At 66.4% G+C, this 82,357-nt stretch carries 79 protein-coding genes and 2 pseudogenes; 27 read left to right on the top strand and 54 right to left on the bottom strand.

Annotated elements, in window-relative coordinates:
• Positions 1–259: 259 nt before the first annotated feature.
• The 6 genes from QTH97_RS29240 (at position 260) to QTH97_RS29265 (ending at position 8,467) form a co-directional block, all read left to right on the top strand.
• Positions 260–472, top strand: a complete 213-nt coding sequence (locus QTH97_RS29240; protein ID WP_286572080.1) for a hypothetical protein — start codon at positions 260–262, stop codon at positions 470–472.
• Positions 473–701: 229 nt separating this feature from the next.
• Positions 702–2,462, top strand: a complete 1,761-nt coding sequence (locus QTH97_RS29245) for a tannase/feruloyl esterase family alpha/beta hydrolase (protein WP_286572081.1) — start codon at positions 702–704, stop codon at positions 2,460–2,462.
• Between the two features lie 104 nt (positions 2,463–2,566).
• Positions 2,567–4,009 (top strand): tyrosinase family protein, encoded by a 1,443-nt coding sequence (locus tag QTH97_RS29250; protein WP_286572082.1) that lies wholly within the window; start codon positions 2,567–2,569, stop codon positions 4,007–4,009.
• Between the two features lie 38 nt (positions 4,010–4,047).
• Positions 4,048–4,995, top strand: coding sequence for a DUF8225 domain-containing protein (locus tag QTH97_RS29255; protein ID WP_286572083.1), 948 nt, complete (start codon positions 4,048–4,050; stop codon positions 4,993–4,995).
• A complete protein-coding gene (locus QTH97_RS29260; RefSeq protein WP_286572084.1) occupies positions 4,992–6,770 on the top strand; it encodes a Dyp-type peroxidase in 1,779 nt (592 codons plus the stop codon). Before QTH97_RS29255 ends, QTH97_RS29260 begins: the two co-directional genes overlap by 4 nt.
• Positions 6,767–8,467, top strand: coding sequence for a hypothetical protein (locus tag QTH97_RS29265; RefSeq protein ID WP_286572085.1), 1,701 nt, complete (start codon positions 6,767–6,769; stop codon positions 8,465–8,467). Before QTH97_RS29260 ends, QTH97_RS29265 begins: the two co-directional genes overlap by 4 nt.
• A gap of 381 nt (positions 8,468–8,848) precedes the next feature.
• Here QTH97_RS29265 and QTH97_RS29270 read toward each other — a convergent pair whose 3' ends face one another.
• The 4 genes from QTH97_RS29270 to QTH97_RS29285 form a co-directional block, all read right to left on the bottom strand.
• The gene (locus tag QTH97_RS29270) at positions 8,849–10,804 is read right to left on the bottom strand and encodes a putative Ig domain-containing protein (protein WP_286572086.1); all 1,956 of its coding nucleotides are present in this window, start codon (positions 10,802–10,804) and stop codon (positions 8,849–8,851) included.
• A 142-nt stretch (positions 10,805–10,946) separates the two neighbouring features.
• Positions 10,947–11,654: a M48 family metalloprotease gene (locus tag QTH97_RS29275; protein ID WP_286572159.1), complete on the bottom strand. Its 708-nt coding sequence runs from the start codon at positions 11,652–11,654 to the stop codon at positions 10,947–10,949.
• Positions 11,655–11,865: 211 nt separating this feature from the next.
• Positions 11,866–13,770: a hybrid sensor histidine kinase/response regulator gene (locus QTH97_RS29280; protein WP_286572088.1), complete on the bottom strand. Its 1,905-nt coding sequence runs from the start codon at positions 13,768–13,770 to the stop codon at positions 11,866–11,868.
• Positions 13,763–14,476, bottom strand: coding sequence for a response regulator (locus QTH97_RS29285; protein ID WP_286572089.1), 714 nt, complete (start codon positions 14,474–14,476; stop codon positions 13,763–13,765). Before QTH97_RS29285 ends, QTH97_RS29280 begins: the two co-directional genes overlap by 8 nt.
• Before the next feature lie 86 nt (positions 14,477–14,562).
• Between QTH97_RS29285 and QTH97_RS29290 the strand changes: the two genes are divergently transcribed.
• From QTH97_RS29290 to QTH97_RS29300, 3 genes are all read left to right on the top strand, one after another.
• A complete protein-coding gene (locus QTH97_RS29290; protein ID WP_286572091.1) occupies positions 14,563–15,063 on the top strand; it encodes a DNA-directed RNA polymerase subunit alpha C-terminal domain-containing protein in 501 nt (166 codons plus the stop codon).
• Complete coding sequence (locus QTH97_RS29295; protein WP_286572092.1) at positions 15,060–16,661, top strand: hypothetical protein; 1,602 nt, start codon at positions 15,060–15,062, stop codon at positions 16,659–16,661. Before QTH97_RS29290 ends, QTH97_RS29295 begins: the two co-directional genes overlap by 4 nt.
• Positions 16,662–16,738: 77 nt before the next feature.
• Positions 16,739–17,206, top strand: a complete 468-nt coding sequence (locus QTH97_RS29300) for a hypothetical protein (RefSeq protein WP_286572093.1) — start codon at positions 16,739–16,741, stop codon at positions 17,204–17,206.
• Positions 17,207–17,222: 16 nt separating this feature from the next.
• Here the strand turns inward: QTH97_RS29300 and QTH97_RS29305 are convergent, their stop codons facing one another.
• From QTH97_RS29305 to mltG, 6 genes are all read right to left on the bottom strand, one after another.
• Positions 17,223–17,885 (bottom strand): ankyrin repeat domain-containing protein, encoded by a 663-nt coding sequence (locus QTH97_RS29305; protein WP_286572094.1) that lies wholly within the window; start codon positions 17,883–17,885, stop codon positions 17,223–17,225.
• Positions 17,882–18,688 carry a TatD family hydrolase gene (locus QTH97_RS29310; RefSeq protein ID WP_286572096.1) on the bottom strand — a complete coding sequence of 269 codons (807 nt, stop codon included), beginning with the start codon at positions 18,686–18,688 and terminating at the stop codon, positions 17,882–17,884. The genes QTH97_RS29305 and QTH97_RS29310 overlap by 4 nt, the downstream gene beginning before the upstream one ends.
• A gap of 66 nt (positions 18,689–18,754) precedes the next feature.
• Positions 18,755–19,129: a PilZ domain-containing protein gene (locus QTH97_RS29315; protein WP_214685382.1), complete on the bottom strand. Its 375-nt coding sequence runs from the start codon at positions 19,127–19,129 to the stop codon at positions 18,755–18,757.
• Positions 19,126–20,145 (bottom strand): DNA polymerase III delta subunit-related protein, encoded by a 1,020-nt coding sequence (locus QTH97_RS29320; protein WP_286572099.1) that lies wholly within the window; start codon positions 20,143–20,145, stop codon positions 19,126–19,128. Before QTH97_RS29320 ends, QTH97_RS29315 begins: the two co-directional genes overlap by 4 nt.
• Positions 20,142–20,801 carry a dTMP kinase gene (gene tmk, locus QTH97_RS29325; RefSeq protein WP_286572100.1) on the bottom strand — a complete coding sequence of 220 codons (660 nt, stop codon included), beginning with the start codon at positions 20,799–20,801 and terminating at the stop codon, positions 20,142–20,144. Before tmk ends, QTH97_RS29320 begins: the two co-directional genes overlap by 4 nt.
• Positions 20,798–21,817, bottom strand: a complete 1,020-nt coding sequence (mltG, locus tag QTH97_RS29330) for an endolytic transglycosylase MltG (RefSeq protein ID WP_286572101.1) — start codon at positions 21,815–21,817, stop codon at positions 20,798–20,800. Before mltG ends, tmk begins: the two co-directional genes overlap by 4 nt.
• A gap of 86 nt (positions 21,818–21,903) precedes the next feature.
• On the opposite strand from mltG, the gene ygfZ reads away from it, so the two are divergent.
• Positions 21,904–22,827, top strand: a complete 924-nt coding sequence (gene ygfZ / locus QTH97_RS29335; RefSeq protein WP_286572102.1) for a CAF17-like 4Fe-4S cluster assembly/insertion protein YgfZ — start codon at positions 21,904–21,906, stop codon at positions 22,825–22,827.
• A complete protein-coding gene (locus QTH97_RS29340; RefSeq protein ID WP_286572103.1) occupies positions 22,828–23,343 on the top strand; it encodes a DUF1697 domain-containing protein in 516 nt (171 codons plus the stop codon).
• 25 nt (positions 23,344–23,368) lie between these two features.
• On the opposite strand, the gene QTH97_RS29345 is transcribed toward QTH97_RS29340, so the two are convergent.
• The 7 genes from QTH97_RS29345 to QTH97_RS29375 form a co-directional block, all read right to left on the bottom strand.
• A complete protein-coding gene (locus QTH97_RS29345; protein ID WP_286572104.1) occupies positions 23,369–23,581 on the bottom strand; it encodes a YbdD/YjiX family protein in 213 nt (70 codons plus the stop codon).
• A complete protein-coding gene (locus QTH97_RS29350; protein WP_286572105.1) occupies positions 23,578–25,644 on the bottom strand; it encodes a carbon starvation CstA family protein in 2,067 nt (688 codons plus the stop codon). Before QTH97_RS29350 ends, QTH97_RS29345 begins: the two co-directional genes overlap by 4 nt.
• A gap of 156 nt (positions 25,645–25,800) precedes the next feature.
• Entirely contained in the window at positions 25,801–26,430 is a 630-nt protein-coding gene (locus QTH97_RS29355; protein WP_286572106.1) for a response regulator, read from the bottom strand.
• Positions 26,427–27,791: a cache domain-containing protein gene (locus tag QTH97_RS29360; RefSeq protein ID WP_286572107.1), complete on the bottom strand. Its 1,365-nt coding sequence runs from the start codon at positions 27,789–27,791 to the stop codon at positions 26,427–26,429. Before QTH97_RS29360 ends, QTH97_RS29355 begins: the two co-directional genes overlap by 4 nt.
• A 37-nt stretch (positions 27,792–27,828) precedes the next feature.
• Positions 27,829–28,557, bottom strand: coding sequence for an alpha/beta fold hydrolase (locus QTH97_RS29365; RefSeq protein ID WP_286572108.1), 729 nt, complete (start codon positions 28,555–28,557; stop codon positions 27,829–27,831).
• A gap of 90 nt (positions 28,558–28,647) precedes the next feature.
• Positions 28,648–29,517 (bottom strand): YbgC/FadM family acyl-CoA thioesterase, encoded by an 870-nt coding sequence (locus QTH97_RS29370; RefSeq protein ID WP_286572109.1) that lies wholly within the window; start codon positions 29,515–29,517, stop codon positions 28,648–28,650.
• A complete protein-coding gene (locus QTH97_RS29375) occupies positions 29,514–30,449 on the bottom strand; it encodes an alpha/beta hydrolase (protein WP_286572110.1) in 936 nt (311 codons plus the stop codon). Before QTH97_RS29375 ends, QTH97_RS29370 begins: the two co-directional genes overlap by 4 nt.
• Positions 30,450–30,607: 158 nt before the next feature.
• On the opposite strand from QTH97_RS29375, the gene gbd reads away from it, so the two are divergent.
• Entirely contained in the window at positions 30,608–31,744 is a 1,137-nt protein-coding gene (gbd, locus tag QTH97_RS29380) for a 4-hydroxybutyrate dehydrogenase (RefSeq protein WP_286572111.1), read from the top strand.
• A 7-nt stretch (positions 31,745–31,751) separates the two neighbouring features.
• Here gbd and QTH97_RS29385 read toward each other — a convergent pair whose 3' ends face one another.
• On the bottom strand, positions 31,752–31,913 hold the full coding sequence (locus QTH97_RS29385; protein ID WP_444813485.1) for a type 2 periplasmic-binding domain-containing protein: 162 nt from the start codon (positions 31,911–31,913) through the stop codon (positions 31,752–31,754).
• Here QTH97_RS29385 and QTH97_RS29390 point away from each other — a divergent pair.
• A complete protein-coding gene (locus tag QTH97_RS29390) occupies positions 31,893–32,324 on the top strand; it encodes a serine hydrolase (protein WP_444813486.1) in 432 nt (143 codons plus the stop codon). The two genes, QTH97_RS29385 and QTH97_RS29390, sit on opposite strands and share 21 nt — an antisense overlap.
• Before the next feature lie 9 nt (positions 32,325–32,333).
• On the opposite strand, the gene QTH97_RS29395 is transcribed toward QTH97_RS29390, so the two are convergent.
• The gene (locus QTH97_RS29395) at positions 32,334–33,320 is read right to left on the bottom strand and encodes a tripartite tricarboxylate transporter substrate binding protein (protein ID WP_286572112.1); all 987 of its coding nucleotides are present in this window, start codon (positions 33,318–33,320) and stop codon (positions 32,334–32,336) included.
• An 88-nt stretch (positions 33,321–33,408) separates the two neighbouring features.
• On the opposite strand from QTH97_RS29395, the gene nthA reads away from it, so the two are divergent.
• From nthA to QTH97_RS29415, 4 genes are read left to right on the top strand one after another with little or no spacing between them, the layout of a single operon-like run.
• Positions 33,409–34,044, top strand: coding sequence for a nitrile hydratase subunit alpha (gene nthA / locus QTH97_RS29400; RefSeq protein ID WP_286572113.1), 636 nt, complete (start codon positions 33,409–33,411; stop codon positions 34,042–34,044).
• Complete coding sequence (gene nthB / locus QTH97_RS29405; RefSeq protein WP_286572114.1) at positions 34,041–34,703, top strand: nitrile hydratase subunit beta; 663 nt, start codon at positions 34,041–34,043, stop codon at positions 34,701–34,703. Before nthA ends, nthB begins: the two co-directional genes overlap by 4 nt.
• Positions 34,700–35,065: a nitrile hydratase accessory protein gene (locus tag QTH97_RS29410; RefSeq protein WP_286572115.1), complete on the top strand. Its 366-nt coding sequence runs from the start codon at positions 34,700–34,702 to the stop codon at positions 35,063–35,065. The genes nthB and QTH97_RS29410 overlap by 4 nt, the downstream gene beginning before the upstream one ends.
• 3 nt (positions 35,066–35,068) lie before the next feature.
• Positions 35,069–35,464 carry an MAPEG family protein gene (locus QTH97_RS29415; RefSeq protein ID WP_286572116.1) on the top strand — a complete coding sequence of 132 codons (396 nt, stop codon included), beginning with the start codon at positions 35,069–35,071 and terminating at the stop codon, positions 35,462–35,464.
• A gap of 12 nt (positions 35,465–35,476) precedes the next feature.
• On the opposite strand, the gene QTH97_RS29420 is transcribed toward QTH97_RS29415, so the two are convergent.
• The 3 genes from QTH97_RS29420 to QTH97_RS29430 are packed head-to-tail and all read right to left on the bottom strand — an operon-like array spanning position 35,477 to position 39,215.
• On the bottom strand, positions 35,477–35,698 hold the full coding sequence (locus QTH97_RS29420) for a hypothetical protein (protein ID WP_286572117.1): 222 nt from the start codon (positions 35,696–35,698) through the stop codon (positions 35,477–35,479).
• A gap of 44 nt (positions 35,699–35,742) precedes the next feature.
• Entirely contained in the window at positions 35,743–36,813 is a 1,071-nt protein-coding gene (locus QTH97_RS29425) for a patatin-like phospholipase domain-containing protein (protein WP_286572118.1), read from the bottom strand.
• 47 nt (positions 36,814–36,860) lie between these two features.
• On the bottom strand, positions 36,861–39,215 hold the full coding sequence (locus QTH97_RS29430; RefSeq protein WP_286572119.1) for a Tex family protein: 2,355 nt from the start codon (positions 39,213–39,215) through the stop codon (positions 36,861–36,863).
• Positions 39,216–39,311: 96 nt separating this feature from the next.
• Here QTH97_RS29430 and QTH97_RS29435 point away from each other — a divergent pair, with 96 nt between their 5' ends.
• The 4 genes from QTH97_RS29435 to QTH97_RS29450 all read left to right on the top strand — a co-directional run bounded on the left by QTH97_RS29435 (position 39,312) and on the right by QTH97_RS29450 (position 42,620).
• The gene (locus QTH97_RS29435) at positions 39,312–39,809 is read left to right on the top strand and encodes a hypothetical protein (RefSeq protein WP_286572120.1); all 498 of its coding nucleotides are present in this window, start codon (positions 39,312–39,314) and stop codon (positions 39,807–39,809) included.
• 59 nt (positions 39,810–39,868) lie between these two features.
• The gene (locus QTH97_RS29440; RefSeq protein ID WP_286572121.1) at positions 39,869–40,444 is read left to right on the top strand and encodes a DUF2239 family protein; all 576 of its coding nucleotides are present in this window, start codon (positions 39,869–39,871) and stop codon (positions 40,442–40,444) included.
• A gap of 143 nt (positions 40,445–40,587) precedes the next feature.
• On the top strand, positions 40,588–41,934 hold the full coding sequence (locus QTH97_RS29445; RefSeq protein WP_286572160.1) for an MATE family efflux transporter: 1,347 nt from the start codon (positions 40,588–40,590) through the stop codon (positions 41,932–41,934).
• Positions 41,901–42,620: a glutathione S-transferase gene (locus tag QTH97_RS29450; RefSeq protein WP_286572122.1), complete on the top strand. Its 720-nt coding sequence runs from the start codon at positions 41,901–41,903 to the stop codon at positions 42,618–42,620. The genes QTH97_RS29445 and QTH97_RS29450 overlap by 34 nt, the downstream gene beginning before the upstream one ends.
• Here QTH97_RS29450 and QTH97_RS29455 read toward each other — a convergent pair.
• Genes QTH97_RS29455 through QTH97_RS29480 form a run of 6 tightly spaced genes read right to left on the bottom strand, consistent with a single transcriptional unit; the run spans position 42,587 to position 51,478 of the window.
• Entirely contained in the window at positions 42,587–43,813 is a 1,227-nt protein-coding gene (locus tag QTH97_RS29455) for a catalase family protein (RefSeq protein ID WP_286572123.1), read from the bottom strand. The genes QTH97_RS29450 and QTH97_RS29455 overlap by 34 nt on opposite strands.
• Positions 43,810–45,270: a Dyp-type peroxidase gene (locus tag QTH97_RS29460; RefSeq protein ID WP_286572124.1), complete on the bottom strand. Its 1,461-nt coding sequence runs from the start codon at positions 45,268–45,270 to the stop codon at positions 43,810–43,812. The genes QTH97_RS29455 and QTH97_RS29460 overlap by 4 nt, the downstream gene beginning before the upstream one ends.
• Positions 45,267–46,559, bottom strand: coding sequence for a hypothetical protein (locus QTH97_RS29465; protein ID WP_286572125.1), 1,293 nt, complete (start codon positions 46,557–46,559; stop codon positions 45,267–45,269). Before QTH97_RS29465 ends, QTH97_RS29460 begins: the two co-directional genes overlap by 4 nt.
• Positions 46,560–46,563: 4 nt before the next feature.
• A complete protein-coding gene (locus tag QTH97_RS29470; RefSeq protein WP_286572126.1) occupies positions 46,564–46,995 on the bottom strand; it encodes a hypothetical protein in 432 nt (143 codons plus the stop codon).
• A gap of 60 nt (positions 46,996–47,055) precedes the next feature.
• The gene (locus QTH97_RS29475; RefSeq protein WP_286572127.1) at positions 47,056–48,927 is read right to left on the bottom strand and encodes a GMC family oxidoreductase; all 1,872 of its coding nucleotides are present in this window, start codon (positions 48,925–48,927) and stop codon (positions 47,056–47,058) included.
• A 19-nt stretch (positions 48,928–48,946) separates the two neighbouring features.
• Positions 48,947–51,478 (bottom strand): hypothetical protein, encoded by a 2,532-nt coding sequence (locus tag QTH97_RS29480; protein ID WP_286572128.1) that lies wholly within the window; start codon positions 51,476–51,478, stop codon positions 48,947–48,949.
• 192 nt (positions 51,479–51,670) lie between these two features.
• Here QTH97_RS29480 and QTH97_RS29485 point away from each other — a divergent pair, with 192 nt between their 5' ends.
• The gene (locus QTH97_RS29485; RefSeq protein ID WP_286572129.1) at positions 51,671–52,777 is read left to right on the top strand and encodes an SMP-30/gluconolactonase/LRE family protein; all 1,107 of its coding nucleotides are present in this window, start codon (positions 51,671–51,673) and stop codon (positions 52,775–52,777) included.
• Positions 52,778–52,795: 18 nt separating this feature from the next.
• On the opposite strand, the gene QTH97_RS29490 is transcribed toward QTH97_RS29485, so the two are convergent.
• Positions 52,796–54,397, bottom strand: a complete 1,602-nt coding sequence (locus QTH97_RS29490) for an MFS transporter (protein ID WP_286572130.1) — start codon at positions 54,395–54,397, stop codon at positions 52,796–52,798.
• 44 nt (positions 54,398–54,441) lie between these two features.
• Here QTH97_RS29490 and QTH97_RS29495 point away from each other — a divergent pair, with 44 nt between their 5' ends.
• Both QTH97_RS29495 and QTH97_RS29500 read left to right on the top strand, forming a co-directional pair.
• Positions 54,442–55,884: an aminotransferase-like domain-containing protein gene (locus tag QTH97_RS29495; RefSeq protein WP_286572131.1), complete on the top strand. Its 1,443-nt coding sequence runs from the start codon at positions 54,442–54,444 to the stop codon at positions 55,882–55,884.
• Positions 55,885–55,950: 66 nt separating this feature from the next.
• Positions 55,951–57,405, top strand: coding sequence for an alpha/beta hydrolase (locus QTH97_RS29500; protein WP_286572132.1), 1,455 nt, complete (start codon positions 55,951–55,953; stop codon positions 57,403–57,405).
• 27 nt (positions 57,406–57,432) lie between these two features.
• Here the strand turns inward: QTH97_RS29500 and QTH97_RS29505 are convergent, their stop codons facing one another.
• The 10 genes from QTH97_RS29505 to QTH97_RS29550 all read right to left on the bottom strand — a co-directional run bounded on the left by QTH97_RS29505 (position 57,433) and on the right by QTH97_RS29550 (position 65,951).
• Positions 57,433–58,785 carry an MFS transporter gene (locus QTH97_RS29505; RefSeq protein WP_286572161.1) on the bottom strand — a complete coding sequence of 451 codons (1,353 nt, stop codon included), beginning with the start codon at positions 58,783–58,785 and terminating at the stop codon, positions 57,433–57,435.
• Between the two features lie 70 nt (positions 58,786–58,855).
• Positions 58,856–60,061, bottom strand: a complete 1,206-nt coding sequence (locus tag QTH97_RS29510) for a multidrug effflux MFS transporter (RefSeq protein ID WP_286572133.1) — start codon at positions 60,059–60,061, stop codon at positions 58,856–58,858.
• Positions 60,062–60,145: 84 nt separating this feature from the next.
• Positions 60,146–60,688 (bottom strand): methylated-DNA--[protein]-cysteine S-methyltransferase, encoded by a 543-nt coding sequence (locus QTH97_RS29515; protein ID WP_286572134.1) that lies wholly within the window; start codon positions 60,686–60,688, stop codon positions 60,146–60,148.
• Positions 60,689–60,708: 20 nt separating this feature from the next.
• Positions 60,709–61,344 (bottom strand): PqiC family protein, encoded by a 636-nt coding sequence (locus QTH97_RS29520; protein WP_286572135.1) that lies wholly within the window; start codon positions 61,342–61,344, stop codon positions 60,709–60,711.
• A complete protein-coding gene (locus QTH97_RS29525) occupies positions 61,341–62,975 on the bottom strand; it encodes a PqiB family protein (protein ID WP_286572136.1) in 1,635 nt (544 codons plus the stop codon). The genes QTH97_RS29520 and QTH97_RS29525 overlap by 4 nt, the downstream gene beginning before the upstream one ends.
• The gene (locus QTH97_RS29530) at positions 62,972–63,655 is read right to left on the bottom strand and encodes a paraquat-inducible protein A (RefSeq protein WP_286572137.1); all 684 of its coding nucleotides are present in this window, start codon (positions 63,653–63,655) and stop codon (positions 62,972–62,974) included. Before QTH97_RS29530 ends, QTH97_RS29525 begins: the two co-directional genes overlap by 4 nt.
• Positions 63,652–64,275: a paraquat-inducible protein A gene (locus QTH97_RS29535; RefSeq protein ID WP_286572138.1), complete on the bottom strand. Its 624-nt coding sequence runs from the start codon at positions 64,273–64,275 to the stop codon at positions 63,652–63,654. Before QTH97_RS29535 ends, QTH97_RS29530 begins: the two co-directional genes overlap by 4 nt.
• Complete coding sequence (locus QTH97_RS29540; RefSeq protein ID WP_286572139.1) at positions 64,272–65,192, bottom strand: LysR family transcriptional regulator; 921 nt, start codon at positions 65,190–65,192, stop codon at positions 64,272–64,274. Before QTH97_RS29540 ends, QTH97_RS29535 begins: the two co-directional genes overlap by 4 nt.
• Entirely contained in the window at positions 65,174–65,701 is a 528-nt protein-coding gene (locus tag QTH97_RS29545) for a type II toxin-antitoxin system VapC family toxin (protein ID WP_286572140.1), read from the bottom strand. Before QTH97_RS29545 ends, QTH97_RS29540 begins: the two co-directional genes overlap by 19 nt.
• Position 65,702: 1 nt before the next feature.
• Positions 65,703–65,951, bottom strand: a complete 249-nt coding sequence (locus tag QTH97_RS29550) for a type II toxin-antitoxin system Phd/YefM family antitoxin (RefSeq protein ID WP_286572141.1) — start codon at positions 65,949–65,951, stop codon at positions 65,703–65,705.
• A gap of 145 nt (positions 65,952–66,096) precedes the next feature.
• Between QTH97_RS29550 and QTH97_RS29555 the strand changes: the two genes are divergently transcribed.
• Both QTH97_RS29555 and QTH97_RS29560 read left to right on the top strand, forming a co-directional pair.
• A complete protein-coding gene (locus QTH97_RS29555; protein ID WP_286572142.1) occupies positions 66,097–67,278 on the top strand; it encodes an MFS transporter in 1,182 nt (393 codons plus the stop codon).
• A gap of 37 nt (positions 67,279–67,315) precedes the next feature.
• Positions 67,316–68,362, top strand: coding sequence for an aldo/keto reductase (locus tag QTH97_RS29560; protein ID WP_286572143.1), 1,047 nt, complete (start codon positions 67,316–67,318; stop codon positions 68,360–68,362).
• Positions 68,363–68,365: 3 nt separating this feature from the next.
• Here the strand turns inward: QTH97_RS29560 and QTH97_RS29565 are convergent, their stop codons facing one another.
• The 11 genes from QTH97_RS29565 to QTH97_RS29615 all read right to left on the bottom strand — a co-directional run bounded on the left by QTH97_RS29565 (position 68,366) and on the right by QTH97_RS29615 (position 78,561).
• Positions 68,366–69,646, bottom strand: a complete 1,281-nt coding sequence (locus QTH97_RS29565; protein ID WP_286572144.1) for a tetratricopeptide repeat protein — start codon at positions 69,644–69,646, stop codon at positions 68,366–68,368.
• Between the two features lie 172 nt (positions 69,647–69,818).
• Positions 69,819–70,178 (bottom strand): DUF1428 domain-containing protein, encoded by a 360-nt coding sequence (locus QTH97_RS29570; RefSeq protein ID WP_286572145.1) that lies wholly within the window; start codon positions 70,176–70,178, stop codon positions 69,819–69,821.
• Between the two features lie 101 nt (positions 70,179–70,279).
• Positions 70,280–71,182 (bottom strand): SDR family oxidoreductase, encoded by a 903-nt coding sequence (locus QTH97_RS29575; protein ID WP_286572146.1) that lies wholly within the window; start codon positions 71,180–71,182, stop codon positions 70,280–70,282.
• A gap of 100 nt (positions 71,183–71,282) precedes the next feature.
• The gene (locus QTH97_RS29580; protein ID WP_286572147.1) at positions 71,283–72,221 is read right to left on the bottom strand and encodes a glutathione S-transferase family protein; all 939 of its coding nucleotides are present in this window, start codon (positions 72,219–72,221) and stop codon (positions 71,283–71,285) included.
• A 23-nt stretch (positions 72,222–72,244) separates the two neighbouring features.
• The gene (locus QTH97_RS29585; protein ID WP_286572148.1) at positions 72,245–73,912 is read right to left on the bottom strand and encodes an isovaleryl-CoA dehydrogenase; all 1,668 of its coding nucleotides are present in this window, start codon (positions 73,910–73,912) and stop codon (positions 72,245–72,247) included.
• Between the two features lie 22 nt (positions 73,913–73,934).
• Positions 73,935–74,951, bottom strand: a complete 1,017-nt coding sequence (locus QTH97_RS29590) for an NADP-dependent oxidoreductase (RefSeq protein WP_286572149.1) — start codon at positions 74,949–74,951, stop codon at positions 73,935–73,937.
• A gap of 22 nt (positions 74,952–74,973) precedes the next feature.
• Positions 74,974–75,432: a PaaI family thioesterase gene (locus tag QTH97_RS29595; protein WP_286572150.1), complete on the bottom strand. Its 459-nt coding sequence runs from the start codon at positions 75,430–75,432 to the stop codon at positions 74,974–74,976.
• Positions 75,429–76,223, bottom strand: a complete 795-nt coding sequence (locus tag QTH97_RS29600; RefSeq protein ID WP_286572151.1) for an SDR family oxidoreductase — start codon at positions 76,221–76,223, stop codon at positions 75,429–75,431. Before QTH97_RS29600 ends, QTH97_RS29595 begins: the two co-directional genes overlap by 4 nt.
• Before the next feature lie 13 nt (positions 76,224–76,236).
• Complete coding sequence (locus tag QTH97_RS29605; RefSeq protein WP_286572152.1) at positions 76,237–76,521, bottom strand: Dabb family protein; 285 nt, start codon at positions 76,519–76,521, stop codon at positions 76,237–76,239.
• Between the two features lie 10 nt (positions 76,522–76,531).
• The gene (locus QTH97_RS29610) at positions 76,532–76,729 is read right to left on the bottom strand and encodes a hypothetical protein (protein WP_286572153.1); all 198 of its coding nucleotides are present in this window, start codon (positions 76,727–76,729) and stop codon (positions 76,532–76,534) included.
• Positions 76,729–78,561: an acyl-CoA dehydrogenase gene (locus QTH97_RS29615; protein ID WP_286572154.1), complete on the bottom strand. Its 1,833-nt coding sequence runs from the start codon at positions 78,559–78,561 to the stop codon at positions 76,729–76,731. Before QTH97_RS29615 ends, QTH97_RS29610 begins: the two co-directional genes overlap by 1 nt.
• On the opposite strand from QTH97_RS29615, the pseudogene QTH97_RS37165 reads away from it, so the two are divergent.
• Positions 78,514–78,672 (top strand): annotated as a pseudogene (locus QTH97_RS37165) (hypothetical protein); the annotation flags it as partial. The gene QTH97_RS29615 and the pseudogene QTH97_RS37165 overlap by 48 nt on opposite strands.
• On the opposite strand, the pseudogene QTH97_RS29620 reads toward QTH97_RS37165, so the two are convergent.
• From QTH97_RS29620 to QTH97_RS29635, 4 genes and pseudogenes are all read right to left on the bottom strand, one after another.
• A pseudogene (locus QTH97_RS29620) lies at positions 78,603–79,031 on the bottom strand (PaaI family thioesterase); the annotation flags it as partial. The pseudogenes QTH97_RS37165 and QTH97_RS29620 overlap by 70 nt on opposite strands.
• Positions 79,032–79,054: 23 nt before the next feature.
• Positions 79,055–80,230 carry an acetyl-CoA C-acyltransferase gene (locus tag QTH97_RS29625; RefSeq protein WP_286572156.1) on the bottom strand — a complete coding sequence of 392 codons (1,176 nt, stop codon included), beginning with the start codon at positions 80,228–80,230 and terminating at the stop codon, positions 79,055–79,057.
• A 31-nt stretch (positions 80,231–80,261) separates the two neighbouring features.
• Positions 80,262–81,731: a M20 family peptidase gene (locus QTH97_RS29630; RefSeq protein ID WP_286572157.1), complete on the bottom strand. Its 1,470-nt coding sequence runs from the start codon at positions 81,729–81,731 to the stop codon at positions 80,262–80,264.
• Positions 81,732–81,750: 19 nt separating this feature from the next.
• Positions 81,751–82,357, bottom strand: a 607-nt coding sequence (locus QTH97_RS29635; RefSeq protein WP_286572158.1) for a 3-hydroxyacyl-CoA dehydrogenase family protein, incomplete at its 5' end; no start/stop codon positions are given.

Here is an 82,357-nt window from a genome sequence, read left to right on the forward strand (position 1 = left end):
CGTCAAGCCGCTGATCTCGGCCACGCTGTCCTACCGCGATTCGGCGCGCGCCTTTGCGCTCGCAGCCGACCGGTCGCAGGCGATGAAGGTCCTCCTGAACTTCGATTGAGCACGCACTTGGCCTGCCACTCGAGCTCGACCGCTGCGGGAAGTTCGCCATCATCGAATGCAGCACATAGTGCGTAGGAGTTCACGTTCCGGCCTCGGAACAAGAAGAACTAGCGGAATACCAAAGTACTACCATTTCTAGAATGGTGACATGAACCGCAAGAACGAAAGCGACAGCGACAGCGACACCAACTTTGGATGGTGGGTGGACAAGCCCGATCGACAGGAGCGCCCCACCACTTTCCACGCCCCGCTTGGCAATGAACCCGGGCCGCAGGGCGGCTTCAGTTGGGGTACGGCATTGCTCATCGTGCTCCTCATGATCGCGTTCATTTGGTCGGTGAAGTCTCTCGCCGGCTGGTGAATCCGCCCCTCGGCCATGCGGGCCGAACCGCCTCCAAGTCGTGCGATCCCGGCTGCTTGCCTGCTTGACTCTTCCCTGAGAAACCGGGGTCCGCGGGGCTTCGGCATTCGGGCGCCCGCAAACCTAATGTTTACGTACAAACCCGGTTTCCTCGCCGTGTGTGCGCGGCGCAGACTCGCGCCCCTGCGCTGCCACCGCGCGTCGCGTCACCGCCATGAAGGAGACGAGCATGAGGAACCGAGCCACCGCAGTGCGTCGAATCAGGCATCGCAAGGCGCCGGGCCTGCGTGCAGCGTGCGCCCTGTGCGTCGCGGCATTGGCCGGTACGGCACAGGCCGCTTGGGACTGTGCCAGCCTGGTGGCCGTCACCACTGGCGACGCGACGATCACGTCCGCCACCCTGACCGATCCCCCGGCCGTGATCGGCGGTGCCACGGTGGCCGTCCAGTTCTGCCGGGTCCAGGGCATCGCGCGGCCCTCCTCCGATTCGGAGATCAAGTTCGAGGTGTGGCTGCCACCGTCTGCGGGTGACTGGAACAGACGCATGAAGGTCAACGGCACCGGTGGCTATGCGGGCTCGATCCCGTACGCGAGGCTGGCGCAGGACGTGGCCGACGGCATCGTGAGCGCGGGCAGCAACATGGGCCACGACGGTGGCGAATCGGCAAGCTGGACGCTCAACCGCCCCGAGAAGGTCAAGGACTGGGGCTTGCGCGCGCACTACTCGGTGGCGACGGCGGCCAAGGCATTGAGCAACGCCTTCTATGCCGAGCCCGTGAGGTACTCGTACTTCGAGGGGTGCTCCAACGGCGGGCGGCAGGCGCTCATGATGGCGCAGAACTACCCGGAGCTTTTCGACGGCATCGTGGCCGGTGCGCCGTCGAACTTCTACCCCGACCTGCTGATGTGGCTGCTCTGGACGGGCAAGAACCTGACGCCCAGCGCCCCTTTCGGTCCGCCTTCGGTCAGCACGGCGAAGCGCCAGGCAGTCACACAGCGCGTGCTGCAGGCCTGCGATGCACTCGACGGCGCGACCGACGGCCAGATCACCAACCCGCGCGCATGCCGCTTCGACATCGACAACCTCGGGCCGAGCGGCGACGGCACGCTCACCGCGACGGAGCTTGCGGTCTTCAAGGCCATGTATGCGGGGACCACCAGCGAAGCGGGCGTACAGCGCTACACCGGCGCGCGACTGGGCTCGGAGGCCGACTGGAATCCCCTGTTCGCCGATAACGGCGGCTATGGTCCGTTCATCGGCCACTACGTGTATGCACAGGAGAGTCCGCCATTCGACTGGCGGCGCGACATCAACTTCTCCAGCGTGTACGACACCGTGAAGCAGGCGCTGACGCCTGTCACCGCGGCACCCAGCCCCGACCTGCGCGCGTTCACCCGACGTGGCGGCAAGATCATCCAGTACCACGGATGGAATGACTCGGTCGTGGCGCCCGACGGGTCGATCGGCTACTACTACGCGCTCACCCAGTTCGAGTGGCTGAAGTCACTGCCGCCCAGGCTGGCCGACCGGCTCATCGACGAACTGTCCCCGCAAGCCGTCGAAGCCACGGCGCTCGTGTTCGGGCGCAAGGTGCGGGAGTACCACCGGTTGTTCATGCTGCCCGCCGTGGGCCACTGCGGCGGCAGCACGGGTCCGAGCGCGATCGGCGGCGGTGCACCCGAGCCACCGAAGGCATATCGCAACGCGGACACACATGTGGTCAGTGCCGTGATCAAGTGGGTAGAGGAAGGCGTGGCGCCCGAGAAGATCGTTGCCTCCGCCTTCGACGCCAATGGCGGCGTGGTCCGTCAGCGCCCGGTGTGTCCCTATCCTGCGCAGGCCGTGTATGAGAACGGAGGCGATCTCAACAGCGCCTCCAGCTTCACCTGCAAGACGCCTCACCCGAGGGATATCAACGTCGAAGCGGGCGACATGCTGCACATCCGCAATTCGTTGACGCAGCGAGGATTGCTGTTGCCGCACCGGTAGCTCTGCGGGTCTGCCCACCTCCCCTCCTCCCTGGGAGGGATGCGCGAGTTCGCCGGATGGGCGACAACCGACACCGTCGGCCCATTCAGGTACAGGAGCTGGAAATGGATCTTCTGTTCCAGATGCATTCCCCTCAACGTCGCGGCTTCATCAAGGGTTTGGCCGACGCTGCGCTTGGCCTGTTCGTGGCAACGAGCCTGGGGGGCTGCGAAGCGCTTCTTCAGAAGATTCGGGACCGCCCCACCCGGCGAAGGCTGACCGCCACTTCCGCAGCCGCACAGGCTGACCTGCAGACGTATCGCTCCGCGGTGCAAGCGATGAAAGCGTTGCCTGCGAGCGATGGCCGCAGTTGGGCCGCGCAGGCTGCGATCCACGGGAGCGTCACCGGCGGCTTCAACTTCTGCCAGCACGGCACTCCACACTTTTTTTCGTGGCACCGCGCCTACCTGTTCTTCCTGGAAGACATCTGCAGGGGACTGACCGGAGAGAGCCGCTTCGCCCTGCCTTACTGGAACTGGAACCAGGACGGACAAATGGATCCGGCCTTCACGGTGGCCGGCAGCCCGCTGTTCCACCCACGCAACGTCACCAACCTCACCGGGTTCGCGCCAGTTTCGAACACGTCGCTCGACCCTATCCTGGACGATCCAAACTTCCTCACCTTCAGCGGTACGCTCGAGGGCCCGCACGGAGACGTCCATGTCCGCATTGGCCAGGACATGCGCACGGGAGGCTCGGCCATCGATCCGGTGTTCTGGATGCACCATTGCATGATCGACTACTGCTGGGCCAAATGGAACCTCGAGCTCGGCTTCGACAATCCGAACGACGCGAGCTGGGTCGCAACTTCTTGGAATCACTTCTTCCGCAGGGATGGAAGCCCGGTGACAATGACTGCGGGAGCGACGACGCTGATGCCACTGTTGTCTTACCAGTATGAACCCAGCGCGATCGGCACCCATGCAGTCGCGGCAGAGGTTCGCGCGGCAGAAGACTTTGCGCAACTTCGGCGCCGCGTAGAGGCTGGTGCTCCAGTGCAGTTGGATATCCGCCAGCGGTTCCTGATTGCCGAAACCGTTCAAACGCCCATAGGCAGACCGTACTCGAGCCCTCCTGTGACGCAAGCATCGGCGTTGACGGGCCTGCTGACCGAACGCGATCCGGCGAGCAACCTGTTCCTGAACGTGGAGTACGCGCGCTTCCCGGAGGCCAACGACTTTTTCGTGCGGGTGTTCGTCAATTTGCCGGGCGCGAACGCGGCAACGCCGACCACGGACGTGCACTACGCCGGCAGCCTTTCCTTCTTTGGCAGCCCTGGCGGAAGGCACGAGCAGATGCATGCGACCAAGCACCTTGTCAATGTCACGCAAACACTGCGCGCCCTGATGCAGCGCGGGGAGTTGCGTGAAGGGTCACCCGTCACGGTGCAACTCGTGGCCGTACCTGCCGACGCACAGTTCCGGCGACCGGATCTGGTTCTTCAGCTCAACAGGATCGAGTTGCTGGCCACTCCCATTCGCGTCACGAAGCCAGCCGGGTCCCGTTAGCTCCCGGTACCCATCGTGCGCACGCACTCGGAGGCAGCATGGCACTTGTGACACGCTTCGACACGCCGGCATCGCTGCTCGATCTGCCCGCCGGTTCGCCGTTCTACGACAACTGGCATGCGTTCATTGCCGGAAGGCTCAACGCCAGCACCCCGGGCAGCCCTGGCGGCGAGTTCTACGACGCGAGCGAAACCAACGTGGCGGTGGCGGCGCAGCACCGCATCACGTGGATGGCGTTCCCGCGCGCACTGCTGGTCTACGGGCATCGTGACGACCGTCAGATCGCCTTTACCCTCGGCGAAAACCGCGACGTGCAGGAGGAGTACTGCGAATGGCATGTGGAGAGAAACGGCGCGGGCAAGATTCGCAAGGTCAGCTTTGTCACCGAAACACCCGAGTACTTCGAGCACTTGTGGGCAGTGGATCCAGCGCGCGTCGTCGCACTCTATCGAACGCTCGTGAGCCCGGCAGTTGTTCAGGCCGATCTGGCCGGCCCCGGAGGTTCGTACAACCGCCGCAACCACTGGAACCATGCCGACGGCATCGTTCACCTCATCCAGACCATCAACACGCTCAGCGCTGCACTCGGCCTGTCGCAGGGCAGCGTCAACAGCGGCGGCGCCCGCGACAACTACGAGCACAGTCCCGGACCGCGGACGTCGGTCGATCCGCGAGTCGCGATGGACATTTCCGCGCTCGCGCGGCGGGGCCTGTCGATCACGCTGCGCGAACCGATCGGCCTCTATATCACCCACTGGGATGACACCGGTTGGGCCCGGCCCGACGGCAGCCCGGTGGGCGACTACTGGCGCGTCGTCCGCGGCAGCCCGGGGATGGTGCTGCGGCTGGAGTACGAGGTGCCGGCGAGCGAGGGGTTCGTCGTTGGTGACATACGGATAGGCGGGCGGCAGGTCGAGTTCGGTGGCCAGCTCGCGGAACATGTGACGGTCATGGTGGCGGGCATCGCCGGCGGGAGAATTCGATGAAGAAGACAGCGCCCCGTTCCAGGCAGCCCAGCCTGCAGGCAAGCGCCCTCCCCCAGCCGGAGGCTCTGGTGCCTGACGTGAAGCTGGGCGAGTCGGTCGCGCCCAAACTCCTGGAGCAACTCGCCGACATCCCACTCATCCTGCCCAAGGGGATCCATCTACCCGGCCTGGGGGGCGTCTTCGAGTCCGATGTGCCCGGCGAGCCTGAGCCGGTCTACGCACCCAAGCAGCGCGGCAACATTCAAGGGAACGTCATTCCCGGCTTCAACAAGGACCACCAGCACTATTTGTTCTTTCGTCTTGGCAAGGTGGGTCAGTCGAAGCATTTCCTGCGATGGATACATCCGCTTGTTTCGTCAATGGACGACGTGCTCTCGTTCGTTCGCGCGTTCCGCGCCATGCGGCGCAGGCTCGGTGTGTCGGACCCGCCCATGTGCAGTACGTGGGTCAACATCGCGTTCTCGTGCCATGCCATTGCGCAGTTGGTCGGCAAGGACGACGCGGCTGCCTTCGGCGACCAGAGTTTTCGCCAGGGACTCGCGGCGCGCTCGACCTTTCTCGGCGACCCGACCAGCCCGCGCCATCCCGGTCACGCGAAGCATTGGAAGGTGGGAGGGCCACGCAACGAAGCCGATGTGCTGGTGATCGTGGCAGCAGACCATCCATCCCACCTCGAGACCATGGTCGATGCCATCAAGGCCGAGGCAGCGCGCAACACCCTCAAGCTGCTGTTCGAACAGCGCGGCGACACGCTCCCCGGCCGGCTTCGCGGGCATGAGCATTTCGGCTTCAAGGATGGTGTGTCACAGCCCGGAGTACGTGGCAAGGTCTCGGCGGCGCCCGGCGACTACATCACACCGCGCTATGTCGATCCCGCCGATCCGCGAGCAGCGTTCATGGCGCGACCCGGACAGATACTGGTCTGGCCGGGTGAATTCCTCCTGGGCGAGCCGCGCCAGGCGACCGAGAGCCTGGTTGCGCAAGCCCCTGGAGCCAGCAATTTTCCACGCTGGGCGGCGCTAGGCTCCTACCTGGTGAGTCGCCGCCTGCGGCAGGACGTGCCTGCCTTCTGGGGATTCGTGGGCGCGGCGAGTGGTGCACTGGGCCTGCCCCCCATGCAATTTGCCTCCCAACTCGTTGGCAGGTGGCCCAGCGGCGCACCGGTGATGCGCACACCAGCCAGCGACAACGCCACGCTCGCCGGCGATGAATGGGCCAACAACCACTTCATCTACAACGATCCGACCCGGCCGATCCCCTTGCGCCCCATCCCCGGCTACACCGGCGACGGCTTCGCGCAGGCAGGAGCGGACATGCTCGGACTCGTCTGCCCGCATTTCGCGCACATACGAAAGAGCAACCCCCGCGACATCGCAACCGACCTGGGCAAACCGGCTGACACGCTGATGCGCTTTCTGCTGCGTCGCGGCATCCCGTTCGGTCCGGCCATTGCGGGCGTCAAGCGCCCGCCGTCCAAGCTGCTCGAAGCCGAGCGGGGCCTGATGTTCATTTCATACGGCGCAACGATCGAACAGCAGTTCGAGTTCCTCACGCGCCGATGGGTCAACAGTCCAGTGCAGCCCAACTTCGGCGGCCACGATCCGGTGATAGGGCAGCACGACGTGCGCGGTGTTCGGGACCGCTTCATCGATATGCCCCTTCCATCGGGCGGCAGCCAACGGGTGCAGCTGTGCGACGAGTGGGTGGTGGCGACCGGCGGCGGATACTTTTTCTCTCCCCCCATCGAGGCCATTGCAGGGGTGCTCGCGGCATGAATATCAAGGGCATCGCACTGTGCACCCTTGCGGTCGCCATTTCCTCCGGCTTGGCTGGTTGCCACGACAAGGGCGACGGCGAGTCGGCCCGGGCCTCGCCCTCCTCCGCTGCCGGGAAAAGCGATTCCGCCCCAGCGAAGATCGCGGCCGCTGCCGTTCCCAGGACTTACGCGATCGCCCGGGTAGTGAACGCCGAGCTTGCCGGCAGCACGCCCATGGACCGAATGACGAAGGCCACGCTCCATGTCGTGGAGACCGGCGCTTCGGCCGCCCCACCCAAGGCGATCGACCTCGGAACCCTTCCCATGAGCATGTTCGGCCCGCCGAACGCCAGCACCACGCAAGCCTTCACCGTGGACCGGGCGGCACGCGCCTACACCTACGACGGAGAAGCCATGGCGATCTTCGTGAAGGGTGGCAAGGTGTTCAAGGTCGATCTGCGCTCGGACCTGCCTCGTGAACCCGTGCAGATTTCCTCGCTGTCCACCGCGTGCAGGCTTTCGTTCGACCTCGAGACCCTGCGGGTGAGCGCCGACGGACGGGATGCCTGGATCAAGGTCGATGCGCAAGACGCCAACGGGTCCTGCGACCTGTCGCCCCGTGCCGCCGACCCGAGCAATCGGAGGACTGTGTTCGTGCGATCCACCATGACGGCCACGACGCCGCCGCTGGCAGGCCTTCCCGGGACGTACGTGGATGCACTTGACGACGGGGCCCTCACGACGCTGGCGTTCGTCCTCTCGACGCAGGATGGCCTGGAGCTCTTTCGACCCGACTTCAGCCGCATCGGGAAAGTGGAAGGCGCATCCGGCGTGCGCAGCATTCAGTTGATGGGCTACGACTACTCGACGCTGCAGGCAAGCTACTACCGGGTCGACGGAAAGCTGCGACGCCTGGCGTGGACCGCAACGACCGCCACACTGGCGGAGCCGACCTACTCCTTCACCCGGCCCGATTTCGGGCAGCGCAACCCCACGGGGCATGCGGACAAGGAAAACTTCTACTTCGGGGACGGCGACAAGCTGATGAAGGTTTCGGGAACCGGGTCGCCGTCCATGATCGCTACGGTGGCGGCGCCGCCGATCTACGCGGTTTTCGTCTCGGACAGCCATCTGGCGCTGTGGCACGCGGATCCGGCGCAGCCCCGGGTTCCGAATGCGGCCACCGCGATCGGCAAGGACGGCAGCGGCGCCTTCACCGTGCGCGCTGCGGCCCCATTGGGCGCCTCCGCGAACCGCATGATTTACCGCGCAGGCGCCGTCACTCACGCCGTCGGGTTCGACGGCAAGGACGACATCGTGCTTGGCGCGCATCCAGAGCGCGATGCCATGGTGCTGCGAAGGGAGCGAGTGGCCGATCGGGCTCCGCTGGACAGCTACGTCGCCTGCGTCCCCAGCGCAGCCATCGACAAGCAATGCGGCAACGGGAAGATCGTGCAGACCGACCTCGAGTCGCTCACACCGATCGAGATCGGCTCGGTCGCCCACGGCGGCCACTACGCGGCGGTTTCGATCCTCTTCGGAACGGGGACGATGGGCGCGCTCTTCCCTGCAGCGGCGTCGATTCCGTCATTCGTGGGCTACCGCGTCATGCTTCCGCGCGCTCAAGGCGGTGCGGCCGCGGCGCTGACGGACCTGTATGCGTGGACGCCGGGCACGGCCGGATCGTTGCTGCGGCTGACCACGCAGGTTCAGTGAGGGAAATCGCTTCGGGAATTGCCGCCGCGTTGGTCGCCGCAGCCGTGCAAAGGTTCTCCACGCCCGCCGTGGACAGACCTGTGGACAACGTGATGAAGAACCTAGGGAATCGACTCCAGGCTTGGCTTGCAACGCGGTGCACACCAATTGGGCACCTCGGCCCGGAGGTGATCAGAGGCCCGAGGCATGCGCTTCGCCGTAGGAGGCGTCCGTCTCCGGCTTCAGCCTCCTGCCGAACTCGAACCGCCGCAGCCTGCGCCATATTGTCAATACGGTCTCGGCAAAACCCTTGAGGTACTCCGAGGCTGCGAGGGCCCTCCGGAAGAACGACAGTCTCCGGAGGGCCCTTCGTTTTGCGCGGCGCCATCGCCGGCGCTCGTGCTACGGAACTTGCAATTCCACTGTGGCGATGGACTGGGCGTCGTAGCCCCCCGTTGCCAGCACGTTGCCGCCAGGCAGCAGTGTCGCGGTGTGGAAGTAGCGCGCACCGGCCAAGGAACCTGTTGCAGCCCATAGGCCCGAGGCCGGGTCGTAAAGCTCCGTGGTGGCCAGAACCGTGTTGCCGTTGTAGCCCCCGGCGACCATGACCTTGCCGGCAGGAAGCAAGGTGGCGGTCTCGGCGGTGCGCGGTGTGGTCATGGAGCCGGTCGGCGTCCACAGGCCGGCGGCGGGGTCGTAGAGTTCCGCCGAGGCGAGGGAGACGCCCCCGCCGAATCCGCCCGCGACCAGCACCCTGGCATCAGGCAGCACGGTGGCCGAATGCGTCAGTCGGGCGGTCATCAGCGGGGCGGTGGCTGTCCACAGGCCCGTCACAGGGTCGTACAGTTCCGCCGCGGCGAGCGCGGTGCCGCCGAAACCTCCAGCGACCAGCACCTTGCCATTCGACAGCAGGCTCGCGGTGTGAACACTGCGGGCCGTGTTCATGGGCGAGGCGGCCGTCCACAGGCCGGTGGCGGGGTCGTACAACTCGGCGGTGTCGAGATAGGCGCCGTCGTATCCGCCCGCGATCAGCACCTTGCCATTGGGCAGCAGCGTCGCGGTGTGGCCGCTTCGGGCCGTGCTCATCGAGCCGGTCGGTGCCCACTTCAGGGTGGCGGGATCGTAGAGCTCCGCCGTCGCGCGGTAGCCGCCGCTGTATTCGCCGCCGGCCGCCAGCACACGGCCATCCGACAGCACCGTCGCCGTGTGGAAGAAGCGAGACTCGCTCATGGGGTTGGTGATGGACCACAGGCCCGTGGACGGCGCGTAGAACTCTGCTGTGGCCAGCGTGTCGCTGTCGTCGTATCCGCCTGCGACGAGCACCGTCCCGTCCGCGAGCAGGCTGGCAGTGTGGTTGGTGCGGGCCTGGCCCATCGAGGCGGTCGGCAGCCATGTTCCGGGAGCGACCACCGTGATGCTCAGCTTCGCTGAAACCGAGCCGGCTTCATTGGAGCCCGTCACAGTGTGTTCGGCTGCCGGCCGAGTGCCTTGCGGCGTGCCGGAAATGACACCGGACACAGGGTCCATGCTCAGGCCCTGGGGCAACGGCGGCACCGCGACGAAGCCAGTCATCGCGCCGCCGGTGCTTTTCGGGTGGTTGGGGACGATGGGCCGGCCCTCGGCGTAGATGGCGTTCGGCTCCGAATAGTTCAGCGATCCCGGGGCCACGAACGCGGTGCGGACCTCGATCCGCAGCACGGCACGGGTCGAGCCGCCACTGTTGCTCGCGGTCACCGTGAAGTTCGCGGGTGCAGTGTCGCGGGTGGGCGTCCCGGAAATGACGCCGGAGATGGGGTCGATCACCAGCCCGTCAGGCAGCGCGGGCTGCACGGCAAAGCCGCTGACGTCGCCGCCTTCCAGCGATGGGTGGTTCGGTGGGATGGGCTGTCCTACGGTGTAGATGGCATCCGGATTCTCGAAACTCAGGTTCGCAGGCGGCACCACACCGGCCTTGACCGAGATCTCCAGGCCGGTCGTGACCGAGCCCGCGAAATTGATGCCGGTGACCGTGTAGAGGGTCGGTGCGGCCACCATCCGCGGCGTGCCGCTGATGACGCCGGTGGCTGGATCGATCTGCAGTCCTTCGGGGAGTGCGGGTGCAACGGTGTATCGGAGGATCGTGCCGCCACCGCTGCTGGGTGCGTTCGCGTCGATTGCCTGGCCCAACTGGTAGACGACCCTGTCGCGCGCGAAGTGGAGTCCTGCGGGAGGCACGTAGAGCGCATCGATCCGATTGCCGCCGACGTTGAAGCCGCCACCGCCGCCACCGCCGCATGCGCTCATGCAGAGGAGCGTCAGGAAACTTGCGAGGCCCCATGCCAGGAGGCGGAGCGCACCTTGCCACGATGTCGTATTCATATCGACTCCGTCCCCTTGAAGGAAGCGGAGTATGCGCTTCCGGCACCGCGATGGACACCATGGAATTCGAAGTCGTGAAGGTTGACTTTTCGCTCGGAGGAGCCCCTCCCGGCGCTTCGCTCGACCCCCTGGGCGTGCCTTCTCAGCCGCCCTTGTCCAGGCGCTTCTGCATGTGCGCGGCACGGGTTTCCGACGGCGGATGCGAACTCATCAGCGAACTGCCCGGTGCGCTGCCTGCGCTGAGCTTGGCGAGCTTCTGGAAGCCCGTCACCAGGCCCTTGCGCTCCAGCTTGCTGGCGGTGAGCAGGTCGAAAGAATAGTCGTCGGCCGCGCTTTCCTGCGACTGCGAGAACTGGGCGTTGACGAATTTCTCCGCCAGCTCGCCGGCCTGCGATTCGGAAAGCGCCTTCAAGGCGCTGTTGCCTGTCGCGCCGGCAAGGCCTCGGACCGCCGACGCCGCATAGGCGGTCTGCATGCGCGTCTTGGAATGGCCCAGCGCAACGTGGCCGATCTCGTGGCCGATGACGCCGCGCAACTCGTCGTCGTTCATGAGATCCATCAGGCCGCTGTAGACGCGGATGCACCCATTGGCCATGGCCCAGGCATTGACTTCCTCGGTCAGATAGACCTTGTAGTTCGCGCTCTTGCCATTGATCGTCGCCGGCATGCCCTTGACGACCTGGTCGAGCCGCTTGGCGTAGTCGCTGGACGCCGCGGCCGTCTTGTTCTTCTGATCCATGGCGGCGCAGGACTCCACGGACATCGTGACGATGTCGCCGTCGCTGAGCGACATCGCCTTGACGGCAGTGCCTCCCACGTTGGTCAGACTCTGGGTGTCGATCCCCTTCATGGTCTCGCAACCGGCGAGCGCGAAGGTGGCCGAGGTTGCGGCCACGATGAGATGAAGACGGAAATAGTGCACTTGAAGCTCCCTGAAGTAGATGTGCAGCGCGGCAGCCATGTGGCGGCGTCGCGCGGAAAAGCCGTCGAGCGAAGGTCTGTGCCCTCGGCAGGTCGGCGCCGCGATCTTAGATGACGCGATCGGCCGGAAGGTCGAGCGCTCAGGCGCCCTTGCTCCGACGCAGCGCCTGCTCGACCGCTGCGCGCAGGACTTCACTGGCGATGGGCTTGTGCAGCAGCGGCCAGCCGGTGCGCTTTGCGCCGCGCAACGCCTTCGACGCCGTCTCGCCAGTGGCCACCAGCACTGGAAACCGCCCGTAGGTCGCCTGCAACCGTTCCACCAGTTCCACGCCGCTCTCGGGCCCGCCCAGGCGCAGGTCGACAATCATCAGGTCAGGCCGGCCGAAGGAGGCAAACAGCGCGGAGGCCTCCTCGGCCGCCGTTGCAACCCAGGTGCCGCAGCCCCACGACTTCAGCAGCATCGACATGCCCTGCAGGATGTCCGTCTCGTCATCGATGATGTAGACGCGCGCGGCCAGCGGCTGGCGGTTGCCGTTGGCCGTCGATTCGGCATGCGCGACCGCGAGTCCACGAGAGTCCTCGACACCCGGGACCTTCACCGTGAAGATGCTGCCTGATCCGAGTCGCGACTGGACCGTGATCGCGCCCCCGGCGAGTTCGACCAGCCTGTGCACGATGGCCAAACCCAGGCCCACGCCCTGGCTGCGATCGCGGCCCTGGTTTCCTACCTGGTAGAACTCCTCGAAGATGCGCGACAAAGCGTCGGGGTGGATGCCCTCGCCGGTGTCCTCCACCATCAGCACCGCGCAGGCGCCCTCACGCGCCAGCCGCAGGGTCAGCCCGCCGCGGGCGGTGTACTTGATGGCGTTGTCCATCAGGTTGCGTATCACGCGCGCCAGGGCCAGGGTGTCGCCGCTCCAGATCACCGGCGCGAGTCGGCACGCCAGCATCAGACCCTTGGCATCGGCCGCTGCCTTGAATTCGCTGCACAGGCTGCGGCACAGCTCATCGAGTGCCACTGTGTGATGGGCCGGGACATAGTGGCCGCTCGACAGTTGGGACAGGTCGAGCAGGCCATGCAGCAGCGCGCCGAGCGAACGGGCGATCTGGTCGATGTGGCCGCCGACCTCGCGCAGCGTCTCCGGCCCCGGGTCCGCGCTCAACACCGCGCTGTAGATCGACAACGCATGCAGTGGCTGGCGCAGGTCGTGGCTGGCCGAGGCCAGCACGCGGGCGCGGGCTGCGGACTCGCGCTCGGCGCGCTCCACCGCGGCCCGCAGCGCCCCGTTGAGACGCTCGATGTCCTGGCTGCGGCCTGCGAGCCGATCGTTCGACCGGGCGAGCTCCCGCGTCTGCGCGAAGCTGGTGCGCGCATGACGCTCCAGCAGGTTCGCCACCACCCAGCCGATCGTCGAGATCGTGAGCAGGAAGCTCAGCGCCGCCAGCTGGTAGATGCGCGCGACATGCTCTCCGAGGTCGTCTTCCTTGATCTGCCAGTTCCATGCGAAAGTGATGGACGCCGCGAGCAGGCAAAGCGCGATCTGCAGCAGCACGGCACGCGCCCGCAGCCGAAGCATCGCGAAGCAGAAGACGACATTGATGCACATCCCCATGAAGAAGTACATGTAGTCGTACGGATACGGAACGACAAGAAAGCCGTTGCAATAGAACAGGAAGTTGATGACCGCCGCCGACGTCAGCACCAAGCCGGCATAGCGTTCGTCCTGCTCGAAGCGCGGGCGCATTGCCAAGAGCATGAAAGGCACCAGTTGCAGCACCGTGGCGATGCGATTGCCCAGCACTTGCCGCAGCACGTGTCCGAACTCCAGGTCGCCGATGCTGTAGAGATAGTCGAGGCCGAGGAAGAAGGTGGAGGTGATGATTCCCAGCACGATGGCCAGGCGTCGATGGGCCGCGAATTGCCGGCAATAGGCCTGCAGAAAGGCCTGCTCCTGCGACGGCGACGTGAAGCTATCCGGCAGCGTCCACATCTGCCGCCAGGCCTGCCGTGCACCGATCCGCGCGGGTGCGCTCAGCTCAGGCATCGGGGTCGTCGGGGCCCAGCCCAAGCCGCGCGGCCGCGACCACCGCCTCGGTGCGGTTGCGCACCCGCAAGACCTGGTAGAGGGCGGTCAGGTGCTCCTTGACCGTGTTCTCGGAGATGCCGAGTTCGCGCGCGATGGATTTGGTAGGCAGGCCGCGCGACAGCAGGCGCAGCACGTCGGACTGTCGCGGGCTCAATCCCGAGCGATGCCCGGGCGAAGGCGCCGCCGCGAGAAACGGATCGGGCAGGAACACATGGCCCGCGAGCACCCGACGCAAGGCCTCGGTCAGTGCCTCGGGCGGCATGCTCTTGGGCACGAAGCTCATGGCACCGGCATCGAGGCAGGCGCGGATGGTGTCGTCGTCCTGGGTCGCCGAGACCACGACGACGGCGATGTCCGGGGCCGTCTCACGGAAAAGGCTCAGGCCGTCGAGCCCGCTGCCGTCCTTCAGCACCAGGTCGAGCAGGCAGAGCGAAATGCCCGAGGGCTTCTTCGCGAGCTCGGCGGCCTCGGCCAACGTACTGGCCTCGACGACCTGGACGTTGCGCAATACGGTCGACACGAGCAAGCGCAGCCCGGCCCTGAACAACGCGTGGTCGTCCACCAGCATCACCTTCATCACCACTCCCCTTTTTTGTTCACGCTGTGCGGCATCCGCGGATGACGCGCGGACGCCGCCAGCATAACGCGGCTCGATGGAGCCCATGTCCCTCTTCGTCCCTACCTCTCGGTGGTTGTTGGTGCGTGCCGGGCGCCGAATAGTGGAGGCCAGACCAACCCCCGAGGCTCGATATGACATCCACTTTCCGCTCCATCGACGACCTGGCCCAGCTGGACGACCGCGCGCTCGCAATCTGCCTGCGTCGCCTGCGCACCGCGATCTCCGAGGCCCGGCACCGCCACGCCGTGGCGCTGCAGCAAGGCCTGCTCTCGCGCGGCAGCACCTTCTCGTTTTCGTCGTTCACCTGGCGTCCCGACCAGTCCGGGCTGATCGGGCGAACGGAACCGCTCCACGCGTCGACGCCGATCGACGACCTCGGACTGCGCATGCGCGCGGTGGAAACCCTCAAGGAGCTCCATGTGTTCCTGATCGAGGATCTTTCGGCCATCAGCGAGGAGGAACTGAAAACGCGCGAAGCGATCGGTTCGCGAACCCTCATGGTGCTGCGCGATGCGCTGGCCCGCACGGGCCTTGCGTTCCTGCCGGTCGAAGTTCGGACGCGGGCCCATGCGAAGCGCAGAACTTGTCCTGAGCGGAGATTCCACGACGCTGCCGCGGGAGAACAGTCATGAACCGCGCGGTCGCGTCCGTCGCGGGCATGTGCCTCACTGTCTTGCTGGCAGCTTGCGGTGGTGGCGGCGGCGGGCAGGCGCTACTGCCGAATTCAGCCCCCGTGCACGCGGTCCCGGATCCGCAAGCACCCACTGTCCCGCTGCGCGGCATCGTCACGTACGACTCGGTGCCCAACATCGGCGGTGCGCTCATCTATGCGGAAACCCTGCGCAAGCCGGTGCGAGGGGCAGTCGTCGAGGTGCTGGATGACGCCTCGCGAACCGTTGCAACTGCGCGCACCAGTGGTACCGGCGCGTATGCGGTGCTGGTAGCCCCGAACAGGTCGGTAAGCCTTCGGGTGCGAGCCCAGCTGGCGAATGACAGCCCGGGCGCGCGCTGGGATGTGACCGTGCGCGACAACACCCGCTCGGACGCGATCTACGCCCTCGAGGTGGCGTCCTTTGCCGTCGGCAAAGAGCCGGTCACCCGCGACGTTCACGCTCCTTCGGGATGGGACGGCACACGCTACGCATCGGCTCGCATCGCCGCACCTTTCGCGATGCTGGACACGATCCACGACGCCCAGGCCAAGGTACTTTCGGTCGTGCCCGACGCCGAGTTCGTGCCGCTGCGCGTCTTCTGGAGCCCGCACAACCTGCCGGCCAATGGGGACACGGCGCTCGGCCAGATCGGCTCGACACTGTTCCGGCGCAGCGGACCCGATGGTCCTGCCATCTATGTGCTGGGCAAGGAAGACCTGGACACCGACGAGTACGACGCCTCGGTGATCGCGCACGAGTGGGCGCACTACTACCAGGCGAGCTTCAGCCGCAACGATTCGCCGGGTGGCAGCCACTCGCTGCAGGACAGCCTGGACGCACGCCTCGCCTTCGCGGAGGGCTGGGCCAACGCCTGGGCCGGCATCGCGTTGGGGCGCGAAGACTATACGGATTCATTGGGCACGCAGCAGGCCCGGGGCCTCAGGATGAACCTCACCGCCGGCGCCCCCTCCAATCCCGGGTGGTACCGCGAGGCGTCGATCCAGTCGGTCCTTTGGACCTTGAACAGCCGGGTCGGATTCCGGGCGATCCACGATGCCTTCACGGGCGACTTCAAGAGCGCGCCTGCGTTGACGACCATTCACTCCTTCGCGGCTGCCTTTGGCCGGGCGGCACCGGCCCACGCTCCGCAACTGGCCGAACTGCTGGTCCGCGAGCGTATCAGCGCCGCTCTCGATGATCCCTTCGGCGAACGGGAAACCAACGACGGCGGCCTCTCGGGCGACCCGGGCGCACTGCCGATGTACCGACGGGCCGGAGTTGGCGGCACCACGTCAGCCTGCGTCAGCAACCGGCGGGGCGCCGGCAACAAGCTCGGGACCCACGTGTTCCTGCGCTTCACCGTGGCCAGCCCACGCAACCACACCCTGCAAGTCAGCGGGCCCGCCGGCGCAGATCCCGACCTGATCGTCTACAGCGGGAGTCAGTTGTCGGCGGCCCGTCGCGTCGGATCGACGGAAACCCTCGTGCTCCCGCTGGCAGCGGGCGAGCACGTCTTGGCTCTGAACGATTTCAACAACTCTTCCACGGCCACCTGTTTCGCCGTCAGCATCGTATGAAACACGACCTCTGCTTCAGTCCCCGCCTCTGGCGGGCTTGCCGTGCCACCTGGGTGTTGGCGCTCGGCGTGCCTTGCATGGCCGTCGCCCAAGGCACCGCTGATCCTTCATCGGAGCGCAAGACCACGCCGGCCATGTCGATGAACGTCGCGACGACAAAGTCCAACCACCCCGGCGTCGTGTTGCGCTACCTCGTCGAAGCGCCGCCGGACTCGGGCGCCTCGATCGTGGTGCAACTGGAATTCGACGGCGTGACCGATCTGTCGGGCGCCGTGGTGCGGCTGAAGGCCGACGAGGGCTTGCTGATCGGCGATGCGTCGACGACGCGGACGCTGCCCGCGGGTGAGATCACGTCGTGGTCGGTTTCGGTGTCGCACACCGGCGCCGGCATCCGCTACCTGCACGTCTTCACGACGCAGCACGGCATCACCAGCATCGCTTCTGTGCCGGTGACGGTCGGCAGCGGCAGCTTGCTGCCGCCTTCCGACGGTCAGCTCAAGATCTCCGGCGACGAGAAGTTCATCGCGCTGCCGGTGCGTCCTTGAGCGGTTGCCGGGAACGTCACCACTTCCCGTCGCCCGGGTTCTTGCTCCGCACGGCGGCACCCAGCAATTGCACGGCATCGGGACGGTTCGCCTTTTGAGCGAAGTCGGTGGCGCTCATGCCGAGCTGGTTCTTCATGAGCGGGTCGGCGCCTTCGTCGAGCAGCAGCTTCACCGCTGCGGTCGACCCGTACATGGCCGCCATCATCAAGGGCGTGGTTCCGTTGGGCGATTGCGCATCGATGAAGGCATCCTTGTCCAGCAACTGCTTCATGATGGCCGTGTGGCCGTTGGTGGCCGCGTAGTGCAGCGGCGTCCAGCCGGGCTTGTTGATGTCGGCGTCGCGTTCGATCAGCCGGGTCACGAGATCTTGCTGGCCCTTGATCGCCGCGAGCATCAACGGACTTTCGTCCTTGTCATTGCGGGCCTCGACATCGGTCTTCGGCGAGGCCAGGAGCACCTGGATCACCTTGGGCGACGGCTCGCGCACCGCGATCAGCAAGCCCGTCTGCCCCTTTTCATCGCGGGTGTTGGGGTCGAACCCACGGTCGAGCAGACCCTTTACACCGCCGGCGTTGTCGGATCGGACAGCTCTGAAGAAATCTTCAAACGAGCCGGCGTGAGTTAAAAAAGATGCTGCAAAAACAGCAAGATACAGAATTTTCTTGAAGTGATTTTTCATGACTTTACCCCGTCGAACAGGGTCTCGAAATTGTCGCTGGTCGCCTTCGCGATCGTCTCGACCGGCACGTTGCGAAGCTGGGCGATCTGCTGCGCGACATAGGGCACGTACGACGGATTGTTGGTCTTGCCGCGGTACGGCACCGGCGCAAGGTAAGGGCTGTCGGTCTCGATCAGCATCCGGTCCAGCGGAACGAAAGCGGCCACGTCTCGGAGATCCTGCGCCTTCTTGAAGGTCAGGATGCCCGAGAAGGAGATGTAGAACCCGAGATCCAGCGCGGCACGCGCCACCTCGGCGGTTTCGGTGAAGCAATGGAACACGCCGCCGGCCGCCTTGCCGGTGCCGTCTTCTCCCTCTTCCTTCAGGATGGCCAGGGTGTCGGCCGAAGCGTCACGCGTATGGATCACGAGCGGCTTTCCGGTCTGTTGGGCGGCGCGGATATGGACGCGGAAGCGGTCGCGCTGCCATTCCAGATCGGAGATGCTTCGGCCGCCCTTGCGTTCTTCCATCTGGTAGTAATCCAGGCCCGTCTCGCCGATGGCCACCACCTTCGGAAGCGCCGATCGGCTGACGAGATCTTCCACGGTGGGCTCCGCAATGTCCTCGTTGTCCGGATGGACGCCTACAGAGGCCCAGAAGTTGTCATAACCGGACGCCAACGCCTGGACATCGGCGAATTCTTCCAAGGTGGTGCAGATGCAGAGCGCCCGGTCGACCTGGGCGGCGGCCATCGCGGCGCGGATCTGCGGCATCTGGTCCGCGAACTCGGGGAAGGTCAGGTGGCAATGGGAGTCTGTGAACATCGCGGAATTCTCGAGAATGGCGGTGCATCCGCACCGCGTGCGGTCCGCGTCGCAGGGGGACGGGACTCAGATGGTCTGGGTCGGGCGATCGGACGCCATCGTGCCGCCCAGCGCCTCTTCGATGCGTGCCTTGAGCTGGCGCGACTTGTCGTCGGACGGGAAGCGGATGCCAACGCCGGGTGCCCGGTTGCCAGCGGCGCGCGCGGGCGTGATCCAGGCGACCTTGCCGGCGACCGGATAACGCTGCGGGTCCTCGGGCAGCGTCAGCAGCACGTAGACGTCATCGCCGAGCCGGTACTCGCGAGAGGTCGGAATGAAGATCCCGCCCTCGGCGAACAGCGGAATGTAGGCCGCGTAGAGGGCGCCCTTTTCCTTGATGGCCAACTGGATGACACTGGGCCGGGCGGGCGCGGACGGGGTGGGGGCTGCTGGAGTGTTCATGGGCGACGGCGTCCCGAGTTTAGGGTGGTTCGCGCCTCGCTCACAAGCGCCTCGAGCATCAAGCCCGCATTGAAGGGGTGTTCTGCGGTTTTTGCCGCATTCGCCAGCGACTTGGACCAGCGGGCCAACGCAACCCGCGGCGGCGCAGGCGGGAGATCGGAAGCTTCGAAGAAGCGGGGCTCGGCACCGCTGTCGGTTGCCATGAGGTCATGGCAAAGTTTTTGAAGCGCACCGATGGCCTGTGCCGGCGCGTGGTCCGCCAGTGCGCTCACGTCGCCGCGCGTCATGGCCTTGGGCAACAGGCTCCAGGCCTTGGGCGACTGGCCCTGCCCCGCCAGCCGCAGTGCATCGCTGGGCCGGCCGCCGGCGGCGCGCAGGAGACCGGGCGCATCGGCAGCGGGAACGCCCTGCCCGATCAGCCAGTCCCGCGCCTCGTCGGCCATGGGCCACGGGAGCGTGAAGCCGAGGCAGCGGCTGCGGATCGTCGGCAGCAGTTGCCACGCCGCCTCGCTGGCGAGCACGAACCGGACATCGCCGACGGGCTCTTCCAATGTCTTCAGGAGCGCGTTCGCGGTGATCGTGTTCATCCGTTCCGCCGGATACACCAGCACCGCCTTGCCTCGGCCCCGCGCACTGGTGCGCTGGGCAAAGCCGACGGCATCGCGCATCGCCTCGACCCGGATCTCGCGGCTGGGCTTGCGCTTCTTGTCATCGATGTCCGCCTGCGCTTTCTCGTCCAGCGGCCAGCCGAGTTCCTGCATTGCCACTTCCGGCATGAGGACGCACAGGTCGGCGTGCGTGCGCACCTGGATTGCATGGCAGCTCGGACACTGTCCGCACGCACCGGTTTTCGCGCCCTCATCCGGCTGCTCGCACAGCCAGGCGGCCGCGAGCGCGAGGCCCAGTTCGTACTGGCCGAGTCCCGAAGGCCCCTGCAGCAGCCACGCGTGGCCGCGCTGGCGTAGCAGTTCCGCGAGCGGCTTGCGCAACCAGGGCGAGACCGACTCCGCATTCATGGCGCACCTCCGCTGTCGGAGGCCACGAGACCGCGCTCGGCCAGCGCCGCTTCGACCTGCTGCCAGACCTGTTCGCGCGACTGGCTCGCATCGATGCGGACGAAGCGCGGCGCGCCGGCTGCGCGCTGCGCGTAGCCTGCTGCAACGCGCCGGAAGAACTCGACCGGCTGCGACTCGAACTTGTCGGGCAGGCGCGCGCCAGCCAGTCGCTCGGCTGCCGTTTCCGGGGGCAGGTCGAACCAGACGGTGATGTCAGGCTGCAGCAGCGGATGCTCGCCGGAATCCGGCTGCGTCTGCACCCAATGTTCGAGCGTCGAAAGCACGCCCGCATCGAACCCCCGCCCTGCACCCTGATAGGCAAAGGTCGCGTCGGTGAAACGGTCGCAGAGCACGACGTCGCCGCGTGCCAGGGCCGGCTCGATCACGCGCACCACGTGGTCGCGTCGTGCCGCAAAGACAAGCAGCGACTCGGTCAGTGCATCCATCGGCTGTTCGAGGATCTGCGTGCGCAAGGTCTCCGCCAGTGGCGTGCCACCCGGTTCGCGGGTGCGTGTGACCTGACGGCCCTGCGCCTTGAACAGCGCCTCCAAGGCGTCGATATGGCTCGATTTGCCGGCACCGTCGATGCCCTCGAGCGTCAGGAAGAGTCCCTTCATTGCCCGCTCCGCTGGTTCGGGTCGACACCCCGTTGGTAACGGTTGACCGCTCGGTTGTGCTCGTCGAGCGAACTGCTGAAGTGGCTGGTGCCGTCGCCGCGGGAGACGAAGTACAGCGACTTGCTTTGCGCCGGCTGCACGGCCGCGAGCAAGGCGGCTTTCCCGGGCATTGCGATCGGCGTCGGCGGCAGTCCGTTGCGCAGGTAGGTGTTCCAGGGGGAATCGGTCTGCAGGTCCTTCTTGCGCAGATTGCCGTCGAAGCGCGTGCCCATGCCGTAGATGACGGTCGGGTCGGTCTGCAGCGGCATCCCGATGCGCAGGCGGTTGATGAAGACCGCCGCAATCTCCGAGCGGTCCTGCGCCTTGCCGGTCTCCTTCTCGACGATGCTGGCGAGGATCAGCGCCTCGTCGGGCGTCTTCAGCGGGAGGTCGGCGGCGCGGGCGGCCCAGGCGGCTTCGAGCTTCTTGTCCATCGCGCGCATGGCGCGCTGCAACAGGGCGAAGTCCGTCGAACCCTTGGAATAGGTGTAGGTGTCGGGGAAGAAGCGGCCTTCGGGATGCATGCCCGGCCTTCCAAGTCTCGTCATCACTTCCTCGTCCGTCTGCCCGACCGTGTCGGGCTTCAACTGCTCGGCCTTTGCCAGCGCGGCGCGCACCTGCCGGAAATTCCATCCCTCCACCAGCACCAGGCTTCGGGTAGCCTCCTCGCCGCGCACCAGCACGCTGAGCAGGGTTCGCGGGGTAATGCCGCGCTCCAGCTCGTAGCTGCCGGCGCGCATCTGCCGGTCCTGCCCCGAGAAGCGGAACCACAGATACAGGAGCTGGGGCGGCACGTCCACACCGGTATCTGCGACCGCCTGGGCGATGCCGCGGGGCGTGGTGCCCGGCTCAACCGACAGGTCGACGTTGGGAGCGGGCAGCTTGAGCGGCTGGTTGACCCACCAGAGGCCGGCTGCGCCAGCGCCCAGCACGACGAAGGCAGCCAGCAGGAAGAGCGTGAGAAAGAAGCGGCGCACGGGATCCGACGAAGGAAGCGAACTGAAAGATGTGGAATGAAGCCCTGCGGACCGAGCGGAACGGGGTCGGCCATGATAATTCAGCGATGACCTCTGTCGTTCTGAATGGCGTGACCGCCCTCTCCCACCTCGGTGTCATTCGCGCCGAGGGTCCCGATGCCGCCAGTTTCCTGCACGGTCAGCTGACCCAGGATTTCGCGTTGCTCGACGCGTCCGAGGCGCGACTGGCCGCCCTGTGCACGGCCAAGGGGCGCGCGATCGCGAGCTTCATCGGGATCCGGCCGCAGCCGGAGCGCATCCTGCTGGTGTGCAGCCAGGACATTCTTCCGGCGACGCTCAAGCGCCTGTCGATGTACGTGCTGCGCGCCAAGGCGAAGCTGAGCGACGCGAGCCATGACTACGTCCTCTACGGATTGGCCGGCACGGCGCTGACCGCCAATGGCATCGACGCCGGATTGCCCCCCGGCCGCCACAGCCAGGTGGGTGACGCCAGCGCCGTCACGCTCCACCCGTCCGACGGCATACCGCGCGCCTTGTGGATCACCCCCATGGGCAGCGCCGCGCCCCAGGGCACCACGCTGGACCCGGCGCTCTGGCAATGGAGCGAGGTCCGGAGCGGCATCGTCACGCTGACCACGCCCGTGGTCGAAGCTTTCGTGCCGCAGATGATCAACTACGAATCGGTAGGCGGCGTGAACTTCAAGAAGGGCTGCTACCCGGGCCAGGAAATCGTCGCGCGCAGCCAGTTCCGCGGCACGCTGAAGCGCCGCACTTATCTCGTGCAGGCCAGCGACCAGGTCGCGGCGGGCGAGGAGGTATTTGCCGCCAACGATCCGGAGCAACCCGTCGGGACCGTCGCACAGGCTGCCCCGTCACCCAACGGCGGCTGGGCCGCGCTGATCTCGATCCAGATCGCCGCGATCGATGCCGGCGGACTGCACGCGCGTTCCGCCGAAGGCCCATCGCTCACGGTGGAGCCGCTGCCCTACGCGCTGCTGGAAGACATTTAGGTGCCGCGATACGTCGCATTTCTTCGCGGGGTGAGCCCGATGAACGCGAAGATGCCGGAGTTGAAGCACTGCTTCGAAAGCGTCGGGTTCACCAACGTCAAGACGGTGCTTTCGAGCGGCAACGTCGTGTTCGATGCCCGCGCTGCGTCGGCCTCCGCGCTTGAACGCAAGGCCGAGGCCGCGATGACGCGGCACCTCGACCGGTCGTTCCAAACCATCGTGCGCCCGGTCGCCGCCTTGAGCGACCTGCTCGAAGCCGATCCCTACGCTGCGTTCGACTTGCCGGCAGGTGCCAAGCGGGTCGTCACCTTCCTGCGCACCGCGCACCCGGCAAAGCTCTCGCTGCCGCTGGAGAAAGACGAGGCGCGCATCCTCGCGATGAAGAACCAGGAGATCTTCAGCGCCTACGTTCCGGGCCCGCGCGGCCCCGTGTTCATGACGCTGATCGAGAAGACCTTCGGCACGGATGTGACCACCCGGACCTGGGACACGGTCAGAAAGTGCGCCGCGGCCTGAACCTGCCGCGACTGCGGGCCGCGATTCAGCAGCATCGCCCCTTGCCGCCACCGTACCGCGCCTCCAGTCGCTCCCGGAAAAAGGCCTCGTAGCTCATCGGCGCCTGTCCGGGATGCGTCCGCTCCATGTGGCTCAGGTACACGTCGTAGTCGGGCAGGCCCACCATCAGGCGCAGCGACTGCGCCAGCGAGCGGGCCAGGTAGCGCCCGGCTTGAGGCAGGGCGGCGACGGTCTTCATGACGCGGCGGATGCAGGCATCGGCTCGAAGGGGGTCTCGCGGGCGGTCGGGTGGCCGGCCGCGCGCGCCGCCAGCACGCTGCGGATGCTGTAGACCAGCACGCTCAGCACCACGAACATGAACAGCGCGCACAGCGCCGCGTCGAGGCGGTCGTTGAAGGCGATGCGCGACATTGCCTCCGGGGTCTTGGCCGGTGCGATCAGCACGTTCTGCGCAATGCCATCCGCGTACTTGGCGGCATGCGAGAGAAAGCCGACCTTCGGGTCCGACGAGAAGATCTTCTGCCAGCCGGCGGTCAACGTGCAGATCAGCAGCCAGGCGGCTGGCGCCATCGTCACCCAGGCGTAGCGATCGCGCTTCATGCGGAACAGCACCACCGTGCCGAGCATCAGCGCCACTGCCGCCAGCATCTGGTTCGAGATGCCGAACAGGGGCCACAGCGTGTTGATGCCGCCCAGGGGATCGACCACGCCCTGGTAGAGGAAATAACCCCAGGCCGCGACGCAGAGGAAGGTCGCGATCAGGTTGGCCACCATCGAGTCCGTGCGCTTCATGGCGGGGACGAAGCTGCCCAGCAGGTCCTGCAGCATGAAGCGGCCCGCGCGCGTGCCGGCATCGACTGCGGTCAGGATGAAGAGTGCCTCGAAGAGGATCGCGAAGTGGTACCAGAAGGCCATCATCGCCTGGCCGCCGATCACCTGATGGAGGATGTGCGCCATGCCGACGGCCAGCGTCGGCGCACCGCCCACGCGGCCGAGAATGGTGGTTTCACCCACGTCCTTGGCAGTCTGTACCAGCACGTCGGGCGTGATTGCGAAACCCCAACCGGAGATGGTCTGCGCGACCGCCTCCGGCGTGGTGCCGACCAGTGCAGCAGGACTGTTCATCGCGAAGTACACGCCCGGGTCGATGCAGGCCGCGGCCACCAGCGCCATCACGGCCACGAAGGACTCGGCCAGCATGCCGCCGTAGCCGATGAAGCGCGCATGCCGCTCGTTGTCGAGCATCTTCGGTGTGGTGCCGGAAGAGATCAGCGCATGGAAGCCTGACACCGCGCCGCAGGCGATGGTGATGAACAGGAAGGGAAACAGGTTGCCCGACCAGACCGGGCCATTGCCCTGCGCGAATTGCGTGATGGCAGGCATCTGCAGCGTCGGTGCGACGAACACGATGCCGATCGCGAGCGCGATGATGGTGCCGATCTTCAGGAAGGTCGAGAGGTAGTCGCGCGGCGCCAGCAGCAGCCACACCGGCAGGCTCGCGGCAATGAAGCCGTAGCCGACCAGCATCCAGGTCAGCGACTTGCCGTCGAAGGTGAACATCGGCGCCCACGTGGCGCTCTGGCTCACGGCCTGCCCGCCGAAGATCGAGAGCATCAGCAGCACGAAGCCGATCACGGAGACCTCGCCGATGCGGCCCGGGCGGATGTAGCGCAGGTACACACCCATGAAGACCGCCACCGGAATCGTCGCTGCCACCGTGAAGGTGCCCCACGGCGATTCGGCCAGCGCCTTGACGACGATCAGCGCCAGCACCGCGAGGATGATGATCATGATCATGAAGGTGCCGAAGAGCGCGATCATCCCGGGCACGACGCCCATCTCCTGCTTGATCAGGTCACCAAGCGAACGCCCGTCGCGCCGCGTCGAGATGAAGAGCACGATGAAGTCCTGCACCGCGCCGGCGAAGACAACGCCGGCCAGTATCCACAGCAGCCCGGGCAGGTAGCCCATCTGCGCCGCGAGCACCGGGCCCACCAGCGGACCGGCGCCGGCAATGGCCGCGAAATGATGGCCGAACAGCACGTTCTTGTCGGTCGGCACATAGTCCAACCCGTCGTTGTGGCGGTGGGCCGGCGTCCTGCGCCCGCCGTCGAGGCCGAGCACGGTGTCGGCGATGAACAGGCTGTAGTAGCGGTAGGCGATCAGGTAGGTGCAGAGGGCAGCGACGACGACCCATAGGGCGTTGATGGACTCGCCACGCGCCAGGGCCACTGTTCCCAGTGCGAAAGCGCCGATGACGGCGACGACAAGCCACACCAGGTGGCGGCGGATGCTTTGCATGTGGAACGTCTCCGGGGTTTGAGTCCCGGGGAGTGTCGCCAGACCGCGCCGCGCTGACATCGGTTGCACCACGCGGGTGGACCGCGTGGGAATGATTAAGGGAAAACCCTTTGACAGTGCTCAGGGGGAGCAGATACGCAGAGTCAAGTGTCGAACTCAGATCTTTCGCGCGTGTTCCACGGCGTACTTGATCAGCTCGGCCTGCCCCTCGATCTCGAGCCGGCGCTTGATGCTTTGCCGATGCGCTTCGACCGTGCGCACGCTCAGGCCCAACTCCTGGGCAATCTCCTTGCTCGATGCACCCCGTCCCAGCGCCGAAAGAATCTCGCTTTCGCGCGGCGTCAGCAGCGGCTTGGGCGCCTGGTTGCGGAAGAGCCGCTTGGACACGGCCGGGCTCAGGAAGGTGCCACCCGACCATACGGCGTCGATGGCGGCGATGATCTCGCTGGCCGGCGCATCCTTGAGCACGTAGCCACGCGCGCCGGCCTGCAGCGCTTGCTGTACGTACTCGGGGTTGTCGTACATGCTGAGCATCACGACGCGCACCTCCGGCTGGCGCTCGTGAAGCATCGCGGCCATATCGATGCCACTCACCTCCTTCATGCCGACGTCCGCCAGCACGAGATCGGGCCGCAGGTCGTCGATGAGCGGCAGCGCTTCGACGGCGCTCGCGGCCTCGCCGACGATCTCGATCTGGGGCAGCGGCGACAGGCGCGCGCGCAACCCGTCGCGCACCAGCGGATGGTCGTCCACGAGAAAAAGGCGAACCACGGGACGCTCAGTCATCCTGCGGACCTCCCGGCGCGCACGGGCACGTCGGCGACGACCGAGGTTCCGGAGCCATCGGAGTGCACGTGCAAGGTGCCACCGATGGCCGCCACGCGCTCGCGCATGTTGCGCAGCCCGATGCCGCTGCTCGGGTCTGCCTGCACCGCCTCCTCGTCGAAGCCGCGGCCGTCGTCGCGGATGTCCAGTCGCACGCCGCCTGCCGAAAAGTCCAGTGCGATGCGCACCTGCATCGCTCTCGAATGCTTGCGCACATTGGTCAGCGCCTCCTGGGTCACGCGAAACAGCGCCGTCTTCACTTCCTGCGCCAACTCGTACGGCTCGCCATGGATCGCGACCGATGCGTCGACCGCGCCCTCCTCCCCGAACTCGGCGCCCAGCCGCTCGAGAGCCGCTGGAAGGCCCAGCGTGTCAAGCAATGCAGGCCGCAACCGGTGCGAGATGCGCCGCACTTCCGAGAGCGAATCATTCAGCCGCTGCAGCGCCTTGCCGAGTGGGGGCGGCACGGACTGGCGCGAGCGCTCCAGCGCGTCCACACCGGATTCGATCAGCAGCTTGGCGGAGACCAGCATCTGGCTCGTGCCGTCGTGCAGTTCGCGCGCGAGATGGCTGCGTTCGTCCTCCTGTGATTGCACGACCTGACGCGCCAGGTGCCGCAGCCTGGCTTCGGCCACGCGATGCTCGCTCAGGTTGAGCAGCAACCCCGTCGCGCTCACGACCGCCAGGCACAGTGCGGCGATGCCTGCGATCCAGAGCATGGTTGTCGTCAGGTTGGCGCTCATCTGCTGGTCGAGAGTCTGCATCGCAGTGTCGATGTCGTCGAGGTACAGGCCGGTGCCGACCATCCAGTTCCAGCGCGGCAACACGGTCACGTAGCCGAGCTTCGGCGCCTGCTGTGCGCTCGAAGGCTTGCGCCATTGGTATTCGACATAGCCGCCGCCCTGCCGCGCCTGCGCGATCAGGTCCTGGATGGTGGCGCGGCCCTGCGAGTCGCGCAATTCCCAGAGCTGTTGGCCGACCAGTTCCGGCTGCCGCGAATGCATGAGTGCGCGGCCCTGCATGTCATAGACGAAGAAGTAGCCGTCGTCGCCGTAGTCGAGCGCGGCGAGCCGGCGCAGCGCCTCGGCGCGCGCTGCCTCGTCATTCGGCGATCCGTCGTACAACGGCTGCACGACGCTGACCGCGAGATCCACGTAGCTGCGCAGTTCGCTGCGCCGCTGGGTCATGTAGGTCTGTTCGGTCAATGCCCGCTCGCGTTGTGCCAGATCGCGCTCCTGGTGGCGCACGGCGAAGGCCACCAGCATCAGCGCGATCAGGAGCGGCGCGACGGCGAGCGCGACGATCTTGGTGCGGAGATTCATGGGGCGGCAAGACTACCACCCGCGCTCCCGGCCCGGATCAGGCCAGCTTCACCAGTTCCGCAGTCAACTCCGTGGGCGAGTCGACCATCACGTCGTGGCTGGTCGGCATCTTCACGACGCGCCAGCCGGCCGCGCCTTCGACCTTGGCCGCGAAATACCGGAACGGGCTCGGATCCCAGTTGTCCGCCAGGATGTAGAGCCGATCCTTGATCTTGTCGCCTGCGCCGGTCAGCAACAAGGGCGTCTCGAATGTCGCCAGCGCCTGCGGCCTGCAAAGGCGATCGACCCGTGCCCGGTTTGCCGGCGCGATGTTGAACATCTCCGCCGGAATCGGCTGCATCAAGCCGCAATGGTCCTGCAGCGCGGTGCCGCGAAAGGCGCCCAGAAACTGCGCCGCGACTTCGGGAGCCAGCGCCTTCGACAACAGGCCGTTCAGCGAGTCGCCATGCTCCGGAACGAAGGCGTCGAGATAGACCAGCGAGCGGATCCTGTCGCTCATGCGGTCTGCGACGCCGGTGATGACCATGCCGCCGTAGGAATGGCCGACCAGGATCACGTTGTCGAGTTCCTCCCATTCGATGCAGCCGCACACGTCGCGGATGTGCGTTTCGAGCGTGACGTTCTCCCTCGATTGGTGAAAACGCTCGCCCACGCCGGTATGCGTTGGCGTGAACACCGTATGACCGGCGGCACGCAGCGCGCCAGCAGTTTCGCGGTAACACCAGCCACCATGCCACGCGCCATGAACCAGAACAAAGTTGGCCATCGCTATGTCTCCTTGTAGGGGGACGGCCATCTTGAGCGACCGATGTGCGGCGTGCCATCGGGGAATCCCGGCCGGGCGGGGCCCGACCTGTCAGAGCTTGCGACGCATCTCGATGTGGGCGATGCCGGCTTCCTCGAAAGGATCGCCGAACGGCAGGTAGCCCAGGCGGGCGTAGAAGGCCTCCGCGCTGCGCTGCGCATGCAGGGTGACTTCGCGATCCCCCCGCGCGGCCGCCGCCGCTTCGAGTGCACGCAGCACCGCCGCGCCGTGGCCGCCGCTGCGCAATGTCCGGTGCACCGCCATGCGTCCGATGCGCCCGACGCCGGGTGCTTCGGCAACGAGCCGACCCGTCGCGACGGCCTGGCCGAGGCGATTGCGCGCCACGGCATGCACGGCAGTCGCATCGTGCTCGTCCCATTCGAGCTCCTTGGGAATGCGCTGTTCGTCGATGAACACATCGCGGCGCACCTTGCCCGCGCCATCGCCGAGCGAGTCCCATGGGCCCGTGACGACTTCGCGCATCGCTTCGCCGGCCTCGAAGGAGGCGAGGATCTCGCGCAGCAGCGGCGGCACCGGCTTGGAGGTCTGCGTGGCGGGATCGGCAAACACATAGACCAGTTCGCAGGTCACGAGCAGTTCGTCGCTGCGGTACAGCCCGCCCATGAAGAGGATCGACGAGTTGCCCACGCGCATGCACTTCATGCCGACGTCGAGCATGTCGTCCACCCGCGCCGATGCGTGGTACTCGACAGTGGCCTTGCGCACGTAGAGATCGCCGCCCAGCGCCTGCATCGCATCGTCGTACGGCAGTGCCATCGCGCGCCAGTAGTCGGCGATGGCGGTGTCGAAGTACATCAGGTAGTGCGCGTTGAAGACGATCTTCTGCATGTCCACCTCGGCCCAGCGCACGCGCAGGCGGTGGAAGAAGCGAAAGTCGGATTTCTTGAGGGTCTCGGTCATGGTTGCAAGGCTTCTTTCAATGCGCGGGCCGCGTCGGCGTGGGCCTGGAGTGCTTCGGGAATGGCGCGTCCCATCTTGACGAATTCGTGGATCACGCCGCGATAGATCTCCAGATCGACCGGCACGCCAGCGGCGCGGAGCTTGTCGGCGTAGGCGATGCCTTCATCCACCACCGGATCGTATTCGGCGAGGCCGATCCATGCCGGCGCAACGCCTTCTACGTCTTCGGCGTTGAGCGGCGCGAAGCGCCAGTCGTCGCGGTCGGCCGGGGAGTTCACGTACAGGCCAAAGAACCAGCTGATGAGGGCTTCGCCGAGCAGCGGCCCTTCGGCGAACTTCGTGTGCGAGGGCGTGTCCTGGTGCGCGGCCATGCCGGGGTAGATCAACATCTGCAGCGCGATCGGAATCCCCGCATCGCGCGCGAGGATCGCGCAGACGGCCGCCAGGGTGCCGCCGGCGCTGTCACCGCCGACTGCGATGCGCGTGCCGTCGAGGCCCCACTGTCCCGCGTTCTGCGCAAGGTGTGCAAGTGCGTCCCACGCATCGTTCGACGCCGTCGGGAACTTGTGCTCCGGCGCGAGCCGATAGTCCACCGACACCACGGCGCAGGCGCTCTTTTCGCTCAGCACCCGGCACAGGATGTCGTGGGTGGCGATGCTGCCTACCGTGAATCCGCCGCCGTGAAAGAACAGCAGCACGGGCAGGACGTCGTTCGAAGGCGCATAAAGACGCGCCGGCATGGCATGGCCGTCGCGTGCGGGCAGGCTGAAGTCCTCCACACGCGTCAGCTGCGGCTTGGGCACTTCGAGCACGCCGGCGCCCTTCTCGTAGGCGGCCTTGGCCTCGGAGGGCGTCAGCGAATGGAGCGGCGGGCGCCCGGCGCGCGCCATGCGCTCGACCACGCTGGCCATCTTGGGGGTGAGCCCGATCATTGCGCCCCACTCTCTCTGCCGAGCCGCCGTGCGCCGATTGTCTCGATGGCGTCATGCGCAAGGGTTTTTTTCGTGTCCAAGATGCTCCGTGCTTGTTAGATTCGAAGGCTCGCATCGTACCGTCCGCACCACGTCCGACCCACGTTCCGTACCACCCCATGGCCCTTATCCAGTACCTCACCCAGATCCAGTTCGATTTCGGCGCCATCCAGCTGCTTCGCAGCGAATGCGAGCGCATCGGCATCACCCGACCGCTGATCGTGACCGACGCCGGCGTGCGCGCCGCGGGCATCCTTCAGAAGGCGCTCGACGCGCTCGGCGATCTGCCGGCAGCCGTCTTCGACCAGACCCCGTCTAACCCGACGGAGGCTGCGGTGCGTGCCGCCGCCGCGCTGTACCGCGAAGGTCGCTGCGACGGGCTGATCGCCGTCGGCGGCGGCTCCGCCATCGACTGCGCCAAGGGCGTCGCCATCGCGGCCACGCACGAAGGCCCGCTCAAGACCTACGCCACCATCGAAGGCGGCTCGCCGAAGATCACCGACCGCGTGGCGCCGCTGATCGCCGTGCCCACCACCAGCGGCACGGGCAGCGAGGTCGCGCGTGGCGCCATCGTGATCGTCGACGACCACCGCAAGCTCGGCTTTCACAGCTGGTTCCTGATGCCCAAGGCCGCCATCTGCGACCCCGAACTCACCCTGGGATTGCCGCCCCGGCTGACCGCGGCGACCGGAATGGACGCCATAGCGCATTGCATGGAAACCTTCATGTCGGCCGCCTTCAATCCACCGGCCGACGGCATCGGACTGGACGGGCTCGAGCGCGCCTGGGGGTACATCGAGCGCGCCACCAAGGACGGCAGCGACCGCGAGGCGCGACTCAACCTCATGAGCGCCTCGATGCAGGGCGCCATGGCCTTCCAGAAAGGCCTGGGCTGCGTGCACTCGCTGAGCCACAGCCTGGGCGGGATCGATCCGCGCCTGCACCATGGCACGCTCAACGCCCTCTTCCTGCCGGCCGTGATCCACTTCAACGCCGGAGCCGAATCGGTGCGCAAGGACCAGCGCCTGCAACGCATGGCGCAGGCCATGCACCTCGATTCCGCCGGCGACCTGGGCGATGCGATCCGCGACATGTGCGCGCGGCTCGATCTGCCCAAGGGCCTCGCCGAAGTCGGCGTGACGCCGGACATCTTCGAGAGGGTGATCGACGGCGCCATGGCTGACCACTGCCACAAGACCAACCCCCGGCTCGCCACGCGCGACGATTACCGGCAGATGCTCGAAGCGTCGATGTGACGCACGCTCAGGAGGCGGCGCCGGTCTGGCCCAGAAGCCAGTCGCGGAACACCTTCATCGATGGGCTCGACGGCCGCGACCGCAGACGGGTCAGCCAGTAGTCGCCGGTCATGACCTCGATGGCCAGTGGCCGTGCGAGCCGGCCGTCTTGAAGCTCGCGCTCGAACATCGATGCCGGGGCGAGCGCGACGCCCGCCTGGACCGCATCGAGACCGCCCTCAACGAGGCCCGCCCCGACGATCCGCGCGACACCACGACGCCGGCCGCCATGCTCGGCGACATGCAAAAGATTCTTTTGGGCGATGCGCTTTCGCCGCCGTCACGTGCCCAACTCCTGCGCTGGCTCGATGCCAACCAGACCGGCGGCCAGCGCTTGCGCGCCGGCGTGCCGGCGGATTGGCTGGTCGGCGACAAGACCGGCTCGGGCGACCGGGGCACTGCCAACGTCATAGCGATCCTGCGGCCGCCCGGTCGCGCGCCGATCCTGGCCGCGGTCTACCTGACGGAAAGCACCGCCTCGATGGAGGCGCGCAATGCGACGATCGCCTCCGTCGGCGCCGCGTTCGCGAAGGCTGTCTGAGGGCCGGGCTCAGTCCGGCTTGACACCGGCGGTCTTGATGACCTGCGCCCACTTGGCGGTTTCCGCCGCGATGAAGGCATCGAACTCTTCCGGCGTGCTGCCCGCGGGAAAGGTGCCCATGGCCTCCAGCTTGGCCTTGGTCTCGTCGCTCTTGATGATGCGCGCCACTTCCTCCGACATGCGCTTGACGATCTCGCGCGGCGTACCTGCCGGGGCCAGCATGCCTGCCCAGGTGCTGCCGGTGAATCCGGGGAAGCCTTGCTCGATGAAGGTCGGCACCTCGGGCAGGACCGGCAGCCGCCGGTCACTGGCGACACCGATCAGCCGCACCTTGCCGGCCTTGCCCTGGTTGATCAGCCCTGTCGGCGCGTCGAAGAAAAGCTGGATCTGCCCGCCCATCAGATCGGTCAGCGCCGGCACCGCGCCCCGATACGGGATGTGGATCATGTAGGTCTTGGTGAGCGACTTCCACAGTTCGCTCGTCAGGTGCGCGGCCGAGCCATTGCCTGACGAGCCGAAGCTCACCTTGCCGGGATTGGCGCGGGCGTAGTCGATGAGTTCCCTCGCAGTCTTGAAAGGAGCGTCGTTGTTCACCGCCGCGAGGAGCGGTGACACACCCATCAGCGACACGCCGACCAGGTCCTTGCGAGGGTCATAGGGCAGCTTCGGGTAGAGCGTCGTGTTGGCCGAATACGCCGCGATCACGACGCCGAATGTGCTGCCGTCCGGCGCAGCCTTGGCGACGGCATCGACACCGATCAGGCTGTTGGCGCCCGGCTTGTTGTCGATCACGATGGTCTGCCCGAGCCGGCTCTGCAGTCCGGGCTGGATCAACCGCGCCATCTGGTCGGTGAAGCCGCCTGGCGTGTAGGGCACGACGATGCGGATCGGCTTGTTCGGCCACGCGGATTGAGCGATTGAGGGCGCCGCAATCGACACCGCAGCGGCGGCGGTCGAAAGGCTGAAGGCGCGGCGGGTCAGGCGGATGGATGGCATCGAAGTTCTCCCTTGTTTCGAGTGGGCATTCTGTGAGGTGCCTCGTGCGCCGCTCCTCAGGGTTTGCCCGCCGCGCTAGCATGCGGTCATGGCACACGATCATGACCACCACCACGCTCACGACGAGGACCACAGCGAACTCGGCGAGATGGACCTTCGGGTCCGCGCGCTCGAATCCGTGCTCACGCAAAAGGGCTATATCGATCCGGCCGCGCTCGATGTGCTCATCGATACCTACCAGACGAAGATCGGCCCGCGCAACGGCGCGCGCGTCGTCGCAAGGGCCTGGGCCGATCCCGCGTTCCACGACTGGCTGATGAAGGACGCGACCGCCGCGATCGCCTCGCTCGGCTTCACCGGCCGCCAGGGCGAGCACATGGTCGCGGTGGCCAACACCGACGAGCGTCATCACATGGTGGTCTGCACGCTGTGCAGTTGCTATCCGTGGCCGGTGCTGGGCCTGCCGCCCACCTGGTACAAGAGCGCGCCCTACCGCTCGCGCGCGGTGAAGGACCCGCGCGGCGTGCTGGCCGAATTCGGCGTGCAACTGCCCGAATCGGTCGCGATCCGCGTCTGGGACTCCACGGCCGAAGTCCGCTACCTTGTGATTCCCCAGCGCCCGGCAGGCACCGAAGGCTGGAGCGAAGAGCAACTGGCCGAACTGGTGACGCGCGACTCGATGATCGGCACCGGCCTGGCCCGCACACCGGGGGCCGGCCAATGAACTACACCACCCATGCGGACCTTGGCGGGCGAGACATGCCCGGAGCGATCGTGCCGGAACCGGAAGGGGAGCCCTTTCATGCTGAATGGGAAGCGCATGCGCTCGCCTTGACGCTCGCCATGGGCGGCACCGGCTCCTGGAACATCGATATCAGCCGCAGCGCACGCGAGACGCTGCCGAACTATGCCCGGCTGAGCTACTACCAGATCTGGCTGGCCGCACTCGAGAAGTTGATGGCCGAGCGGTCGCAAGTGCTGCCCGATGAAGTGGCCGCGGGACGCATGCTGCATCCGCCGGACCCCGTGAAGCGCGTGCTCCACGCCGCCGATGTGCCTGCCGCGCTCGCCAAGGGCGCGGCCACGGAACGGCCTGCCACCGCGCCTGCGCGCTTCGCGGTTGGCCAGCGCGTGCGGACCCGCTGCGGCCGCGTCGACCATCACACCCGCCTGCCCGGCTATGTGCAAGGCAAGGTCGGCACCATCGAGCATCTGCACGGCATGCACGTTTTCGCCGATGCGCATGCGCAGGGCCTGGGCGAGCAGCCGCAATGGCTCTACACGGTCGTCTTCGACGGCCACACGCTCTGGGACGCCGGCGCCGAGGCCGGACTCAACGTGTCGGTCGATGCGTGGGAAAGCTATCTGGAGCCCGCTGCATGACGGCATCGACGCCCCTTCTGCCCGGCATGCCGACGAACGACGGCATCGAGCCCGTCTTCCGCGAACCCTGGCAGGCACATGCGTTCGCGATGGCCGTGACGCTGCATCAGCGCGGCCTTTTCACCTGGCCCGAGTGGGCCGATATGCTGGCCCGCCAGATCAGCGCCGCGCAGGCAGCCGGCGATGCGGATGTGGGCGACACCTACTACCGGCATTGGCTCGCGGCGCTGGAGTCGCTCGTCGCCAGCAAGGGCGCCAGCACCGGCGAAGAATTGACACGCTACCGCGATGCCTGGGACCGCGCCGCCGATCGCACGCCGCACGGCCAGCCGATCGAGCTTCGCGAGCAGGATTTCCGCTGAGCCATGCGCATCGTCTGGCTCTACGCCGGCTTGCTGACCCTGCTGTTCGTCGGATTGAGCGTGCGCACCTTGCGGATGCGGCGCCGCCTGCACATCGTCATCGGCGATGCAGGGGATGAACGCATGCTGCGCGCCATGCGCGTCCATTCGAATTTCGCCGAGTACGTGCCGCTGAGCCTTCTGTTGCTGTACTTCGTCGAATCCTCGGGCGCTGCGCCCTGGTTCGTACACGCACTGGGCTTCTGCATCCTGATCGGCCGCGTCTTGCACGCAATAGGTGTCAGCCAGGTCAGGGAGCGCTTTGCGTTTCGCGTGCTCGGGATGGCCCTGACCTTCACTCCGATGATCGCGTCGGCGTTTCGGCTGTTGCACGTCTACTGGAGCAAGGCGGGCGGCTGAAGCGATCGCTGATCAGCCCTTCCTGCCGCCAAACACCAGCAATGCCCCGCCCACCACGATCGCGGCCACGCCGGCCCAGATCGGGAAGTTGACGTTCTGCTTTTCCTTCACCGACAGCTCGATCGGGCCGAGCTTGACCTGGTGGGTCTCCTTGGTGAAGCTGAACCCGCCCGTGCCCAGGGCGGCGATTCCCGCCACGATCAGGATCAATCCGATGATTCGGGTCGCGTTCATGAAGTGTCTCCGATGTGGCCTCCACTTTAGCCCGCGCCGAAGCCCTACAGCGGCAGGACGTCGCGCTCGCTGCCGCCGTGCAGCCATTCCGCGAATTCGTCGGCCAGCCGGCGCGACTCCTGCGCGGCGATGCCCCAGGCCCTGATGCGCGCCTGTACGTCATTGCCGTATCGCACGAAGTCATTGCGGTCGGGCAGCTTGCCATTCGGCAGGCCCTTGACCCATTCCGGGTTCGGCGCCAGCACGACCGTGCGGTCTAGAAAACCGGTCGGCTTGTGGCGCCACTTCAGTCCCTTGTCCAGCCAGCCAGGAACCACGGCTCTCTGGAAATGCGGATACAGCACGATGCCGTCCGCATTGCCGTAGTCCAGGTGCAGGTGGTAGTCGGTGATGCCGCCGTCCCAGTAGGCGCCGGGCGGGGCGCCGGGAATATCGTGTACGGCCTCGAGCATGAAGGGGATCGAGCACGAGGCCTGCAACGCGAGTTCGAAGTTGGCCTGGCGCAGGTCGACCTGCCGCGTGCGGAAGTCCTGCGTGCCGAAAGGCAGTTTCGCGCCCGGCGTCGAGAACACCACGCGCTCCAACCAGGCGCCCAGGCTCTTGCGGTGAACGCTGTTGGTGATGAAGGCGCCCAGATACCCCATCGGCGCGCGAGCCCGCCCTTCCCGCCCGAGGATGTGACGACCACGCGCGGTGATCACATGCAGCTTGTAGCGCGAATGCCCCAGCACCTCTGCCGAGCGCCCGCCATAGAAGCTGCGCAGCCCTTCGCCGAATTGCGCGCTGACCTGCTTTGCGCTCAGGCGCTTCTGGCCCGCTGGCACTTCGAAGTGCTGGTGGATGTAGCCGTGCTCGAACTCTTCGAAAGCCGTCGCGGCATTGCCGAGGCAGGCATTGGCCAGCCGCCAGGCGCCGATCGATGCGCCGACCAGGTCAATGGGCTGCGCCGCCTGCGGCAGCCAGTCACCGAAGAGAAAGCGGTCGATCGGCCCGAGGACCAGGCCCTTGGGCCCGCCGGCAGCACCGGGGATGGTGCGCACGTCCTGCGGGCGCAGCCCCTGCGTGGCGATGTGTTCGCGGGCGACCGGGCCGGCGTAGATGCGAAGCGCTTTCATGCCGCACCCACTGGCAAGAATCGTGCTCCACCCAGCACGGCTTTCACCTACTTGCGCAGGCCTTGCAGCTTCGCGAACGCCGAGGCCATCTGGCCGGCCGGCTGCGGCGAGTTGTCGCGGCGCGGACCCTGCTGGCCGCGGCTGGCGCCTTCGAAGCGGTTCTCGCGCGGACCGTCGCGGCGCGAAGGCGCGGCGTCGAGCTTCATCGACAGGCCGATGCGCTTGCGCGCCACGTCGACTTCCATCACCTTGACCTTGACGATGTCACCGGTCTTCACCACCTCGCGCGCGTCGTTGACGAACTTGTGCGAAAGCTGGCTCACGTGCACGAGACCGTCCTGGTGCACACCGAGATCGACGAAGGCGCCGAACTGCGCGACGTTGCTCACCGTGCCTTCGAGCACCATGCCCTCGACCAGATCCTTGATGTCCTCGACGCCGTCGTTGAAGCGCGCCACCTTGAAGTCGGGGCGCGGATCGCGGCCCGGCTTCTCCAACTCGCCGAGGATGTCCTTGACGGTGATGACGCCGAACTTCTCGTTCGCGAAGAGCTCGGGCTTGAGCGTCTTCAGCATCTCGGCGCGGCCCATCAGCTCGGCGACGGGCTTGCCGGTCTTCTCGATCATCTTCTCGACCACCGGATAGGTTTCCGGGTGCACGCCGGTCATGTCAAGCGGGTTCGAGCCGCCCCGGATGCGCAGGAAGCCCGCACTCTGTTCGAAGGTCTTGGCGCCGAAGCCGCTGACGTCCAGCAACTGCTGGCGGCTCGCGAAGGCGCCGTTGGCTTCGCGCCAGCGCACCACGGCCTTGGCCACGCTGGCCGACAGGCCTGAAACGCGCGACAGCAACGGCACGCTTGCGGTGTTGAGGTCCACGCCGACCGAGTTCACGCAATCCTCGACGACCGCGTGCAAGGTGCGCGCGAGCTCGCTCTGGTTCACGTCGTGCTGGTACTGGCCCACGCCGATGGACTTGGGGTCGATCTTCACGAGTTCGGCCAGCGGGTCCTGCAGGCGGCGCGCGATGCTCGCCGCGCCGCGCAGGCTCACGTCGACATCGGGCATTTCCTGCGATGCAAATTCGCTGGCCGAGTAGACCGAGGCGCCCGCTTCGCTCACGACCACCTTGTCGACGTTCACGGCAGCGCCGCCGGCCTGCGCTGTCATCTTGGCCAGCAGCTTGATCAGGTCGGCAGCCAGCTTGTCGGTCTCGCGGCTTGCGGTGCCATTGCCGATGGCGATCAGGTTCACGCCGTGCTTCGCGCAGAGCTTGCCGAGCGTGTGCAGCGAGCCTTCCCAATCCTTGCGCGGCTCGTGCGGGAAGACGGTCGCGGTCTCGACCAGCTTGCCGGTCGCATCGACCACTGCCACCTTCACGCCGGTACGGATACCTGGGTCCAGGCCCATCACCACGCGCTGGCCGGCCGGTGCGGCGAGCAGCAGGTCGCGAAGGTTGTCGGCGAAGACCTTGATCGCGACCTTCTCCGCATCTTCCCGGAGTCGCGTGAAAAGGTCGCGCTCGGTGGACAGCGACAGCTTGACCCGCCACGTCCAGGCGACGCACTTGCGGATCAGGTCGTCGGCCGGACGGCCGGAATGGCTCCAGCCCAGGTGCAGCGCGATCTTGCCCTCGGCGATGGAGGGCTTGCCCGGCTCGGGCTCGACCGGAAGTACCAGCTTGGCGTCGAGGATCTCCTGCGCACGCCCGCGGAACACCGCCAGCGCGCGGTGCGATGGCACGCGGCCGATGGGCTCGTCGTAGTCGAAGTAGTCACGGAACTTGGCGATATCGACGTTGTTCTCGTCCTTGCCCGCCATCAGGCTGGACTTGAAGAGCCCTTCGGCCCAGAGCCATTCGCGCAGACGCTGCACCAAGGCGGCGTCCTCGGCCCACCGCTCGGAGAGGATGTCGCGCACGCCATCGAGCACCAGCGGCACGGTCGAGAAATCCAGGCCGTCGGCAGCGGGCTTCACGAAGGCAGCGGCCTCGTCGGCCGGGTTCAGGGTCGGGTCGGCGAAGAGCTTGTCGGCCAGCGGTTCGATACCGGCCTCGCGCGCCATCTGGCCCTTGGTGCGACGCTTGGGCTTGAAGGGCAGGTAGAGGTCTTCCAGTTCCTGCTTTGTCGGTGCCGCGTCGATCGCGGCGCGGAGTTCGGGCGTCAGCTTGCCCTGCTCCTCGATGCTCTTGAGCACCGCCGCGCGGCGGTCTTCGAGTTCTCGCAGGTAGCCGAGCCGCACTTCGAGTTCGCGCAACTGGATGTCGTCGAGGCCATCGGTGGCTTCCTTGCGGTAGCGCGCGATGAAGGGCACGGTGGCACCACCGTCGAGCAGATCGACGGCGGCCTTCACCTGATGCTCGCCGACCTTGATCTCTGCGGCGAGCTGGCGAATGATTTTCTGCATGTCTGGAGGGCGTCCCTGAGCCTGTGGCGCCATCGGGGCGCCTTGCGGATAAAGCGCGGAAGTTTGCCATAGGGGCCAGGGCCACAATCGTCTCCAATGCGTATCTTGAAGAAACTCCTTCGCGCCATCGCCGCGCTCGTGCTCGTGCCGGTGCTGCTGTTCGAGGAGTGGGGCTGGGAGCCGCTGGCCCGCGCGTTGGGCAAGCTGTCGCGGCTGCCCGTCTGGGCTCATCTGGAAAACAGGCTGCGCGCCCTTCCGCCCTGGGGCGCGGTGCTGGCCTTCCTGGCGCCGATGGTGATGTTGTTTCCGGTCAAGCTGCTCGGCCTGCTCCTGCTGGGGCGGGGCCACGCGACGAGCGCAGTCGTCGTGCTGCTGTCTGCCAAGCTGGTCGGCACGGCGATCCTGGCCTGGCTGTTCCATCTGGTCGAGCCGGCCCTGATGCGGATTCCGGTGTTTGCGCGCTGGTATCCGCGGTGGAAGACATGGAAGGACAGGCTTCTCACCGCTGTGCGACTGAGTGCGCCGTGGAGGGCCGCACGCTACGTCAAGAACAGCACGCGTCGTTGGTGGCGCAGCATGCGCCGGACCTCTTGAGCAAATTTTCATCCGGGTAGATTGCAAATCGCTTTTCGTCCGGGTATTATTCGCGCCCCATGTCTTCCACACCCGAATCCACCCTCACCGCCTTTGCGGGTTTCCGCCGCATCGCATCCGGTCCGCGTTCCCAGGTCATCGCGCAGCTGCGCAATCAAGGCGGTCGCAGCGGCGAGGCGGCGCCCTTCGTGTTCGACGACAGCACGGGCGAGCGAATCGACCTCGACCTGCGGGGCGAGAACTCGGTGCCGGCCATGGAAGCGGCACCGCACGACGAACAGGCGACGCGCAGCGTCGGACGCCCCAAGCTCGGCGTGGTCGCACGGGAAGTCACCCTGCTGCCGCGTCATTGGGAATGGCTCGGGCGCCAGCCCGGCGGGGCGTCAGTGGCCTTGCGCCGACTGGTCGACGAGGCGCGGCATGTGCACGCCGACCGCGACGCGCAGCGCGCAGCGCGCGAAGCCACCTATCGATTCATGACAGTGATTGCGGGCGACTTGCCCGGCTTCGAGGAAGCGACCCGCGCCCTCTTCGCCGGCGAACGCACACGCTTCGACACTTTGATCGAATCTTGGCCCGACGACCTTCGAGCGCACTTGAAAAAGCTCGCGGCTCCCGCATGGAGCGCCGCATGAAGCCGCCGGTCCAGGCCAGCGCAGCCGGCACGATCGATGCCGAAGACGTCCAGCACGCCGGCGAGATCGCCGCGCCGCCCGCATCGGTCACCGACCCGGTGCCACCGCCGATCGCCTCGCACGCGAACCCGCGCGCGGCCGCCATGGCGTCGCGCCCGCTGTGGAAGACCTTCCTGCTCTTCCTCGCGCCGATGCTGCTCAGCAACATCCTGCAGTCACTGTCGGGCACGCTCAACAACGTCTATCTCGGGCAGATGATTGGCGTCGGCGCGCTTGCGGCGGTGTCCAGCTTCTTTCCGGTGATGTTCTTCTTCATTGCCTTCACCATCGGCCTGGGCGCCGGCGCATCGGTGCTGATCGGGCAAGCCTGGGGCGCACGCCAGCCCGACAAGGCCCGCGCCGTGGCGGGAACCACGCTCACTGTCGGTGTGCTCTTCGGGCTGTGTGTCGCGCTGTTCGGCGGCGCCTTCACCGAGCCCATGCTGCGTGTGCTGGGCACGCCGGCCGATATCCTGGCGGACGCGACAAGCTACGCGCGCATCATCCTGATCGCGATGCCGGGCCTCTTCGTGTTCCTGCTGTCGACGGCCATGCTGCGCGGAGTCGGCGACACGGTGACGCCGCTCTACACGCTGATGATCTCGACCGTGCTCGGCCTGGCGATCACGCCTGCGCTGATCAAGGGCTGGTTCGGCCTGCCGCAGCTCGGCGTGGCGAGCGGCGCCTGCGCCACGGTGATCTCTTTCGTCGTCGCGACCGCCTGGCTTGGCTTGCATCTGCGGCGCAAGAAAAGCGTGCTGGCGCCCGACGCCGACTTCGTGCGGCACGTGCGGGTGCGTCCGGAACTGCTCAAGGCCGTGCTCAAGGTGGGCGTACCGACCGGGGTGCAGATGATCGTGGTGTCGCTCGCCGAGATCGCACTGCTGTCTTTCGTCAACGCCTACGGCTCGAACGCGACGGCAGCCTATGGCGCGGTGAACCAGGTCGTGGCCTACGTGCAGTTCCCGGCGATCTCGATCGCGATCACGGCGTCCATCCTCGGCGCCCAAGCCATTGGCGCGGGGCAGGTGCAGCGCCTCGGCGCCATCACGCGCACCGCGCTGCAGATGAATCTGGTGCTCACCGGTTCGCTGGTCGTGTTGGGCTATCTGTTCTCGCGACCGCTGATGGGCTTCTTCATCACGAGCGAGCCGGTCATCGAAGTCGCACAGACACTCCTTCACATCATGCTGTGGAGCACGGTGATCTTCGGCATGGGCGCGGCGCTCTCGGGGATCATGCGCGCCAGCGGCTCGGTGCTGGTGCCCACCGGCATCTCCATCTTCTGCATCGCGCTGATCGAGGTGCCGGTCGCGTGGTGGCTGAGCCATCGCATGGGCCTCAACGGGATCTGGATCTCCTACCCCGTCGCCTTCACGGCGATGCTGACGATGCAGGCGTGCTACTACCGCTTCGTATGGCGCAAGAAGACGATTCGCCGGTTGATCTGAAGACGTCAGGGGCACTACCGGTCCTGTACTCGTTCCGCCGTTGCCCTTATGCCATGCGGGCCCGCATGGCGATTGCGGTCAGCGGCCAGCACTGCGAATTGCGGGAGGTCGTGCTACGCGACAAGCCGGCCGAATTGCTTGCAGCATCGCCCAAGGGAACGGTCCCCGTCCTGGTCGATGTGGACGGAAGCGTGATCGAGCAAAGCCTGGAGATCATGCTGTGGGCGCTCCGGCGCCATGATCCGGATCGCTGGTTGCGACCTGAGCACGGGACGCTGGAGGACATGCTGGCGCTCGTTGCCGAATGCGATGGCGACTTCAAGCGGGATCTGGATGGCTACAAGTACCCTGAACGCCAACCGGTTGCGGATCTCGGCACGCACCGGGCACAAGGAGCCCTCTTCCTGGCGCGCCTGGACGCCCGTCTCCAGGCTTCACGGTGTCTGCATGGCGACCAGGCTGCCCTCTCGGATATCGCGATTGCGCCATTCGTCCGGCAGTTCGCCCAGGTCGATGCGGATTGGTTCGATGCACAGCCGTGGACAAGACTGCGTGACTGGTTGCAGGATCGACTCGCCGCACCTGTCTTCGTTCAGGTGATGGAGAAATACCGGCCATGGCGCAAAGGCCAGCCAGGCGTGGACTTTCCAGCCTACTCGAACACCTCATCCCCCGTCGGCTCGTAATGCGGCACCGCATTCATGTTGTGCCGCAGCTGTGACAGCTCCCAGTACATCCGCCTGCGCGCCCGGCTCTGGTTGCCCAGCGGCCGATGGTCCGGAATGGTGTGCCACGGGTTGTAGGACAGCCGCTTCGCAAACTCCATCTGTGCCGGCGAATCGAATTTCTGCCGTGGCAGCCGCAGCGTGGCGACGCTGACTCTCGGTGACAGCTTCTCCGGCCACAGCACGCCGGCGTTCTCGATCGGCATCAGGTGCGGATCGGTCTGCATCTGCACCCGGACATCCAACTCGACATCGCCTTCGGCCAGCGACGAGACCATCGCGTTGCGCAGGTAGTCATCGGGCGGCCGCAGCGGAAGGCGCGGTATGGGCGTGCGCTTCGTGGTCTTGGGCCACACCGAGTACTGCATCGCCTGCCCCTCCCCCATCAGGTACGGAACGCAACTGAAGTACGGCGCCTCGAACGGGCTGCTCTGCGTCTTGATGAACAGCGACTGCATGATGAGGTCGAGCACGTGCGAGTCGCGCAGGTTGACGAAGTAGAAGATCTGCGCATTCTTCACGCTCTCGATCTGCAGTGCCGCATTGCACTTGGCATCGGGCGTGACGAAGGTCGGCGTGGAGACGCCGAACATGTCGAGCGTGTGCTGCTCCTCGTCCATCAGCTTCGGGCCGGGCACGCCCATGAGCTTGATGCTGATGCTCATGAAGCCCACGTCGTCGATGTCGGGCGTGATGTAAGGCCCGGGCCCCGAGAAGCGTACCCATGCGTGATAGGTCTGCGGCTTCGCGTAGATGCCGCGCTTCATGTGCTCCGGAATGTCCTCGTGCACGATGAATTCGCCGCGCACGATGCCTTGTGTCTTCGTGTTGCCGCCGCGCTCGAAGCCGCCGGGTTTCCACAGGTCGCTCATCTGCCGGGTGAAGCTCTTGACGATCGAATCGGTGAAGCTGTCCTCGTCGGGCATGAGCTTTTCTTCCGCGATGTGCAGGCCTTCATTGGGCCGCCGGCTGTTGATCAGCGCGGTGGTGAGCCGCGCCAGCGGGTCGCGCAGGAAGGCATCGAAAGCAGGCCTGAAGAACGGGTCGAAGCGCCGCTCCAGCCGGATGAATGCCATGCCCGAATCACTGATGAAATTGCGCAGGACGGAGCCCGTATTGGCCCTGGGCGTGGGGCGGCTGGCGTTCGAGTTCATGGCTGCACCTTGGACAGATACCGCAGCGCGCGAAGGCTGGGCAGGAAGAAGTAGGCGCCGCCCATCACGGTCACGAATTGCGGCAAGCCGCATACCCTCATGTCGGGGCCGGAGGCGACCGGCATCGAGAAGGTGTCGGTGGCGACGCCGTTCTCGCCCGGCAGATGGTTGCCGATGAGGGGGTCGCTCTCGTTGTGCGATCCGTCGAAGCGCAGGCCCGACAGCCACGCCGACTGCACGAACTCGAACTGGCGCGCGATGTTGGCGCCGAGGCAGATGAAGTGAAGGCCGGTTTCCTCGTGCGGCGGCACACCGTACTCGCGCCCGCGCCGCAGGAGCCGATGGAAGCGGGTCGACGAGACCAGATCGTTCGCGAGCGCATCGGCATCGAAGCCCAGCGTCCGCGCTGCCCACGAAATGAATCCCGGCGGGCCCGGCGGCAGGTCGGCATTGCGCGGATTGCTGCGCCGGATGTGCGCACCGACCGGGCAGCGCAAGCCCTCGATATCGCTGCGGTACGTGAAGGTGTTCCGCGGATCGTCTTCGCCGTCGATGGCTTCATTGGTGCGCCCCATGAGCGGTTCGCCCTCCATCGTCCGGCCGACCATCGACTCGGCCAATTGCTTGCGGCGCACGGGGTCGCCCTGCGCCTGCTCGTCCATGAAACGCCAGAAGCCCTCGACGTCCTGCTGCAACTGGCGCAGCACCAGGTAGCTTCCGTTGCGCCCGAGGTCGGACCGTTCGGGCGCGTCCTCGGCGCGCACAAGGACTCCGTCCGGGTCGCGCAACGCGTCGAGCAAGGGCCTGTCGGTGTACTCGCCATATTCGTTCGGATAGCCCAGCAGGTACTCGCCGAGGCACGAAAGATTGGTGTAGTCGGACAGTTCCTCGTCACGCGCCGGTCTTTCGCGATGCCAATCGACCTTGGGTTCCGAGATGCCATCGGCAAAGCCGAAGGGTTCGATGCCGTCCATGTCGGAGGTCGTGAGGCAGGCCAACTGCTCGAAACCCTCCTCCGCATGCGCCGACATGGCAATGCCGATCCAATCATCGAGCGCGCCAGGCATGGCGTAGAGCATCACCATCACATGAGGCATCGTCTCCGACGAGCCGCCCCATCGCCAGCGTGCCGGATCGCTCGCACCGAGGTCGCCGAGCCGGCGTGCGCGGCTCGAATCGCTGTTCATGCCGACAATGAACTCGGATGAGAAGCCCTCGACGATGTCCTCTTCCACGCCGAGTGCGCGCAGTCCGGCACTGGTGATGGCGATGTGCAACGCGGTCTCCGGCGGCGGCTCCCGTTTCGCCGCGCTGGTCACGGGCGCCTGTGCGAGCCAGGCGAGTGCCGCCTCGCGATTCGTCACGCGCAGCAGCAGGAAGCAAGCCTGCGTCAGGCGCCGGTAGCCAAAGCGCACCAGACCCTGGATGTCGTCGTAGTCGACCGGTTGCGCCGTCATAGCAACCTCAACCACTCGAGTGCCTGCTCGTCGCTCATCGCGTGCAGGTCGAATCCTTCGCGGATGCGCTGGTTGCGGGCCAGATCCGTCAGCGTGAGACCGGGATAGGCCTTGTACCAGACCTGCGTCGGCACCTGATGCCGGCGCTGGTAGTACTTGAAGCGCAGCTCATGGTGCGCGCCACCTTTCACCAGCCAGTCCGTGCGCGGCCAGCCGAAGCCGTGACTGAAGGCGAGGTTGAGGCCCCACGCGGCCTTGTTGACGAAATCGTCCATATAGCTTTCGTGACTGCCGTCGTAGCTGCTGGCGAACAGCACCCGCGCCTTGTTGTCGAGGAAGACCCAGCGCGCGAAATGGATCGTCTGCACCCGGGCAAGGTGCCCTCGGCCGAAGACATGGCGGCTTGCGTAGTCGATCAGGAGCAGGATGACGCGCACGAGAATGCGCCGAAACGGGCCCGGCTTGACGGGGCCGATCGCCGTGAAGCTGTTGGTCAGGTCGTGGTCTTCGAGCTGCTGCATCTCGCGCACGGTGGCACGGTCGGGCCGTGGGCAGAACTCGGGGTCGGTCTTCTCGTGGTGGCGCAAGAGCACGATGACGAAGGGCAGCAGCACAATCCATAGCGGCAGCAGCACCAGACCGACCAGCGGCACGCCGATGGCGTGCACGAGGTTGCATAGCTGCCAGCTTGTCGGCGTGCGTTCGGTCGATGTCAGCACGAGCCGCCCGGCGATCATTTCGTCCTGTACGAAGGCCACCAACTCGCGTCGCACAGCCTGAGGGTCGACGGCCGCCGCACTGCGCGGCACGCGTGACGACAGCAGGCGTTGCAGTTCGCTGTTCTGATGGATATGCCTCACGGTTCGTCCGATCCAGTTCACGTAGCCTGCAGCCACCGGAACGCTGTGCGCCCTGAGCTTCGCCAGCAGGTCGGCGCCCGTGCCGAAGCCTTCGCAATGAGAAAACAGGCGGCGCAGACCATCGCCGGCACGCTCCGCGAACTCGGCAAGCTGGTCGTCGGCCGGTCCATCGCATTCGCCCAGGAAGCAGAGGTACATCGGAACATGGGGTCGCGGCAGATCGAAGAGCTCCAGGTCGCTCATCGTCGTGTCGGGCAGCAGCGCGAAGCGCGCGAAGTGCAGGCGCTCGAACTCGCCGAAAGGCAGCAGGGCATTCGCCGGATCGGCTACGCCGGGCTTCGCGTTCATGGTGTCCAGCAATTCCCGCAGGCCGGCCTCGCGGCCAGCAGCCAGCGCAGCGACCACCATGAAGTGGGATTGAGGAGTCACCGCATCAGAACTTGAGGCAGAAGTCGATCAGCCGCTCCTTGCCCACATACACCTTGCCCAGATAGAGGTTCGGCGAGATCAGGCGGATCTCGTCGCGAATCCGGCGGGCCACCAGCGAGGTATCGGAATAGTCGAGCACGATGCATTCCTTGCCGTCCAGCCAGCTCTCGCCCTTGCCGACCTTGGCGACGATGGCCTTGAGGCCGAGCGTCGTGACCTTGTTCTTGAGGACCCCGTTTTCGGCATCGAAGACTTTCCCTTGCCATCCGAAGTGGTTGATGAACTTCGCGATGAGTTCCGAGTAGGTCGTGCCCGGCGCAATGATGGCCGTGCCTTCGGCCTCGCCGGAGGGAATGTCCCCTGCCGGACTGGCGCGGAACAGATCGTCGAGCTGCTGCTGAGACATGTCGAGCAGTTGTTGCACGTCGTAGGCCATACGCCTTCTCCTCGGGGGAACCCCATCGTTCACAAAGTTTCAGCCAATCGCCGACACGCGTCAATTTGCCGAAAGGGGTGTGCGGTGCGCATGCTGCAACACCACTTCGGCCGCTTTCTCCGCAATCATGTAGATCGATGCCGCAACGAAGAAGCCCGGTATGCGCGGGAACACCGATGCATCGACCACGCGCAGCCGCTTCACGCCGTGCACGGTGAAGGTGCTGTCGAGAACGCCGCCTTCGTTGGCGTTGCCGATCGGGCAGGAGCACGAGGCGTGATGCCCCCACGCCGTACTGCGCACGTAGTCGGCCAATGCGTCGTCGGTCTGTGCAGTGGGCCCGGGCGCCAGTTCCTCGGTGATCCATCCGCTCTCGATCAGCGGTGCCATCATCCGGCGCACGAAGCGGATGGCCTCGATCACGGCTTTCAGGTCTTCGCCGGACGCGTCGCTGCCTTCCTCGAAGTAGTGGAAGTTGACGAGCGGCATGTCCAGCGGGTCGGCCGAGCGCAGCCGCACCGTGCCGGCACGGTTCTGCGTATGGGCCTTCAGCACGGCCCAGGTCAGCCGGTCCGGGTGGTCGCGGATCCAATTCGAGAATCCGCTGAAGTAGCCTTCGAAGCGCGCCAGCAGCGCCATGCAAAAAAGGTCTGGGTCTTCCTTCCTGCGCGCCGCGCCGGTCGACTTCTGCACCACGCCGAGCGCGGCGCCGTTGGATGCGTACATGCCGGCCTTGCCTTCGTGCCAGTGCCGCCACAGGGTGTCGTCTCGATCGAAACGCGCGCCTTCCAGCACTTCCCAGGGTTCGCGCATGCGATGGCTGACGGCGACTTCGTAGCGGTCCTGCAGGTTGCGCCCCACACCCGGCAGGTCGACCCGGACCGGGATGCCGTGCTGGATCAGCTCCGCGGACGGGCCGATGCCCGACAGCATCAGCAACTGCGGCGTGTTGAACGCGCCGCCGCAAAGGATCACCTCGCGTCGCGCCCTCACCCGGCGTCGTTCGCCGGGTGCGTCGCTCGGCCTTGCATGCGCGCGATACAGGCACGCACCCTTGAGGTACTCGACACCGTTGGCCCCGCCGTCGGCATCGAACAGCACGCGCGTGGCGAGCGCTTCCTGTTCGATGTGCAGGCGGGTCGGATGGCGTTCCGCGACGTCGAGCAGCCGCTCCCGCACGCCGACGCGTCGACGGTCCGAGGTTGCGAGCGGCGTGTAGCAGATGCCTTCGAAGCTGCCGGACCGCATATGCCACGCGTTGGGGTCGCCCATGCCTCGACGCAGCCAGCGCAGGGTACTGAGCAGAGGCGTCGGCAGGCTGCTGGTGAAGGTCCTGGCGGTGTCGCGCAGCACGCGCACCAGCCCGTCGTCGCCGAGCACCGTGAGCGGAATGGACTTCTCTGTCTTGAGCCAGCCATGCCAGCCGTGGCCCGTCGGGTCCAGGCCGATATGCTGCAAGGCGCGCCACACCGGCCTGTGGCGGCAGTCTTCCACCCTCAGCGCGTACCGGCGCATGTGCGTGGCGCGCCATGACAGGTCGCCGGTGATGCGCGCGATGTGGTTCCAGTCCGAGGCATGCGGCAGCATGAAGATCATCGCGTTGTGCGAGGTGCAGCCGCCCAGCGCCGCGGCGCGCGGATAGAGCACGCCCTCCCCGGCCTCGTGTTTCCAGTCCCTCGCCTGCTGGTCCTCGTCCGCGTAGTGGCGCACGCGGAAGTTCCAGCTCATGGCCGCGTTCTCGCAGGCAAAGGCATGGAAGGCCGGCACGTCGTAGTCATCGGGCAGGCGTGCGGCGCTCGCGCGCGGATCGCCACCAGCCTCGAGCAGGAAGACGCGCATGCCCGATTCGGCCAGCCGGGCTGCGAGGGTGCCGCCGCCCGCACCCGAGCCAACGATGACGTAGTCCCAGTCGATCGATTCGGCTCCTGGCATGGACGCGGCCGGGTCTTTGTCAGAAGGTCTTCAGGAAGGCAATCAGCGCGCGCTTGTCGTCATCGCTCAGTTCCGGCTCGCGGCCGAATGCCCTCTCGTCGGCGCTCAGTCCGTCCTGGCGGTTGAACTGGGCAGTCCCGAAGTAATGGCCGCGGTTAACCACGAAATCCGGGCACTTGCTCAGCTCGAGCATCGGCTCGCGGAGATTCACGAAGTGCTTGCGCAATTCTTCATCGCTGGCGCCGGACGGCGCGCTGGCCAGGGCGTGCTTGAGCTTCAGGAGCAACTCACCGGCATCCTTCACGTGCTCGGCCTTGTCGCCGAGCCCATCGGACTCCGCGCGCAGCTTGAGGTTGGCGAGCAGGTTTACGGGCACGCCCTCGGGGATGGGCCCGAGCACGATGTCGCCGCCCTCCTTGACCAACCATGGCAGCCAGCGATTCAGCGCGCCCTGCAGGGGCCGCAGGGCGTCGGGCGCGAAGCCGGTGGGAATGATCACCACGCTGCGCTCGGTCGTGCGATCGATCGTGCCGTCGACCTTGTTGCCCAGTACGGCGTCGGCCTTGCGCTTCTCGGGCCACAGCATCTGCACGATGGCGTCGTCGAAGACCTTCATGCGTGCCTCGACCGACGGATTGCCGTCGGGGTCCGCCTCGCCCACGGTGTTGTTCAGCAGGAAAGGTGCTGTCGACCAGACGCTGATCAGCGAAGGCACGCGCGTGTAGCCGCGCCCGCCAGCCGGCATCGCATAAGGCTTGGCCTCGCCGGTGAACGGGTCTCGCAAGGTGACCGTGCCGACCGAAGGCAGGCTCTTGTAGGTCTGCGAAGAGAAGTTGTCCCAGATGTTGCCCCGAAGCGCATTGGTGGCGAGCGGACTGCACGCGTTGGTGCGCAGCAGCGTCACCGGAATGCGCGCCTCGGTCGACAGGTAGTTGCCCTCCAGGAAGTCGGGGGCCTGCACGACCTTGCGCATCTGCGCCTTGTACTCGGGAGTCTGCGTCCAGTTCCAGTAGCGCTTGAAGCATTCCACGTAGCCGGGACCGGCGCAGCGTGCGGGATTGATGTCCAGTGCGGCCGGCAGCGGCGGTGCCTTGCTCGAGTGGCAGCGCGCGCAGGTGTCGGCGAAGGCGGTCTTGCCGCGCTCCAGCGTCGCAGTGTCGGTGGCAAGGTATTTCTCGCTGCCGGGCGCGTCCTTCAGGCGATCGGGCTGCGCAGCCTTCAGGAAAAACAGTGCCGTGTTCACCGTGCCCAGCTCGGTTGCCTGCCAGTAGCTGGAGTTCTTCTGCGCCGATGCGATCCTGATCGGCGAGATGGTCTTGCCGCCGACCACCGGGTTGAAGTGCAGCAGCCATTCCTCGCTGAAGAGCCCGATGTTGAGGTACACGCGGTTGAGCGCCCCGAGCAGCCCGACGGAATCCGCGCCGTCCTTGAGCACGTGTGGCGTGCGGACCGTGCCGTCGGCCTTGGTGAAGAACTCGGTCAAAGGGCCGCTGCTCACGAAGTCGTTGAACTGCCGGTTGTCGAGTTCGCCGCCGGCCAGCCTTTCCTGTCCGACGCGCTTGGCCATCTGCAGGCGGCCCACGAAATCGTAGACCGCGTTCATGGTGCGCGGGTTGTTGATGCCGTCGGTCGATACCAGCGAGGTGTCCATCGTGCCCGGCCGGTACGTATGGGCGAGCTGGTACATGTAGTTCTTGCGCCCTTCGGGCTTGTTCGCGTTGTGGATGAAGAGCCGATCCACCCACATGTACTGCGCGCCTACCGATGAGCTCAGGTTCTCGAACTTCGGATTGTTCGGGTCGGCCGGCGGCTTCACCGGGCTCGGCCCCACGTGGCAGAAGCCGCAGGACATGCCGACCCGGTACGGCCGCACCAGGTCCTTGCGGTTGTAGTAGCTCGGGTCGGTGTAGTACCTCTCCGCGTCCCATTCCTTGGCCGCTTTCTCGTCGAAGGCCGGGTTGGGAAACAGGCGCAGGCCGGAGATGCCGGTGTTCCAACCGTAGAACGAGCCGACGGGCTGCGTCGTGCCGTCGCCCAGCGGCTTGCCTCGCGAGCCGATGGCTACGCCGGGGTACTTGCTCTCGTTCTCGAAGGGATCGGGGGCGCAATCCTTGCTGCGCGCGTCGAGCCAGAGGCCGCGCCGCGACTTGTCCGGTCCCGTGGCGTTCTCGAAGCAGGGCTCGTTCACAAGACCGAAAGTCTTCCAGCGGTTGGCCCGTGAGTACCCGAGGCTCGGATGCGAGCTGATGACCTTCAGCAGGTCGAAGGCGCCGAACGTGTAGTCGGTCATCTGGTTCCAGAATCGGTCGTTGCCGCCGCTCCAGACCAGCCACATGTTGCGGCCCTTGATCTCCTCGGGCGACAGCGCGACGCCGCCGTCCATGTCGTGGAAGTAGTCCTCCGTGGCGTGGGGGAACGATGCCGCGTCCCGACCCGCCAACCGGGCCTCGTCGAGCACCTCGCCGGGCTGCGGACCTTTGGAGCAGGCCGCGAGAAGCGCGCACGCTAACAGCGGCAGCAGCCTTGCGGCGTGCCAGCAAGCTTGGGTCATTGCCATTCCTCCTACGTCGACACCTTGGGTGAACGGGCAATCGATTGCGCAGTGTGGAGGGGGGTCGATGCCTTGGCTATCGGCCATGCGCGCTAACGCGAAGGGCGTAGGCGCAAGCGCCCGGCTGGTCATGGACGGCCGGCAGTGACATCATTCGCCGGCCCTGTGAGGCACCCAACGAGGAGACACCGCATGCAAGAACGAACAAGAATGGCCCGTCGCGGCTTTCTGAAAACTGCGGCCGGCACCGGCCTGGCCGCACTGGGCGGACTGGCCGGCGCCCAGTCCTTCGACTTCAGGCCCCAGCAACGCTACCCCGACCCGGCAGTGATGATCCTGGACCCGAGCTTCACCAAGTACCGCATCTACAGCAGCACGGTGGAGCAGCTCGGCACCGGCATGCGCTGGGCCGAAGGTCCGGTCTATTTTCCGGAGGGCGGGTACCTGCTGTGCAGCGACATCCCCAACAACCGGTTGATGAAGTACGACGAGAAGACCGGCAAGTTCAGCGTGCACAAGACCAACGTCAACTACGCCAACGGCAATACGCGCGACCGCCAGGGACGGCTGGTCTCCTGCGAGCACTCGGTCACCCGCCGCATCGTGCGGACGGAGAAGGACGGCCGGACGACGGTGCTGGCCGACAGCTACGAAGGCAAGCGGCTCAACGCACCGAACGACATCGTCGTCAAGTCGGACGACACGATCTGGTTCACCGACCCGATCTTCGGCATCAACGGCGAGTGGGAAGGTTCCAGGGCCACGCCGGAGCAGCCAACGACCAATGTCTACCGCATCGCGCAGGATGGCAAGCTCACGGCGGTCATCACGGACCTGGTGAACCCCAACGGCCTGGCGTTCTCGCCCGACGAGAAGAAGCTCTACGTGGTCGAGTGGAAGGGCACGCCCAATCGAAGCATGTGGAGCTACGACGTGGCCGCCGACGGCAGCAGCCTGACGAACAAGACCAAGCTGATCGATGCCGAAGGCCCCGGCGCGTTCGACGGCTTTCGCGTCGACCGCGATGGCAACCTGTGGTGCGGCTGGGGATACACCGGCGCCGTCGCGAGCGAGCCGACGGACATCGGCGGCGGCATGAAGGCCTACCTGCCGACAGGCAAGTCAGAGGAGATGGATGGCGTGAAGGTCTTCAATCCGCAGGGCAAGCCGATCGGATTCATCCGGTTGCCGGAGCGGTGTGCGAACCTGGAGTTCGGGGGGCCGAAGAGGAACCGGCTCTACATGGCGAGCAGCCATTCGCTGTATGGGTTGTTCGTGGAGGCGCACGGCGCGGTCTGATCGTCAGCCCTTCTCGCCTCATCCGCTGGCGGAGACGGGCATTGTCCGCGGCCCGCGACTGATCAGCAGCCAAGCACTCAGGGCGCTCATGAGTGCCAGGCCTGCGCAAATCAGCATCACCCATCTGAAGCCCGAGACGAAAGAGGCATTCACCGTCTGCCTGAGCGCCACAGCCGCCGTCGGATCCACTCCCGCTGGCAGCGTCGCACCTGCAAGCTGGCTTCGTTGCGCTTCGAGGAAAGCGGAGGTCTCGGCGGACGCGCCGATCCCGCGCAAGCCCTCACCAAGCCGCGCGTCGAAAGCCCAGGCCATCACCACCCCGAAGACCGCGATGGCCAGCACCGACGCCGCGCGCGAGACCGCGTTGTTCACGCCTGATGCAATGCCGGCGGATTCGGGACCGACCGCATTCATCACCGTCGTCGTGAGCGGTGCGACCGTGATGGTCATGCCAAGCCCCAGTACCACCACGGCGGGGAAGAACGCAGTCCAATAGTTGGCTCCCACACCCGGCACCGCGAACAACGCGAAGCCCACCGCCGCGATGCCCGGCCCCACCACCAGCGGCAGTCGCGACCCGAAGCGATCGACCAGTTGCCCGGCCCAGCCCGAGAAGGCGAACATGATCAGGATGAACGGCAGCAGCGCGGCTCCCGCGACGGTCGCCGAATAGCCCTGCACCTGGATCATGTTGAGCGGGAAGAAGTACAGGCCGCCGCCGAGCGCCGCATACAGCAGCAGCGTCAGCAGGTTGGCGCCTCCGAAATTGCCGATGCGCAGCATGGACAGCGGCAACATGGGTGATCGCACGCGAAGCTCCGTCACGACGAACGCAACGCTCGCCACCACGCCGGCGATGAGCGCTCCCAGCACCGCCGGCGACGCCCACCCCTGCGTCGGCGCTTCGATGAACGCATAGACGATGCCGCCGAGCGCTACGGTCGCGAGCGCTGCGCCCCACAGGTCGAGGCCGGCCCTGGCGGCAGCGCCTCCCCGGCTTTCGGGCACATGGCGCCACGCGATCAGCAGCACGATCACGGCCATCGGCACGTTGACGAGAAAGGCCCAGACCCATGAGTAGTGATCGACCAGGAAGCCGCCCGCGACCGGCCCGATCGCTGCGGTGATGCCGCTCCATCCCGACCACGTGCCGATGGCGCGTCCTCGCTCCTTCTCGGGAAACGTCGCGCTGATGAGCGCCAGGCTGCCCGGCACCAGCAAGGCGCCACCGACGCCCTGCACGGCCCGCGCCAGAATGAGTTGCCGCACGTCGCCTGCCAGCGCGCAGCCCACCGACGCGAGCGCAAAGAGCGCAACGCCGATCGCGAAGACCTTGCGCCTCCCGAAGTGATCGCCAAGAGAGCCGCCGACGAGCAGCAGCGCGGCAAGGAAGAGCGCGTACGACTCCACCACCCACTGCGCCTGGAAAGCCGTGGCGTGCAAATCGGCCTGGATGGCAGGCAATGCCACATTGACCACCGTGCCGTCTATGAAGGCCATGCTCGAACCGATGATCGCCGCGGCGAGCACCCAGGGCTTGGAGGCCGGTGGGCAGTCCGCCTGTTCGCAGCCGTGGCGAATCTGGTTGTCATCCCCGGGTGGCTTGCCGAGCTGGGTCATGCATTGAGTATGAAGCCCGGGCCCGTGCCGGACAATCCCGCGGCATGACACGCTATGAAGCATTGGCCATCGAGATCGCGGAATCCATCCGGACCGGCGTGCTCCACCCGGGTGATCGCCTCCCCTCCGTCCGGCAGGCCCGTGCCAGCCGCGGCGTGAGCCCGTCCACTGTGTTCCAGGCCTACTATCTGCTCGAGGCGCAGGGTCTCATCCGGGCGCGCGAGCGCTCGGGCTACTACGTGGCGGACGGCGCACGGCATCTTCCGCCCGAGCCTGAAGTTGCATCGCAGCCGGAGGACGACGCGGTACCACTCGACGTCAGCGAGCGCGTGTTCGAGATCCTCGAATCGACGATGGTGCGGGACGTGGTGCCGCTGGGTTCGGCCTTTCCCAGTCCTCTTCTCTTTCCGCTGCAAAGGCTGGGCCAGATCATGGCGGCCAGCATCCAGAACCTCGATCCCTGGAGCACGGTGGACGACCTCACGCCGGGCAACGCGCGCTTGCGCCGGCAGATCGCGCTGCGCTACCTGGCCGATGGAATGCAGGTCCACACCGACGAGATCGTCGTCACGAACGGCGCGCTCGAGGCATTGAACCTCTGCCTTTCGGCGGTGACGCGCCCCGGCGCTGCCGTGCTGATCGAATCGCCGACCTTCTACGCCGCGCTGCAGGCGCTGGAGCGGCTGGGCCTGGAGGCGGTCGAGGTGCCGACCCATCCGCGCGAAGGCATGGACCTCGACGCGCTCGAACGCGCCATCCGGCGGCACCGCCCGAAAGCCTGCTGGCTGATGACCAACTTCCAGAACCCGCTGGGCAGCCTGATGCCGGACGCGAAGAAGAAGGCGCTGGTCGGCTTGCTGACGCGCCATGACGTGCCGCTCGTCGAGGACGACGTCTACGGCGAGCTCTATTTCGGCGACAAGCGCCCGCTGCCGGCGAAGGCTTTCGACACGGAAGGGATCGTCATGCACTGCTCGTCGTTCTCGAAGTGCCTGGCACCCGGCTATCGCATCGGTTGGGCCGCGCCCGGACGATTCGCGCGCGCAGTCGCGCGCGCAAAGCTGACGACCACACTCGGCGCGTCGGCGCCTGCACAGGCGGGCCTGGCCGCCTATCTCGAAAAGGGAGGCTACGACAAGCATCTGCGCAAGCTGCGTCGGACGCTCGCGGAACAGCAAACCTTCCTGGCACACGCCATTCGCCAGCACTTTCCACCGGGGACGCGGGCCACACGTCCGGCAGGCGGCTACTTCCTCTGGGTCGAGATGCCGAAGCAGGTCGATGCACTGGAAGTTCATCGCCAGGCTCTCGCGCAAGGGATCAGCGTCGCGCCGGGGCCGATCTTCTCGGCGCTACGCGGCTTCACGAACTGCCTGCGGCTGAACTATGGCCATGCATGGGATGCACGCACGGAGCAGGCGGTTGCGATGCTGGGACGCCTTGCCAGAGGAGCCGGCGCACGCGAGCTTGCGCCAGAAGCCTCGTGATAGATTGCACGACGGTGAGCGACACAGGGTCGATCGCCCGATCGAGCCACGAGTGAGAGGACAGAAATGCTACCCCGGCTGGCGAGGATTCTGAAGCGCACTGCGCTGGTGATCGGCGTTGTCTTCATCACCGCGATCGCGCTGCGCACGTACGACGTCCAGCGCGGCCCTCCCCTCGAACTCTGGCACACGCACGTCCCGCACGAACTGTCCCGCGCAGAGCTCGCAAAGGCCGACTGGGCCGGCTATCTGGCAGCAGAGGACAAGGCCTTCGCCGAGGTGCGCACCGAGGTCACCGACAAGCTGCCGCCGGAGGCGCGCGTGCCCGGCAATCGCTACTACGACGGCAGCCCGATCTTTCCGGGGCGTTTCGTTCAGGACTGGAACCGGTCCTATGTGCAGGAGCCGCAAGGTGCGCCGCGAGGCGCGGTCGTGCTGCTGCACGGCTTGACCGATTCGCCCTTCAGCCTGCGCCACGTCGCCAATCTCTACCGCGATCGCGGCTTCGTGGTCGTCGCGATCCGCATGCCGGGCCACGGCACCGTACCGGCCGGGCTCACGCGCGTGCAGTGGGAGGACTGGTCGGAAGCGACGCGCCTCGCCGTTCGCGAAGCGCGCCGCCGCGCGGCCGCGCCGCTGCCGCTGCACATCGTCGGCTTCTCCAATGGCGGTGCGCTGGCGATGAAGTTCGCGCTCGACGGCCTGGACGATTCGAGCCTGGCGCGACCGGACCGGATCATCCTGATCGGGCCGATGATCGGCATCACCGAACTCTCCCGGTTCGCAGGCGTGTTCGGCTGGCCGGCCGTCTTCCCGGCGTTCGCCAAGGCGGCATGGCTGGGTGTCGTGCCGGAATTCAACCCATTCAAGTACAACTCCTTTCCGGTCAACGGAGCGCGCCAGTCTTCGCTCCTCACGCGCGACTTGCGCTCGCACATTGCGCGAGAAGAGAGTGCGGGCCGCCTCGCAAAGCTGCCGCCGATCCTCACCTTCCAGTCGCTGATCGACTTCACGGTGAGCACGCGTGCGATCGTGACCGCCCTTTACGCGCGGCTGCCCAGCAATGGCAGCGAGTTGGTGCTGTTCGACCTGAACCGCAGCGTCAAGTTCGGTCCGTTGCTGCGCTCGGGAAGCGATCTGCGGCCGGATCGCGTCTTGACCCCGGCACCCCGGCCATTCCGGTCCACCCTGATCACCAACACGGGGCCGAGCAGCCGTCAGGTCGTGGAGCGCGTGACGGAGGCCGGGTCTGTGACGGAGAAAACGAGGCAACTCAACCTCGAGTTTCCGCTGGAGGTGTTCTCGCTTTCACACCTGGCGCTGCCTTTTCCCGTCACCGATTCCCTCTACGGCATACGGCCCGACATGAGCGAGGACTTCGGGGTGAACCTGGGTTCCCTGGCTGTTCGCGGCGAGCGCGGCGCTCTCATCGTCAGCCTGGATTCGTTGACACGCCTGTCCTCGAATCCGTTCTTCCCCTACATGGCCGATCGGATCGTCGAAGTGATCCCGGCCCCGTGAGGCCAGCGGCGGTCGGACGGACACGCTTCAGACGCGGCCGTTCACCGGCTGCCGGGTCCGCAGCGAACTGAACACGGCGGCCACCGCGGCGCAGCACGCGGCCAGCCCCAACGCGATCACCTGGCCCTTGCCGTCGTGCGGACTCCAGATGCTGAAGATCGCGGCCAGCAGCACTGCGCCCAATGTCTGGCCCGTCAGACGCGCGGTACCCAGCATGCCGCTTGCTGCGCCGCTGCGATGCGGCGGAGGCGAGGTCACGATGGTGTGGTTGTTCGGCGACTGGAACAAGCCGAAGCCCATGCCGCACAGCGCCATGCGCCAAACGATGTCGGCATTGGTCGGATGCGCAGGCAACGCAGCCAGCAACACCAGGCCGCTTGCCAGCAGCCCCAGACCGATGCCGCCCAGCAAGCCGTCCGGATACCGGCCAATGAGCCGGCCGGCAATCGGCGCCATGACGACGATCGCCAGGGGCCATGCCGTGATCAGCAGGCCGGCCTCGAAGTGAGAGCGCCCATACGTCTCGAGCAGCAGGAAGGGCAGCGCGATGAACGACAGCATCTGTGCGCAGAACGCGCCAATGGACGTCCCCATCGAGAGTGCGAACACCGGGATGCGCAGCAGGTCGACCGGAAACAACGGCAACATCAGCGCGCGTTGGCGACGCAGGTAGACGAAGCCCACTGCGATACCCGCCAGCAGCAGCGCCCAGGCCCAGGGGCTTGCGCCCTGGCCCGCATCGCCGCGCACGCCGAGCCGGTCAGCGCCGATGAAGATCAACGCAAACATCAGCACGTTGAGCAGCACGTCGAAGGCCGAGAACCGTGAGTCCGCGGATGCCTTGGCCTGGTTGGCCGGCAATGCGCGCACCCCCAGCGCCAGCACCAGCGCGCCCAGCGGCACATTGAGCGCGAAGAGCCACGGCCATGAGGCGACCGACAGGATCGCCGCCGCCACCGTCGGACCGGCGACCGATGCGGTCGCCACCACCATCGAGTTGATCGCCATGCCGCGGCCGAGTTGGTCGCGCGGATAGATCAACCGCACCAGCGCCGCGTTGACGCTCATGATGCCGGCGGCTCCCAGCCCCTGGAGCGCCCGCGCGGCAATCAGCATCGCGAGCGAGTTGGCAAAAGTCGCGAAAAGCGAAGCCACGGCGAACAGCGCGATACCCACGAGGTACACACGTCGATAGCCGATGAGATCGCCCAATGAGGCCAGCGGCAGCAGCATGACCAGCGTGGCGATCTGGTAGGCGTTGACCACCCAGATCGCATGCGCCGCATCCGCGCGAAGTTCGCGCGCGATGCCCGGCAGCGCGAGGTTGACGATGGTGCCGTCGAGGACCGCCACGGCGATGCCGAGGATGATGACCAGCATCGCGCGCCAGCGTTGCGGCTGGGGCAGTCCCTCGACGGCAGCGGAGGCGGGCGTCGGCGCCGTCACCGCCTCATCCCGCTGCACAGACTTCTCTCCGGCGCCCGCCGAGCGTGAACCATGTGAGCACCACGGAAATGAGCGCACCCGCGGCCATGCCCGCGACCATCGGCAGCGGCTTGCCGTTCGTGAAGGCGCCAACCACCGCCATGACCAGCGAGCCCGTCAGCATCTGCAAGGTGCCGAGCAGGGCCGAGGCCGTGCCGGCGATGGCCCCGTGCTTCTCGAGCGCGAGCACAGAGGTCGTGGGGATGACGAAGCCCATCAAGGCGCTGGCGATGAAGTAAAGCACGATGAGCACGGCCAGCCGATCGCCGCCGCTCAGGTAGTACGCGAACATGAGCGCCATGACGACGCCACAGGCACTCACGCTCGACTTCACCACGCGGACGATGCCGAAACGCTCGCACAGCGGACCGTTGAGTTGCGCCGCGCCGAAGAAGGCCGCGGCATTGACGCCGAAGGCCACGCTGTAAAGGGTGGGCGACAGGCCGTAGTGGTCGATCATCACGAAGGACGAATTCGCCAGGTAAGTGAAGAAGCCTGCCATCGCGAAGGCGCCGATGAACACCAGGCCGAGGTAATGCGTGTCGCGCAGCAGCACGCCATAGGCCTGGAGCGCGCTGCCCAGGCTGCTCTCCACGCGCTGCTCCACGGGCCGTGTTTCCTTGAGCACGGAGGCCACCGTCGCCAGGCCGACCACCGCCGCAATCGTCACGGCCCAGAACACGCCGCGCCAGCCGGTGAAGGCGATCACTGCGCTGCCGGCCAGCGGCGCCAGGATCGGCGAGACGCTGAACACCAGCATCAGCAAGGACATCAGCCGCGCCGCGTCGTTGCCCGTATGCAGGTCGCGCACCACTGCACGCGGAATCGCCATGCCCGCCGCGGCACCAAGACCCTGCACGAAGCGCAGCGCGATCAGCATCTCGATGTCGGTCGCGAGGGCGCAACCGATGCTGGCCAGCGCGAACAGGCCGAGGCCGAAGTACAGCGGCGGCTTGCGTCCGACCATGTCCGACACCGGGCCATAGAGCAACTGTCCCACGCCGAGCGAGAGGAAAAAAGCCGTGAGGCTCATTTGCACGGGGCCGATGCCCGCGCCCAGGCTGCTGCCGATCTCCGGCAGTGCGGGAAGGTACATGTCGATCGCGAACGGGCCGATGGCCGACAACAGGCCCAGCACGAGCGCGATCCTGAGGAAGCGCGATGAAGTCATTCACCCATTGTCGCCAAGGCGGCAATGGGCTGCCGGCAGCGCAATGTGGCGCGCTGTGCTAGCTCTTCGGCGCGGAGATCGTCGTCAGAACAGCGACTCGGTATCGCTGTCCGGCCGGGCGCCTTCGATCGCGAGCATGCGCAATTTCGAGGCCGCGCCGCCGTGCGCGGAAAAACCGCCCCACTTGCCGCCGGCTGCCAGTACGCGGTGGCAAGGCACGACGGGCGCGAACGGGTTGAGGCCGAGCGCCTGCCCCACCGCGCGCGCCAGTCCCTTGTCGCCGAGTTCGGCAGCGATGTCGCCATAGGTGCGGGTGCGTCCGGGCGGGATGCGGCGCGCGATGGCGTAGACGCGGCGATGGAAATCGCTGACGCCTTCCAGGTCGAGTTCGATGTCCGCCAGGTCAAGCGGCTCGCCGTCCAGCAGTGCGCGGATGGCCGACGCGGCCCGCTGCACTTCGGGCGGCGGATCGCGCTCCTGCAACCGCGGGAAGCGCCGCTCCATCCGATGGCGCGTGGCGCCCTCCTCCGCTTCCGGCAACTGGACGCCGATGATGCCGTTCGAACCCCACGCGATGCCGCACGCGCCGATGGCAGTGGCAAACAACGCAAAGCCGGTCGTACTCATGCCTGCCGCCAATGCATTCATCAGGCCGCGCAGGGGGATGTCGAGTTGGCCTTGAGCGCCGAGACGCTGCCGGCAATGGCATCGGCCAGCTTCGCGGTCACCCGCTGGGCGCCCTGCGCCAAGGCGTCGAAGCCGCTGCCAACGGGCTCCGAAAGCGACAGCTTGCACCCCGTGGCGGGTCCTTCGTCAGTGCGGCGAACGGTCCAGGTGAAGCTGGCGTCCACGCGACTGCCTTCCACCGCGTCGAACTGCCCCAACTGCACGGCGATTCGGGTCGCCGGCTGGCCGCGTTGACGGCCAGTCTTGGTCACGTCCACCGCGCCGAGCCTGCTTGCGATGCTGCTGCCCAATGCGTCCCGCAGTTCGCTCTCGAACGAGGACGACCAGCGATGGTCCTCCAGGATGTCGACCGCCGGGCTTTCCGGCGTGCCCTTCTTGCGAACCACCATTTGCGGGCGTGTGAAGCGCTCGGGCATGGCAATCGGCGCGAGTTCGATGAAGGCGGGCGTCGTGCCGACGGCTGCGACCGGCGTCCGGGCGGGCGCCGCGGATTCGGCGAGGCTGTAGTACTGCGGCCCCGTGCTGCTCGCGCAGCCTGCCATCAGCAACGCGGCGCCGAACGCGGCGGCAACAGGTCGGAAGTTCGTCGATCTCATTTCTGCTTGTCCTCCGGCTTGCCGCGGATCAGTGATTCGGGATGGCGCTCCAGGTAGTCGGTCAGGATGCGCAGCGATGCCGCGGCGCGCGTGACCTCCTGCAGGGTCTGGCGCATGTCCTGCTGCAGCGGCGAGTCGTCGGCAATCGTCTTCTCGGCGGAACTGAGCGTACGGCGCACGTCCTTCATGGCTGCGGCCATCTCGGGTGTCACGTCATTGTTCAGGCTCTTCGCGAGTTGCTCTGTCGTGACCAGCGTCTTGTTGAGCGTGCCCAGGGCCTTGCGCAGGTCGGTGCTGATCTCCTCGAACGGCACCTTGTTGAGCTTGCGAGCGATGTCGGACACTTGCGACTGGAGTTCGTCCAGGCTGTTGGGCGCGGTCGGCAGTTCGAGCGGTGTGCGGCCCGGGTCGATCCGCGCCGGCTTCGCGTCGGGGAAGAAGTCGATGGCGACGTATACCTGACCCGTCAGCAGATTGCCCGTGCGCAACTGCGCGCGCAGGCCCTTGCTGACGAGGAACTGCCACCGCTCCAGCGGGGAGTATCGCGATTCGGCCGGCACGCCGATCGCCCTGCGTCGCATGCGGTCGGGGTAGATCTGCACCACCACGGGCATCTTGAATTCGCGCTCGTCGCGATCGAATTCGACCCCGATGGACTTGACCTCGCCGATCACGACGCCGCGGAAGTCGACGGCCGCCCCGGGCGACAGGCCGCGCAACGACTGGTTGAAGTAAAGCAGCATCGTCTGCGAGGGTCCGTCCGGCTCCTTCATGGCGGAGGCTTCATCGGCCGCCAGCGCGAAGGCGGTGTTCTCCTGCGCGACCGGCCCCGCCGCGTCGTCGGGCGCCTGGAACGCGATGCCGCCGAGCAGCACGGTCGCCAGCGACTGCGTGCGCACCTTCAGGCCGCTGGCATTCAGTTCCACGTCGAAGCCGCTCGCGTGCCAGAAGCGCGTGTTGACTCCGACGAACTTGTCGTACGGCGCATTGACGAAGACGCGCAGCGTGACACCGCGACCGTCGCCGTCGAGTTCGTAGGCTGCAAGCTGGCCGACCTTGATGCGGCGGAAGTACACCGGCGAGCCGATGTCCAGCGAGCCGACATCACGCGCCCTCAGGAGGAACTGCCTTCCCGACGCATCGCGCGTGACGATGGGCGGCACCTCCAGCCCCGTGAACTCGCCTGCGGTTTCTTCGGAGGTCCCGGCATCCGCACCGATGTACGCGCCCGAGAGCAAGGTCCCCAGGCCCGAAATGCCGGTGGTGTCGAGGCGCGGCCGCACCACCCAGAAGCGCGTGTCCTGTGCGGTGAAGCCACTGGCCTCCTTCTTGAGCTGCACGAGCACGCGCACATGGGAGCGGTCGTTGGCGAGGCGGATTCGCTGCACCGTGCCGATCTGCACGTCCTTGTACCGCACCGCCGTCTTGCCAGCCTCGAGGCCTTCGGCGGTCTTGAAGGTCAGCACGACTTCGGGACCCCGCTCCATCAGGATGCGCGCGACCAGCGTCACGCCGACCAGGGCCGCCACGATGGGGATCAGCCAGATCAGCGATGGCAGCCAGTTGCGCCGCTTCACCACCACAGGCCGAGCCAATGGGGCGTTGTCGGACCCTTTGTCTTCTTCGCTCATATGACTCTTTCACCTCTCTTCATACCGTCTCCATCTGGCTGCCTGCCGCGCTTCGCAACAGTCCGCGCGTCCCAGGTCTTGCGCGGATCGAAGCTGAGCGACGCCAGCATGGTCAGCACCACCACTGCGCCGAAGGCGGCGATGCCCACTCCGGCAGTGATCTCCGCAAAGCCGTGGATGCGAACCAGGCCGGCCAGAAGCGCCACCACGAACACGTCGAGCATGGACCAGCGCCCGATCACTTCCAGGATGCGGTAGAGCTTGGCGCGCTCCAGCTGGCGCCAGTCGCTGCCGCGCTGGGCCAGGAAATTCAGGAGCGTGAGCGCCGTGAGCTTGAACAGCGGAACCAGGAAGCTCGCGATGAAGATGAGCGCCGCCAACCCATAGGCACCGGACACCCAGAAATAGATGACGCCGCTGAGGATGGTGTCCTGCTGCGTACCGAACAGGCTCTTTGTGATCATGACCGGCAGCATGTTGGCCGGAAGGTAGAGGATGGCAGCGGCGATCAGGTACGCCCAGGTGCGCTTGAAGCTGTCGGGCTTGCGGGTATGCAGGCGGGTCGCGCACCTTCCGCAGCGCGCGCCCTCCTCCGCCCCTTCCCACACGGTGCCGCAATGATGGCAACTCATCAGCCCGAGTTGCGCGCCCGTCCGGGTGGGTGGCGTCGGTTCGCTCATGCTTCCTGTCCGGGGCGGGGCTCGAAGGCCATTTCCCAGAAGGTCCGGGGATTGAAGGACAGCACCGCCGTCAGGAGCACAGTCAGCCCGCAGAAGGCCCAGAGCGCCGGACCCGGTATGACCTGCGCCATGCTGCTCAGCTTGATGATCGCCACCAGCACCCCCAGCAGGAACACTTCCACCATGCCCCAGGGCCGCAGCGCCTGCAACGCATTCACGAGGATGACGAACCCGGCCGGCCGGCGTTCGTACGCCATGGGCACGAGAAGATAGAACAGGATGCACAGCTGCATCAGGGGAAAAAGGATGGTGGTTGCGAGGACCAGCAGTGCAACCGGTGACATGCCTTCGGAACTGAGCGCCACCACGGCGCCCGCGAGCGTGGTCTGGCTGCTCAGGCCCTGCAACTCGATCTCGACGATGGGAAACAGGTTGGCGATCGCGAACAGGATCAGGCAGGCGACAGTAAGTGGCAACACGCGTGCGCTCTGGTCGCCGGCATGGCGGTCGAGTTCGGTCCCGCAGCGCGGGCAATGCGAGATTTCCCGGTGGCGCAGCGGCACACGGCGATAGACCGCGTCGCAGCCTTCGCAAACGATGGCGTCGGGTACTTCTGTCATGGTTTGGCCCGCCCATTGTCCGCGACGTGGGCGACCAGGAAGTCAAGCAAGGCGCGGACCCGCGCCGGCAGGCGGCCGGCCTTGCCCAGATAGACCGCGTGGATCGGCGCCTCGTCGCCCGGGTTGAACTCCTCCATCACGGGCACCAGCCGGCCCGCGTCGATGTCGGACTGGACGTGAAACAGCGACATCCTGGCCAATCCGATGCCAGACGTGATGAGCGCCCGCAGCGTCTCGCCATCACCGCAGCGCACGTTGCCCGCGATGGGCATGTCGATCACCCGCCCGTCGACGCGCAGCGGCCAGTCGGGCACGCTGCGCCGGTAGTTGAAGCCGAGGCGGTTGTGCGCTTCCAGCTCCTGCGGCGTGCGCGGGGTGCCGTAACGCTTCAGGTAGTAGGGCGAACCGACGATGGCCTGCCCGGTCGCGCCGAGCCGGCGTGCGACCAGATCGGATGGCGGCAGTTCGCCCCAGCGGATCGCGACATCGGTGCGCTCTTCCATGAGGTCGACCACGCGGTCGGTCAGCACGATGTCCAGCGTCACCTGCGGATGCAGCTCGAGAAAGCGCGGCACCAGCGGAATGAGCACGTGCTGGCCGAAAGCGACACTGGCATTGATGCTGACGCGCCCGCGCGGCATCGCCCCTGCAGCAGCGCAACGCTCGGCTTCGTCCATGTCGGCCAACACGCGAACGCTGCGCTCGTAGAACTGCCGTCCTTCGGGCGTGAGTTGCAGCTTGCGAGTCGAGCGGTGCACCAGTTGGGTCGCCAGGCGCGTTTCCAGCCGCCCGATGAGCTTGCTGATGGCCGATGGCGTCATGCCCAGCACGCGGGCGCCAGCCGAGAAGCTGCCGCGGTCCACCACCTGGACGAAGGCTTCCATTTCACCGGAACGATTCACCTCGATGCGGGGCATCTCGTTCTCGCCTGGGTCGGGCCGGTATCGCCGAGGATCACGCGCAAATCGGCCAGCCGCGAGAAGTCACGATCGTGCGTCACCAGTGCCACCGCGCCGGTTTCAAGGGCGGTCGCGGCCTGCAAGGCGTCGGGTAGCCGCAGCCCGGCGCTCGCACGGATGCGCGCGGCGGTCACCGAGATCTCCTGAGAAATCGGCACCACGTCGAAGCCTGACAGCGCCTTCTCGTAACGCTTGGCGAGAACATCCTGGCGATGCCTGAAAGGACCGGCGAGCACCTCCGCCATCGCAACGGTGGAGATCGCGATCTGGATCACGCCCTGCGCCTGCAGTGCGAACACACCCTCGAACGCTGGTGCAAAGTCCGGGTGGTCGTCGAGCAGGTAGATCAGTGGCGCGGAATCCACGACGACGAGGTCACCGTCATGCAGGCCGCCCCATAGCGACTCGGCCTTGACCGCTTTCCGGCGAGGTTTGCGCACCGGGTTCTTCAACGGCGTGCCGGCCACTTCATTCCCACTCATTGCGCGCGTCGGCGATCGTTTGAGCGGGCGACTTGCCCCACAGACCCTTGCCGCTGCCTCGCAAACTCAGGAAACGCGGGCCCGGTCTCGCCTTCAGCAGCACATCCGGGGAGACGATCGCCGCATAGGGCTTGCCGTGTCGCGTCAGCAGGCTCGGCTCTCCCGCATGGGCGCGTGATGCCAGCTCGGGCAGCGTATTGCGCCCCTGTTCGAGGCCGACCGTGTGCAGAGTCATGGTGGATACTTCCGTACAGTCCGTACATTTTATCCCAAAAGCCTGCCTGGCTCCCGGCGCCGACATCAGTGACTTGAAGTCATCAATGCTTGTCCTCAAGCCATCCTAGTCAAAGCAGGCCGGCACCCGCACAGTACGGGACATCATGCCTATCGCTCTCCTCGCCCTCACCGCCGGTGCCTTCGGGATCGGCACCACCGAGTTCGTCATCATGGGCCTGCTGCTGCAGGTCTCGGCGGATCTTCACGTCTCCATCGCGGCCGCCGGCCTCCTGATCTCGGGCTATGCGCTCGGGGTCGCGGTCGGCGCACCGCTGCTCACCATCGCCACGCGCAGGATTCCGCGCAAGACGGTCCTGCTCGCGCTGATGGCGATCTTCACGCTCGGCAACATCGCCTGCGCGCTGGCCGCCAACTACGAGCTGCTGATGGCAGCGCGCGTCATCACCTCGCTCGCGCACGGCACCTTCTTCGGGGTCGGCTCGGTCGTCGCCACGGGGCTTGTGCCGCCGGAACGCCGTGCCTCGGCCATCGCCATCATGTTCACGGGGCTGACCGCCGCCACACTCCTCGGTGTACCCGCCGGCGCATGGCTGGGGCTTCACTACGGCTGGCGCGCGACCTTCTGGGCCGTGGCGCTGATCGGCGTCGTGGCATTCACGGTGCTGGCGGTCTTCGTGCCGCGAGGCAAGGCCGGCGACCGGCCTTCGCCGCTGCGGGACGAACTCGCCGTCCTGGGCCGACCGCAGGTTCTGCTGGGGCTTGCCATGACGGTGCTCGGCTTCGCCGGACTGTTCGCCGTGTTCACCTACATCCAGCCGCTGCTCACCGAAGTCACGGGTGTGTCCGGAGCGGCCGTGTCGCCGATCCTGCTGATCTTCGGCGGCGGGCTGGCCGTTGGCAATCTGCTTGGCGGCAAGCTGGCCGATCGCTCGCTCATGCCGGCATTGTTGGGCACCCTGACAGCATTGGCCGTGGTGCTGGGCGCGATGCAGTGGGTCATCCATACGCCGGTGACAGCGGTCGTGTTCGTCGTTCTTCTGGGCATCGCGTCTTTCGCGACGGTGGCGCCGCTGCAGTTGCGCGTTCTGGAGAAGGCTTCCGGCGCGGGACAGAACCTCGCATCCAGCCTCAACATCGCCGCCTTCAATCTCGGCAACGCGCTCGGTGCGTGGGTGGGCGGCGTGGTGATCGAGCGCGGACCGGGTCTCGCAGGGCTGGGCTGGGTGGCCGCGTTGCTCACCCTGGCCGGCCTCGCGATCGCACTGTGGAGCCGCGCCCTCGACCGGCGCGATGCGCTTCCCGACTGCGCGACGGCCAGCGCCTGAACCGGGCACCCTTCCAAACTTCTCGCAAGGACCGACCATGGAACAACGCTACCTCGGCAACTCGGGCTTCAAGGTCCCGGCCCTCGGCTTCGGCGCCGGCACCTTCGGCGGCGAAGGCCCCCTGTTCAGCGCCTGGGGCAATACGGACGTCGCAGGCGCGCGCCGGATCATCGACATCTGCCTCGACGCGGGCGTCAATCTCTTCGACACCGCCGATGTGTATTCGAGCGGCGCATCGGAATCGATCCTCGGCGCAGCCGTCGAAGGCCGGCGCGACAAGGTCATCCTTTCGACCAAGATCTCGCTGCGCGCAGGCGACGGGCCGAACGACGTCGGCTCCTCGCGGCATCACCTGGTCAAGGCGACCGATGCCGCGCTGAAACGCCTCGGCACGGACTACATCGACCTGCTGCAGTTGCATGCGTTCGACGCGATGACGCCGGTGGAGCAGGTGCTTCGCACGCTCGACGACCTGGTGCGCGCGGGCAAGGTGCGCTACATCGGCGCGTCGAACTTCTCGGGCTGGCAGTTGATGAAGGCGCTGGCCGCGTCGGACCGCCTGGGGCTGTCGCGCTACGTGGCAAATCAGACCTACTACTCGCTGATCGGCCGCGACTACGAGTGGGAACTGTTGCCGCTCGGCATGGACCAGGGGGTTGGCGCCATCGTATGGAGCCCGCTCGGCTGGGGCCGCCTGACCGGCAGGATCCGCCGGGGCCATCCGCTGCCCGCCGGCAGCCGCCTGCACGACACGGCCGGCTTCGCCCCGCCGGTCGAGGAAGAACGGCTCTACCGCGTGGTCGATGCGATGGACCGGGTGGCCGAGGAAACGGGCAAGACACTGCCCCAGATTGCTCTCAACTGGCTGCTGCAGCGGCCGACCGTATCAAGCGTGCTGATCGGCGCTCGCGACGAAGCGCAACTGAAACAGAACCTCGGCGCGCTCGGCTGGCAACTCACGACCGAACAGATCGCACGGCTCGATGCGGCCAGCGCGGTGACCCCGCCCTACCCCTACTACCCGTACTGGAACGGCCAGTTCGCGGAACGAAGCCCGGTGGCGGTGGCACGGCGCGCAGCCTGAGCGCTACGACACCAATTGCACCTTCCAGCGCCCCGCGGCGATGGGTTCGACCAGGAAGAACGGCAGGTCGGCACTCCAGCCGTTCCCAAGCACCGGGGAACTGTACGCACACACCGTCGCGCCCTGCTCATCCAGCACCGTCCAGGACTGCCGCTCGCCATCGGCTTTCGAGCTCGACCCCCGGATGCCCTGGAAGCTGGCATTGCTGCCCACGTGGAAGCTGCCGGTGTTCCATCGAATCGGCGGATGTGCGGGAAAAGGGCGAGCGCCATGGAAGCCGAAGAGTTCGTCATGGTTCAGCACGCTCTGACGCAAGGTCGGCCACACCATTTCGCGGAGGAAGATCTGGTCAGCGAAACGGGTGACGTCGCCCTGCCGCGCCAGCCACGCCTGCATCAAGGGCTTCAGCGGAGGAAGCGCGCCGCGGCAACCGCCCCACAGACCGGCCAGGATCAGCTCGGTGTGGGTGAAGTAGTCGCGGATGTGGTGGAACCAGAAGGAGCTTGTGATCCATTCCTGCACGGCCATCTGCTCGCGCTCCGAAAGCAACGCGTCGGCATCGCGGATCAGAAAGCGGCTGACCCCGGGATCATCGGCGACCAGGAAGCGCCACATGAGTGGATGGACGCCGTCTCGCGCCTGCCCCGTCATGTCCACGACCTGCGCACCGGCGCTTCTCAAGCGTTGCTGGACAGCCGACGGCACCGAGTCGTCGAGGTAAACCCGGCAACGCCATTGCGCAAACAGATCGGCGGCGACCTCCACGTTCTTCACGGCCGGTTCGCAGTAGCGCGGACTGTCGCCGAAGAGGGTGTAGGCGATGATGTTGCGCTCGGGATGATTCGCCTCGAAGACGGGCGGAGCAGAAGAGGGAATGGAACCGGCCTGCCCCTGCCCCAGCCGCGCATCGGCCTGATCGAGTGACTCCCTGCCATAGCGCCTCAGGTCGTCTGGCCGCGCCAGCCATCCGCAGACCTCGGTCAGGCCATCGAGCCAAGTGCTGCCCGCCTGCGCCCGGCCGGCATGCGCCTTGTAGACGCGCAAGTAGACCTCGTGGGCTTTCTCGTAGCGCTTCTGGCGCATCAGGCTCAGCGCATAGTCGGCCAGAACGCCCACGTTGCCCGGCTGGACCTTCAGGGCCGCTTCGGCCGCCTGGCTGGCCGCCGCGTAGTCCGTACGCTTCATCGCTTCGGTGAAACGCTGGGCGTGTGCCTGGAACTGGCGCGCAAGTTGCGCCGATGGGCCGCGTGCTGCGGGTGGACGAACGCTCTTCTTGGTGCTCATGACGCGGACTCTCGCCGATCGGACGGATCGGGCCAAAAACGATCCATCTTAGCGACGGCAGGCAGCCTGGCGACCAGCGAATCGCCGCTTCATGCATGCGAAGACCGATCGCAGTGACGTGCGGAAAAGTCCTCGCATCGGCCAGCCGGAGCGCCGGCACGCAGTCAAGCGATCAGAGTGCGACCAGGCTTTCGAAGCCGCCCCAGAACATGCGTTTTCCGTCAAAAGGCATGCTCTTCATGTCCATCATGTCGGCGAGCCGCTGATCGCTCATGACCTTGGCATTGACCTCGTCGCGATGGGCGCGCGAGTTGAAGACGATGTAGGCAAACACGACGGTCTCGTCGTCCTTGAGGTTCACGCTCTGCGGAAAGGAGGTGACTTCGCCGGGCTTCACGTCGTCGGCGACGCATTCGCGGTATTCGAGCGCGCCGTGCTCGCGCCAGATCTTTCCCGCCTTGGTGGCGATCTCGCGGTACTTCTCGATATTGTTCTTGGGAACGGGAACAACAAATCCATCGACGTAGGCCATGCAAGGGTCTCCTTGAAGGGTTGACGATACAGAACCGAGAAGTTCAGTATAAGCAGGCCCTCCTTCCGGGCCCACCCAAACCCCCGATGGCCGGTGCGGGATTACGAGCGCAACTGCGCGCGTAGGTTCGCGCCGATCTCCGGCCGCTCCAGGAAGGGGTCGGCGGGGTTCGTGATCGACACGATGTTCTCCATGCGGCTCTTCACATTGCCCAGCGCCTTGGGGTGGCTGAACACGTAGAACTGGTTCGCGCTGATCGCTTCGAAGACCTTGTGCGCCACTTCGGCGGCGGTCACCTTGCCGCTGCTCACGGCCTTGTTGCTCATGGCCTGGCCGATCAACTGGCTCTTGGTCAGTTCGCCGGTCGGCAGAGAGCCTGGCCGGTTGCGCTCGCTCTGCGTGATGCCCGTGGGCACGAAGTACGGACACAGCAGGCTGGCACCGACCTGGTCGGTGACCAGCTTCAGATCCTGGTAGAGCGTTTCTGTCAGGCTCACGACGGCTGCCTTGGCCGTGTTGTAGATGCCCATGTTGGGAGGCGTCAGCAGGCCCGCCATGCTGGCGGTGTTGACGATATGCCCGCGGTAGGCCGGGTCCTTGGCGGCCGCCTCCAGCATCATCGGCGTGAACAGGCGCACGCCATGAACGACGCCCCACAGGTCGACGCCGAGCACCCATTCCCAGTCGGCCACGGTGTTTTCCCAGACGAGTCCGCCCGCGCCTACGCCGGCATTGTTGAAGACGAAATGCGGTGCGCCGAAACGCTGCTGCACGTCATTGGCCAGTGCTTCCATCTGCGCGGCGTTGGCCACGTCGACCTTGCGCGCGAGCACCTGCGCGCCTGCGGCTTCCATCTCTGCCTGCGCCTTGTCGAGCGCGTCCTGCTGGACGTCAACCAGCACGAGGTTCATGCCGCGTGCCGCGCCGATGCGGGCGCATTCGAGGCCGAAGCCAGAGCCTGCGCCGGTGAGAACGGCTGTCGTGCCCTTGAAATCCTGAATCATTTGCGCGTGTCCTTTCGTCTCTGTTCTGCGGAGACGCTATTGAATGACGGAATCGCGAAAGACGCAGTCGCGAAGGTGCCCGCGCTGCGTCGCCGGCGCATCAGTTGTCGACGGGCCGAAGCACGTACCCGATGCGCGGGAAGTGCACATGCACGGTGCCGCTGCGCTCTCCCGTGCGCCGCAGGGTGTAGTGCGTACGCGTGGCGGCGATCAATTCGCCCTCGGTCGGCTCGGGACCGAAGCTTTCCGCCGTGATCGTGACGCGGGAGCCGAGCGGGATGCCGTGCTCGTCCTGGAAGGTGCTGTCGGACAGCAGCGTGTGCGGCGTGGAAGCAGCCGCCACATCGATCGCCTGCGCGGCGTCGAAGGTCTCCATGGCGCCGTGGCCGATGCCGGCCATGCGGTCCAGCCAGTCGACCACGGCCGGGGTGAGTTGCAGGATGCCAGCCATCGACGGCGTGCGCTTGCGGGTGAACCACAGCGGGTGGTAGCAGGCGAAATCCGCCACCGTCGGAAATGCGCCGAGCAGATAGTCGGTGTCATCCAGCATGTCGGACAGGCGCCGCAGGTACGACTTGTAGGCCGCGGCAGCATCGCCCGGGCGCAGGCGCACGGCGTTGCCGCTCATCGCCTTGCGGTCTGCGCCGAAGGCTTTGGCGAGTTCCGGCGGCGCATTGCCGAAGAGGTCGGCCGCACCCTTGCCGCTGAAGCTGTAGGCCATCGAGGCCCAGAACAGCGATGTGTCCGCCCATTGCGCCACCAGGCGCGCGAGACCCTTGCCCGGCTCCGGATAGATCGACGGCGTCGGTGCCAGATGCTCCAGCACGTCGCAGATCAGCGCGGTGTCGCAGTAGATGTCCGCACCGATCTGCAGCACGGGCGTCTTGCGGTAGCCGCCGGTCAGCTCGACGAGGTCGGGCTTGGGCATGATCTGCGGAATGATCACCGACTTCCAGGCCAGCTTCTTGTAGCCGAGGATCAGCCGGAGCTTCTCGGAGAACGGCGAGGTCGCGTAGTGGTGGAGGATCAGGTCTGCCATGGAGGTCCTTCGCGGGTGCTGGATCAATGAGGCTGTGCGCGCTCAATGATCGCATCGAAATCGACGCCTGTGCCCAGCGTACCGAAGGCGTGACCCCAGTCGCCCCCGAGCCGCGATGCGCAGAAGGCGCCGACGATGGCGCCCGGCGCGGTCTGCGCGAGCAATGCGCCCTGCACTGCCAGCGCGACGTCCTGGGCCAGGCGGCGAGCTTCGGCCTCCGTGGCCATCGCCTCGATGCGCGCGGGCAGTGCGTCGGCCACCCGGTCGAGCGCCGCGTCGACGCCCCGGGCCGGTGCCAGCTCATGCGCAAGTGCGGCGACGACATCGCCCTTGCGCAGGCCGCGCAGCAGGTCGAGCGCAATGATGTTGCCGGCGCCTTCCCAGATCGAGTTGAGTGGCATCTCACGATAGACGCGGGCCATCACGCCTTCGCCGCCCTCTTCCACATAGCCGTTGCCGCCCAGGCATTCCATCGCTTCCTGCGCAAAGTGGCTGCCGCGCTTGCAGATCCAGAACTTGGCGACCGGCGTGAGCAATCGCGCCATCAGGCGCTCGTGCTCGTCGGCCTGGTGATCGAAGGCGCGCGCGAGGCGGATCGCAAGGGCGGTCGCGGCTTCGCTTTCGAGCGCGAGGTCGGCCAGCACGTTCTTCATCAGCGGCTGCGAGATCAGCGTCTTGCCGAAGGCCTGCCGTTGTGCGGTGTGGTTCAGCGCAAGGCTCAGCGCCTGCCGCATCAAGCCGCTGGTGCCGAGCGCGCAGTCGAGCCGGGTCATGGTCCCCATTTCCAGGATCTGCGGGATGCCGCGTCCCTCCTCGCCCACCAGCCAAGCGCTCGCGCCATGGAACTCGACCTCGGAACTGGCGTTGGCCTTGTTGCCGAGCTTGTCCTTCAGACGCTGGATGCGGATGGCGTTGCGGCTGCCGTCGGACAGCACGCGTGGCAGAAAGAAGCATGACAGGCCGGCCGGTGCCTGTGCCAGCACCAGGAAGGCGTCGCACATCGGCGCGGAAAAGAACCACTTGTGGCCGGTGATCTCATGGCGCTCGCCCCAGGCGTCGCTGCCGGTGCGGACCGCTCGCGTGGTGTTGGCCCGCACGTCCGAGCCGCCCTGCTTCTCGGTCATTCCCATGCCCATGGTCACGCCGGGCTTGTCGTGCCAAGGCTTGAGAGCAGGGTCGTACCAGAGGCTGGTGAGTTTCGGCCCCCAGTCGGCATGGATGGCCGCATTGCCACGCAATGCCGGCGTCACCGCATAGCTCATCGAGATCGGGCACAGGATCGACGGCTCCAGCTCCGTGAAGAGCATGAACCCCGCTGCTCTTTGAACGTGGGGCGACGAGCAAATCCCCTCCACCTCCGTGCCGGGGTGAGGGCTGCCCCAAGGAGCACCATGCAACCCCGCCCCGACGGCCGCCGCCATCAACGCGTGATAGCTGGGATGAAACTCCACCTCATCGACACGCCTGCCGAACCGGTCATGCGTGTGCAACGCCGGCGTATGGATGTTCGCCAGCCGCGCATGCGCCTGCATCTCCGCCGTGCCGACCACGGCGCCCAGGTGTTCAAGCGGCGCCGACTGCAAGTGGGGCGCGTTGAGCTTCAACGCATCCCGCAGCGGCCGGTTGGTCTCGAAGAGGTTGTAGCCGCTCAGCGGAGCCGGCTGGTTGAAGACCTCGTGAGTCGCATCCATGGCCGGCCTCCGTGTGGCTTGTTCAGATCAGTTTGACCAGCTGTTTGCCGAAGTTCTTTCCCTTGAGCAGCCCCAGGAAGGCTTCGGGCGCAGATTCGATGCCCTGGGCCACCGATTCGCGCGGCCGCAACTTGCCACTCGCCACCAGCCCGCCCAGTTCGGCCAGTGCCTCGGGCCACACCTCCATGTGCTCGCTGACGATGAAGCCTTCGAGCTTGAGCCGGTTGATCAGGAACAGTGCAGGATTTGCCAGCGGCAGCGGCTGCCCGTCATAGCCCGCGATCATCCCGCACATCGCAATGCGCGCAAAGGCGTTGGTGCGCAAGAGCACTGCGTCGAAGATGTAGCCGCCGACATTCTCGAAGTAGCCGTCGATCCCGTTCGGGCAGGCTTCCTTGAGCGCTGCGCTCATGCTCTTGACGTCGGGGTGCTGGCGGTAGTCGATGCAGGCGTCGAAGCCGAGTTCATCGGTGACGTATCGGCACTTGTCCGGGCCGCCGGCAATGCCCACCACCCTGCAGCCGCGCGCCTTGGCCAGCGCGCCGAAAGCGCTGCCAACCGCGCCGCTGGCGGCGGTGATGACGACCGTCTCGCCTGCCTTGGGGTTGATGATCTTCACCAGGCCGTACCAGGCAGTAACGCCGGGCATGCCGACCGCGCCGAGGTAGTGCGACAGCGGCACCTGCGTCGTGTCGACCTTCTTCAACGCGCCGGGCTGCGAGGCGTCGACCACGCTGTATTCCTGCCACCCGCCGAAGCCGACCACCTTGTCGCCCACGGCGTACTTGGGATGCTTGCTCTCGACCACTTCGCCCGCCGTGCCGCCCTGCATCACCTGGCCTAGGGGCTGCGGCTGCGCATAGCTCTTGGCGTCGTTCATGCGGCCGCGCATGTAGGGGTCAAGGCTCATGTAGTGATGGCGAACCAGCACCTGGTTGTCCTTGAGCGCGGGTGTCTCGGCGGTCACGAGCTTGAAGTTGCCGGCGACGGCTTCGCCTTCCGGGCGGTTGTCGAGGATCTGTTGTCTGTTGGTGGGCATGGTGGTCTCGGTAGGAATGCAATCAGTCGGTGGACGGGGGGCGCATCTCGTTGGCGCTGGCGGGGCCTGTCGGCAGACGGCGCTTCACGTACTTGAAGGTGCCGGTCGCATGCGCGCAGACGCGCTCTTGCGCGTCGTAGATCTTCGCTTCGGTGAACGCGAGCGTCGCGGTGCGGTGGAGCAGCTTGCCGCGCGCCACCAGCGGGCCTACGGAAGGCGCCATGAAGGTCGTCTTCATCTCGATGGTGACCACGCCGGTCTCGGGAGTGTCGCTGCGGGCGGCAGCGGCCATGGCGATGTCGAGCATCGTCATGCAGGCGCCGCCGTGCGTCACGTCGAAGGTGTTCAGGTGCTCGGGCTTCGCGGTGTAGCGCAGCTCGGATTCGCCGCCTTCGAATTTCGCGATCTCGAAGCCGAGGTGCCGCGCGAAGGGAATGCGGTCCACGTAGGACCTCAGGTTGATGTTGTCGGTCGTAGTCATGCGCCGAGCACCACGCTCACGCCGCCGTCGATGGCGAGCCACTGGCCGGTGATGTGCTTGCCCGCGTCGCTCGCGTACAGCAGCGTGACGCCCTTCAAGTCCTCGTCGTCGCCGAGACGGCCCAGCGGCGCGTGCCCGGCCATCTTCTCCTCCCCGATCGACTTGATCAGGCCGGCCGCCATCTTGGTCATGAAGAAGCCCGGGCAGATGGCGTTGACGTTGATGTTGTACTTGCCCCATTCGGCCGCCAGCGTGTGCGTGAAGCCGATCACCGCGCTCTTGGACGTGTTGTAGGCCAGAGTCTGCATCTCGGGCGGGTTGCCGTTGAGCCCGGCGATGGAGGCGATATTGATGATGCGTCCCGCCTTCTTCGGGATCATGTAGGCCCGGGCGACCTGCTGCGCCAGGATGAAATAGCCGCGCACGTTGAGGTTCATCACCTTGTCCCAGGCCTCGACCGGATGGTCTTCGGCCGGTGCGCCCCAACTCGCGCCGGCGTTGTTCACGAGGATGTCGACGGCACCCAGGCGCTCCAGCGTCTCGGTGGCCAATCGGCGCGTGTCCTCTTCCTTGGCGCAGTCGGCCGCGATCCAGCGCGCATCGATGCCGGCGGCTTGAAGTTCGGCAGCGGCCTGTTCGAGGTCGTCAGCCTTGCGCGAACTCAGCATGACCTTCGCGCCGGCTTCGCCCAGCGCGTGCGCCATCTGCAGGCCGAGGCCGCGCGAGCCGCCGGTGACGAGTGCGACCTTGCCGGTCAGGTCGAAAAGTTTCTGAATGCTGCGTGCGGTCATGGTGTCTCCGGGATCAGTGGGTTTCGTAGTCGAGCACCGTGCGCGATTCGCGCAGGCCCCCGAGGACTGCAGACACCTCAACATGCGTCGGGTGCTCCAGGTAGGCCTGCAATGCCGCCTTGTCGTCGAAGGACGAGACGAGCACGACATCGCAGTTGGCTTCGAGGCCGTCAGTGCGGACGGCAGCCTCGAACTCGCGCATGCCGGGGACCAGGCCCTTGCAGCTGTCGAGTCTGGCCTTGAACTGGCCGGCGTCGCTGGCCTTCTTGAGCTTCCACATCACGATGTGCTTGATCATGGCGAGTCCTTCAATCCTTGTGGCGCGAACGAACGTAGATCAGCACGACGCCGACCGCGGTGAGCACGCCTCCGGGCACGGCCAGCGACCAGCCGATGGCCTCCTCCGTGCGTCCGGTAGCAATGCCGATGATGATCATGAACAGCCCGCCATAGATCAGGATCCATATCCATTTCTCCAGCGCTGCGTGCGGTTTGGCTGCGGACATCAGAAAGCTTCCTCCGGCAGTGCCGTGCAAGTCGGGTCGCGCTGCTCGACCACGTTGAGCCAGGCGCCGATCTTCGGCAGTTCGTAGTTGAAAAAGTAGTCGGTCGCGCCGACGCGGCCTGCCGTGGCCGGCGACGCCTTCGCTGCATCGCGCTCCAGCGCATGCTGTGCGACGTCGAGCCAGACCCAGGCGAGCACCACATGGCCGAAGGCCTGCATGTAGGGTACGGCATTGGCCAGCGCCTCCTGCGGATTGCCGGTGGACCATGCCGCCTTCGTTGCGGAACCGATGCGTTGCAAAGACTCGCCCAGCGCTTTGGCATGGCCAGCCAGCGCAGGCACCACGGCGGCACGCTTCATCGTGCCGGCCACGCGTCCGGCCAGCAATTCCAAGCCGCGGCCGTCCTCCATCAACACCTTGCGACCCAGCAAATCCGCCGCCTGGATGCCATGCGTGCCCTCGTGGATCATGTTGAGCCGGTTGTCCCGCCAGTACTGCTCCACCGGAAAGTCGCGCGTGTAGCCGTACCCGCCGTGGACCTGGATCGCGAGCGAGTTGGCTTCGAGGCACCATTCGCTGGGCCAGCTCTTGGCGATGGGCGTCAACACCTCCAGCAGCAGGCGCGCCTCGTCGGCGGCCTGTGCGTCGCCGGTCTTCTGCTCGTCGACCAGTCGCGCGCAGTAGAGCTCCAGCGCCAGTGCGCCCTCGCAGTACGCCTTCTGCGCGAGCAGCATGCGGCGCACGTCGGCGTGTTCGATGATCCGCACCTGCGGCTTCGCAGAGTCCTTGCCTGCGGGACCGGCGGGTCGGCCCTGCGGGCGATTCTTCGCGTACTCAAGCGAAGCGTGGTAGCCCGCCATGCCGAGCATCGTCGCCGCGGTTCCGACGCAGATGCGTGCCTCGTTCATCATGTGGAACATGCAGTGCAGGCCCTTGCCTGGCTGGCCGACCAGGTAGCCCACGGCACCGGCCTTGCCGTCCACAGGAAACTTGCCTTCGCCGAAATTGAGCAGCGTGTTGGTAGTACCGCGCCAGCCGAGCTTGTGGTTGAGGCCCGCGAGCGCCACGTCGTTGCGCTCGCCGGTCAGGCGGCCTTCGGTGTCGACCATCCTCTTGGGCACGATAAAGAGCGAAATGCCGCGCGTGCCGGGGATCAGCTTGCCGTTCTCGTCGGGAATCTTCGCCAGCACGATGTGTACGATGTTCTCGGTCAACTCGTGGTCACCGGAAGAGATCCACATCTTGTTGCCGGTGAGCCGGTAGCGAGGTCCGAGCGGATCTTCCTGGAAATCCGCACCATCGGGCACCGCACGTGTCGCGACGTCGCTGAGACTGGAACCGGCCTGCGGCTCCGACAGGCACATGGTGCCCGCCCAGCGCCCGGCGAATTCGTTCTTCGCAAACACTTCCTTCTGCATCTCGGTCCCGTGCACCATGAGCAGGTTGGCATTGCCGCTGGTGAGCATGTTGGAGCCGATGCTGACCGAGGCCATGGCGAAGAAGCTATTGGCGGCTGCCGACAAGGTGTAGGGCAACTGCATGCCGCCGATGTCGTAGTCCTGCGCCGCGCTCAGCATGCCGGATTCGACGAAGGCTTTGTGCGCATCGTGCGTGGCGCGCGGCAGGATGACCTTTTCGCCGTCGAAGTGCGGCTCCTGCGTGTCGACGGTGCGGTTGAACGGCGCGTATTTCTCGCGCGCGATGCGCTCGCAGGTGTCGAGTACCGCGTCGAAGGTTTCGCGCGAATGGTCGGCGAATCGTTCGCGTGAGCTGAGCGACTCGGCATGCAGCCAGTCGTAGAGGAGGAAATCGAGGGTGGGACGAAGGCTCATGGATCTGTTCGCTGCGCGATCTGTGGGATCTATGGAATGGATGGCGACCGGGCAATGGTGCCCTGCGCGATGGCGCAGAGCTTTTCCTCGCCGCCGGTGACCGCGAAGATCTCGCAGGTACACACGGCCTGCGATCGGCCTGCATGCACGGCCTTGGCGCGCGCGATCAGGCGCTCACCGATGGCCGGCCGGACGTAGTTGATCTTGAACTCTGCGGTGATGACCGGCACCCGCATCGCCGTGCCACCGGCAAAGGTCAGCGCGTTGTCGGCCAGGTAGCTGAGCACGCCGCCGTGGACAAAGCCGTCCTGCTGCTTGACCTTGTCGGTCACGGGCACTTGCAGGTCGATGAAGCCCGGCGACAGCGCGTGCAGTTCCGCGCCGATCAGCGCGCTGAAAGGCTGCTTCGCCAGGACCTCCCGGCCCATGGCGAGAAACTGCTCGGGTGAGGCCTGCGCTGGGGAAGCCATGGCCTGGTCCGCGGGTTGCCGCGTCAGATGACTTCGAAAACGCCCGCCGCGCCCATGCCGCCGCCGATGCACATCGTGACGACGACCTTCTTCGCGCCGCGGCGCTTGCCTTCGATCAGCGCGTGGCCGGTGAGCCGCTGGCCGCTGACGCCATAGGGGTGGCCCACTGCGATGGCGCCGCCGTCGACGTTCAGCAACTCGGCCGGGATGCCGAGCTTGTCGCGGCAATAGATGACCTGCACCGCGAAAGCCTCGTTGAGTTCCCAGAGATCGATGTCGCTGACCTTGAGGCCAAGGCGCTTCAGCACCTTCGGGATGGCGAAGACGGGGCCGATGCCCATTTCATCGGGCTCGCAGCCCGCGACCGCGAAGCCGAGGAAACGGCCCATCGGCTTCAGGCCCTTCTGCTCGGCGTACTTTTCATCGACCAGCACGCAGGCGCCGCCGCCGTCGGAGAACTGGCTGGCATTGCCGGCCGAGATCAGGCCGCCGGGGATCGCCGAACGGATACCGCTGATGCCTTCCTTGGTGGTGCCGGCACGGATCCCTTCATCGTTCTCGATCGTGACTTCCTTGGTGCGCAGGCCCATGACGGGATCGGCCACGCCGGCCAGCACCGTGATCGGCGCGATCTCGTCCTTGAAGCGGCCGGCTTCCAGCGCGGCGGTGGCCTTCTGCTGGCTGGCAGCGCCGTATTCGTCCATCGCGTCGCGGCCGATGTTGTAGCGCTTGGCGACCTGCTCTGCGGTCTGCAGCATGTTCCAGTAGATCTCGGGCTTGTGCTTCACGAGCCAGGGGTCGGCCAGCATGTGCTTGTTGGCTTCGTTCTGCACGCAGGAGATGCTCTCGACGCCGCCGGCAACGTAGACCTCGCCTTCGCCGGCGATGATGCGCTGCGCCGCGGTCGCGATGGTCTGCAGGCCCGACGAGCAGAAGCGGTTGATGGTCATGCCCGACGTGGTGATCGGCAGGCCGGCACGCAGCGCGATCTGGCGTGCGATGTTGGAACCGGTCGCGCCCTCCGGCGTGGCGCAGCCCATGATCACGTCGTCCACCGACGCGGGATCGATGCCGGCGCGCTGCACAGCATGTTGCACCGCATGGCCGCCGAGCGTGGCGCCGTGCGTCATGTTGAAGGCACCCTTCCAGCTCTTGGCGAGCGGCGTGCGGGCGGTGGAAACGATGACGGCGCTGGTCATGGTGTGGTCCTTTGAAGAAGAGGAATGACGGTTACTGGGGCTGTGCGGTGTTGCGCAGCAACTGGTGGTAGAACGAGATCATCTCGGCGTAGTTCGAGATCGCTACGCGTTCGTTGGTGCCGTGGAAACGCGGAAGATCCTCGCTCTTCACTCGGAACGGCGAGAAGCGGTAGATCGAATCGCTCACGATGCTGAAGTGGCGCGAGTCGGTCGCGGCGGTCATCAGGCCGGGCGCGACGACGGCATCCGGGAACACCTGCCTCACCGCCTGTTCGATCGAGCGATAGCCGTGGCCGTCGCTCGGCGACACAGGTGACGGCTCGGAGTTGCCGGGGTAGCGCTTGACTTGGATCGCGTCGTTTCCAAGGGCGCGCTTGAGATGCGCCTCCACACTGTCGATGGTGTCGCCCGGAAGGATGCGGAAATTGACGGCGGCCTCGATGCGCCCCGGCAGCACGTTGTCCTTGTTGCCGGCGCGCACGATGGTGAGCGCGGTGGTCGTGCGCAGCATCGCGTTGCTGCTCGGGCTCTTCGTGAGCTGGCTTTCGACCAGAGGCCCGGTGAGCCACAGGTTGGAGAGCATCACGCGGTTGAGGCCGCTCATCTCCGGTGCGAGCGCGCCGAACATCTGGCCCGCCACGCCCTTGATGCCGCCGGGCATCGGGGTCGCCTCGAGCCGTGCCAACGCCGCGCTCATGCTGCCGATGGCACTGTGCGCTGGTGGCATGGAGGAATGACCGGGCGATGTGTCGAGCGACAGGAAGAAGGTGCCGTAGCCCTTCTCCGCCAGACCGATCAGCGCCGCCGGTTTCGATAGGCCGGGCAGCACGCCATCCAGCACCAGAAGGCCTTCGTCGAGCACCCAATCGAGGCGCACACCACGCGACTTGAGCAGTTCGGCGATGGGCAGCGCGCCTCGCAGGCCGCTCACCTCCTCGTCGTCGCCCATCACGAGGTAGACCGTCTGAGTTGGCTGGAAACCGCTGCCGATCAGCATCTCGATGGCTTCCAATTGCGCCATCAGGTTGCTCTTGTTGTCGAGCGTGCCTCGGCCCCAGACGAAGCCGTCCTTGATATCCCCGGCGAATGGATCGACCGACCAGGCTTTTTCAGTGCCGGACGCGATGGGCACCATGTCCTGATGCGCCATCAGCGCGATGGGCTTGGCCGTGGGGTCGGAACCGGCCCATGTGTAGAGCAGCGCCTTCTGGCCCACAACTTCCTTCTTCAGGGTGGCATGGACTTTCGGGAACTGCTGTGCCAGGTAGGCATGCAGCTTGTCGAACTCTGCATTGTTCGCGGCCGGGTCTTCGAGGCTGGACACGGTACGGAACTGGATCGCGCCGGACAGCCGCTTTGCAGCGGCCTCCGCGTCGATCGGCAATGCGGACGCCGGCGCCACGGCAAGCTGCCGCGAGGGCGTGCGCCAGGTGTTGACCGCCACCGCCGCCACCAGTGCCAGAAGCACCAGCAGCAACGCAAGGGAAACGCGTTTCAGCATAGAGCGGTCTCGCCTCCGTTCAGCTGAACGACTTGCCTTCGGCCACCAGCTTCTGGATCAGCGGCGCGGGCTGCCAGAAGCTCGCGTCGTCGCGCGGATTCTTGGCAAAGCGCTTCATCGATTCGGCCACGTTGTACAGGCCCACCTGGCTCGCGTAGTGCATCGGGCCACCGCGCCAGATCGGGAAGCCGTAGCCCGTGAGATACACCATGTCGATGTCGCCGGACTTGGAGGCGATGCCGTCGTCGAGGATGCGCGCACCTTCGTTGACCAGGGCGTAGACCAGGCGCTGCACGATCTCCTCGTCGGAGATCTTGCGTGGCGTGATGCCCAGTTCCTTGCGATGGTCCTCGATCATCTTGTTGACGAGTTCGGACGGGATGGCATCGCGCTTGCCGGCCTGGTAGTCGTACCACCCTGCCCCGGTCTTCTGGCCGAAGCGGCCCAGTTCGCAGAGCTTGTCGGCCGTGCGGCTGTACTTCATGTCGGCGATCTCCGTGGCGCGGCGCTTGCGGATGGCCCAGCCGATGTCGTTGCCCGCCAGGTCACCCATGCGGAACGGACCCATCGCGAAGCCGAACTTCTCGACGGCCTTGTCGACCTGCTGCGGCGTGGCGCCCTCGTCC

It is taken from the genome of Variovorax gracilis (assembly GCF_030317115.1).
GTDB lineage: Bacteria > Pseudomonadota > Gammaproteobacteria > Burkholderiales > Burkholderiaceae_C > Variovorax > Variovorax gracilis.

Coding starts and splice junctions, on each gene's coding strand:
- QTH97_RS29395 (WP_286572112.1), bottom strand. CDS start 33,320: ATGCCATCCATCCGCCTGACCCGCCGCGCCTTCAGCCTTTCGACCGCC.
- QTH97_RS29455 (WP_286572123.1), bottom strand. CDS start 43,813: ATGAACTCGAACGCCAGCCGCCCCACGCCCAGGGCCAATACGGGCTCC.
- QTH97_RS29560 (WP_286572143.1), top strand. CDS start 67,316: ATGGAACAACGCTACCTCGGCAACTCGGGCTTCAAGGTCCCGGCCCTC.
- QTH97_RS29605 (WP_286572152.1), bottom strand. CDS start 76,521: ATGATCAAGCACATCGTGATGTGGAAGCTCAAGAAGGCCAGCGACGCC.
- nthB (WP_286572114.1), top strand. CDS start 34,041: ATGAACTACACCACCCATGCGGACCTTGGCGGGCGAGACATGCCCGGA.
- QTH97_RS29585 (WP_286572148.1), bottom strand. CDS start 73,912: ATGGATGCGACTCACGAGGTCTTCAACCAGCCGGCTCCGCTGAGCGGC.
- QTH97_RS29580 (WP_286572147.1), bottom strand. CDS start 72,221: ATGGCAGACCTGATCCTCCACCACTACGCGACCTCGCCGTTCTCCGAG.
- QTH97_RS29420 (WP_286572117.1), bottom strand. CDS start 35,698: ATGAACGCGACCCGAATCATCGGATTGATCCTGATCGTGGCGGGAATC.
- QTH97_RS29445 (WP_286572160.1), top strand. CDS start 40,588: ATGGCGTCGCGCCCGCTGTGGAAGACCTTCCTGCTCTTCCTCGCGCCG.
- QTH97_RS29470 (WP_286572126.1), bottom strand. CDS start 46,995: ATGGCCTACGACGTGCAACAACTGCTCGACATGTCTCAGCAGCAGCTC.
- QTH97_RS29280 (WP_286572088.1), bottom strand. CDS start 13,770: ATGCCTGAGCTGAGCGCACCCGCGCGGATCGGTGCACGGCAGGCCTGG.
- QTH97_RS29305 (WP_286572094.1), bottom strand. CDS start 17,885: ATGAAAAATCACTTCAAGAAAATTCTGTATCTTGCTGTTTTTGCAGCA.
- QTH97_RS29480 (WP_286572128.1), bottom strand. CDS start 51,478: ATGACCCAAGCTTGCTGGCACGCCGCAAGGCTGCTGCCGCTGTTAGCG.
- QTH97_RS29535 (WP_286572138.1), bottom strand. CDS start 64,275: ATGACAGAAGTACCCGACGCCATCGTTTGCGAAGGCTGCGACGCGGTC.
- QTH97_RS29555 (WP_286572142.1), top strand. CDS start 66,097: ATGCCTATCGCTCTCCTCGCCCTCACCGCCGGTGCCTTCGGGATCGGC.
- QTH97_RS29245 (WP_286572081.1), top strand. CDS start 702: ATGAGGAACCGAGCCACCGCAGTGCGTCGAATCAGGCATCGCAAGGCG.
- QTH97_RS29310 (WP_286572096.1), bottom strand. CDS start 18,688: ATGTTCACAGACTCCCATTGCCACCTGACCTTCCCCGAGTTCGCGGAC.
- QTH97_RS29515 (WP_286572134.1), bottom strand. CDS start 60,688: ATGAGTACGACCGGCTTTGCGTTGTTTGCCACTGCCATCGGCGCGTGC.
- QTH97_RS29505 (WP_286572161.1), bottom strand. CDS start 58,785: ATGCTGGTCATCATCCTCGGCATCGCCGTGGCGGTCCTCGACGGCACC.
- QTH97_RS29575 (WP_286572146.1), bottom strand. CDS start 71,182: ATGATTCAGGATTTCAAGGGCACGACAGCCGTTCTCACCGGCGCAGGC.
- QTH97_RS29490 (WP_286572130.1), bottom strand. CDS start 54,397: ATGACCCAGCTCGGCAAGCCACCCGGGGATGACAACCAGATTCGCCAC.
- QTH97_RS29615 (WP_286572154.1), bottom strand. CDS start 78,561: ATGAGCCTTCGTCCCACCCTCGATTTCCTCCTCTACGACTGGCTGCAT.
- tmk (WP_286572100.1), bottom strand. CDS start 20,801: ATGAAGGGACTCTTCCTGACGCTCGAGGGCATCGACGGTGCCGGCAAA.
- ygfZ (WP_286572102.1), top strand. CDS start 21,904: ATGACCTCTGTCGTTCTGAATGGCGTGACCGCCCTCTCCCACCTCGGT.
- QTH97_RS29275 (WP_286572159.1), bottom strand. CDS start 11,654: ATGAAGGGGATCGACACCCAGAGTCTGACCAACGTGGGAGGCACTGCC.
- QTH97_RS29460 (WP_286572124.1), bottom strand. CDS start 45,270: ATGACGGCGCAACCGGTCGACTACGACGACATCCAGGGTCTGGTGCGC.
- QTH97_RS29255 (WP_286572083.1), top strand. CDS start 4,048: ATGGCACTTGTGACACGCTTCGACACGCCGGCATCGCTGCTCGATCTG.
- QTH97_RS29550 (WP_286572141.1), bottom strand. CDS start 65,951: ATGACTCTGCACACGGTCGGCCTCGAACAGGGGCGCAATACGCTGCCC.
- QTH97_RS29565 (WP_286572144.1), bottom strand. CDS start 69,646: ATGAGCACCAAGAAGAGCGTTCGTCCACCCGCAGCACGCGGCCCATCG.
- QTH97_RS29265 (WP_286572085.1), top strand. CDS start 6,767: ATGAATATCAAGGGCATCGCACTGTGCACCCTTGCGGTCGCCATTTCC.
- QTH97_RS29350 (WP_286572105.1), bottom strand. CDS start 25,644: ATGCAAAGCATCCGCCGCCACCTGGTGTGGCTTGTCGTCGCCGTCATC.
- QTH97_RS29425 (WP_286572118.1), bottom strand. CDS start 36,813: ATGAAAGCGCTTCGCATCTACGCCGGCCCGGTCGCCCGCGAACACATC.
- QTH97_RS29385 (WP_444813485.1), bottom strand. CDS start 31,913: ATGTTCGAGCGCGAGCTTCAAGACGGCCGGCTCGCACGGCCACTGGCC.
- QTH97_RS29475 (WP_286572127.1), bottom strand. CDS start 48,927: ATGCCAGGAGCCGAATCGATCGACTGGGACTACGTCATCGTTGGCTCG.
- QTH97_RS29315 (WP_214685382.1), bottom strand. CDS start 19,129: ATGAACACTCCAGCAGCCCCCACCCCGTCCGCGCCCGCCCGGCCCAGT.
- QTH97_RS29435 (WP_286572120.1), top strand. CDS start 39,312: ATGCGTATCTTGAAGAAACTCCTTCGCGCCATCGCCGCGCTCGTGCTC.
- QTH97_RS29300 (WP_286572093.1), top strand. CDS start 16,739: ATGGCCGTCGCCCAAGGCACCGCTGATCCTTCATCGGAGCGCAAGACC.
- QTH97_RS29540 (WP_286572139.1), bottom strand. CDS start 65,192: ATGCCCCGCATCGAGGTGAATCGTTCCGGTGAAATGGAAGCCTTCGTC.
- QTH97_RS29250 (WP_286572082.1), top strand. CDS start 2,567: ATGGATCTTCTGTTCCAGATGCATTCCCCTCAACGTCGCGGCTTCATC.
- QTH97_RS29440 (WP_286572121.1), top strand. CDS start 39,869: ATGTCTTCCACACCCGAATCCACCCTCACCGCCTTTGCGGGTTTCCGC.
- QTH97_RS29495 (WP_286572131.1), top strand. CDS start 54,442: ATGACACGCTATGAAGCATTGGCCATCGAGATCGCGGAATCCATCCGG.
- QTH97_RS29590 (WP_286572149.1), bottom strand. CDS start 74,951: ATGCCCACCAACAGACAACAGATCCTCGACAACCGCCCGGAAGGCGAA.
- QTH97_RS29485 (WP_286572129.1), top strand. CDS start 51,671: ATGCAAGAACGAACAAGAATGGCCCGTCGCGGCTTTCTGAAAACTGCG.
- QTH97_RS29320 (WP_286572099.1), bottom strand. CDS start 20,145: ATGAATGCGGAGTCGGTCTCGCCCTGGTTGCGCAAGCCGCTCGCGGAA.
- QTH97_RS29510 (WP_286572133.1), bottom strand. CDS start 60,061: ATGACTTCATCGCGCTTCCTCAGGATCGCGCTCGTGCTGGGCCTGTTG.
- nthA (WP_286572113.1), top strand. CDS start 33,409: ATGGCACACGATCATGACCACCACCACGCTCACGACGAGGACCACAGC.
- QTH97_RS29240 (WP_286572080.1), top strand. CDS start 260: ATGAACCGCAAGAACGAAAGCGACAGCGACAGCGACACCAACTTTGGA.
- QTH97_RS29360 (WP_286572107.1), bottom strand. CDS start 27,791: ATGAATCTCCGCACCAAGATCGTCGCGCTCGCCGTCGCGCCGCTCCTG.
- QTH97_RS29295 (WP_286572092.1), top strand. CDS start 15,060: ATGAACCGCGCGGTCGCGTCCGTCGCGGGCATGTGCCTCACTGTCTTG.
- QTH97_RS29500 (WP_286572132.1), top strand. CDS start 55,951: ATGCTACCCCGGCTGGCGAGGATTCTGAAGCGCACTGCGCTGGTGATC.
- QTH97_RS29595 (WP_286572150.1), bottom strand. CDS start 75,432: ATGACTACGACCGACAACATCAACCTGAGGTCCTACGTGGACCGCATT.
- QTH97_RS29450 (WP_286572122.1), top strand. CDS start 41,901: ATGGCGCAAGAAGACGATTCGCCGGTTGATCTGAAGACGTCAGGGGCA.
- QTH97_RS29365 (WP_286572108.1), bottom strand. CDS start 28,557: ATGGCCAACTTTGTTCTGGTTCATGGCGCGTGGCATGGTGGCTGGTGT.
- QTH97_RS29610 (WP_286572153.1), bottom strand. CDS start 76,729: ATGTCCGCAGCCAAACCGCACGCAGCGCTGGAGAAATGGATATGGATC.
- QTH97_RS29625 (WP_286572156.1), bottom strand. CDS start 80,230: ATGACCAGCGCCGTCATCGTTTCCACCGCCCGCACGCCGCTCGCCAAG.
- QTH97_RS29530 (WP_286572137.1), bottom strand. CDS start 63,655: ATGAGCGAACCGACGCCACCCACCCGGACGGGCGCGCAACTCGGGCTG.
- QTH97_RS29375 (WP_286572110.1), bottom strand. CDS start 30,449: ATGATCGGGCTCACCCCCAAGATGGCCAGCGTGGTCGAGCGCATGGCG.
- QTH97_RS29430 (WP_286572119.1), bottom strand. CDS start 39,215: ATGCAGAAAATCATTCGCCAGCTCGCCGCAGAGATCAAGGTCGGCGAG.
- QTH97_RS29600 (WP_286572151.1), bottom strand. CDS start 76,223: ATGACCGCACGCAGCATTCAGAAACTTTTCGACCTGACCGGCAAGGTC.
- QTH97_RS29270 (WP_286572086.1), bottom strand. CDS start 10,804: ATGAATACGACATCGTGGCAAGGTGCGCTCCGCCTCCTGGCATGGGGC.
- QTH97_RS29570 (WP_286572145.1), bottom strand. CDS start 70,178: ATGGCCTACGTCGATGGATTTGTTGTTCCCGTTCCCAAGAACAATATC.
- QTH97_RS29260 (WP_286572084.1), top strand. CDS start 4,992: ATGAAGAAGACAGCGCCCCGTTCCAGGCAGCCCAGCCTGCAGGCAAGC.
- QTH97_RS29345 (WP_286572104.1), bottom strand. CDS start 23,581: ATGAAGACCGTCGCCGCCCTGCCTCAAGCCGGGCGCTACCTGGCCCGC.
- QTH97_RS29355 (WP_286572106.1), bottom strand. CDS start 26,430: ATGACTGAGCGTCCCGTGGTTCGCCTTTTTCTCGTGGACGACCATCCG.
- QTH97_RS29290 (WP_286572091.1), top strand. CDS start 14,563: ATGACATCCACTTTCCGCTCCATCGACGACCTGGCCCAGCTGGACGAC.
- QTH97_RS29525 (WP_286572136.1), bottom strand. CDS start 62,975: ATGAGCGAAGAAGACAAAGGGTCCGACAACGCCCCATTGGCTCGGCCT.
- QTH97_RS29285 (WP_286572089.1), bottom strand. CDS start 14,476: ATGGGCTCCATCGAGCCGCGTTATGCTGGCGGCGTCCGCGCGTCATCC.
- QTH97_RS29410 (WP_286572115.1), top strand. CDS start 34,700: ATGACGGCATCGACGCCCCTTCTGCCCGGCATGCCGACGAACGACGGC.
- gbd (WP_286572111.1), top strand. CDS start 30,608: ATGGCCCTTATCCAGTACCTCACCCAGATCCAGTTCGATTTCGGCGCC.
- QTH97_RS29630 (WP_286572157.1), bottom strand. CDS start 81,731: ATGCTGAAACGCGTTTCCCTTGCGTTGCTGCTGGTGCTTCTGGCACTG.
- QTH97_RS29415 (WP_286572116.1), top strand. CDS start 35,069: ATGCGCATCGTCTGGCTCTACGCCGGCTTGCTGACCCTGCTGTTCGTC.
- QTH97_RS29520 (WP_286572135.1), bottom strand. CDS start 61,344: ATGAGATCGACGAACTTCCGACCTGTTGCCGCCGCGTTCGGCGCCGCG.
- QTH97_RS29370 (WP_286572109.1), bottom strand. CDS start 29,517: ATGACCGAGACCCTCAAGAAATCCGACTTTCGCTTCTTCCACCGCCTG.